This is a genomic window from Erwinia tasmaniensis Et1/99 (assembly GCF_000026185.1).
GTDB classification, from domain to species: domain Bacteria; phylum Pseudomonadota; class Gammaproteobacteria; order Enterobacterales; family Enterobacteriaceae; genus Erwinia; species Erwinia tasmaniensis.
Genome location: NC_010694.1, coordinates 3,453,053 through 3,566,568, shown reverse-complemented (window position 1 = coordinate 3,566,568; position 113,516 = coordinate 3,453,053). Strand labels below are relative to the sequence as shown.

Here is a 113,516-nt window from a genome sequence, read left to right as displayed (position 1 = left end):
TCAGCATGGCCGAGCAGCAGCATCTGGCAGAACTGGCCGTTCGGCTGGCACAGGAGAGTGGTATCACCGTGCTGATCTCCAACCACGATACGCCGCTGACCCGTCAGTGGTATCAGGGCGCGACGACGCTGCAGGAAATTAAAGTACGTCGTTCGATCAGCCGAAGCGGCGACAGTCGTAGTAAGGTCAATGAACTACTGGCTTTGTATACTGGCCGGTGATGAAAGCCTGGCAGCAGGCATAAACAGGGAGAAACGGATGAAACAGTTTTTAATTGCCCCATCAATTCTTTCCGCAGATTTTGCTCGACTGGGAGAAGATACCGCCAGGGCGCTGGCTGCAGGCGGCGATGTCGTGCATTTCGACGTGATGGATAATCATTACGTTCCCAATCTGACGATGGGGCCAATGGTGTTAAAGGCCCTGCGCGATTATGGCGTGACCGCCCCGATCGATGTCCATCTGATGGTGAAGCCGGTTGACCGCCTGGTGCCTGACTTTGCCAAAGCGGGTGCCAGCTATATTACCTTCCACCCTGAAGCCTCCGAACATGTTGACCGTACTTTGCAGCTGATCAGGGAACACGGCTGTAAAGCGGGACTGGTACTGAACCCGGCAACGCCGCTTAGCATCCTCGACTATGTGATGGATAAGCTGGACGTTATTTTGCTGATGTCGGTGAATCCCGGCTTCGGTGGGCAATCCTTTATCCCCGGCACGCTGAACAAGCTGCGCCAGGTGCGCGAGCGGATTGACCATAGCGGCTATGATATACGACTGGAAGTGGATGGCGGCGTGAAGGCCGACAATATTGGTGAGATCGCTGCCGCAGGGGCCGATATGTTTGTTGCCGGCTCGGCAATTTTTGGTCATCCGAACTACAAGAAAGTTATTGATGATATGCGTACTGAACTGGAGAAATCTCGCCATGGGGCATTTCACTGATTACCGTGCGCTGGCTTTCGATCTGGACGGTACGCTGACAGACAGCGCACCGGGACTTGCCAGCGCCGTAGACGGTGCGTTAACCGAGTTAAACCTGCCCGCCGCTGGCGTTGCGCGCGTGTCGACCTGGATTGGTAACGGCGCAGATATTCTTATCGAGCGCGCATTGAGCTGGGCGCTGGGCCATGCCCCACAGGCTGATTTACTGCGTGAAGGCCGCCAGCTGCTGGACAAACATTACGCGAACAGTGCGGACGGCGGTAGCCAGCTTTATCCGGGGGTAAAAGAGACGCTTGCCTCGCTGGCTGAACGCGCCGTGCCTATGGCTCTGGTCACTAACAAGCCCACCCCTTTTGTCGCTCCGCTGCTGCAGTCGCTGGGTATTGCTGACTATTTCTCACTGGTGATCGGTGGCGATGATGTGGTGGCGAAGAAGCCGCACCCGGCGCCGCTGTTCCTGGTGCTTGGCCAAATGGGCCTGTTGCCGGGTGAGCTGGTGTTTGTTGGTGATTCACGGAATGATATTCTGGCGGCACAGGCGGCGGGATGTCCCTGTATCGGCATGACTTATGGCTATAACTACGGCGAGTCAATCGTCGCCAGCCAGCCTGACCTCACACTCGATCATTTTAACGATTTGTTGCCCGCACTCGGGCTGTAATTATCAGGACGCAAACATGAGCAAACCCATCGTATTTAGCGGCGCACAGCCTTCAGGTGAACTGACCATTGGTAATTATATGGGTGCGCTGCGTCAGTGGGTACGGATGCAGGACGACTTTCACTGCATTTACTGCATTGTCGATCTGCACGCGATCACCGTGCGGCAGGACCCGGTGGCCCTGCGCAAGGCAACGCTGGATACGCTGGCGCTTTATCTGGCCTGCGGAATCGACCCACAAAAAAGCACCATTTTTGTCCAGTCGCACGTCCCCGAACATACCCAGCTCAGTTGGATCCTCAACTGCTACACCTATTTCGGTGAACTGAGCCGCATGACCCAGTTCAAGGACAAGTCGGCGCGCTATGAAGAGAACATTAACGCCGGCCTGTTCGATTATCCGGTGCTGATGGCGGCCGACATCTTGCTTTACCAGACGACTCAGGTGCCGGTAGGTGAAGACCAGAAGCAGCATCTGGAGCTGAGCCGTGATGTTGCTTCACGTTTTAACGCGCTGTACGGCGACATCTTTAAGATACCAGAACCGTTTATTCCTAAATCCGGTGCGCGCGTGATGTCGCTGCTGGAGCCGACCAAAAAAATGTCGAAGTCCGATGACAACCGCAACAATGTTATCGGCCTGCTGGAAGATCCGAAGTCGGTAGTGAAAAAAATTAAACGTGCGATGACCGATGGCGATGAGCCGCCGATCGTGCGTTACGATATCAAAGAGAAGCCCGGCGTTTCGAACCTGCTGGATATCCTGTCGGGCGTGAGCGGAACGCCGATAGCCGCGCTGGAACAGCAGTTTGCTGGCCAGATGTATGGCCACCTTAAAGGCGCAGTCGCAGAGGCGGTTTCCGGCATGTTGAGCGAGTTACAGGAGCGTTATCATCGTTACCGTAATGATGAAGCTTTCCTTGAGCAGGTGATGCGCGACGGGGCAGAAAAAGCCCGTGCTCAGGCGCAGGAAACGCTGAAGAAGGTATATCAGGCTATCGGTTTCGTCGCCCAACCCTAGTCGTGGTTTGACGAGCGGGCCCAAAACACAGGGCCCGCCGCCGTGAACCAGCCTGACGATCGTTTTATCGTGTTACCCGGCTTAATCCACCACCTTCTTCAGTGACAGAATAGCACCGTCATACCAGAACAGCGTCAGCATGCCGTTTTCCGGCCGCGTCACAACCGCTCCTGCACCGGGCCCCCAGGGTTCGGCACCGCACAGAACAGTAAACCCGTCATCGATCTGATAACCCTGTTCGGGGTCATTCTTCCCGGCCACGGTCAGCGTGGGCTTGTGCAGGCAGTTATCGATGGACGGATCGATCGGTCGCTGCGGCGTACCTTTATTCCACACGATCTTATCAGCTGAAAACGTCACTTCTGCGCCCATATACTGCGGATCGTTATCCACCACTGCCTGCACCGGGCTGTCGGCGACCTTGACGGCGTCAACCTGCCAGGTTCCCTGCAAGCTGCTATAGTCGGGTGTTGCAGCCAGCAACGGCTGGGTGACCAGCAGGCTGGCGAGGATCAATTTTTTCATGATTTTCTTCCTTGTGTCAGTTTAAGAGGATGAACGCGCCCCGTCTGTTAACGGTTGGGAACCCATACCGAATATTCCCGCCAGGCATGAAAAGATGCCAGGATGAACAAACCAGCTTAATTTATATCGGAGGGTGTGCCATGCAGCCAGGATTAAAATGGATTAATCATATTCGCCTGCCGGATCGTGAAGGGCTGTGGCAGCTTGAGATCCATCAGGGAAAAATAGCGCGCATCGCGCCGCAGCCGCCTGCCTGCACCGACGGGGCGGCTCTGGATGCCGAAGGGGGGCTGGCATTTCCCCCGTTTATTGAGCCGCATATCCATCTTGATACCACCCAGACAGCCGGTGAACCGGCATGGAATCAGTCGGGAACGCTGTTTGAAGGGATTGAACGCTGGGCGGAACGCAAGGCGCTGCTTACCCATGACGATGTGAAGCAGCGCGCGAAGCAGACGTTAAAATGGCAGATCGCCAACGGCATCCAGCATGTGCGTACCCATGTTGATGTGTCTGATCCAACGCTAACCGCGCTGAAAGCCCTGCTTGAGGTGAAGCAGGAGATGGCTCCCTGGGTGGATATCCAGCTGGTGGCATTCCCGCAGGAAGGTATTCTGTCTTACCCTAACGGCGAAGCCTTGCTGGAGCAGGCGCTACAGCTGGGGGCGGATGTGGTCGGGGCGATCCCCCATTTTGAGTTCACCCGCGAATATGGCGTTGAGTCGCTGCACAAAACCTTCGCGCTGGCGCAGAAGTATCAACGCATGGTGGACGTACACTGCGATGAAATCGACGATGAGCAGTCACGCTTTGTTGAAACCGTGGCCGCGCTGGCGCATCGTGAAAAGATGGGCGCGCGTGTCACCGCCAGCCACACCACCGCCATGCACTCCTACAACGGTGCCTACGCCTCACGTCTGTTCCGTCTGCTGAAGCTGTCCGGCATTAACTTTGTTGCTAATCCACTGGTCAATATCCATTTGCAGGGGCGCTTTGACAGCTATCCGAAACGCCGTGGCATCACCCGGGTGAAAGAGATGCTGGCAGCGGATATCAACGTCTGCTTTGGCCATGACGATGTATTCGACCCCTGGTATCCGCTCGGCACGGCCAGCATGTTACAGGTGCTGCATATGGGGCTGCACGTCTGCCAGCTAATGGGCTATGAGCAGCTGGATGCCGGGATAAATCTGGTGACCGTCAACAGCGCCAGAACCTTACAGATAACGGATTACGGCATTCAGGTTGGCAACAGTGCGAATCTGGTGATCCTGCCGGCCGAAAGTGGGTTCGATGCGCTGCGCCGTCAGGTGCCGGTGCGCTATTCCATTCGCCACGGACGGGTGATAGCGGAAACCCCACCGGCGGTCAGCCAGATTTATCTGGACAGCAGTGAGCCGATTGATTTCAGGCGCTGAAAGAGCAGATGTGGCATACAAAAAAGTCGCGCCTGTTACGACCCTAAGGAACCAATAATAGAGATAAGCACAGAATAAGGCAGATTATTGAGGCATGCGACAAGGCTATCTCAACCAGAGATGTCGACGCGCTTATGGTGCACTATGCGGACGAAGCCTCTTTGGTGGTTAAGCCGGATATGATCGTTCAGGGGAAAGATAACATCCGCAAAGTCTTCATCGCGATTTCTGACTTCTTTCAGGATCGACTGCTCGTCAAATAGGGGGCATGCAGGTTATTGAAGGTGGTGGCAATGCGCTGGTTATCATGGAAACGGTTCTTTGCTTCCCTGATAGTCAGGGTGGCACGGTTGAGACAACACACCGGGCAACCTATGTTTTCCGGCAAGAGGGCAACGGTCACTGGCTTTGCACCGTTGACAATTCATAGGGTACAGCCCTGCTGGATAGAGATAACGCCTGAAACAGCATATTGCGGGTAGCGAAGCGGTTTACGGCAGGCTGTCTGGCACAGCGCTGATAAAAAAAAGCCGCCCGGTCAGGCGGCTTACGCTCTTTTCGTTCTGCCGATGGGGGTCGGTTCAGAACGGCCGTTCCGTCAGTGCGGATCCATATGTCCGTGCTGCTTGTGCTTGCTGACGAAGCCGAGCAGCAGACACATCAGGAACACCACGGCATAAAGGCTGTTAGTGGTGGCCAGTGCCGCATGGAACCCGGCTTTATCAACGATAGGGCCGGTGACCACAAAGGTCAGCATGGTACCGATGGTGCCGCAGGTCAGGATAAAGTTCACCAGCTTCGGTGACGATACCTTCGTCTGCAACGAGCCAAGAGTAATGATGGTGGTATAAATGGCGCTGGAGAAGAAGCCAAGGCCCATGATTATCCACTTCAGCATGGAGGCATCGGTGGTGTTAATAAACCAGTACATCAGCAGCGTCGACGCCAGCGCCAGCGCGGTGACGATACGCTGCGGATCGAAGAAGCGTAGGATGGCGCTAAACGCCCACATACCGATCATATAGGCGGTCCAGAAATAACCCACCACGCTACCGGCCTCGGTAATGTCCATTCCCATATTTTTAGTCGCGTACTGCGGCACCCAGCCGATAAAGCCCAGCTGACCAAGGATGTAGCACAATGCGGCCACGGCGAGCAACGCAACGCCCAGGCCCCACTTCTCTTTCGCTACCGGCTGTCCCTGAACGGCTTTCTTGCCCAGCTGCGGGAATTCGAAGCACAGTGCAAGAATAAAGATCGCCACATAGATTACCCCGATACAGGCGTACACCCAGTACCACGGCAGCGATCTTGCCAGAATAGCGGCGGCAATAATGGGGAACAGCGTACCGGCCATGCTGAAGAACGAGTCGGTAAACAGCAGGCGGGAGCCGCGTTGACGCCCTTCATACAGGTGGGTAATAAGGAATGTACCGATGGACATGGTAATGCCGCTGACCACCCCAAGCACAAACATGCACAGGGAGAAAACGCTCAGACTATGGCTGTTCATCAGGCCGAGTACCGCCAGAACCATCAGCACAAAACCAAAGATTAGCTGGCGCTTAAGCGGCACGATTTCCATCAGCCAGGCATTCAGAAACACGGCCAGCAGGATGCCGGCGTTAAGGAAAGTAAAAGTATTGCTCATTTGAGCGACGGGCAGCTGGAAGTAAGCAGCAATATTCTCCAGTACCATACCGGTAACGATAACCACTGCACCGGTCAGCGCGTAGGAGAAGAAGCTGATCCAGGTAAGCCCAATGCGATCGCGATTTGTCATAGTGGAAACCTGTTGAGAAAGAAGTTTTGCAGGCGGAATGCCTGTGTGAACCGGGGAAGTTTAACGATATTCGTGATCTGCTTAAATCTTTGCTGAAACATATTTTTTCATATTTCATCAATAACGTGATCGAAGTCACCATTCATACCCTGACGACAACGTTTGCTTCCCAGGTAGCGCCGGGTAAATAACGGTAAACCGCTGGCGCGTTGGTGAGTGCCTCTTTACAATCATTGCTGATTCTATGATTTGTTGCCTCAGTAAGGATTCCATCATGTTGAAACGCACTTTGACCGCGGTGGCGACAGTTCTCGCCCTGTCTTCGATCTCTGTCTCCGCTCTTGCCGCTAAGGGGGATGCGCATGTACTGCTGACCACTTCAGCGGGCAATATTGAGCTGGAGTTAAATAACCAGAAAGCACCGGTTTCGGCGAAAAACTTTGTGGACTACGTCAATAACGGTTTCTACAACAACACCATTTTTCATCGTGTGATCCCAGGCTTTATGTTGCAGGGTGGGGGGTTCACTGCCGATATGCAGCAGAAGCAGACGGGCGCACCGATTAAAAATGAAGCAGACAACGGGCTGTTGAACAAACGCGGTACTATCTCTATGGCGCGCACCGCCGACAAAGACAGCGCCACCAGCCAGTTCTTTATCAACGTTGCCGATAATGCCTTCCTCGATCACGGCCAGCGTGATTTTGGTTACGCGGTATTCGGTAAAGTAGTGAAGGGGATGGACGTAGCGGACAAAATTGCTCAGGTTCAGACCAAAACCTTCGGCCCTTACCAGAATGTTCCGGTAACACCGGTTGTTATCCTGTCGGCTAAAGTACTGCCTTAATTAACCGACCGCCTTCTCTGCCGGGCCAGCTTCCGCTGGCCCGGTTGTAATGGACCGATCATGCTGCTGCTTATCGACAATTACGACTCCTTCACCTGGAATCTCTACCAATATTTTTCTGAACTGGGCGCAGAAGTCTGCGTGCGGCGCAACGATGAAATTACCCTCGCTGACATTTCCGCGCTGTCGCCCCAGCAGCTGGTGATCTCCCCCGGTCCCTGTACCCCGAACGAAGCGGGGATCTCTGTTGACGCCATTCGTCATTTCGCCGGCCGGCTGCCGATCCTCGGCGTTTGTCTCGGACATCAGGCCATCGCCCAGGCATTCGGCGCGCGCGTTGAACGGGCACGCCGGGTGATGCACGGCAAAACCTCGGCGATTGAACATAACGATGGCGGCGTATTCTCCGGCCTTAATCATCCTTTGACGGTTACGCGCTATCACTCTCTGATCGTGGCGGCAGACAGCCTGCCCGCTGAATTTGAACTGACCGCCTGGACGCTGCGCGATGACGGGCAGCCCGACGAGATCATGGGTTTTCGCCACCGTACGCTCCCGCTGGAAGGGGTGCAGTTTCACCCGGAAAGCATTTTGAGCGAACAGGGTCACCTGCTGTTGGCTAATTTTCTTAAACGTTAATTAACATTTGCCTTTGTGATTAATTATTCATATTTTATGACTATATTTTCACGCATATAAAAAGACGAAACGGTGAGGTGATAGATGGCTACGGAAAAATTAGCGGTTACTCGGGCAACGTTTGATGAGGTGATTTTGCCTGTTTATGCACCAGCGCAGTTTGTGCCGGTCAAAGGCAAAGGCAGCCGTATCTGGGATCAGCAGGGTAAAGAGTATATCGACTTCTCCGGCGGGATAGCGGTTACCGCACTGGGACACTGCCATCCGGCGCTGGTTGAGGCGCTAAAAACCCAGGGAGAAACCCTGTGGCACACCAGCAATGTCTTGACCAACGAGCCTGCTCTGCGTCTGGCGAGCAAACTGATTAATGCCACCTTCGCCGATCGCGTGTTTTTTGCCAACTCCGGCGCGGAAGCCAACGAAGCCGCGTTTAAGCTGGCGCGCTACTACGCTTCCCAGCGCCACAGCCCGTATAAAAGCAAAATCATTGCCTTCCATAATGCGTTTCATGGCCGCACGCTGTTTACCGTTTCCGTCGGTGGGCAGCCAAAATACTCCGATGGTTTCGGGCCAAAACCGGCGGATATCGTTCATGTTCCCTTCAACGACCTGGCGGCGGTCAAAGCGGTGATTGACGATCATACCTGCGCGATTGTCGTCGAGCCGATCCAGGGGGAGGGCGGCGTCGTGCCGGCCACCCGGGAGTTTATGCAGGGGCTGCGTCAGCTGTGTGATGAGCATGATGCGCTGCTGGTGCTGGATGAAGTACAGAGCGGCATGGGCCGCAGCGGCAAGCTGTTTGCTTACGAACACTACGGCGTGCAGCCGGATATCCTGACCAGCGCGAAGGCACTCGGCGGCGGCTTCCCGGTCAGTGCGATGCTCACCACCAATGAAATTGCCTCAGTGATGGCGCCGGGCGTGCACGGCACCACCTACGGGGGTAACCCGCTGGCGTGCGCGGTGGCCGAAGCGGCGCTGGATATTATCAATACGCCGGAAGTGCTCGACGGCGTGGCCGCACGGCGGCAGCTGTTTGTTGATGCGCTACAGGGGCTGAATGCGCAACGGGATCTGTTCAGCGATATCCGTGGCAAAGGGCTATTGATTGGCGCGGCGCTGAAGCCACAGTATGCGGACCGCGCGCGCGATATTCTTAACGCGGCGGCCGCCGAAGGGGTGATGGTGCTGGTGGCCGGTCACGGCGTGATGCGTTTCGCGCCGTCGCTGGTGATTGAACCTGCCGATATCGCTGAAGGCATGGCGCGCTTCGCCGCGGCCGTCGAGAAAGTGCTGGGCTGAGCGACGATAGCTAATCGTGCGGCGTCCCCTTATTCGGGGCGTCGCTATGACGATTTGCTCGGCCGGTGTACCAGCCAGTGGCCGTGATGCGGGCGCTGACTCCAGGCCAGTGATGAAATGGTATGCATGGTGTTAAGGTGGTCAAGAATACGTTCGACGTGACCCTCCAGGAGGGTCACCGGCCCGTGCTGAAAATTATCCGGCGCCTCCAGCACGTTACTTTCCGAACCCGGGCCATCATATTCCAGCCGCTGTTGGCAACGCTGTAGGGCTATCTCGCAGGACTGGAGGTAGCGTTCTGCCAGCGACGAGGTCAGCATAGTATGTTCCCGCGCCATAATCGTCATTGCATTGATATGCTCAACGATAAGCTGGCTATGAGTCACCCACAGCTTCATATCGGACAGATAGCGGGAATCAAAACCGGGTTCCTGCATTGCCTGATTAAGGGAGTTATATAGCGCGTTATGTGCCTGGTTGACTTTGATACGCTGGTTTGCCAGCCTGCTAACATTCTGCTCATTGCCCAATAGCATCCGCAACGCTTCCTGATAAGCCTCCAGCGCGTCATGTGCGTTCTGGCGCAGCAGCGCGCTCTGCCACTGTGGCCACAGCCAGATATTGCCGCCGAAGGCGATCAGGCAGCCCATCAGGGTATCAATCAGACGCGGTAATAAGAATCCCTCTCCGTTCAGCGACAAAAGCTGAAGGGAATAAACGGCGGTGACCGTAAACCCTACCGTTGCCCAGCCATAGAACTTGCGTAAAAACAGGTAACTGACCAGAGTAATGGCCAGCATTACCAGTAATGTCATCGATTCTGGAGCATGCAGACGCAGGGCCAGCGCGGCCACCGCCAGCCCGGCAAGGGTGCCGAGCGCTCGGTGCTGAATACGCACGCGGGTGGCGCTGTAGCCGTTCAGGCTGACAAACATTACGGTCATCAGTATCCAATACGGCTTCGGCATATTTAAAAACAGCGCCAGCGTACTGGCAAAGGTGAGCATGACGCCGAAGCGGGCGGCGGTTCGCAAAGCGATGGATTTTAGCGACAGATAGCTTTTCAGCGCCGGTAGCAGCGGCAGGCGGCGCTGGCGGTCTGCCATCAGATCGCGGCGGTAGAGCGGGCGTTGGGCGCGCAGCACGCGCCCAATACGGCTGAAATGATAGTAGCAAAAATTACCGACCGGGTTATCAGGGTGCTGGCGGACAATCTTCTCCAGCGCTTCCAGCGGCTGTTCCAGAGTGAAGCGTTTGGGAAAGCGGTGATAAAGAATATCGTCTGCCAGTTCACGCAGGCGCGCGGCGATGCGCTGTGCGTTCCAGCGGATCACCGCCTCGGCGTGACTCTGGCGTACCAGTTTTTTGACGTCTTCAGGCTGATGCAGGCTAACGGCGATATGTTCCTGTAGATCCAGCGCCACCTGGAATGCGCGCATCAGGGGCTGATAGTGCTGGTTGCGGTTGGCTGCCAGCATATGGATCTGTTGGTAACAGGTGGTAATGAGGTCGACGGCTTTCTGTTGTCGGGCGAACAGCGGCGGCATTGCCGTTGAGGGATCGTTCAACTGGTTTAAATGACGATATTTTGCCTCGCAGTAGTCCGCGAGTTCGCGGTAAAGCAGGCTGAGCGTTTCGCGCATCGGCTGCTCTTTCCACAGCCAGAACCAGAACCAGTTAAATACCCCGTACCAGATGGTGCCAAGGATATACAGCAGCGGAGGCTGCCACATCGGCACTCTGCCCGCGAGGCTAAGGGTAAAAATGGCGGCGATCAGCGAAGCGGGCATGAGCCGGCCATGCAGCGGGCTTATCTCACCAGTCACCCCTAACAGCAGCGCCATCGCCAGCAGGATCAGCGGCAGGGGGGCGCCCTGGGCGGCGGCATACTGGATAACAAAACTGCTGCCGGCGAACAGGCTACCGCCAACCACCAGGCGTTTGAAGAAGCGTCTGTGTGGCGTATCCAGCCCGGCATTGTTGCAGCAGGCGGGCACCAGAGAAAACAGCAGGCCTTTTTGTAAATCACCCAGCAACCAGCCAAGCGCGACCGGCAAACAGAGCACCAGCGTTTGCCGCAGGGCATAGTTCACTTCAGGTTGATAGATAATTCTCCGCCACATCAGCCGCACCAAATAAAAAAAAGGCGCGGCAGGGGGCTGTCGCGCCGTGGGTTCAGAAGCGGTTAACGCGTGCCGTAAACGACGATAGTTTTACCGTGTGCAGAAATCAGATTTTGATCTTCCAGCATTTTCAGAATACGACCCACCGTTTCGCGCGAGCAGCCGACGATCTGGCCGATCTCCTGACGCGTAATTTTGATCTGCATTCCGTCGGGGTGCGTCATTGAGTCAGGCTGTTTCGCCAGGTTCAGCAGCGTCTGGGCGATGCGTCCGGTCACATCAAGAAAAGCTAAATTCCCCACTTTTTCCGAGGTGACCTGCAGGCGGCGCGCCATTTGTGAAGACAGGCGCATCAGGATGTCAGGATTGACCTGGATCAGCTGACGGAATTTTTTGTAAGAGATTTCAGCTACTTCGCAGGCTGCCTTTGCACGTACCCATGCGCTGCGCTCCTGTCCCTCTTCAAAGAGGCCCAGCTCGCCGATAAAATCCCCCTGGTTGAGATAGGAGAGGATCATCTCTTTGCCTTCTTCATCCTTGATCAGCACTGCCACAGAGCCCTTGACGATGTAGTAAAGGGTCTCGGCCTTCTCACCCTGGTGTATCAGCGTGCTTTTGGACGGATATTTGTGAATATGGCAATGTGACAGGAACCATTCTAGAGTTGGGTCTGTTTGCGGTTTGCCGAGAACCATTCGCTGTTATCCTCTGTTGTTATCGTGCCTGAATACATCCTGTTTTTCACGCTGCAAGGGTGATGCTTATCTTGCTGTCGCACGTAATAATAGGAATATACGGGAGCTGAATCCCTGCCAGGCGTTGAAATAGTCAAGCGTTCCCGTAGGAAGAAACATGGGCCTTTTTCAGAGCTGGCCGCGTGCCGTTGTTCTGCTTTCACCGACGCTTGAATGCAGGTGAAATTTTACAGCTCCGTTTGTAGCACAGCTTGAGATGGCTGTCTTCTGTTGTCTCGCTTCAGCATAGTCAGAAAAACAGAACGTTGCCGTTTTAGTGACGGCGGCGTACCCTGCTCTAACTGAATGAATTCGAGGATTTTGTTATGCAGGCACGAGTCAAATGGGTTGAAGGGATGACGTTTTTGGGAGAATCCTCATCCGGTCACCAGGTGCTGATGGATGGTAATTCGGGTGATAAAGCGCCAAGTCCGATGGAAATGGTGCTGATGGCCGCCGGAGGCTGTAGCGCCATTGATGTCGTTTCCATTCTGCAGAAGGGCCGCCATAACGTGGCCGACTGTGAGGTGAAACTGACTTCAGAGCGTCGCGAAGAGGCCCCGCGTATTTTCACCCATATCAATCTGCATTTCATTGTCAGCGGAAAAGCGCTGGCGGATAACGCGGTAGCGCGTGCGGTCGATCTTTCTGCGGAAAAATACTGCTCGGTGGCGATCATGCTGGGCAAAGGAGTGGAGATCGGCCACAGTTACGAAGTGATCGAACTGGCCTGATGCAGACCTCCGCTTAGCCGTGAAGGAAAGAGCGTCAGCCGATGCTCTTTCCTTCCATCAATCGTTTTACCAGTGGCCCCATAATCAGCTCCATCGCCAGCCCCATTTTACCGCCCGGCACCACCAGGGTTTTGATATGTGAGATAAACGAACCTTGCAACATCGACAGTAAATAAGGGAAATCGATATCGTCCAGCCCCTGAAAGTGGATCACCACGAAGCTTTCATCCAGGGAAGGGATACCGCGCGCGGCAAACGGGTTGGAAGTGTCCACCGTCGGAACGCGCTGGAAGTTGATATGGGTGCGTGAAAACTGCGGAGTAATAAAGTTAATGTAGTCCTCCATGGATCGCACCACCGAGTCCATCACCGCTTCGCGCGAGTGGCCGCGTTCGCTGGTGTCGCGTACCAGCTTCTGGATCCATTCAAGGTTGACGATGGGCACCACGCCAACCAACAGATCGACGCTGTTCGCCACGTTATGTTGCGGTGTGACCACGCCGCCGTGCAGCCCCTCATAAAACAGCACATCGGTCGGCTCTGCCAGCGGCTGCCACGGCGTAAAGGTGCCTGGTACCTGTTTCCACGGCACGGCCTCATCATAGGTATGCAGATACTTGCGCGACTTGCCTGTGCCGCTGCGTCCATATTCGCTAAACGTGTGCTCCAGCAGCCCGAAATCATTCGCCTCCGGGCCAAAATAGCTGACGTGTTTGCCCATATCGCGCGCTTTGCGGATCGCCATATCCATTTCCGGGCGTGTAAATCGATGGAAGCTGTCCCCCTCGACTTCTGCTGCGCGCAGGTTCAGCTGCTGGAAAATCTTCCTGAATGCCAGGCTGGTGGTAGTGGTTCCTGCCCCGCTGGAGCCGGTAACGGCAATCACCGGATGTTTGGTCGACATGACGTACTACTCCCTGCAAAAAAAGGGTGGGGCTGCATTGGTAACATGATTTGGCGATCTTTGTTACCCATGCAGCGGGTAAAGCGCAGAAAAAGAGGCGGGTGCCGGTTAGTCGTGAAACTGTCCGCGCGGCATAATATTGACCGACTCGTGCAGTTCAGACCATACCAGCACCACCTCGCCGCTGCTAAGTTGACGACGCACATCGGCGACTTTCTGCTCCAGCGATCGTTCATGTTCGCCGTAATCGGTGCCCTCGCGCAGTACAAAGGATTCAATCAGGCTATCAAGCGTTGCAGGATCCAGTTCTTTCCAGGGAATAATCATCAGTTTTCCAGCCAGGGGGTGAGCCATTGCGGGATGCGCTGTTCCAGCCACATTTGTGGGCTGCGCAGCGTTCCGCCAACAAAACCGACGTGCCCGCCGTGCTGCGTCAGCTGATATTCAACATTCGGCGGCAGCAGGGCAGGGTCGGGGATCACGTCAGGAGTCATAAAAGGATCGTCCTGGGCGTGAATAATCAGCAGCGGCTTACGCACCTGCGGCAACAGCGGCAGGGCGCTGCATCGGCGGTAGTAGTCGCTGGCATCAATAAAGCCGTGGGCGCGTGCGGTAATGGCATTATCAAAATCGCGCAGCTGGCGCATGGATCCGAGCTGCGCCAGATTGACGGGCAGCGTGCCGGGCCAGGCGCGCAGTTTGCGCCGCGCATTCTGCTTCAGCAGGCCGAGCAGATAGCGCTGATAAACACGGGAAAAGCCCTGTTCCAGCCGCAGGCTACAGGGTTCCAGCATCAGCGGCGCGGAAACCGCGACCCCGGCATCCAGCAGGCAATCATCTCCCTGTTTGCCCATCAGGCAGGCCAGCATATTCCCCCCCAGCGAGATGCCGACGGCAGCGGTCGGCACTTCGCCCCATGCGTCGCGCAGCCACTGTAAAAAATAGCTGGCATCCTCAGTTTCGCCAGAATGATAGATACGGTTCAGGCGATTGGGCACGCCGCTACAGCCGCGAAAGTGCATCACCACCCCCAGCCAGCCGCGCGCTTTCCACGCCTGTAGCAGGCCGTGCGCATAGGGGCTGTGGAAGCTACCCTCCAGGCCGTGGAACAGCACCACACGCGGCTTGCTGCGCGCCTGGGCCGGGTTTTCGCTCCACGCCAGATCGATAAAATCGCCGTCCGGCAGCGTCAGGCGCTGCCAGTGCGGTTTCAGCGTCACGCGGCGGCGTACCAGACGCGGCAGGATGGTTTGCAGATGCGCATTGCTGGCTCCCGTCATCGGACGAAACGGGTTTTCAGCCGGACAATTAAAAATCATGTGGTCGGGGCTTGTAGGTTCCATAGCGCGCTGTTAGCTTCATCAGGTTGTTTATTTTTCCGGGGGTGAGAGGCACCCGTTTTATGGAACTGAGTCTGTTTTTATCCATGTTAGGTTTTCTCTGGGTCGCTGCCATTACGCCCGGCCCTAATAATATGTTACTCACCGCCTCTGGCGCGAATTTTGGTTTCTTGCGTTCTCTCAGTTTACTGGTTGGCATCATGATCGGTATGCAGGTCATGCTGCTGATGGTGGCGTTTGGCATTGGTGGACTGATCCTGCTTTATCCCTCTCTGCATCTCTTTCTCAAAGTGGCGGGTAGCGTTTATCTGCTGTGGCTGGCGTGGAAAATCGGTAGCGCCGAATATGAAAAGCTGGATACCGATAACCCCCCCGCCGCACAGATGCCTTTCTGGCAGGGCGGCCTGTTACAGCTGATCAATCCCAAAGCGTGGCTGATGGCGCTGGGGGCAGTTGCCAGCTTTAGCCTGGCGGGTGAAGCTTATCGCACCTCGGTGGTGGCTATCAGTATCGGTATGGCGCTGGTCAACGTGCTGTCCGGGCTTATCTGGCTGGCTTTTGGCACGCTGATTGGCCGTGTTTTGCGCAGCCGCCGCGCCTGGCGGCTGTTTAACCTGTTTATGGGCTTACTAACCGCGGCCTGTGTCCTGTTGATTTGGCACTAACTTACGCGTCGACTGCTATGGGGCGACGCGGTTTATTGCCCTAAAGGTTAGCGTGTGAAGCCACGTATTGCCGCTTTCCGGCAATCGAATGCACGAAAAGTACTAAGTAATTTTCGTTATAAAGAATAATTTTTAATTACTTTATAATAACTACCCCGCCCGGTTACAAAGGAGCTATTCAGCAGTAACACTTATTTCGGGGCGGGTTATGACGGCTAAATTTGCGGTTTCAATTCTGACGGCGGCGCTGTCGCTGACGGCGCTTAGCGTACAGGCGGTAGATGTTACCGTTGCGTATCAGACCTCGGCGGAGCCGGCGAAAGTGGCGCAGGCCGATGGCACCTTTGCCAAAGAGAGCGGGGCAAAGGTCGACTGGCGCAAATTCGACAGCGGATCGGGCGTGGTGCGAGCGCTGGCCTCCGGCGATGTGCAGATTGGCAATATCGGCTCCAGCCCGCTGGCCGTGGCCGCCAGCCAGCAGGTGCCGATTGAAGTCTTTCTGCTGGCCTCGCAGCTTGGCAGCTCAGAGGCGCTGGTGGTGAAAAAAGAGATTAATCATCCGCAAGATCTGATCGGCAAGCGTATCGCCGTCCCGTTTATGTCCACCACGCACTACAGCCTGCTGGCAGCACTCAAACACTGGGGCATCAAGCCCGAACAGGTACAGATTATTAACCTGCAGCCCCCGGCCATTGCCGCCGCCTGGCAGCGCGGTGATATTGACGGTGCCTACGTCTGGGCGCCCGCCGTTAACCAGCTGGAGAAAGAGGGCAGGGTGCTGACCGACTCTTCCCAGGTGGCTGAATGGGGCGCGCCAACGCTGGACGTCTGGGTGGTGCGCAAAGATTTCGCCGCAAAACATCCTGACGTGGTGAGCGCTTTCGCCCGCAGCGCGCTGGCCGCGCAAAAAACTTATCTTGATAATCCGCAGCAGTGGCTGAAGCAGGATGACTATCTTGGCAAGCTGTCGCGCCTGAGCGGCGTTCCCACCGCGCAGGTGCCCGCACTGGTGCAGGGCAATACCTATCTTAGCGCCGCTCAGCAGGTTGAACAGCTTAACGGCCCGGTGAACCAGGCGATTGTCGACACGGCTAATTTCTTGAAACAGCAGGGCAAGGTGCCGCAGGTGGCCAGCGATTACGGCAGCTTTGTTACCGACCGTTTCGTTAAACCTCTCGCACAGTAACAGGAGCACGCCGATGCTGTCAGTCTCTCATCTTCACGCCAGCTATGCAGGAAAGCTGGCATTACAGGATATCAATCTGTCGATCGACAGTGGTGAGCTGGTGGTGGTTCTCGGACCGTCTGGCTGTGGCAAAACCACGCTGCTGAACCTGATCGCCGGATTTATCCCGGCTGACGGTGGCAGTATCACGCTGGACGGGCGGCCGGTCACCGGGCCGGGTGCCGATCGCGGGGTGGTGTTTCAGCATGAGGGGCTGCTGCCATGGCGCAACGTGCTGGATAACGTCGCCTTTGGCCTACAGCTGGCCGGGGTAGAGAAAAACGAGCGCCGCGCCGTGGCGCGGCGCATGCTGAAAAAAGTGGGCCTGGAAGGGGCGGAGAAGCGTTTTATCTGGCAGCTTTCCGGCGGCATGCGCCAGCGCGTGGGCATTGCCAGAGCGCTGGCGGCCGATCCGCGCCTGCTGCTGCTGGACGAACCCTTTGGCGCACTGGATGCCTTTACCCGCGAGCAGATGCAGGAGCTGCTGCTGCGGCTGTGGCGTGACAGCGGCAAACAGATCCTGCTGATCACCCATGATATTGAAGAAGCGGTATTTCTTGCCAGCGAGCTGATCCTGCTGTCGCCGGGGCCGGGGCGCATCGTAGAACGTCTGGTACTGGACTTTGGTCGCCGCTATGCGGCCGGAGAGGCCTGCCGGGCGATAAAGTCCGACCCGGCATTTATTGAACGCCGTGAATATGTTCTTAGCCGGGTGTTTCAGCAGCGCGAGGTGTTCGCATGAGTTCACTGGTCAATGAGAAAACGCCGCCGCGTAAAGCGACACTGCGCTGGCCGCTGCCGCGCCAGCTGACCATCAGCCTGGCGACCCTGCTGGTGCTGCTGGCCGTCTGGTGGGCGGTGACCCGGCTCCAGCTGATCGCCCCGCTGTTCCTGCCCGCGCCGCAGCAGGTGTGGCACCAGCTGTTGACCATCGCCAGCCCGACCGGCTTTATGGATGCCACGCTATGGCAGCATCTTGCCGCCAGCCTGACGCGTATTGTGATTGCCCTGCTGGCTGCGGTGGTGATTGGCGTGCCGGTGGGGATTTTAATGGGCCTGAACGCTACGCTGCGCGGCATCCTCGATCCGCTGATTGAATTGTACCGCCCGGTGCCGCCGCTGGCCTATCTGCCGCTGATGGTTATCTGGTTCGGGATCGGCGAAACCTCGAAAATCTTACTGATTTATCTGGCCATTTTCGCGCCGGTGGCCATGTCGGCACTCGCCGGGGTGAAAAGCGCCCAGCAGGTGCGGCTGCGCGCCGCCCGGTCGCTGGGGGCAAGCCGCTGGCAGGTGCTGTGGTTTGTGGTGCTGCCAGGCGCGCTGCCGGAAATCCTCACCGGGGTGCGTATTGGCCTCGGCGTTGGCTGGTCGACGCTGGTGGCCGCAGAACTGATCGCCGCCACCCGTGGGCTGGGTTTTATGGTGCAGTCGGCCGGAGAGTTTTTGGCGACCGACGTGGTGCTGGCCGGTATCACGGTCATCGCCCTGATTGCTTTTGCGCTTGAGCTGGCGCTGCGGGCCTTACAACGCCGCTTAACCCCCTGGCATGGAGAACAACAATGAACGAACGTATTCGCATTCAGGCGCTGGGTCCGCATATCGGCGCACTGGTCAGTGATATCAACCTGAGCCGCCCGCTGAGCGACGCACAGTTTGAACAGCTTTATCACGCCCTGATCCGCCATCAGGTGCTGTTTCTACGCGATCAGCCGCTGACGCCGCATCAGCAGCGCCAGCTGGCGTCCCGCTTTGGCGATCTGCATATCCACCCGGTTTATCCTCATGCACCGGACGTGGAGGAGATTATCGTGCTGGATACTCACGACGATAACCCGCCGGATAACGACAACTGGCATACCGACGTGACCTTTATCGAAACGCCACCCGCAGGCGCTATTCTCGCCGCGAAGCAGCTGCCTGCCAGCGGAGGCGATACGCTGTGGGCCAGCGGCATTGCCGCATGGGATGCCCTATCCGCCCCGTTACAGGCGCTGCTTGATGGCCTACAGGGTGAGCATGATTTCAGAAAGTCGTTTCAGGAGTACAAATACCGCAGTAGTGCAGAGGAGCATCAGCGCTGGCAGCAGGCGGTGGCGAAAAACCCGCCGGTGCTGCATCCGGTGGTGCGTACCCATCCGGTCAGCGGCAAAAAAGCGTTGTTCGTCAATGAAGGCTTTACCACGCGGCTGATCGGGCTGAAGGAGAAGGAGAGCGATGCGCTGCTGAACTTCCTGTTTGCCCATATTACTAAACCCGATTTTCAGGTGCGCTGGCGCTGGCAGCAGGATGATGTGGCCATCTGGGATAACCGGGTAACCCAGCACTATGCGAATGCGGATTATCTGCCGCAGCGCCGTATTATGCATCGGGCTACTATTCTGGGCGATAAACCTTTCTAAGCTAAAATGTCCGTGGTGGGCTGCGACGGCGTTGCCGCGTTGTCTCGCGATGCTCACATACTGGTGTATGCTGCGCTCGCTCACCGCCTTGCGCCTTGTCTCGCTCCACCACGATCATTTTATCCGCGGTGTGGCGGGCTGCGACGGCGTTGCAGCAAAGCCTCGCGATGCTCACATACTGGTGTATGCTGCGCTCGCTCACCGCCTTGCGCCTTGTCTCGCTCCACCACGATCATTTTATCCGCGGTGTGGCGGGCTGCGACGGCGTTGCGGCGTTGTCTCGCGATGCTCACATACTAGTGTATGCTGCGTTCGCTCACCGCCTTGCGCCTTGTCTCGCTCCACCACGATCATTTTATCCGCGGTGTGGCGGGCTGCGACGGCGTTGCAGCAAAGCCTCGCGATGCTCACATACTGGTGTATGCTGCGCTCGCTCACCGCCTTGCGCCTTGTCTTGCTCCACCACGAGCATTTTATCCGCGGTGTGGTGGGCTGCGACGGCATTGCGGCGTTGTCTCGCGATGCTCACATACTGGTGTATGCTGCGTTCGCTCACCGCCTTGCGCCTTGTCTCGCTTCACCACGAGCATTTTATCCGCGGTGTGGCGGGCTTACGCCCACCCGTCCAGGCCTCAGGACGCCAGCATGGCTTCCAGCTGCTCCTGCGCTTCCAGCCACGCCATTTCGCACTCCTCCAGCGCTGATTTTGCCGTCGCCTGCTGTTGCAGCGCAGCGGTGAGATCGGCTTTACGCGCCTGTTCGTAGAGGGTTGCGTCTGACAACTTATCTTCCGCCTCGGCCAGTTGCACATTATGCTTTTCCATCAGCTTTTCCAGCTTCTCAAGCTGTTTGCGTAGCGGCTGCGTTTGGGTGCGCAGCTCGGCTTCGCGGCGCTTCTGATCTTTACGCGCCTGGGCGCTGTTGGCGCCGTCCGTTTTCGGCGCGGCATCGGCGGCGCTCTGACGTTGCAGATCGCTCAGCCACTGCTGGTAATCCTCCAAATCGCCGGCAAAGGGTTCGACCTTGCCGTCATGTACCAGGTAGAGATCGTCCGTGGTGGAACGCAGCAGGTGACGGTCATGCGATACCACCACCAGCGCGCCTTCAAAGTCGATCAGCGCTTCGGTTAGCGCCTGGCGCATATCCAGGTCAAGGTGGTTGGTGGGTTCATCCAGCAGCAGCAGGTTGGGGCGCTGCCAGACGATCAGCGCCAGCACCAGGCGTGCCTTTTCACCGCCGGAAAACCGCCGCGTTTCTTCGCTCACCTTGTCACCCTGGAAGCCGAAGCCGCCGAGATAATCGCGCAGCTGCTGCTCCAACACTTTCGGTGCCAGACGCACCAGATGTTGGATCGGGGACTCATCGGCGCGCAGAAACTCCAGCTGATGCTGCGCGAAGTAGCCGAGCTTAATGCCCTTCGCCAGCCCAATATCGCCCTGCAAGGGGGCAAGTTCGCCTGCCAGGAGCTTAATCAGCGTCGATTTACCGGCACCGTTGCGCCCCAGCAGACCAATGCGCGATCCCGGCACCAGATTGAGCTTGATGGAGTTGAGGATTTTACGCTCGCCGTAGCCGGCACTGACTTTCTCCATCTTCAGCAGCGGGTTTGGCAGGCTTTCCGGCTCGCGGAAGCTAAAGGTAAAGGGATTATCAACGTGCGCCGGGGCGATCAGCTCCATGCGCTCCAGCATTTTTATCCGGCTTTGGGCCTGCTTTGCCTTGCTGGCTTTGGCTTTAAAACGGTCGATAAAACTTTGCAGATGCGCCACTTTTTGTTGCTGATGCTCGAACATTGACTGCTGCTGCGACAGCTTGGTGGCGCGCTGAATTTCAAACGAGCTGTAGTTGCCGGTGTACTCGAAGATGGACTGCTGCTCGATGTGCAGGATCTTATCCACTACCGGATCGAGGAAGTCGCGGTCGTGCGAGATCAGGATCAGGGTACCGCTATAGCTTTTCAGCCAGCGCTCCAGCCAGATCACCGCATCAAGATCAAGGTGGTTGGTGGGTTCGTCTAGCAACAGTAGGTCAGAACGGCAGATCAGCGCCTGTGCCAGGTTCAGGCGCATGCGCCAGCCGCCGGAAAAATCGCTGACCGGACGCTGTAGCTGTTCCTGGCTGAAGCCCAGGCCGTCGAGCAGGCTGGCCGCGCGTGACTGAATAGTCCAGGCCTGTACCGCATCAAGTTTGCCGTGCAGCGTGGCAATGGCATGGCCATCGTTTATTTCATTGGCATGGGCTAATTCAGATTCCAGCTGACGAAATTCGCGGTCGCCATCGATAACATATTCAATGGCCGGCATATCCAGCGCCGGGGTTTCCTGATTCACCCATGCCAGCGACCAGTTTCCCGGATAGCTGTAGCTGCCCGCATCGGCGCTTATCTCGTTTTTTAGCAGCGCCAGCAGGGTGGATTTACCGCAGCCGTTTTTACCCACCAGACCAACCTTCTGGCCGGGGTTGATCGTCGCCGTGGCGTTGTCCAGCAGGACGCGGACACCGCGACGAATTTGTAACGAGGAGAATACAATCATAAGCGCCGTCAGTTCAGAGTATGTTAAATTAAGCCATCATAATCAGTATTTCGGAATCCAGCGTTCCGTTGCGTCGAGCATGGTAGCGGAAATCGCCCGCCGTGACGACGATTTGGAGGGGAATGATGTCGCAACCGCCTAAAGTCCTGCTGTTGTATGCCCACCCGGAGTCTCAGGATTCGATTGCCAATCGCGTTTTGCTACAGCCAGCCCGCCATGCGCAGCATGTGACGGTTCATGACCTGTATGCGCACTATCCGGATTTTTTTATCGATATTCACCACGAGCAGCAGCTGCTGCGTGAACATCAAATTATTGTGTTTCAGCACCCGCTGTATACCTACAGCTGTCCCGCTTTATTAAAAGAGTGGCTGGATCGCGTGCTGTCACGCGGCTTCGCCAGCGGGCCGGGCGGTAACGAGCTGGAAGGAAAATATTGGCGCAGCGTGATTACCACCGGAGAGCCTGAGGCGGCCTATCATCAGCAAGGGCTGAATCGCTATCCGATGTCGGACATCATGCGGCCTTTCGAGCTAACGGCGCAGATGTGCCGCATGCACTGGATGACCCCGATGATTATCTACTGGGCGCGGCGTCAAAGCGCTGAAACGATGAAACACTATGCCCGCGCCTACGGCGACTGGCTGGAAAATCCGCTGCCACACGGAGGAGTTTAGATGGAAGGACAAAGCCTCCTGATGGCGGGCCTGTTATATCTTTGCGCAGCGGTGATTGCGGTGCCGCTCGCCGCTCGCCTCGGCATTGGTGCGGTTTTGGGCTACCTGCTGGCGGGTATCGCTATCGGCCCCTGGGGCCTGGGCTTTATCAGCGATGTGCAGGAGATCCTGCATTTTTCCGAGCTGGGCGTGGTGTTCCTGATGTTTATCATCGGTCTGGAGCTGAAGCCGTCCAAGCTGTGGGAGCTGCGGCGCTCTATTTTTGGCGTCGGTGCCGCCCAGGTGCTGCTCAGCGCTGCCGTGCTGGGCGGATTGTTATGGCTGACTGATTTTTCTTGGCAGGCGGCGATCATTGGCGGGATTGGCCTGGCGATGTCCTCGACCGCGATGGCGCTGCAATTGATGCGGGACAAAGCCATGAACCGTAACGAGTCAGGCCAGCTGGGCTTCTCGGTGCTGCTGTTCCAGGATTTGGCGGTGATCCCCGCGCTGGCGCTGGTGCCGCTGCTGGCGGGCAGCGACAGCGGCCATACCGACTGGATGAAGCTGGGCATGAAGGTGCTGGCGTTCGCTGGAATGCTGGTCGGTGGGCGTTACCTGCTGCGGCCGATTTTCCGTTTTATTGCCGCTTCGGGCGTACGTGAAGTGTTTACCGCCGCCGCGCTGCTGTTGGTTTTAGGCTCCGCGCTGTTTATGGAGGCGCTCGGGCTGTCGATGGCGCTGGGCACCTTTATCGCCGGTATTTTGCTGGCGGAAAGCGAATATCGCCACGAGCTGGAAATCGCCATCGATCCGTTTAAAGGGCTGCTGCTCGGCCTGTTCTTTATTTCGGTCGGTATGGCGCTGAATCTTGGCGTGCTCTATACCCATATTCTTGAAATACTGGCCGGGGTGGTGATGCTGGTGACGGTGAAAACCGCCGTGCTGTATCTGCTGGCGCGTATTTACGGCCTGCGCAGCTCGGAGCGCCTGCAGTTTTCCGGCGTGCTCAGCCAGGGGGGAGAATTCGCCTTCGTACTGTTCTCGGCGGCATCGTCTACCAGCCTGTTTAGTGGCGACCAGATGCCGCTGCTGCTGGTGACGGTCACGTTGTCGATGATGACCACCCCTCTGCTGATGCAGGGCGTGGATAAGATTCTCAAACACCGCTTTAACGAGGTGGATGACAGTCAGGAGAAGCCGTTTGTCGAAGACGATAAGCCGCAGGTGATCGTGGTCGGATTTGGTCGTTTTGGACAGGTGGTGGCGCGTCTACTGATGGCCAATGAAAAGCGCATTACGGTGCTGGAGCGCGATATTAGTGCGGTCAGCCTGATGCGCAGCTATGGCTATAAAGTCTATTACGGCGATGCTACCCAGCTGGAGCTGTTGCGCGCGGCCGGGGCGGAAACCGCCCAGTCGCTGGTCATCGCCTGTAATGGCCCGGAAGATGCCATGGCGATTGTCCACCTGTGCCAGCAGCATTTTCCGCACCTGCAGATTCTGGCGCGCGCCCGTGGGCGTGTGGAGGCCCATGAGCTGCTTCAGGCCGGCGTGACCCAGTTCTCACGCGAAACCTTCAGCAGTGCCCTGGAGCTGGGGCGCAAAACGTTAATGTCGCTGGGAATGCACCCTCATCAGGCGTTTCGTGCCCAGCAGCATTTCCGCCGCCTGGATATGCGTATGCTGCGTGCGCTGATGCCGAATCATGGCGACAGCCAGCAAATCTCACGTGTTAAAGAGGCGCGCCGCGAGCTGGAAGACATCTTCCAGGCCGAGTTGCGTCACGAGAAGCGCCAGTTTGACGGCTGGGATGAGGCCGATTAATTCACTACATGGACGGCGGCGTGTTGCACACGGCCGAACCGTCATCTGGAACCATTATGCGTAAACGTTTTATTGCCGGGGCCGTCTGTCCGAAGTGCCAGGCAAAAGATACCCTTGCCCTGTGGCGGGAAAATAATGTGGACGTGGTCGAGTGCGTCAAGTGCGGGCATCAGATGCGAGAAGCCGATAAACAGGCGCGTGAACAGGTGCGTAGCCATGAGCAGGTGATTGGCATTTTTCATCCTGAGTAACGTCTGAGCGCAGCTTTTTTTACGCCTTAGCGTACAGCGGCATTGAAATTCGTTACAATTGGCGCCACTTAGACCCTGTAGGCTGATTCAATGCAGCCAGAAAATTCAGGGCTCAAGCCCTCAACGGTTAGGAGTAATCATGAAAGTAGCAAAAGACCTCGTGGTCAGCCTGGCATATCAGGTGCGTACAGAAGACGGTGTGTTGGTTGATGAGTCTCCGGTCAGTGCACCGCTGGACTACCTGCACGGTCATGGTTCCCTGATTTCAGGACTGGAAAAAGCGCTGGAAGATCATGTGGTCGGCGACAAGTTTGATGTGAATATTGCCTCAAACGATGCCTACGGTCCTTATGATGACAATCTGGTTCAGCGCGTACCTAAAGACGTCTTTATGGGCGTGGACGAACTGCAGGTTGGCATGCGCTTCCTGGCAGAGACCGATCAGGGTCCGGTGCCGGTTGAAATTACTGAAGTGGAAGATGAGCACGTCGTGGTTGATGGTAACCATATGCTGGCGGGCCAGAACCTGAACTTCAACGTGGAAGTGATGGGTATCCGCGAAGCCACCGAAGAAGAACTGGCTCATGGCCACGTTCACGGTGAGAACGATCACCACCACGATCATGACCATGAACACGGTCAGGGTGGGTGTGGTACCGGCGGCTGTGGTTGCAGCCACTGATATCTTGCTAAAGAGACATAAGGCCACCCTCGGGTGGCCTTTGTTTTTTCTCGGCTGCCTGTTGTGATGCAAAACGCAAGAAAACAGCATGGCACGGTACTGAAACCGGCCTCAATAGTGAGGAGGGGGCGTCTCTTCCGACTGGGAAGCAATCATCGACGGCGCAGCGGCTTTCAGCTTATCGGTGAGCAGTCGCATCTGTTCGCGCAGGCGGGCCATTTCCAGTTCATGTTGCACTACCGTCAGGTTTAACTCCTCGATGGTATGTTCCTGAAACGCCAGCTTACTCTCCAGCATGTCCAGCCTGTGTTCCCACTGCGTATATTGCATTTTGTTTCCTCTTGTTACTGCCCGTTTAGCGCTAACGGTGTGATTTGTCTGATTCTAGCGGTAAACAGCAGGCGAAAGTAGGCGAGATGGCGTAGATTTGCTTGCAGAGGTTGAAAACCTGCTTTGCTGACACCATTGAGGGTGATGAAACTTTCGGAACATCTCGTGGTCGGAAATTAACTTCGCATTTTTATGGCGAGATTGTTTCGTTATCTTGCAACCGTTTATATTACAGGCCGCTGGTCTGCACACGATTTCCGAGGTGAGACGCTTCGGTTTTGGAGAAATGGATGAAATCACTGTTAAAAATCACATTGTTAGCTACCACGATGGCCGCCGCGCTGAATGCACCGCTGGCAATGGCTGCAGAAGCCGCCGCGCCGGCAGCAGCACCGCAGCAGCAGGCTCCGAAGAATGCCGCATTCAAAGATGATAACCAGCAGTCTGCTTACGCGCTGGGTGCATCTCTGGGGCGCTATATGGAGAACTCCCTGAAGGAACAGGAAAAACTGGGTATCGCTTTGGATAAAGCTCAGCTTATCGCCGGTGTTCAGGATGCGTTTGCTGGCAAAAGCAAACTTTCTGACAAGGAAGTTGAGCAAACGCTGCAATCGTTTGAAGCGCGCGTGAAGGGTGCTGCTCAGGCGAAGATGGAAAAAGACGCGACGGAAAACGCCAGCAAAGGTGAGGCCTATGCGGCTAAATTCGCCAAAGAGAAAGGCGTGAAGAAGACGGAAAGCGGTCTGCTTTACCAGGTAGCGAAGGAAGGCACGGGCGAAGTGCCTAAAGATATCGACACCGTTGTGGTTAACTACAAAGGTACCCTGATTGACGGTAAAGAGTTTGATAACTCTTATACTCGTGGCGAGCCGCTGTCGTTCCGTCTTGACGGTGTGATCCCTGGCTGGACTGAAGGTCTGAAGCACGTTAAGAAAGGCGGAAAAATCAAGCTGGTGATCCCACCAAACCTGGCTTACGGTAAAAACGGCGTGCCGGGGATCCCGGTGAACTCCACTCTGGTATTCGACGTGGAGCTGCTTGATATCAAGCCTGCCGCCAAAGAGGATGCCCAGCCGGCTGCACCTGCACCTGCCGCTGGCGACGAGAAAGCGAAGAAATAATCCGCCAACCGCCACCTGCGGGTGGCGGTGTTATTCCCCGATCTTTCTCTCTGATTACCCCACTTTTATGCGTTAAGCCGTATTTCCATACAAAGGTCATACACGCTTTTCCGTTATTTGCTAAACTTCCCGGCGTGCATTTTAATCATCATGAGTCTGGTCTGGCGCCCCGTGGCAGGCTCTTGTCAAAGGGTGGTGTCGTTCATGTCCAATTCACTTCTTTCCGGCGATATGGCAGAGTCTGAGCTGTTAGAGCAGCGCCCGTTTATGCCCGGCGACTTTGAAATTCTTAAATCCTACGAAGCTGTCGTCGATGGTCTTGCCATGCTGATTGGCTCGCATTGTGAAATCGTCCTGCACTCGCTGGAAGACCTCAAATGTTCTGCGGTACGCATTGCCAACGGTGAACATACCGGGCGTAAAATCGGCTCACCGATTACCGATTTGGCGTTACGCATGCTGCATGATATGACCGGTGCGGACAGTAATGTTTCGCGGACCTACTTTACCCGCGCGAAAAGCGGCGTGCTGATGAAGTCCGTGACAATCGCGATTCGCAACCACGATCGCCGGGTGATTGGCCTGCTGTGCATCAATATCAACCTTGATGTGCCGTTTTCTCAGGTCATGGCCACCTTTATGCCGCCGGAAACTCAGGAAATCGCTTCTGCGGTCAACTTCGCTTCTTCGGTAGAGGACCTGGTGATGCAAGCGCTGGAATTCACCATTGAAGAAGTGAGCGCGGATCGTAACGTTTCCAACAATGCTAAAAATCGCCAGATTGTTCTTAATCTGTACGAGAAAGGCATTTTTGATATCAAAGATGCCATCAACCAGGTTGCCGAGCGCCTCGATATTTCTAAACACACGGTTTATCTCTATATTCGCCAGTTCAAAAATGACGATTTTCATGGGCAGGAGAAATAATGCGCTTTTGCCTGATGGTCACCGGCCCCGCCTATGGTTCGCAGCATGCCAGCAGTGCCTGGCTGTTTGCCCGTGAGCTGCTGGCGCAGGGGCATAGTGTGGAAAGCGTCTTCTTTTATCGTGAGGGCGTACTGAACGCCAGTGAGCTGACTGCTCCCGCCAGCGATGAGGTCGACATGACCCGGAACTGGCAGCAGCTGCATCAACAGCATGGTGTGGCGCTCAACGTATGCGTCGCTGCGGCATTGCGTCGCGGCGTGAGCGATAAGCAGGAGGCGGCGAATCTGGGTCTGGCAGCGGCTAACCTTGCCGAAGGCTTTCAGCTCACCGGGCTGGGGGCATTGGCTGAAGCCGCGCTCAGCTGCGATCGACTGGTACAATTCTAATGACATCCATTGCTTTCGTTTTCACCCAGGGGCCGCATGGCTCGAGCGCCGGGCGTGAAGGTCTGGACGCCGTACTGGCAACGTCGGCCCTTAGCGATGAGATCGCCCTATTTTTTGTCAGTGACGGTGTGCTGCAATTAACCTGTGGGCAGGATCCTCAGCGCGTCCTGGCACGCAACTACATCGCCACCTTCGGCGTTTTACCTCTGTATGACGTTGAGCGCTGTTATATCTGCGCAGCATCGCTGGCCGAGAGGGGCATCGCCGTCGAGTCGCTGCGCGTACTGCCGGCCGACGTACTGTCTGCGCAGGCGCTGCGTATGACGTTGAATAACTATGACCGTGTGATGACCTTCTGAGGACAATATGCTGCATACCCTGATGACATCGCCGTTTCGCTGCGATCTCTCCGCCATACTCAGGCTACTGGCCGCGGGAGATGATGTTTTGCTATTACAGGATGGGGTCATCGCCGCACTTGACGGTAGCGCGCCCCTTGAAGCGCTGCTGAAAGCCCCCATTAATCTGTATGTGCTGAAGGAAGATCTCGAAGCGCGAGGACTTCTTGCTCAAATTTCACCCAGGGCGACGGTGGTAGGCTATACTGACTTTATTCAGCTGGCGGTGCGAAATCCGCAACAAATGGCCTGGTGACGACGGTAATCCTGGTTATTTCTTGACTCTTTTTCAGCTCAGCCCTAAAATTCTGCGGCCTCGTGATTCTACGAGGCGATTTATTACGTGTTTACGAAGCAAAAGCTAAATCCCAGGAGCTATTTAATGGCAACAGTTAACCAGCTGGTTCGCAAACCACGCGTACGCAAAGTTGCAAAGAGCAACGTGCCTGCGCTGGAAGCCTGCCCGCAGAAACGTGGTGTATGTACTCGTGTATACACTACTACCCCTAAAAAACCGAACTCCGCACTGCGTAAAGTATGTCGTGTTCGTTTGACCAACGGTTTTGAAGTCACCTCCTACATCGGTGGTGAAGGTCACAACCTGCAGGAACACTCCGTGATCCTGATCCGTGGCGGTCGTGTAAAAGACTTGCCAGGTGTGCGTTACCACACCGTCCGTGGCGCGCTGGACTGCTCAGGTGTTAAAGACCGTAAGCAGGCTCGCTCCAAGTACGGCGTGAAGAAGCCAAAGGCTTAATGGTTCTCCGTTAAGTAAGGCCAAACGTTTTAACTTAAATGTCATAATAAACTCATAGAGTTTTGGACAATCCTGAATTAACAACGGAGTATTCCTATGCCACGTCGTCGCGTCATTGGTCAGCGTAAAATTCTGCCAGATCCTAAGTTCGGATCAGAGCTGCTGGCCAAATTCGTAAACATCCTGATGGTAGATGGTAAAAAATCTACTGCTGAAACTATCGTTTATAACGCGCTGGAGACCCTGGCTCAGCGTTCTGGTAAAAACGAGCTGGAAGCATTTGAAGTAGCCCTGGACAATGTCCGCCCAACCGTGGAAGTTAAATCCCGTCGCGTTGGTGGTTCTACTTATCAGGTACCAGTTGAAGTCCGTCCGGTTCGTCGTAATGCCCTGGCAATGCGTTGGATCGTTGAAGCTGCTCGTAAACGCGGTGATAAATCTATGGCTCTGCGCCTGGCGAACGAACTTTCTGATGCTGCAGAAAACAAAGGCACTGCAGTGAAGAAACGTGAAGACGTTCACCGTATGGCCGAAGCCAACAAGGCGTTCGCTCACTACCGCTGGTAACAGCTCTGTAGTTGTTATTAACCCAGCGGGCGTTCAAGTAGCCAACCCGCTGGGATTTACTAACTTAGAACGTCCGAGAATCAGAGGAATCAAATGGCTCGTACAACACCCATAACGCGCTACCGTAACATTGGTATCAGCGCACACATCGACGCCGGTAAGACGACCACTACCGAACGTATTCTGTTCTACACCGGTGTTAATCACAAAATCGGTGAAGTTCATGATGGCGCAGCCACCATGGACTGGATGGCGCAGGAGCAGGAGCGTGGTATTACCATTACCTCCGCAGCGACTACCGCTTTCTGGTCTGGTATGGCTAAGCAGTTCGAGCCGCACCGCGTCAACATCATCGACACCCCAGGACACGTTGACTTCACCATCGAAGTAGAGCGCTCTATGCGTGTACTCGATGGCGCAGTGATGGTTTACTGTGCTGTTGGTGGCGTGCAGCCACAGTCTGAAACCGTATGGCGTCAGGCTAACAAATACAAAGTTCCTCGTATCGCGTTCGTTAACAAAATGGACCGTATGGGTGCTAACTTCCTGAAAGTTGTCAGCCAGATTAAATCTCGCCTGGCGGCTAACCCGGTACCCATTCAGTTGGCAATCGGCGCGGAAGAAAAATTCACCGGTGTTGTTGACCTGGTGAAAATGAAAGCCATCAACTGGAATGAAGCTGATGCAGGTGTGACCTTCGAATACGAAGAGATCCCAGCTGACATGCAGGAACTGGCTGAAGAATGGCACCAGAACCTGGTTGAATCCGCAGCGGAAGCCTCTGAAGAGCTGATGGAAAAATACCTGGGCGGTGAAGAACTGACTGAAGAAGAGATCAAAAAAGCTCTGCGTCAGCGTGTTCTGAACAACGAAGTTATCCTGGTAACCTGTGGTTCTGCCTTTAAGAACAAAGGCGTGCAGGCGATGCTGGATGCGGTAATTGAATACCTGCCAGCACCAACTGACGTTACCGCGATTAACGGTATCCTGGACGATGGCAAAGACACTCCGGCCGTGCGTCACTCTGACGACAAAGAGCCGTTTGCTGCGCTGGCGTTCAAAATTGCTACCGACCCGTTTGTAGGTAACCTGACCTTCTTCCGCGTGTACTCTGGCGTTGTTAACTCCGGCGACACCGTGATGAACCCGGTTAAATCTCAGCGTGAACGTCTGGGCCGTATCGTACAGATGCACGCTAACAAACGTGAAGAGATCAAAGAAGTTCGCGCAGGCGACATCGCTGCGGCTATCGGTCTGAAAGACGTGACTACCGGTGACACTCTGTGTGACCCGAGCAACGTGATCATTCTGGAGCGCATGGAGTTCCCTGAGCCGGTGATCTCCGTTGCGGTTGAACCAAAAACCAAAGCTGACCAGGAAAAAATGGGTCTGGCTCTGGGCCGTCTGGCGAAAGAAGATCCATCATTCCGCGTATGGACTGACGAAGAATCAGGTCAGACTATCATCGCCGGTATGGGTGAGCTTCACCTGGACATCCTGGTTGACCGTATGAAACGTGAGTTCAACGTTGAAGCCAACGTTGGTAAGCCTCAGGTAGCCTACCGTGAAACCATCCGTGAGACCGTTAAGGATGTTGAAGGTAAGCATGCTAAGCAGTCTGGTGGTCGCGGTCAGTTCGGTCACGTTGTGATCGATATGGGGCCTCTGGAAGCTGGCGGTCCTGGTTACGAGTTCGTCAACGACATCGTGGGTGGTTCGATTCCTAAAGAATTCATCCCAGCCGTTGATAAAGGTATTCAGGAGCAGCTGAAGTCCGGTCCTCTGGCTGGCTACCCTGTTGTTGATATCAAGGTTCGTCTGCATTACGGTTCATACCATGATGTTGACTCCTCCGAGCTGGCGTTTAAACTGGCTGCTTCTCTGGCCTTTAAATCTGCGTTCGGTAAAGCGAAACCTGTGCTCCTTGAGCCGGTAATGAAGGTCGAAGTAGAAACGCCAGAAGACTACATGGGTGACGTAATCGGTGACCTTAACCGTCGTCGCGGCATGATCGAAGGTATGGAAGATACTTCTACCGGTAAGACCGTTCGTGCTCAGGTACCACTGTCTGAAATGTTTGGTTATGCAACTGACCTGCGTTCACAGACTCAGGGCCGCGCTTCATACTCTATGGAGTTCCTGAAGTACGCTGAAGCGCCGAACAACGTCGCTCAGGCCGTTATCGAAGCCCGTGGCAAATAAGTTCTCGGGTTTACACCATTGATCCCGTGCTCACCTCCCACAGGGTGAGCACAGAAAGGAAGGAATATCGCCGTGGCTAAAGAGAAATTTGAACGTTCTAAACCGCACGTCAACGTAGGTACTATCGGCCACGTTGACCACGGTAAAACTACCCTGACTGCTGCTATCACCACCGTACTGGCTAAAACCTACGGCGGCTCAGCTCGTGCATTCGACCAGATCGATAACGCACCAGAAGAAAAAGCACGTGGTATCACCATCAACACGTCTCACGTTGAATATGACACCCCGTCTCGCCACTACGCGCACGTTGACTGCCCGGGCCACGCCGACTATGTGAAAAACATGATCACCGGTGCTGCGCAGATGGACGGCGCGATCCTGGTTGTTGCTGCGACTGACGGCCCAATGCCTCAGACCCGTGAGCACATCCTGCTGGGTCGTCAGGTTGGCGTTCCATACATCATCGTGTTCCTGAACAAGTGCGACATGGTTGATGATGAAGAGCTGCTGGAGCTGGTTGAGATGGAAGTACGTGACCTGCTGTCACAGTACGACTTCCCAGGCGACGACACCCCAATCGTTCACGGTTCTGCGCTGAAAGCGCTGGAAGGTGAAGCAGAGTGGGAAGCTAAGATCGTTGAACTGGCTGGTCACCTGGATAACTACATCCCGGAACCAGAGCGTGCGATTGACAAGCCATTCCTGCTGCCAATCGAAGACGTATTCTCCATCTCTGGCCGTGGTACCGTTGTTACCGGTCGTGTAGAGCGCGGTATCGTTAAAGTGGGTGAAGAAGTTGAGATCGTTGGTATCAAAGATACCGTGAAATCAACCTGTACCGGCGTTGAAATGTTCCGTAAGCTGCTGGACGAAGGCCGTGCGGGTGAGAACTGTGGTATCCTGCTGCGCGGTATTAAGCGCGAAGATATCCAGCGTGGTCAGGTTCTGGCTAAGCCAGGCACCATCAAGCCACACACCAAGTTCGAGTCAGAAGTTTATATTCTGTCTAAAGACGAAGGCGGCCGTCATACTCCGTTCTTCAAAGGCTACCGTCCACAGTTCTACTTCCGTACAACTGACGTGACCGGTACCATCGAACTGCCAGAAGGCGTTGAGATGGTGATGCCAGGTGACAACATTCAGATGGTTGTTACCCTGATCCACCCAATCGCGATGGATGACGGCCTGCGTTTCGCCATCCGTGAAGGTGGTCGTACCGTTGGTGCGGGTGTTGTTGCTAAAGTTATCGCTTAATTGCTGATATCTGTCTGACAAGGTTTACCCCTGTCAGAGCAAATAAAAAGGGCGCTTCGGCGCTCTTTTTTTATCCGTGAAAATCCGCGGCGTCATTTATAAAAGTAAGATTGCTGTTGCTTTGCCTCTAAATGTACGTATAATACGCGGGCCTGCCAATATGGTATGGCGCAGCTCGATATGAGTTGCAGACCAGTACGCAAGTGCTCGTCAACAATACTCGCGATATGCGGGTTATGTGCTCAACGATTACACTCCTCCATCAATCGTAATGGATGCGAGTAGTAATTCTTTTCGTTTATAAATAATTGGAGCTCTGGTCTCATGCAGAACCAAAGAATCCGTATCCGTCTTAAAGCGTTTGATCATCGTCTGATCGATCAATCAACTGCGGAAATCGTAGAGACTGCCAAGCGCACTGGTGCGCAGGTACGTGGTCCTATCCCGCTGCCGACCCGCAAAGAGCGCTTTACTGTTCTGATCTCCCCGCACGTCAATAAAGACGCGCGCGATCAGTATGAAATTCGCACTCACAAGCGTCTGGTTGACATCGTTGAGCCAACTGAAAAAACGGTTGATGCTCTGATGCGTCTGGATCTGGCTGCCGGTGTAGACGTGCAGATCAGCCTGGGTTAATCAGGTCATTGAGCGATTGAGAGGTTGAAACAATGATTGGTTTAGTCGGTAAGAAAGTGGGTATGACTCGTATCTTCACAGAAGATGGCGTTTCTATCCCTGTAACCGTGATCGAAATTGAAGCAAACCGCGTTACTCAGGTCAAAGGCCTGGAAAACGACGGTTACACTGCTATTCAGGTAACTACCGGTGCTAAAAAAGCAAGCCGCGTAACTAAGCCTGCAGCAGGTCACTTTGCTAAAGCTGGCGTTGAAGCTGGCCGTGGTCTGTGGGAATTCCGCACTGCTGAAGGCGCAGAGTTCACCGTAGGTCAGAGCATTAATGTTGACATTTTCGCTGACGTGAAAAAAGTTGACGTGACTGGAACATCTAAAGGTAAAGGTTTTGCCGGTACTGTAAAACGCTGGAACTTCCGTACTCAGGATGCGACTCACGGTAACTCCTTGTCTCACCGCGTTCCGGGTTCTATCGGTCAGAACCAGACTCCGGGCAAAGTGTTTAAAGGCAAGAAAATGGCAGGCCAGCTGGGTAACGAACGTGTAACCGTTCAGAGCCTGGACGTGGTACGCGTTGACGCTGAGCGCAACCTGCTGCTGGTTAAAGGTGCAGTTCCCGGTGCTACCGGTAGCGACCTTATCGTTAAACCAGCTGTGAAGGCGTAAGGGGATAGCAATGGAATTAGTATTGAAAGACGCGCAAAGCGCGCTGACTGTTTCCGAAACTACCTTCGGTCGTGATTTCAACGAAGCGCTGGTACACCAGGTTGTTGTTGCTTATGCAGCAGGTGCCCGTCAGGGTACCCGTGCTCAGAAGACGCGTGCTGAAGTTACTGGTTCAGGCAAAAAGCCTTGGCGCCAGAAAGGTACCGGCCGTGCGCGTGCAGGTTCTGTAAAGAGCCCAATCTGGCGTTCAGGTGGTGTAACCTTCGCTGCGAAGTCGCAGGACCACAGTCAAAAAGTTAACAAAAAGATGTACCGCGGCGCGCTGAAAAGCATCCTGTCCGAACTGGTACGTCAAGATCGTCTGATCGTTGTCGAGCAGTTCTCTCTGGAAGCGCCTAAAACTAAGCTGCTGGCAGAGAAACTGAAAGACATGGCGCTGGAAGACGTGCTGATCATCACTGGCGAGCTGGAAGAGAACCTGTTCCTGGCCGCGCGTAACCTGTACAAGGTTGACGTACGTGATGCAGCAGGTATCGATCCAGTTAGCCTGATCGCCTTCGACAAAGTCGTTATGACTGCTGATGCAGTTAAGCAAGTTGAGGAGATGCTGGCATGATCCGTGAAGAACGTCTGCTGAAAGTACTGCGCGCGCCGCACGTATCTGAAAAAGCATCTGCTGCGATGGAAAAAACTAACACCATCGTTCTCAAAGTTGCGAAAGATGCGACCAAAGCAGAAATCAAAGCCGCTGTACAGAAACTTTTCGAAGTTGAAGTTGAAGTCGTGAACACTTTGCTGGTTAAAGGCAAGTCTAAGCGTCAGGGACAGCGTATTGGTCGTCGTAGCGACTGGAAAAAAGCTTACGTCACCCTGAAAGAAGGCCAGAATCTGGACTTCGCAGGCGGCGCTGAGTAAGTCGGAGGAGAAGAACAATGGCAATTGTTAAATGTAAACCGACATCTCCGGGTCGTCGTCACGTAGTTAAAGTGGTGAACCTAGAGCTGCACAAGGGCAAACCATTTGCCCCGCTGGTAGAAAAAAACAGCAAATCTGGCGGCCGTAACAACAATGGTCGTATCACTACCCGTCATATCGGTGGTGGTCACAAGCAGGCTTACCGTATTGTTGACTTCAAACGCAACAAAGATGGTATCCCAGCGACCGTTGAACGTCTTGAGTACGATCCGAACCGCTCTGCGAACATCGCACTGGTTCTGTACAAAGACGGTGAACGCCGTTACATCCTGGCCCCTAAAGGCCTGAAAGCTGGCGACCAGATTCAGTCTGGCGTTGATGCTGCGATTAAAGCAGGTAACACCCTGCCGATGCGTAACATCCCAGTCGGTTCTACCGTGCATAACGTAGAAATGAAACCAGGCAAAGGCGGTCAGATTGCTCGCTCAGCCGGTACTTACGTGCAGATCGTTGCGCGTGAAGGTTCTTACGTCACCCTGCGTCTGCGTTCAGGTGAAATGCGTAAAGTCGAATCTGACTGCCGCGCAACCTTGGGCGAAGTCGGTAACGCTGAGCACATGCTGCGCGTTCTGGGTAAAGCCGGTGCCGCTCGTTGGCGTGGTGTTCGTCCTACCGTTCGCGGTACTGCGATGAACCCAGTCGATCACCCGCACGGTGGTGGTGAAGGTCGTAACTTTGGTAAGCACCCGGTATCCCCGTGGGGCCTCCAGACCAAAGGTAAGAAGACCCGTAGCAACAAGCGTACTGATAAATTTATCGTACGTCGCCGTAGCAAATAATTTTAGAGGATAAGCCATGCCACGTTCTCTCAAGAAAGGTCCTTTTATTGACCTGCACTTGCTGAAGAAGGTAGAGAAAGCTTTGGAAAGCGGAGACAAGAAGCCACTGCGCACTTGGTCCCGTCGTTCAACGATCTTCCCTAACATGATCGGTTTGACCATCGCTGTCCATAATGGTCGTCAGCACGTTCCTGTCTTTGTTTCCGACGAAATGGTCGGTCACAAACTGGGTGAATTTGCTCCGACTCGTACTTATCGCGGCCACGCGGCTGATAAAAAAGCCAAGAAACGCTAAGGCAGGAGGAAGAGATGGAAACTATCGCTAAACATCGCCACGCTCGTTCTTCTGCACAGAAGGTTCGCTTGGTAGCGGATCTTGTACGCGGTAAGAAAGTGTCGCAGGCTCTGGACATTCTGACCTACACCAATAAGAAAGCGGCTGTACTGGTTAAGAAGGTTCTGGAATCTGCCATTGCTAACGCCGAACACAACGATGGCGCTGACATTGATGATCTGAAAGTCACGAAAATCTTCGTAGACGAAGGCCCAAGCATGAAGCGCATTATGCCGCGTGCAAAAGGTCGTGCAGATCGCATCCTGAAGCGCACCAGCCACATTACTGTGGTTGTGTCCGATCGCTGAGACTCTGGAGACTAGCAATGGGTCAGAAAGTACATCCTAATGGTATTCGCCTGGGTATTGTTAAACCCTGGAACTCTACTTGGTTCGCCAATACCAAAGAATTCGCTGACAACCTGGACAGCGACTTTAAAGTTCGTCAGTTCCTGACTAAAGAACTGGCTAAAGCATCCGTCTCTCGTATTGTTATCGAGCGTCCGGCTAAGAGCATCCGTGTGACTATTCACACCGCTCGTCCTGGCATCGTTATCGGTAAGAAAGGTGAAGATGTAGAAAAACTGCGCAAGGTCGTAGCGGATATCGCTGGCGTTCCTGCACAGATCAATATCGCCGAAGTCCGTAAACCGGAACTGGACGCTAAATTGGTTGCTGACAGCATCACTTCACAGCTGGAGCGTCGTGTGATGTTCCGTCGTGCTATGAAGCGTGCGGTACAGAACGCAATGCGTCTGGGCGCTAAAGGGATCAAAGTTGAAGTTAGTGGCCGTCTGGGCGGTGCAGAAATCGCGCGTACCGAATGGTACCGTGAAGGCCGCGTGCCGTTGCACACCCTGCGTGCAGACATTGACTACAACACCTCTGAAGCGCACACCACTTATGGTGTAATCGGCGTTAAGGTATGGATCTTCAAAGGCGAGATCCTGGGTGGTATGGCTGCTGTTGAACAACCGGAACCGGCTGCTCAACCTAAAAAGCAGCAGCGTAAAGGCCGTAAGTAAGGAGAGTCGCTGATGTTACAACCAAAGCGTACAAAATTCCGTAAAGTGCACAAAGGCCGCAACCGTGGTCTGGCGCAGGGTACGGATGTTAGCTTCGGTACTTTCGGTCTGAAAGCTGTTGGCCGTGGTCGTCTGACCGCACGTCAGATCGAAGCAGCACGTCGTGCAATGACCCGTGCAGTTAAGCGTCAAGGTAAAATTTGGATCCGTGTATTCCCGGACAAACCAATTACCGAGAAGCCGCTGGAAGTGCGTATGGGTAAAGGTAAAGGTAACGTAGAGTATTGGGTTGCCTTGATCCAGCCAGGTAAAGTCCTGTATGAAATGGACGGTGTTCCGGAAGAGCTGGCCCGTGAAGCATTCAAGCTGGCAGCAGCAAAACTGCCTATCAAAACCACCTTTGTAACTAAGACGGTGATGTAATGAAAGCAACAGAGCTGCGTGAAAAAAGCGTTGAAGAGCTGAACACTGAGCTACTTAACCTGCTGCGTGAGCAGTTCAACCTGCGCATGCAGGCAGCATCCGGCCAGCTACAACAGACTCATGTGTTGAAGCAGCTGCGTCGTGATGTTGCACGCGTTAAGACTTTACTGACTGAGAAGGCGGGTGCGTAATGACCGATAAAATCCGTACTCTGCAAGGTCGTGTGACTAGTGACAAAATGGAGAAATCCATTGTTGTGGCTATCGAACGTTTTGTGAAACACCCAATTTACGGGAAATTCATCAAGCGTACGACCAAACTGCACGTACACGACGAGAACAATGAATGTGGTATCGGCGACGTGGTTATCATCCGCGAATGCCGTCCACTGTCCAAGACTAAGTCATGGACGCTGGTTCGCGTTGTAGAGAAAGCGATTCTGTAATAGAATTCGTCTCTCTAAAAAATAAGATAAACGGCTCGTCTGAGCCGTTTATTTTTTCTACCCTTATGCGAGAAGCAGTGTTATAATGCTGCGCCCTCAATTATGGGGCTATTAAACGACCTGAATCAGGTCCCGAAGTAGTAGTTGACATTAGCGGAGCACTAAAATGATCCAAGAACAGACTATGCTGAACGTCGCCGACAACTCCGGTGCACGTCGCGTAATGTGTATCAAGGTTCTGGGTGGCTCGCACCGTCGCTACGCAGGCGTAGGCGACATCATCAAAATTACCATCAAGGAAGCAATTCCTCGCGGTAAGGTTAAGAAGGGTGATGTGCTGAAAGCGGTAGTGGTGCGCACCAGGAAGGGTGTTCGTCGCCCGGACGGTTCTGTCATTCGCTTCGATGGTAATGCATGCGTTATTTTAAACAATAACAGTGAGCAGCCTATCGGAACGCGTATTTTTGGGCCGGTAACTCGTGAACTTCGTACTGAAAAGTTCATGAAAATTATCTCTCTGGCACCAGAAGTACTCTAAGGAGCGAAAAATGGCAGCTAAAATCCGTCGCGATGACGAAGTTATCGTGCTGACCGGCAAAGATAAAGGTAAGCGCGGTAAAGTAAAAAATGTTCTGTCTTCCGGCAAGATCATTGTTGAAGGTATCAACCTGGTTAAAAAACATCAGAAGCCTGTACCGGCCCTGAACCAACCAGGTGGCATCGTTGAAAAAGAAGCTGCTCTGCAGATTTCTAACGTTGCGCTCTTCAACTCGGCAACCGGTAAGGCTGACCGTGTAGGCTTTAGATTCGAAGACGGCAAAAAAGTCCGTTTCTTCAAGTCTAACAGCGAAACTATCAAGTAACTTGGAGTAGTACGATGGCGAAACTGCATGATTACTACAAAGACGAAGTAGTTAAAAAACTCATGACTGAGTTTAGCTACAATTCTGTCATGCAAGTCCCTCGGGTCGAGAAGATCACCCTGAATATGGGTGTGGGTGAAGCGATCGCTGACAAGAAACTGCTGGATAACGCAGCAGCTGATTTGGCAGCAATCTCCGGTCAAAAGCCGTTTATCACCAAAGCACGCAAGTCAGTTGCAGGCTTCAAAATCCGTCAGGGCTATCCGATCGGCTGTAAAGTAACTCTGCGTGGCGAACGCATGTGGGAGTTCTTTGAGCGTCTGATTTCTATTGCTGTTCCACGTATCCGTGACTTCCGTGGCCTGTCCGCTAAGTCATTCGATGGCCGTGGTAACTACAGCATGGGCGTTCGTGAGCAGATCATCTTCCCAGAAATCGACTATGACAAAGTCGACCGCGTTCGTGGTATGGATATCACCATTACCACTACTGCGAAATCTGATGATGAAGGCCGCGCACTGTTGGCTGCTTTTAACTTCCCGTTCCGCAAGTAAGGCAGGGTTACTGATGGCTAAGCAATCGATGAAAGCACGCGAAGTCGTTCGCGTGAAACTGGCTGACAAGTACCGCGCTAAACGCGAGGAGCTGAAAGCTATCATTTCTAGCGTGAACTCGTCCGACGAAGATCGTTGGAACGCTGTTCTCAAGCTGCAATCTCTGCCGCGTGATTCCAGCCCGTCCCGTCAGCGTAAGCGCTGCCGCCAAACTGGCCGTCCACATGGTTATGTGGGCAAATTCGGGTTGAGCCGTATCAAGTTGCGTGAAGCCGCCATGCGCGGTGAAGTACCTGGCTTGAAAAAGGCTAGCTGGTAATTACCAATTGAATCACGGGAGTAAAGACAGATGAGCATGCAAGATCCGATCGCGGATATGCTGACCCGTATCCGTAACGGTCAATCCGCAAACAAAGTTGCGGTCACTATGCCTTCCTCCAAGCTGAAATTGGCAATCGCCAACGTGCTGAAGGAAGAAGGTTATATTGAAGAATTTAAAATCGAAGGCGACACCAAGCCAGAACTGGAACTGACTCTTAAGTATTTCCAGGGCAAGGCAGTGGTAGAGAGCATTCAGCGTGTAAGCCGTCCAGGTCTGCGTATCTACAAACGCAAAGACGAACTGCCAAAAGTAATGGCTGGACTGGGTATCGCTGTTGTTTCTACCTCTAAAGGTGTTATGACCGATCGTGCAGCACGCCAGGCTGGTCTTGGCGGCGAAATTATCTGCTACGTAGCTTAATCGGAGGAAAAATGTCTCGTGTTGCTAAAGCACCTGTCGTCATTCCTGCCGGCGTAGAGGTAAAACTCGACGGTCAGGTAATTTCGATTAAAGGTAAAAACGGCGAGCTGACTCGTACGCTCAACAATGCCGTAGAAGTTAAGCATGCTGACAACACCCTGACTTTCGCTCCGCGCGAAGGTTTTGCGGATGGTTGGGCGCAGGCAGGTACTTCTCGCGCTCTGCTGAACGCTATGGTTATCGGTGTTACCGAAGGCTTCACTAAGAAGCTGCAGCTGGTTGGTGTAGGTTATCGTGCAGCCGTTAAAGGCAACGCAGTGAGTTTAGCCTTGGGCTTCTCTCACCCCGTTGAACACGCACTGCCAGCGGGAATCACTGCTGAATGTCCAACTCAGACTGAAATCGTGCTGAAAGGCGCTGATAAACAGCTGATTGGTCAGGTTGCAGCCGATCTACGCGCCTACCGTCGTCCTGAGCCTTACAAAGGCAAGGGTGTTCGTTACGCCGACGAAGTCGTGCGTACCAAAGAGGCTAAGAAGAAGTAAGGTAACACTATGGATAAGAAATCTGCTCGTATCCGTCGTGCGACCCGCGCACGTCGCAAGCTCAAAGAGCTGGGTGCTACTCGCCTGGTGGTACATCGTACCCCGCGTCATATTTACGCACAGGTAATCGCACCTAACGGTTCTGAAGTCCTGGTTGCCGCTTCTACTGTAGAAAAAGCAATCGGTGAGCAATTGAAGTACACTGGAAACAAAGACGCTGCTGCTGCTGTTGGTAAAGCAGTTGCTGAACGCGCAATCGAAAAAGGCATCACTGGTGTTTCTTTCGACCGTTCTGGTTTCCAATATCATGGTCGTGTCCAGGCACTGGCAGATGCTGCCCGTGAAGCTGGCCTACAGTTCTAAGGTAGAGGTGTAAGATGGCACACATCGAAAAACAAGCTGGCGAACTGCAGGAAAAGCTGATCGCGGTTAATCGCGTATCTAAAACCGTTAAAGGTGGCCGTATTTTCTCCTTCACAGCTCTGACTGTTGTTGGTGATGGTAATGGTCGCATTGGTTTTGGTTACGGTAAAGCGCGTGAAGTTCCAGCAGCGATCCAGAAAGCGATGGAAAAAGCTCGTCGCAATATGATCAATGTCGCGCTGAACAACGGCACCCTGCAGCACCCTGTTAAAGGCGTGCACACAGGTTCTCGCGTGTTCATGCAGCCAGCTTCAGAAGGTACCGGTATTATTGCCGGTGGTGCAATGCGCGCCGTTCTGGAAGTTGCTGGGGTTCATAACGTTCTGGCTAAAGCCTACGGTTCCACTAACCCGATCAACGTGGTTCGTGCAACTCTGGATGGCCTGGCCAACATGAATTCCCCAGAAATGGTCGCTGCCAAGCGTGGCAAATCCGTTGAAGACATTCTGGGGTAATGACCATGGCTAAGACTATTAAGATTACTCAAACCCGTAGTTCGATCGGTCGTTTGCCTAAACACAAGGCAACACTGCTTGGCCTGGGTCTGCGTCGTATTAACCACACCGTAGAGCGTGAAGACACGCCAGCTGTACGCGGTATGGTTAACGCGATTTCCTACATGGTTAAAGTGGAGGAGTAACAGATGCGTTTAAATACTCTGTCTCCGGCCGACGGCTCTAAACACGCTCCTAAACGTCTGGGTCGTGGTATTGGTTCTGGTCTCGGCAAAACCGGCGGTCGCGGTCACAAAGGTCAGAACTCACGTTCTGGCGGTGGCGTACGTCGTGGTTTTGAAGGCGGCCAGATGCCTCTGTACCGTCGTCTGCCGAAATTCGGTTTCACCTCTCGCAAAGCAATGGTCACTGCAGAAGTTCGTCTGTCTGACCTGGCGAAAGTTGAAGGCGGTATCGTCGACCTGAATACGCTGAAAGCGGCTAACATTATCGGTATTCAGATGGAGTTCGCGAAAGTGATCCTGTCTGGTGAAGTTTCTGCACCGGTAACGATTCGTGGTCTGCGTGTCACTAAAGGCGCTCGTGCTGCAATCGAAGCTGCTGGCGGTAAAATTGAGGAATAAGTAGCAGATGGCTAAGCAACCGGGATTAGATTTTCAAAGTGCCAAAGGCGGTTTTGGCGAACTCAAACGCAGACTTCTGTTTGTGATTGGTGCGCTGATAGTATTCCGTATTGGTTCTTTTATTCCAATTCCTGGTATTGATGCCACTGTACTTGCCAAATTGCTTGAGCAACAGCGTGGCACCATCATTGAAATGTTCAACATGTTCTCTGGTGGTGCTCTGAGCCGTGCTTCTATCTTTGCTCTGGGTATTATGCCGTATATTTCGGCTTCAATTATTATCCAGCTGCTGACCGTGGTTCATCCCGCGTTAGCTGAAATCAAGAAAGAAGGGGAGGCTGGCCGTCGTAAGATTAGCCAGTACACCCGCTACGGTACTCTGGTACTAGGTATCTTCCAGTCGATCGGTATTGCTACCGGTTTGCCGAATATGCCTGGAATGCAGGGCCTGGTGTTAAATCCAGGCTTTGCCTTCTACTTTACCGCTGTTGTCAGCCTGGTTACCGGGACGATGTTCCTGATGTGGCTGGGTGAGCAGATTACTGAGCGAGGTATCGGTAACGGTATCTCGATCATTATCTTCGCTGGTATTGTTGCGGGTCTGCCGCCGGCCATTGGCCATACCATCGAGCAAGCGCGGCAAGGCGACCTGCACTTCCTCCTGTTGCTGTTGGTTGCAGTTCTCGTATTTGCAGTGACCTTCTTCGTTGTTTTCGTTGAGCGTGGTCAACGCCGCATTGTGGTGAACTATGCGAAACGTCAGCAAGGCCGTCGTGTCTATGCTGCGCAGAGCACACATTTACCGTTGAAGGTGAACATGGCCGGGGTTATCCCAGCTATCTTTGCTTCCAGCATCATTCTGTTCCCAGCAACCATTGCTTCATGGTTCGGGGGCGGAACAGGTTGGAACTGGCTGACGACGATTTCCATGTCATTACAGCCTGGCCAGCCGCTTTATGTGCTACTCTATGCGACTGCAATCATCTTCTTCTGTTTCTTCTACACAGCGTTGGTTTTCAACCCGCGTGAAACAGCAGATAACCTGAAGAAGTCTGGTGCATTTGTACCAGGTATTCGTCCGGGAGAACAGACGGCGAAGTATATCGATAAAGTAATGACCCGCCTGACTTTAATCGGTGCGTTGTACATTACCTTTATCTGCCTGATCCCGGAGTTCATGCGTGATGCGATGAAAGTCCCATTCTACTTCGGCGGTACGTCACTGCTGATTGTTGTGGTTGTCATCATGGACTTTATGGCTCAAGTGCAAACTCTAATGATGTCGAGTCAGTACGAGTCTGCATTGAAGAAAGCAAACCTGAAAGGCTATAGCCGTTAATTCAGGCGCTTGAGAAGTTACGGAGAGTAAAAATGAAAGTTCGTGCTTCCGTCAAGAAATTATGTCGTAACTGCAAAATCATTCGTCGCGACGGCGTTGTGCGTGTGATTTGTAGTGCCGAGCCAAAGCATAAACAGCGCCAAGGCTGATTTAATCGCATATTGTTCTTGCAAAGTCGGGTTGAGCTGGCTAGATTAGCCAGCCAATCTTTTGTATGTCTATGCGTTTCCATTTGAGTATCCTGAAAACGGGCTTTTCGGCATGGGACGCATAAGTAATTAAATAGGAGTGCATAGTGGCCCGTATAGCAGGCATTAACATTCCTGATCATAAACATACCGTTATCGCATTAACTGCAATCTTCGGTATCGGCAAGACCCGCTCACAGTCTATCTGTGCATCTACGGGCATTGCTGAAAATGTTAAGATCAGTGAGCTGTCTGAAGAGCAAATCGACATTCTGCGTGATGCAGTAGCGAAATTTGTTGTTGAAGGCGATCTGCGTCGTGAAGTCACCCTGAGCATCAAGCGTCTTATGGACCTTGGTTGCTATCGTGGTTTGCGTCATCGTCGTGGTCTTCCAGTGCGCGGTCAGCGTACCAAGACCAACGCACGTACCCGTAAGGGTCCGCGTAAACCGATCAAGAAATAATCGGGGTGATTGAATAATGGCAAAGGCACCAGTTCGTGCACGTAAGCGTGTAAGAAAGCAAGTCTCTGATGGCGTGGCTCATGTCCATGCGTCTTTTAACAACACCATCGTTACTATTACCGACCGTCAGGGTAATGCGTTGGGTTGGGCAACAGCCGGTGGTTCCGGTTTCCGTGGTTCTCGTAAGTCTACGCCGTTCGCTGCGCAGGTTGCTGCAGAGCGTTGCGCAGAGGCCGTGAAAGATTACGGTATTAAGAACTTGGAAGTTATGGTTAAGGGTCCTGGTCCAGGCCGCGAATCAACGATTCGTGCTCTGAACGCTGCTGGTTTCCGCATCACTAATATTACTGATGTGACTCCGATCCCTCACAACGGTTGTCGTCCGCCGAAAAAACGTCGCGTATAACGCCCCGTTTTTTAGGAATGTTGGAGAAAGAAAATGGCAAGATATTTGGGTCCTAAGCTCAAGCTGAGCCGTCGTGAAGGCACAGACCTGTTCCTCAAGTCTGGCGTTCGCGCGATTGATACCAAGTGTAAGATTGAACAAGCTCCTGGTCAGCACGGTGCGCGCAAGCCACGTCTGTCTGATTATGGCGTGCAGTTGCGTGAAAAGCAGAAAGTTCGCCGTACCTACGGTGTGCTGGAGCGTCAGTTCCGTAACTATTATAAAGAAGCAGCTCGTCTGAAAGGCAATACCGGTGAAAACCTGTTAGCTCTGCTGGAAGGTCGTCTGGATAACGTAGTTTATCGTATGGGCTTTGGCGCCACTCGTGCAGAATCACGTCAGCTGGTTAGCCACAAATCCATCATGGTGAACGGTCGCGTTGTTAGCATCGCTTCTTATCAGGTAACTCCGAATGACGTTGTTAGCATCCGTGAGAAAGCCAAAAAGCAGTCTCGCGTGAAAGCCGCTCTGGAGCTGGCTGAACAGCGTGAAAAGCCAACCTGGCTGGAAGTTGATGCAACTAAGATGGAAGGTGTGTTCAAGCGTATTCCTGAACGTACCGATCTGTCTGCGGACATTAACGAACACCTGATCGTCGAGCTTTACTCCAAGTAAGGCTTAGTACCAAAGAGAGGACACAATGCAGGGTTCTGTGACAGAGTTTCTAAAACCACGCCTGGTAGATATCGAACAAGTGAGTTCGACGCACGCCAAGGTGACCCTTGAGCCTTTAGAGCGTGGCTTTGGCCATACTCTCGGTAACGCGCTGCGCCGTATTCTGCTTTCATCAATGCCGGGTTGCGCGGTGACCGAGGTTGAAATTGATGGTGTACTACATGAGTACAGCACCAAAGAGGGCGTACAGGAAGATATCCTGGAAATCCTGCTCAACCTGAAAGGTTTAGCGGTAAGAGTTCAGGGCAAAGATGAAGTTATTCTTACTCTGAATAAATCTGGCATTGGCCCTGTGACTGCAGCCGATATCACCCATGATGGTGATGTTGAAATCGTCAAGCCGCAGCACGCGATCTGCCATCTGACCGATGAAAACGCTGCTATCAGCATGCGTATCAAAGTTCAGCGTGGTCGTGGTTATGTGCCGGCTTCTGCCCGAATTCATTCGGAAGAAGATGAGCGCCCAATCGGTCGTCTGTTAGTCGACGCCTGCTACAGCCCTGTAGAGCGTATTGCCTACAATGTTGAAGCAGCGCGTGTGGAACAGCGTACCGATTTGGACAAGCTGGTCATCGAAATGGAAACCAACGGCACTATCGATCCTGAAGAAGCGATCCGTCGTGCGGCTACCATCCTGGCAGAACAACTGGAAGCTTTCGTCGACTTACGTGATGTACGTCAGCCGGAAGTGAAAGAAGAGAAACCAGAATTCGATCCGATCTTGCTGCGCCCTGTTGACGATCTGGAATTGACTGTCCGCTCTGCTAACTGCCTTAAGGCAGAAGCTATCCACTACATCGGTGATCTGGTACAGCGTACCGAGGTTGAGCTGCTTAAAACGCCTAACCTTGGTAAAAAATCTCTTACTGAGATTAAAGATGTGCTGGCTTCTCGTGGTCTGTCTCTGGGCATGCGCCTGGAAAACTGGCCGCCAGCTAGCATTGCTGATGAATAACCCGATCACAGGTTAAGGTTTCACTGAGAAGGATAAGGTCATGCGCCATCGTAAGAGTGGTCGTCAACTGAACCGTAACAGCAGCCATCGTCAGGCTATGTTCCGCAACATGGCTGGCTCTTTGGTTCGTCATGAGATCATCAAGACGACCCTGCCAAAAGCGAAAGAGCTGCGTCGCGTAGTTGAGCCGCTGATTACTCTTGCCAAGACCGACAGCGTAGCTAATCGTCGTCTGGCATTCGCCCGTACTCGTGATAACGAGATCGTGGCAAAACTGTTTAACGAGCTGGGCCCGCGTTTCGCGAGCCGTGCCGGTGGTTACACTCGCATTTTGAAGTGTGGCTTCCGCGCTGGTGACAACGCTCCGATGGCTTACATCGAGTTGGTTGATCGTCCAGAAGCTCAAGCAGAAGCTGTAGCAGAGTAATCTGTTACAACATTAAAAAAACCCCGCTTGCGGGGTTTTTTTATATCTCTAATTCCTTCCTCTCGTCACCACGTAATAATTGCTCTATGCTGAATTTTTGACGTTTAGCGAGGCCATCATGTCAATAATTGATCAACTGGCTGAAAAGCATATTCTCACTGCCCTGCGTCAGGGCGGTCTTGATAACCTACCGGGCAGCGGGCGTCCACTAGAACTGGATGATGACTCACATGTTCCAGAAGAGCTGCGCGCGGGCTACCGCATCCTGAAAAATTCAGGCCATCTTCCGGCCGAACTTGAAATGCGACGCGAAGCGGTTGAGCTCGATCGGTTGCTACGCAGCGTTAGCCCATTTGATGAGCGGTATCTGTCACAGAAAAAACGCCTCACTCTGCTGGAGCTGAAACTGAAGCAGGCTGGTATCAGCACTGATTTTTTGCAGGGCGACTATAGTCAGCAGGTGCATCTTCGTTTTAATGGAGTGGATTAATGTATCGTATTGGACAATTGGCTAAGCTGGCCAACGTTACGCCAGACACCATCCGTTTTTATGAAAAACAACAAATGATGGATCATGAGGTGCGAACGCAAGGCGGTTTTCGTCTATATAGTGATAATGACCTGCAGCGTCTTAAATTTATTCGTTACGGGCGGCATTTAGGTTTCACCCTGGAGGCGATCCGCGAGCTGTTGTCGATCCGCGTCGATCCAGAACATCATACCTGCGAGGAATCAAAATCAATCGTGCAAAAACGACTTAATGAAGTTGCAGCAAGGCTCAAAGAACTAAAACATATGCAACGCTCACTAAAGAGACTGAATGATGCCTGTTGTGGGACTGCGCACAGTAGCGTCTACTGTTCCATCCTTGATGCTTTGGAGAAGGGGGCATCCACATCTTTAGTTCATACGGATGATTGAAATTTTCTCTTTTCGGGCCTATATTCCTAACCGTCATCATCTAACAGGAAGCGTTCATGACTACCTACCAACATAAAAAGGGTATTATCCGCGATAACGCGATAGAAGCATTGCTGCACGATCCTTTGTTCAAACACCGCATTGAAGTCAATCAAAAGGGCAAGGGCAGCTATCGGCGTAAAGAAAAACATGGTAAGAAAGCAGATCTGGAGGCCAATGGTAAGTTCACAATTAGTGTATTTACCTCTGGCCTTCCGCTTTTCTCGGCTGAAGTATTCACGGACGCTATCAACTATCTTTCAGTCTTTCGACAGCCGATAAAGGGATTTTTCCATCATGCTTAAATTGTTGTGAAGCTAAAGCTATTATCAGGTTCGAATAATAATCAGTGGCGCGATGATTGATATTTTTTCTGAATTCAGGGTGATTACGGTAATATTCTAAAAATATATTTATCTGCTCCATTCGTACTCCCTCCGCAGGGTAACTTGGGATACGTGCCAGAATATCTTCAATCTGTATTGATATATTACCCCAATTATTAGAAATATATGATTCAATATCATCCTTTAGATGGGATAAACGCTCTTCGGCAAAACTCAGTTGCTCAATAACGGATGAATGATTAGTAGCAGTGGCTGGAGATTTTTCGCAATTCGACTCTCTTTTTATTTCGAAGAAATCTGTGGTAGCGGTAAAGTAGTGAGCCAATTCGTGAACAATGACATTAGAAGCATCTACGGTACAAAGTTTGAAAAAATCTTCCGTAATGATAATATCAAGTTTATCATATCCAATCTTAGGTAGAATTTGATCGCCTATTGTTGCTATAAGAGGGGATAGGGAATTTTCTTTTTCAAAAATTTTGGTGTCTTTTTTTTTATTGACATAAATAAAGTTCAGGCAATTATTGTCATAACGGTCACAGCCTCTTGCGAGGTAGTTGCGCATCTTTGCCAAGTTTATAATTAACTTGTCGATAAAGACTTTGTCATGAATGATATCCACCAAAAATGGTTGCTTTAGTTCACCTTTAATTTGCTCTTCAAATACCTTTCTCGCATCGAAGTAGTTCTTATAATCAGATATTTTTATATTTTCAATATTTAAATCTAAATGGCGAAGCAGTGCTCTACCCAGGTAGTCATCAATGACAGGTCGAATGGTATTATATCTGTTTGACGATCTCAGAAGTGATGTTATAGCCGAGTCGACAATGTTAACCGTGTTGCTAATAACCAATTGAAGGTAATTACGATGACGTTCATTTATTTCTTTTAGAGCAGAAAGATCTTCCGCTATGATTTTAAAGATAAATATATCACTTTTTATCTTTATAAATTCCTTTTCCATCAATTGTCGTTCGACTAAGTAGTTTCTCTGTGTGCCTGGTGACTGTGGAACGTGTCGACGTCTGTGTCTAACCTCATCATGCGTGCTGTCACGGTGCCGCTCGACATTGCTCAACGAATTATTCCGCATTCCGCTACTGTCATAAAATGGTATGAACGGATTGACAGGAGGCTCCTTGGGGTAAGGCTGCGCTAAGTTGGCTTTCTGCCCGGCGATACTCTCTCTTCCCGCATAACACTGATACCCCAGCACGCCGGCTCCGGTCAGTATGCCCGCACCGACCAGGAGACGTTTGAAAAAACCCCCTTGCCACCCACGGGAAAGGGGGGAGTCAACGCCGGAGTCAAGTAATGATTCTGCCTGCAAGCGCAGAGCTTTACCTTCACATATTATCTCAGTCAGTGAAATAACCTCTGCGCCATCATCTTCACTGGCCGCACGACCCGGTGGCCACTGGGTCTTGCATCTGCTTGAGGGACTCTCTTCTTTGCTGTTATCAACTTTTGTGATTCGGGAAGTAAGAAGTTGAGGATCTTTATTATCGCGGTAAAAGCCATCTTTAACGTTATTGTTGTCAGGTCTCTGTGAGAAAGACATTTGAGGAAAATCATGACGAATATTTACGGGCATGATACGTCTCCTTTAGTTTGAGCTTATTGTGGACAGCAATCCTGTCTTTATGGCGAGACCCGTCCGAAGGCTTTGAGACTGAGGCCTGTGACGTGGCTGTGGTAATGGGATGGGTTTCGGAATCAATAATGTAATGGAAGATAGCTATTCGAGCCATACGCCAGGTTTTATTGGCATGTTTTCTGACAAAACTCTTATCTTTGCGAAGTGAAGAACCATTCTGAAATGACACCATCCCGTCGTCTCCACAAGGGTGGATATCCGGTGACGTACTTATCTGATATTTTAGGGACTTATACCGTATATCGAGTCGTTCAGAATGCGGGGCTGATGATGCGTTTATTTGACGTGACAGGCATACTGCGGGGAAATAAAAAACCCCTGTCAGCTAAGCGCTCACAGGGATCGGATAATTTATTTTGTTACTACGTTGGCTACTGGCCTGCCAGATTATTACTGAGCTTTACCGTTCTGCTCTTTTAGCAAATCACGGATTTCACTCAACAGCGTCTCTTCAGCAGAAGGTTTTGCCACAGGCTTCTCAACCTCTTTCTTCGTATACAGCCTGTTCATCAGCTTGATGGCCATAAAAATGGCAAACGCAACGATGACAAAATCAAACACAGTCTGCAAAAACACGCCATATTCCATCACTACCGCAGGTGCTGCACCATCAGCGGGCTTTAATATCCAGCTGAATTGTTTGAAATCAACGCCACCGATCAGCAAACCCAGAGGCGGCATAATGATATTTGCCACCAATGAGGACACGATTTTGCCAAAAGCAGCACCGATGATGACACCGACTGCCAAATCCACTACGTTGCCGCGCATAGCGAAATCACGAAACTCTTTGAACATACTCATTTTTATCTCCGGCCCTCAAATTATTCTTAAAGTCTAACAAATGATGGTAGTTTTGCCATGAAGATCACAGATAAATGTGAATTGAGTGCCAATTAACTCTCCCGTCATGGTAGCCGGGCATGAAGCTGATAAAACCAGGATTAAAGGAAGAACGGGCTTGGCTGGAAAAGTCTTTCTACATCAGGCACAAACTTCTTGTCGGTAAGGAACATAATCACGTGGTCACCTTGCTCAATGCGAAGATTGTCATTGGCAATCATGACGTCATCCCCACGCACTACCGCCCCAATGATAGTCCCCGGCGGTAGCTTAATGTCATCAATCTGGCGGCCAACAACTTTTGAGGTGGATTCTTCACCATGCGCGATAGCTTCGATAGCTTCGGCTACACCACGGCGCAGTGAAGACACGCCGACGATATCCGCTTTACGGACGTGCCCGAGCAGAGCAGAAATTGTTGCCTGCTGCGGGGATATTGCAATATCGATCACGCTACCCTGTACCAGGTCGACATAGGCGCGGCGCTGGATGAGTACCATTGCTTTTTTCGCCCCCATCCGCTTTGCCAGCATCGCCGACATGATATTGGCTTCATCATCGTTGGTGATGGCGATAAACAGATCGGTCTGATCGACGTGCTCCTCCGCGAGCAATTCCTGATCGGAAGCATCGCCGTAGAAAACAATAGTGTTCTGTAAATTTTCTGCCAGCTCGGCGGCGCGCTGCTTATCGCGTTCGATCAGCTTGACGCTGTAATTTTTTTCCAGCCGTTGGGCCAGGCCGAATCCAATGTTCCCCCCGCCGACGATCATAATGCGCTTATAAGGTTTTTCCAGACGTTGGTATTCACTCATCACGGCGCGAATATGCTGACTGGCGGCGATAAAGAAGACTTCATCGCCCGCTTCGATAATGGTTGAACCCTGAGGACGAATTGGACGATCCTGGCGGAAAATAGCGGCAACGCGGGTGTCAATGTGCGGCATATGTTCACGCATTACGGACAGGGCGTTACCCACCAGCGGGCCACCATAGTAGGCTTTGACCACCGCAAGGCTGACTTTGCCTTCGGCAAAATTGACCACCTGTAAAGCTCCAGGGTATTCAATCAGTCGATAGATATTGTCGATAACCAGTTGTTCGGGAGAAATAAGATGGTCAATAGGCACCGCTTCAGGAGTAAACAGTCTGTCGGCATCGCGTATGTAATCCGGCGCGCGGATGCGAGCGATGCGGTTTGGCGTGTTGAAGAGTGAATAGGCGATCTGACAAGCTACCATATTGGTTTCGTCGGAGCTGGTCACCGCCACCAGCATATCCGCATCCTCCGCGCCGGCTTCCCGCAGAACGCGTGGATGAGAGCCGTGCCCCTGGACAACGCGCAGATCGAACTTATCCTGTAGTTGACGCAGGCGCAACGTATCGGTATCAACCAAGGTAATATCGTTATTTTCTCCGACCAGATTTTCAGCAAGCGTACCGCCGACCTGTCCTGCACCAAGAATGATAATTTTCATTGAGCTTCAGCCTGTTGGTTTGGCTTCGATTGTGGTGCAGCGTAGCGCACCACCTCTGTCACTGTTTTACCAATTTCGCGTAGTAGAAACCATCACCACCGTCCGCCTGTGGGAAGACCTGAATGCCTGGCTGAGTCAGATCGCCTGTTTCAATTAACGTGGCGTCTGCATGGCGCTGTAAAAACTGACCTATCTGCACATGGTTCTCTTCAGGTAGCACCGAGCAGGTTGCGTACAGCAGCGTGCCTCCCGGCTTCAAATGTGGCCATACGGCATCCAGTATTTGCTGTTGCAGGGCTGCCAGCTCCGCGATATCGCGATCGCGTCGTAACCATTTAATATCGGGATGGCGACGGATCACCCCGGTGGCAGAGCAGGGAGCATCCAGCAGGATACGATCGAACTGAGTATCACCGCACCATGCAGCAGGTGTACGGCCATCGCCCTGCTTAACCTCTGCCTGCATAGTAAGCCGTTGTAGATTCTCGCTAACTCTTGCCAGGCGTTGAGCATCGACATCCACCGCCATCACTTTCGCCTGCGGTGCAGCCTCAAGTATATGCGTGGTTTTGCCGCCGGGAGCAGCACAAAGGTCAAGTATCTGCTCACCATCTCGCGGGGCGAGCAGCGCCACGCATCCCTGAGCAGAGACATCCTGTACGGTGATCCAGCCCTGGTCGAACCCAGGGAGCTGGCCTACGGCGCAGGGTGACTCCAGCCGTAGCGCATCGCCGTGTTGAGGATGAGCAAAAGCCTGTTTGCCGCTCTCCTCTAACAGAGTCAGCCAGGCATCCCGGCTATGGTGTTGACGGTTGACGCGCAGCCACATCGGCGGCCTCTGATTATTCGCATCCACAATTTGCTTCCACTGTGCCGGCCAGGCGCGCTTCAGACGTTCCAGTAACCATTTCGGGTGCAGGTACTGCTGGTCGCCATCGTTCATTTGCTGCATCAGTTCGTCCTGCTGACGCTGGAACTGGCGCAGGACGCCGTTAATCAGCCCCTTCAACTGTGGGCGTTTAAGCGCCACGGCACCTTCCACCGTTTCTGCCAGCGCCGCGTGTGCCGGAATGCGAGTGAACATCAGCTGATAGAGTCCAACCATGATCAGGAAATGGACCGCTCGCTGTTTGCCGGTCATCGGACGCGACATCAGCCTGCCGATAACCCACTCCAGCTGCGGCAGGGTACGCAGCACGCCGTAGCAAAGTTCCTGCAGCAGAGCGGCATCTTTGTCGCCAACGCTTTTTTGTGCAGCAGGCAGAACGTTACTTAACGACTGACCCTGTTCGACAACCTTCTCAATCGTCTGGGCAGCGATGCAGCGTAAATTAGTCATTTTTTTCATTGGGATTCACAATTTTGACGATGGCCCGGCTGCGTGGCCGGGCAACGTATCAGGCAATAATATTGCCGGGGGTAAACCATTCACGGCGGGAATTGAGCAGGTCTTGAGCCTTCATTGCCTTTTTACCCGCAGGCTGTAGCTCTTCGATATTCAGCACGCCATCGGCAGTGACAACCTGAATACCCTGCTTATTGGCCTGCAGGATCTCGCCCGGCTGATGGCCATTGACAGCTGGCAGCACGGAAGCTTTCCATACCTTCACCGGTTGCTCATCAATCACAAAGTAGCTTATGGGCCAGGGATTAAAGGCACGGATACAGCGTTCCAGCTGCTGTGCGGAAAGCGACCAGTCGAGGCGGGCCTCTTCTTTACTGAGCTTTTCCGCGTAGCTAACCAGAGATTCGTCCTGCACCTGTGGCCGGGCGCTGCCGTCTGCCAGCTGCGCCAGCGTGGTTAACAAACCCGCGGGGCCGAGATCGGCCAATTTATCGTACAGGGTGGCGCTGGTATCAGCGGCCTCGATCGGGCAGGACAGCTTGTGCAGCATATCGCCGGTATCCAGTCCGATATCCATCTGCATAATAGTCACGCCAGTCTCAGCGTCACCCGCCCATAGCGAGCGCTGGATAGGTGCTGCGCCACGCCAGCGCGGCAGCAGAGAGCCATGCACGTTGATGCAGCCGTGGCGAGGCATCTCCAGGACGAGTTTAGGCAGGATCAGCCCGTAGGCAACGACCACCATCACGTCGGCGTTCAGAGCGGCAACCTTCTGCTGATTTTCTTCAGAACGCAGCGATTCAGGTTGAAAGACCGGTATGTTGTGCTGTGCTGCCAGCTGTTTTACCGGGCTTGCGGTAACCCTGTTGCCCCGACCCGCCGGTCGGTCTGGTTGGGTGAAAACGCCAACCACCTGATGCCCGGAGGAAAGCAGCGCGTCAAGATGACGTGCTGCAAAGTCGGGAGTGCCGGCAAAAATGATTTTCAATGATTCAGACACGTTTTACCCTTCAGTCAACGCACTCAGTCGCGTGCACTCTGGCGATACAATTTTTCCAGCTTCTGACGGATGCGCTGACGTTTCATTGGCGACAGGTAATCAATGAACAGCTTGCCGACCAGGTGGTCCATTTCATGCTGAATACAAATGGCCAGCAGGCCGTCCGCTTCCAGCTCGAAGCTGTTCCCATCACGATCCAGCGCCCGAATTTTGACCTTCTCGGCACGCGGCACCAGCGCACGCTGTTCAGGGATAGACAAACAGCCTTCTTCGATGCCCGTCTCGCCGCTTTTTTCCAGCAGCTCCGGGTCGATCAACACCAGGCGTTCATCACGATCCTCTGATACGTCGATAACGATAATGCGCTGATGGATATCGACCTGCGTCGCGGCCAGCCCAATGCCTTCTTCAGCGTACATGGTTTCGAACATATCATCGACGATACGCTGAATATTCGCATTTACTTCTTTAACGGGTTTCGCAACGATGCGCAGGCGCTCGTCAGGAAAATGTAATACCTGCAAAACGGACATAACTTTCCAGATCTGTATTCAAGAGATGAGAGATTTATTCCCCTTATTGTAGACATTTCGCGCGGCGATTGACAGCATTCCAGGCGTTAACCTTCAGGGAGAAGGGACAAAAATCAGGGAGAAGATCATGTCGCCAGTCGAGTGTGCGTTGAGGCTTACAGGAGTAACCGGTTTATCCAGTTCGCAGCGGCTGGATTTGATGAGCAGGTTACTGGATTTTACCTCTCCGGGTGCCCGTGATCTTGCATCGTTGGGGCTGTCGGCTTTGCAACAGCAGGCGTTCCTTGATTACGATGCCCATATCATTGTACAAACTTTTCGCTGGCTGGAATCCCCCTTGCGCTCTTTTTTGACGCCGCACAGCCCCTGTTATCCTGAACAGTTGAAAACCATCAGCAACTTCCCTCTTATACTGTTTGTCGCGGGCGATCCAACATTACTGGCATCACCGCAGCTGGCGATCGTTGGCAGTCGACACTGTTCACACTATGGTCGGGAGTGGGGCAGCTGGTTCAGTCAGGCGCTGGCTTTGAGTGGTCTGACGATTACCAGCGGTTTGGCATCAGGTATTGATGGCGTTGCGCATCGTGCGGCGTTGGAAGTGCAGGGAAAGACGCTTGCGGTATTGGGCAGCGGGCTGGATGCCATTTATCCGCGGCAGCATCAGTTCCTGGCACAGCAAATTATTGATTGCGGTGGGGCGCTGGTCTCTGAGTTTCCATTATCGGTCAAACCGTTGCCCGCGCATTTTCCGCGGCGCAACAGGATTATTAGCGGCCTGAGCCGCGGGGTTCTGGTGGTGGAAGCGACGTTACGCAGCGGTTCACTGGTGACCGCAAAGCTGGCGCTGGAACAGAACCGGGACGTGTATGCATTGCCCGGCGCGTTGGGTAATCCGGGCAGTGAAGGAACCCACTGGCTAATCCAGCAGGGGGCTTTATTGGTTGCGCATCCTAATAATATTTTAGAACAAATGCACAGCGGCCTTTCATGGTTGCCCGTTTTCGCCCCCGTAACAAACAATTCAGCCGGGAGCAGCAATCCTCCATTGCCATTTCCCGATGTGTTGGCTAACGTAGGAGATGAGGTTACACCTGTTGACGTCGTCGCTGAACGTGCCGGCCAACCTGTACCAGCCATCGTAGCGAAGCTGCTTGAGTTGGAGTTAGCAGGATGGATCGCAGCTGTACCCGGCGGCTATGTCCGATTGAGGAGGGCAAGCCATGTTCGACGTACTCATGTACTTATTTGAAACCTATATCCACAATGAAGTAGAAATGCGTGTGGATCAGGATAAGTTGACGGATGATTTATCTGATGCAGGTTTTCATCGTGAAGATATTTATAATGCGTTGAACTGGCTGGAAAAGTTGGCAGATTATCAGGACGGACTGGTCGCTCCGATTCTGTTGACAAGCGATCCGCTGTCTATGCGTATCTATACCGAGGAAGAGGGTCAGCGTTTGGATGCCAACTGCCGTGGCTTTATTCTGTTCCTGGAGCAAATCCAGGTGCTGAATCTGGAAACGCGCGAAATGGTTATTGAACGTATCATGGCGCTTGATACCCTCGAGTTCGATCTGGACGATCTCAAATGGGTGGTGCTGATGGTGTTGTTTAATATCCCAGGATGTGAAAATGCCTATCAGCAGATGGAAGAACTACTTTTCGACGCCAATGAAGGAATGCTGCACTGAAGATTGCCTTCGTGTAAAACAACGTTATGAATAAAACAGCGCTTTTCGCTGCGCGAAAAAATGAACCCTGCCCCCAGTGTGGGGCAGAACTGACGATTCGCTCCGGGAAACATGGTGCTTTTCTTGGTTGCTCACAGTATCCCGCATGTGACTTCGTTCGACCGCTGAAAAGCCAGGGTGAAGGACACATTATTAAGGTGCTCGACGGGCAGCGCTGTCCGCAATGTGGCGGCGGGCTTGTGCTTCGTCAGGGACGCTACGGCATGTTTGTCGCCTGTGGTGATTACCCTGCATGCGAACACACCGAAACAATCGATAAGCCGGATGAAACCACGCTTGCCTGCCCTCAGTGTCAGAACGGTAAACTGATCCAGCGTCGTTCGCGCTATGGCAAAACGTTTTATGCCTGCGATCGCTATCCCGCCTGCCAGTTTGCGGTTAATTATACGCCGGTGGAAGGTATCTGCGCATTTTGCCAGTTTCCACTGCTTATTGAGAAAAAAATGGCCAGAGGAATAACGCGTTTCTGCGCCAGTAAAGCCTGTGGCAAACCCGTAACATCAGGAAACCGTAGTGAAGAAGAACCCCGTGGCTGATTCGTTGGCGCAGTGTGTTGACCAGTTATCTCAGGCTAAAGTCATTGCCTATCCAACCGAAGCGGTTTTTGGCCTGGGCTGCGATCCTGACAGTGAAAATGCGGTGATGCGGCTGCTGGCGTTGAAGCAGCGCCCCGTCGAGAAAGGATTAATCCTGATTGCCGCAGATTATCAGCAGCTGATGCCTTATATTGCCGACGAAAAGCTATCAGCTGTACAGAAGACGCGCATGTTCTCTCGCTGGCCTGGCCCGGTAACATGGGTATTGCCTGCGCGCATGACCACACCGATCTGGTTAACCGGGCGATTCAGCACTTTGGCGGTACGCGTCAGCGATCATCCCGATGTCATCGCCTTGTGCCATGCTTTTGGTAAACCTCTGGTTTCAACCAGTGCCAATTTAACCGGCCAGCCGCCCTGCCGTCATGCGACTGAGGTGCTGGCGCAGTTTGGCGCTGATTTCCCGGTATTGATGGGCGAGACCGGTGGCCGCCTTAATCCATCAGAAATCCGCGATGTGTTAACCGGCGAGTTAATTCGCCAGGGATAATAGAGAAAACTATGCCGTCTTTCGTCGTCATCGGTAATCCGATCGGTCACAGCAAATCACCACGCATCCATCAGCTGTTTGCTGAACAAACCGGTATTGCGCATCCTTATGAGAGCCTGTGCGCACCGCTGGCTGGATTTGAGCAGACCGCGCGTTCGTTCTTTGCCAAAGATGGGGGGGGAGCCAATGTGACGCTGCCGTTTAAACAGCAGGCCTGTAAGCTTGCCGATGAACTGACCGAGCGTGCGGCGCTGTCCGGGGCGGTTAATACGCTCAAGAAGCTGGATGATGGACGATTAGTTGGTGATAATACTGACGGCATCGGCCTGTTGAGCGATCTTGAGCGCTTAGACCTGATCAAGCCTGACGACCGGATCCTGTTGATCGGTGCTGGCGGCGCGGCACGCGGCGTGATCCTTCCACTGCTTTCCTTTGGCTGTCGTTTAACCGTGACTAACCGTACCCAGGAAAAAGCAGAAGATCTCGCGCAGCTTTTCAAGCACAGCGGGCATATCGATTCAATGGTGAAAGAGCAATTGGCCGCAGGGCGTTTTGATTTGGTGATCAATGCGACTTCAAGTGGAGTAGGGGGAGGGATACCCGATATTCCAGAAGGACTGATAGGCGATCATACCCGCTGCTATGACATGTTCTATCAGGCTGGCGACACGCCGTTCCTGCACTGGTGCCGCCAGCAGGGAGCTTTCCAGATGGCTGATGGGTTAGGGATGCTGGTGGGGCAGGCCGCGCATTCCTTTATGCTATGGCACGGGATAATGCCGCAAATCACGCCAGCGATCGCCGTACTGAAAGCAGAGATGGGCGCGTGAATCAGTCTATTCAGTTCCCGGAGCTCGAATGGTGGGATGAGGCGAGGCAGTCAGTGTGTTTTAGCGCGCAGGCCAATGGCTTTCAGTTAACCTGTGCGATCAGCGGCGGAGAGTTACTTCGCCGCTTTCATGCACAGGGAGATGCATTGACCTGCTTTCGCCTTAACCGCTGGGAACTGGAAGATCAGGCGGAACGGGCCATTCAGCATCAGCAGGAAGATGATCAGGGTTGGGTCTGGCTTTCTTCAGATAAATAGTCGTCTTTCCAGCGGACATAGTTATTAGCCGAGTAAAGCAGGCCGTCTTTTTCTGCCTCCGTCAACGGGCGAACTTTCTTTACCGGACTGCCCAGATAGAGATAGCCGCTCTCAAGACGTTTACCCGGCGGAACCAGGCTGCCTGCACCAATCATCACATTATCCTCTACTACCACCCCATCAAGCAGGATCGACCCCATTCCAACCAGTACCCTGTTACCAATAGTGCAGCCGTGTAGCATTGCTTTATGTCCAACGGTAACCTCCTCGCCAATCACCAGCGGATGACCTTCAGGATTACCGGCAGACTTATGGGTAAGATGCAGAATGCTACCATCCTGAATATTGCTGCGTTTACCGATAGTAATACGGTTAACGTCACCCCGGATAACGACCAAAGGCCATATGCCGACATCATCCGCCAGCGTCACGTTTCCAATTACCACGCTGGTGGAATCAATCATTACCCCGTTACCCCACTGCGGACGAGCTCCTTTATATGTACGAATGTTGTGGCTCATAGCGATCTCTCCATATGGACGATCCGGGCAGCGTAGCGCTGAGAACGATCAAGGATCAATTAAACAGGTAGAAAATGCGTTAAAATCACGCGAATCGCCTGGGATCTCGGCAAAAAGAGTGAAAACCCAGCAGTCAAAAAGAAAGATCGAAAAAAGGCTTGTGCATTCAGTTCGGATCCCTATAATGCGCCTCCATCGACACGGAACAACGGCTTACAGGCCAGCGTGTTGAGAGGTTCAGGAAGTTCTGAACCGCCGGAAAAACTTCTCAAAAAGAGGTTGACTCCGAAGGAGGAAAGCGTAGTATACGCCACCTCGCGACAGGAAGCTCCGGCACTGTTCGCACCGCTCTTTAACAATTTATCAGACAATCTGTGTGGGCACTCGCAGGATTGATATCAGACACCTCCGGGTGTCAAAAAAAATATCAAGCCTCATGAGTGAACACATAATGACATTCATTATGACGTTTTACGATTGAGCATCGCTGAACTTGTTTCAGCAAATCGAACTTTTAATTGAAGAGTTTGATCATGGCTCAGATTGAACGCTGGCGGCAGGCCTAACACATGCAAGTCGAACGGTAGCACAGAGAGCTTGCTCTTGGGTGACGAGTGGCGGACGGGTGAGTAATGTCTGGGAAACTGCCCGATGGAGGGGGATAACTACTGGAAACGGTAGCTAATACCGCATAACGTCTACGGACCAAAGTGGGGGACCTTCGGGCCTCACGCCATCGGATGTGCCCAGATGGGATTAGCTAGTAGGTGGGGTAACGGCTCACCTAGGCGACGATCCCTAGCTGGTCTGAGAGGATGACCAGCCACACTGGAACTGAGACACGGTCCAGACTCCTACGGGAGGCAGCAGTGGGGAATATTGCACAATGGGCGCAAGCCTGATGCAGCCATGCCGCGTGTATGAAGAAGGCCTTCGGGTTGTAAAGTACTTTCAGCGGGGAGGAAGGCGATGGGGTTAATAACCCCGTCGATTGACGTTACCCGCAGAAGAAGCACCGGCTAACTCCGTGCCAGCAGCCGCGGTAATACGGAGGGTGCAAGCGTTAATCGGAATTACTGGGCGTAAAGCGCACGCAGGCGGTCTGTCAAGTCGGATGTGAAATCCCCGGGCTCAACCCGGGAACTGCATTCGAAACTGGCAGGCTAGAGTCTTGTAGAGGGGGGTAGAATTCCAGGTGTAGCGGTGAAATGCGTAGAGATCTGGAGGAATACCGGTGGCGAAGGCGGCCCCCTGGACAAAGACTGACGCTCAGGTGCGAAAGCGTGGGGAGCAAACAGGATTAGATACCCTGGTAGTCCACGCCGTAAACGATGTCGACTTGGAGGCTGTTCCCTTGAGGAGTGGCTTCCGGAGCTAACGCGTTAAGTCGACCGCCTGGGGAGTACGGCCGCAAGGTTAAAACTCAAATGAATTGACGGGGGCCCGCACAAGCGGTGGAGCATGTGGTTTAATTCGATGCAACGCGAAGAACCTTACCTGGCCTTGACATCCACGGAATTCGGCAGAGATGCCTTAGTGCCTTCGGGAACCGTGAGACAGGTGCTGCATGGCTGTCGTCAGCTCGTGTTGTGAAATGTTGGGTTAAGTCCCGCAACGAGCGCAACCCTTATCCTTTGTTGCCAGCGATTCGGTCGGGAACTCAAAGGAGACTGCCGGTGATAAACCGGAGGAAGGTGGGGATGACGTCAAGTCATCATGGCCCTTACGGCCAGGGCTACACACGTGCTACAATGGCGCATACAAAGAGAAGCGACCTCGCGAGAGCAAGCGGACCTCATAAAGTGCGTCGTAGTCCGGATCGGAGTCTGCAACTCGACTCCGTGAAGTCGGAATCGCTAGTAATCGTAGATCAGAATGCTACGGTGAATACGTTCCCGGGCCTTGTACACACCGCCCGTCACACCATGGGAGTGGGTTGCAAAAGAAGTAGGTAGCTTAACCTTCGGGAGGGCGCTTACCACTTTGTGATTCATGACTGGGGTGAAGTCGTAACAAGGTAACCGTAGGGGAACCTGCGGTTGGATCACCTCCTTACCTGAAGATACCTTCCGGCGCAGTGTCCACACAGATTGTCTGATAGAAGTAATGAGCGAAGAACACCAGAGTCCCCATCGTCTAGAGGCCCAGGACACTGCCCTTTCACGGCTGTAACAGGGGTTCGAATCCCCTTGGGGACGCCATACCGATAACGAAGTGAAAGACGTTATCACCCGTATCTCAAAACTGATTATGCGAAAGCGAGTCACGTTTGAGATATATGCTCTTTAATAATCCGGAACAAGCTGAAAATTGAAACGACGTGTCGTATTCATTCTCCGTAATAAGAATGAAATCAACGATACGTTAGAGTCTCTCAAATGCTTACAGCCGACAACACGTCTTTCGGGACGCTTGTGGGTTGTGAGGTTAAGCGACTAAGCGTACACGGTGGATGCCTAGGCAGTCAGAGGCGATGAAGGGCGTGCTAATCTGCGATAAGCGTCGGTAAGGTGATATGAACCGCAACAACCGACGATACCCGAATGGGGAAACCCAGTGCAATCCGTTGCACTATCATGTCATGAATACATAGTGGCATGAGGCGAACCGGGGGAACTGAAACATCTAAGTACCCCGAGGAAAAGAAATCAACCGAGATTCCCCCAGTAGCGGCGAGCGAACGGGGAACAGCCCAGAACCTGAATCAGTTTGTGCATTAGTGGAAGCGTCTGGAAAGTCGCGCAGTAAAGGGTGACAGCCCCGTACACAAAAATGCACTTGCTGTGAGTTCGATGAGTAGGGCGGGACACGTGACATCCTGTCTGAATATGGGGGGACCATCCTCCAAGGCTAAATACTCCTGACTGACCGATAGTGAACCAGTACCGTGAGGGAAAGGCGAAAAGAACCCCGGCGAGGGGAGTGAAACAGAACCTGAAACCGTGTACGTACAAGCAGTGGGAGCACCTTCGTGGTGTGACTGCGTACCTTTTGTATAATGGGTCAGCGACTTATATTCTGTAGCAAGGTTAACCGTATAGGGGAGCCGCAGGGAAACCGAGTCTTAACTGGGCGTTAAGTTGCAGGGTATAGACCCGAAACCCGGTGATCTAGCCATGGGCAGGTTGAAGGTTGGGTAACACTAACTGGAGGACCGAACCGACTAATGTTGAAAAATTAGCGGATGACCTGTGGCTGGGGGTGAAAGGCCAATCAAACCGGGAGATAGCTGGTTCTCCCCGAAAGCTATTTAGGTAGCGCCTCGTGAACTCATCTCCGGGGGTAGAGCACTGTTTCGGCTAGGGGGCCATCCCGGCTTACCAACCCGATGCAAACTGCGAATACCGGAGAATGTTATCACGGGAGACACACGGCGGGTGCTAACGTCCGTCGTGAAGAGGGAAACAACCCAGACCGCCAGCTAAGGTCCCAAAGTCATGGTTAAGTGGGAAACGATGTGGGAAGGCACAGACAGCCAGGATGTTGGCTTAGAAGCAGCCATCATTTAAAGAAAGCGTAATAGCTCACTGGTCGAGTCGGCCTGCGCGGAAGATGTAACGGGGCTAAACCATGCACCGAAGCTGCGGCAGCGACGCTTATGCGTTGTTGGGTAGGGGAGCGTTCTGTAAGCCGTCGAAGGTGTGCTGTGAGGCATGCTGGAGGTATCAGAAGTGCGAATGCTGACATAAGTAACGATAAAGCGGGTGAAAAGCCCGCTCGCCGGAAGACCAAGGGTTCCTGTCCAACGTTAATCGGGGCAGGGTGAGTCGACCCCTAAGGCGAGGCCGAAAGGCGTAGTCGATGGGAAACGGGTTAATATTCCCGTACTGGGCGTTACTGCGAAGGGGGGACGGAGAAGGCTATGTTAGCCGGGCGACGGTTGTCCCGGTTTAAGCGTGTAGGCTTGAGTTCCAGGCAAATCCGGAACTCTTTAAGGCTGAGGCGTGATGACGAGGCACTACGGTGCTGAAGTAACAAATGCCCTGCTTCCAGGAAAAGCCTCTAAGCATCAGGTAACGACCAATCGTACCCCAAACCGACACAGGTGGTCAGGTAGAGAATACCAAGGCGCTTGAGAGAACTCGGGTGAAGGAACTAGGCAAAATGGTGCCGTAACTTCGGGAGAAGGCACGCTGGCGCGTAGGTGAAGCGACAAGCTCGTGGAGCCGAAGCCAGTCGAAGATACCAGCTGGCTGCAACTGTTTATTAAAAACACAGCACTGTGCAAACACGAAAGTGGACGTATACGGTGTGACGCCTGCCCGGTGCCGGAAGGTTAATTGATGGGGTTATCCGCAAGGAGAAGCTCTTGATCGAAGCCCCGGTAAACGGCGGCCGTAACTATAACGGTCCTAAGGTAGCGAAATTCCTTGTCGGGTAAGTTCCGACCTGCACGAATGGCGTAATGATGGCCAGGCTGTCTCCACCCGAGACTCAGTGAAATTGAACTCGCTGTGAAGATGCAGTGTACCCGCGGCAAGACGGAAAGACCCCGTGAACCTTTACTACAGCTTGACACTGAACATTGAGCCTTGATGTGTAGGATAGGTGGGAGGCTTCGAAGCGTGGACGCCAGTCTGCGTGGAGCCAACCTTGAAATACCACCCTTTAACGTTTGATGTTCTAACCTGGCGCCGTGATCCGGCGTGGGGACAGTGTCTGGTGGGTAGTTTGACTGGGGCGGTCTCCTCCTAAAGAGTAACGGAGGAGCACGAAGGTCAGCTAATCACGGTCGGACATCGTGAGGTTAGTGCAATGGCATAAGCTGGCTTGACTGCGAGAGTGACGGCTCGAGCAGGTGCGAAAGCAGGTCATAGTGATCCGGTGGTTCTGAATGGAAGGGCCATCGCTCAACGGATAAAAGGTACTCCGGGGATAACAGGCTGATACCGCCCAAGAGTTCATATCGACGGCGGTGTTTGGCACCTCGATGTCGGCTCATCACATCCTGGGGCTGAAGTAGGTCCCAAGGGTACGGCTGTTCGCCGTTTAAAGTGGTACGCGAGCTGGGTTTAGAACGTCGTGAGACAGTTCGGTCCCTATCTGCCGTGGGCGCTGGAAGATTGAGAGGGGTTGCTCCTAGTACGAGAGGACCGGAGTGAACGCACCGCTGGTGTTCGGGTTGTCATGCCAATGGCATTGCCCGGTAGCTAAGTGCGGAAAAGATAAGCGCTGAAAGCATCTAAGCGCGAAACTTGCCTCGAGATGAATCTTCCCTGACTCCTTGAGAGTCCTGAAGGGACGTTGAAGACTACGACGTTGATAGGCCGGGTGTGTAAGCGCAGCGATGCGTTGAGCTAACCGGTACTAATGACCCGTGAGGCTTAACCTTACAACGCCAGAAGCGTTCTGGGTTGTGTTGAGAGACGCAAAGATATTTTCAGCTTGTACCGGATAAAAGAATTAGCGGAAACGAAAGATTTTGCGCTGGGCCAACGCGGCACCAGTGAAAAAGATTCGTTTCGTGCACAAAGAATTTGCCTGGCGGCTGTAGCGCGGTGGTCCCACCTGACCCCATGCCGAACTCAGAAGTGAAACGCCGTAGCGCCGATGGTAGTGTGGGGTCTCCCCATGCGAGAGTAGGGAACTGCCAGGCATCAAATAAACAGAAAAGCCTCGTGCGAAAGCACGGGGCTTTTTTGTCTGGAATAAAGGGCCACCCTCCGGGGTGGCCCTTTTGCGTTTCAAGGAAGAACAAAAGATCACATGCTCCTGTGCATCTATCTGATTTTATGGTGATTTTCTATCATCAATTTTTCGTATTTATTCCTTTATCACCCGCGCTGTTATGAAACATTTTCAACTATCGGATAAGTGCTCGACATTTGCGCTTCGTAACGCTATTTTTAGCTATCTGGATGTCTAAAAGTATAAATGTATGCAATGAGGAAGTAGGCGATGCCAATCAGGGTACCTGATGAATTACCAGCGGTGAATTTTTTGCGTAACGAGAACGTCTTTGTGATGACCTCAACGCGAGCCAGCACTCAGATGATCCGACCGCTAAAAGTACTGGTACTAAATCTGATGCCAAAGAAGATCGAAACGGAGAACCAGTTTCTTCGTCTGCTTTCTAACTCTCCGTTGCAGATCGACATTCAGCTTTTGCGTATTGATACGCGGGAATCACGTAATACCCCGTCTGAACATCTGAATAATTTCTATCGTAATTTCGAAGATATTCAGCATGATAACTATGATGGGTTGATAGTAACGGGTGCTCCACTTGGCCTGGTCGACTTCTGTGATGTTGCCTACTGGCCGCAAATTCATAAGGTACTACACTGGGCCAAAGAGCATGTGACCTCCACGCTATTTGTCTGTTGGGCGGTGCAGGCGGCATTAAATATCCTGTATGGCATTCCTAAGCAAACCCGCGATAGCAAACTGTCTGGCGTATTCGATCACCAAATCTTACACCCTCATGCTCTGCTGACTCGTGGCTTTGATGATACCTTCCTGGCACCTCACTCACGTTACGCTGACTTCCCTGCGGGGCTTATCCGTGACTATACTGACCTGGAAATCTTCGCTGAATCAGAACAAACGGGCGCATACCTGTTTGCCAGCAAGGATAAGCGTCTTGCGTTCGTGACCGGACATCCAGAATATGATGCGTTAACCTTATCGGGTGAATACCACCGTGATTATGAGGCGGGCTTAAACCCAGAAATACCGTTCAACTATTTCCCACAGGATAATCCGCAGCTGGAGCCGCGTGCCAGCTGGCGCAGTCACGGTAACCTGCTTTTTTCAAACTGGCTAAATTATTATGTCTATCAGATTACGCCATTCGATCTGCGCCATATGAATCCAACCCTGGACTGATCTTATCGGTTTTCTGTTTCAGATCGTGGAGGATCAAAGATCCAACACGATCGATATGCCCTTCCCAATACTTCCTGAAAGTCGCATCAGATGACCGGTTGACGTCATGAAAACGATTTTTTAATGATTAAATATCTTTTTTAAGCGACGCAAAAAACATAAGCGCGATTTTAGTTAATAAAATTTTGCGCCAGTGGCTTAAAAAACGGAGTCCTTTTCTACAACCTTCAGTCAAGGGCGGCAGGTCTACAACCTTTACGCAATCCACTTCATTGTTCTGAAACCTCACGGCTTCAAATGGGTGCAACGCAGCCCAGAAATGAAGCGGCAGGGCGCATTTTGCGCGGCTGACGTGTTCTAAAATCTCTTGTTCGCACGGCGGCAGCTGCGACTGTCATCAAACAGTCACCGGCGCAGGTTAGATTGGCCCGATCTTTGCTGTATGAATTTATAGGCCGTTCACCTTTTAACCTGGAGCATCCGTCATGAAATCGTTGTTTACATCCGTGCTGGCCACGGCCACGACTATGGTTATGTTATTGCCCGTCGACAGTCTGGCTGCGAATGCCGACTTGGAACAGGCCGCTCGTGCTGAAGGTCAGGTTAACAGCGTGGGCATGCCTGACAGCTGGGCTAACTGGAAAGACACCTGGAATGATATCAGCCGTCAGTACGGGATTAAGCATAGTGATACCGATATGTCTTCGGCCGAGGAACTGGCGAGGTTTGCTGCTGAAAAAAATCATGCCAGCGCGGATATTGGCGATGTAGGGGCGGCTTTCGGCCCGATAGCGGTGCAGAAAGGGTTGGTGCAGCCTTATAAGCCCACGACGTGGGATCAGATCCCCGACTGGGCGAAAGACAAAGACGGATACTGGGCATTGGCTTACACCGGCACCATCGCATTCATTATCAACAAGGACCAGGTTAAGGACATTCCTCACAGCTGGGCCGATTTGAAAAAAGGCAACTACGTGGTGACGATTGGTGATGTCAGCGTGGCGGCACAGGCGGCGAATGGCGTGCTGGCGGCAAGTTATGCGCTGGGTGGCAGTGAAAAGAATCTACAGCCCGCGCTGGATTTCTTCAGCTCGCTGGCGAAAGCAGGGCGGCTCGGTCTGACCAACCCGGTCATTGCCAACCTTGAAAAAGGCGAAATTCAGGTAGCGGTAGTGTGGGACTTTAACGGGCTGAACTATCGTGACCAGATTGACCGTAACCGCTTCGAGGTGGTGATCCCGTCTGATGGATCGATTACCTCCGGCTATACCACCATCATCAATAAGTACGCCCAACACCCTAATGCCGCCAAACTGGCGCGAGAATATATCTTCTCCGATGCAGGTCAGATTAACCTTGCCCGAGGCTATGCGCGCCCTATCCGCGCAGAGCATCTAACGTTGCCACAGGATGTTCAGGCTAAATTATTACCCGCCGCCGCCTACAAAAATGCCCATCCGGTTGCCGATCCTGCCGCCTGGGATAAGGCGGCGAAAACGCTGCCTCGCCTGTGGCAGGAGAACGTCATTTTTAATATGCAGCAGTAAGAGCGGCCGATGAAAACGATTCTGGTGGTACTGGACGGTCTTAACTTTCAGGTGGCGCGGGATGCCATGGGCTATCTGCATGCTGAATGCGCACAGGGACATGGGCAGTTTTACCCGCTGAGCTGTGAGCTGCCTTCGCTCTCACGCCCGCTGTACGAATGTATCCTTACCGGGGTGACGCCGGTGCAAAGCGGCATTATCCACAACGGCGTCAGCCGCCTGAGTACGGAGCGCAGCATCTTCCACTATGCGCGCGATGGGGGACTGACGACCGCCGCCGCCGCCTATCACTGGGTGAGCGAGCTGTACAACCGCTCACCGTTTGATGCGGTGCGCGATCGACATACCCATGCGCCACGGCTTCCGATCCAGTATGGCCATTTTTATCATGATGACGGCTATCCTGACTCCCACCTGTTTGAAGACGCCGAAAGCCTGCGCATCCAGCATCAGCCGGACTTCCTGCTGATCCATCCCATGAATATTGACGATGCCGGGCATCAGCACGGGCTGAACTCATCATCATACCGCAACCGGGCGCGCGCGGCGGATGGCTGGCTGTCACATTGGATGCCGGGCTGGCTGAAGCAGGGCTATCAGGTGATGGTCACTGCCGACCACGGAATGAATGACGATCGTAGCCACGGCGGCACGTTGCCGGAGGAGACTCAGGTGCCGCTGTTTGTCTTTGGCGCGGCGTTTTCACTATGCGCGGACGCCGCGCCGCAGCAAACCGAGCTGTGTGGCACGCTGTGCCAAATCCTGGGCGTTGCGCACGACAAGCCGCTGTGCGCGGCGCTGCTCTCCACGGGGGCAGGAATATGACCAGGAGGAAAGGGGTTGCCTTACTGTTTCTGCTCCCTTTTGCGCTATTTTATCTTGCGTTTCAGCTCGCGCCGTTGGGGTGGATTGCGCTTAACAGCTTTTGGAGTGAAACCTCGGAGGCCTGGGGATGGGCAAATTACCGGGAGATACTGACATCGCCGTTTTACCAGCAGGCAATTCGTTTTTCGCTGAATATTGCCCTCTGGTCAAGCCTGTATGGCTTGATTATTGCCCTGCTGGGGGGGTATTCACTGCATCAGATCGGCTCCGGCAGGCTGCACCGTTTTTTGCTCTCTTTCACCAACATGACCAGTAATTTTGCCGGCGTACCGCTGGCGTTTGCCTTTATCATTCTGCTGGGCCTGAACGGCTGTCTGACGCTGATGATGCGCAAATATGAAATCCTACAGGGGTTCAGGCTCTACTCCAGCTCGGGCCTGATTGTGGTTTATACCTGGTTCCAAATCCCGCTCGGCCTGCTGCTGCTCTATCCGGCATTTGATAGCCTGAAAAAAGAGTGGCAGGAATCTGCCGTGTTGCTGGGAGCCGGGCGCTGGCGTTATAGCTGGCATATTGCTTTGCCGATCCTGACACCCGCGTTACTGGGAACGTTCGTTATCCTGCTGGCTAACGCGCTGGGTGCTTACGCCACCCTTTATGCGCTCACCAGCGGTAACGTTAACATGGTTCCGGTGCGGATTGCCGCGCTGGTGGCGGGTGATATCACCCTCGACCCGAATATGGCGAGCGCGCTGGCGATGCTGCTGGTGCTGCTGATGACGCTGATTACCGTTATCCATCAGTGGCTGCTGCGCGCCAGCTATGTCAATGTGCGCTAACCCGGAGAACAACGATGTCGCAAAGTGAATACGTTTATCACCGGGTCGTCGTCTGGCTGGTACTGCTTATTCTGGCGTTACCGCTGGTGGCAACACTGCTGTATGCGCTGGCAACGCGTTGGGGTGCATCCATGCTGCCCGATGGCCTGACGCTAAAATGGATGGTACAGCTGTGGAACGATCCGCGCTTTTTGCTTGCGCTGGGGCGTTCGCTGCTGCTCTGTTTTGGAGCGCTTCTGCTATCGCTATTACTGGTGCTGCCAGCAATGTTTGTGATTGCTTACTACTTCCCTAAGCTAGATGGGGTAATGAATATTCTGATCCTGCTGCCCTTCGCCGTGCCGCCGGTGGTCTCCTCCGTTGGGCTGTTGCAGCTGTATTCCGCGCCACCGCTGATGTTAACCGGTACGCCGTGGATACTTATCGGCTGCTATTTCACCCTGGCATTGCCGTTTATTTACCGCGCTATCGCTAACAATATGCAGGCGATTAATTTGCGCGAACTGGTTGATGCTGCGCATCTACTGGGTGCCAGCACCTGGCAGGCTGCGTGCCTGGTGGTGCTGCCTAATTTACGTAAAGGGGCGACCATTGCTCTGCTGCTGTCGTTCTCATTCCTGATAGGTGAGTTTGTATTCGCTAACCTGCTGGTCGGCACGCGCTATGAAACCTTACAGGTCTATCTGTATAACGTGCGCAACAGTAGCGGGCATTTCAGCAGTGCGCTGGTTATTGCGTATTTCCTTGTTGTCCTGCTGGTCACCTGGCTGGCGAACACCCTGAACCGCACGAGAGGCTGACGATGTCCTACCTGAATGTGACTCAACTGAATAAAAGCTACGGCCCCACGTCCGTTTTTCAGGATATCGACTTTAGCGCCAGCGAAGGGGAGTTCGTCACTCTGTTAGGCCCCAGCGGCTGCGGCAAATCGACGCTGCTGCGCTGCATTGCTGGCCTGACGTCGGTCGACAGCGGGCAGATTTTATTGCAGGGCAAGGATCTGGTGCCGCTCTCTCCGCAGCAGCGTGCCATCGGCATGGTATTTCAAAGCTATGCGCTGTTCCCTAATATGACGGTAGAGCGTAACGTGGCGTTCGGCCTGAAGATGCAGAAGCTGCCGGGTGCAGAGATCCAACGGCGTGTGGCGGAGGTACTGGAGCTGGTCGAACTGAACGATTTCGTCAAACGCTATCCGCACCAGCTCTCTGGTGGCCAGTGCCAGCGCGTGGCGCTGGCGCGTTCTCTGGTTATGCGCCCGCGTCTGCTGCTGCTGGATGAACCGCTGTCGGCGCTGGACGCACGCATTCGTCGCCATCTGCGCGACCAGATCCGTCTTATCCAGCAAGAGCTGAAGCTGACCACGCTGTTCGTGACCCACGATCAGGAGGAGGCGTTAATGCTGTCCGACCGCATTGTGCTGATGAATAAGGGAAAAATCGTCCAGAGCGGTGATGCCGAATCGCTGTACTCCGCCCCGGTCGATCTGTTTGCCGCTGGCTTCATTGGGCATTACAACCTGTTAAGCGTGCCGCAGGCGACGCGTTTAATCGGGGGTTCTTTTAACTCACAGGTGGCCATCCGCCCGGAATCGCTAAGGCTCTGCCGGCCAGAGCAGGGCATCCCGGCCCAGATTATTAGCCACAGCCTGCTGGGTAACGTGATCCGCTATCGTGTCAGGGCTCATGAGGTGGAACTCACGGTAGACGTGCTTAACCGTGCCGAAGAGTATTATGCGGCGGGAGCCTGGGTGGGCCTGCTGCTGGACAAGAAAACACTGCGGGAAGTTGCCTGATATCACACTGATAAGAAAGATTTTTTAATTTGATCGACTAAACTGAATACGAAACGCGTTATCGGTTTTTGCCGCAGCGCATGAATAACGTTTCAGCCGTAGTGAGGTCAATATCGGTGTTAACTCTGCTTAATCTTTTTGCTGCCGTTGCGCTATTGGTATGGGGAACTCATATCGTACGTACGGGGATCATGCGCGTCTTTGGGGCCAACCTGCGCCGGGTACTGAGCCGCAGCATGGCAAAAAAACCTATGGCGTTTCTGTCGGGTATTGGCGTGACCGCGCTGGTACAGAGCAGTAACGCTACCACTATGCTGGTCACCTCATTTGTCGCCCAGGAACTGGTGGGATTAGCCCCGGCATTGGTGATCATTCTCGGTGCCGACGTGGGGACCGCGCTGATGGCGCGCATCCTGACATTCGATCTCTCCTGGCTTTCGCCGCTGTTTATCTTTTTTGGCGTGGTGTTCTTTCTGGGCCGCAAGCAGGCCCGTGCCGGTCAGTTAGGCCGTACCAGCATTGGCCTGGGGTTAATTCTGCTGGCGCTGCAGCTGATTGTTGCCGCGGCCACGCCCATCACCCAGGCCGCCGGGGTAAAGGTGCTGTTTTCATCGCTGACTGGGGATGTGATGCTCGATGCCCTGATCGGCGCCCTGTTTGCCATTATCAGCTACTCAAGTCTGGCAGCGGTATTGCTGACCGCCACGCTGGCGGCGACCGGGGTGATCTCCTTTAAAGTGGCGTTATGTCTGGTGATCGGGGCCAATCTCGGCAGCGGACTGTTGGCGATGCTGAATAACAGCGCCTCTAACGCCGCCGGTAAACGGGTGGCGCTCGGCAGTCTGCTGTTTAAATTTATCGGCTCGCTGCTGATCCTGCCGTTTATCGACCCGCTGGCGAACTGGCTGGAGAAACTGCCGGTTAATAATGAAGAATTAGTGATCTTCTTCCATGTGTTTTATAACCTGATCCGCTGCGTGATTATGGTGCCTTTTGCCGAGCCGATGGCCACTTTATGCCAGCGTTTGATCCGCGATGAGGCGGAAACCGATTTACGACTAAAGCCCAGGCACCTGGACAGCGCATCGCTGGATACCCCGGCGCTGGCGCTGGCGAATGCGGCGCGCGAAACGCTGCGCATGGGAGATGTACTGGAACAGATGCTTACCACCTTCAGCAGGGTGGTGCACGGTGAACGGCGTGAAGACCGGGAAATACGCAAGCTCGATGATGACGTCGATGTGTTGTATACCGCCATTAAACTCTATCTTGCGCAGATGCCGAAAGAAGATCTGCCGGATGAGGACTCACGGCGCTGGGCCGAGACCATTGAAATGGCGCTCAATCTTGAAATGGCCGGGGACATCCTGGAAAGGATGAGCGGAGATGTGGCCGATAAGTCGCTGGCGGCGGGGCTGGCCTTTTCGCTGGAGGGGATGCAGGAGCTGGACGCGCAGCTGGAGCTGCTCACCAGCAATCTGCGCCTCAGCCTGTCGGTGTTTTTATCGCGCGATATCACCAGCGCGAAGCGGCTGCGTCGTGCCAAGCATCGTTTTCGCATCACCAACCGCCGTTATTCCTACACTCACGTCGAACGTCTGCACCAGCAAAACGTGCAGAGTATCGAAACCAGCTCGCTGCATTTGGGGCTGCTGGGCGATATGAAGCGCCTGAACTCGCTATTTTGTGCGGTTGCTTACGGCGTGCTGGAACAGCCTGACGATGAACGCGATGAGGAGTAAGTGGTTACTATCTTACTGTCCCTTGCAGTACGGCCAGTTTGATAAAAAAAGGGGCCTTGAGGCCCCTTCACGAACAGCATCACGCTATTTCTTTTTCATGGTCTTGCCGGACCAGTACCCGGCCAGCAGCGAGCCGGACAGGTTATGCCATACCGAGAACAGGGCGCCCGGCAGGGCGGCCAGCGGTGAAAAATAAAGTTTACCCAGCGTCGCCGCGAGGCCAGAGTTCTGCATCCCTACCTCCAGCGCCAGAGTACGGCAGGTCGACTCGTCAAAGCCAAACAGCTTGCCCCCCCAGTATCCGCCCAGTAAACCCAGGGCGTTATGCAGGATCACGGCGCTCATCACCATCAGACCCACTGACCCGATAAAGCTCTGACTGCCCGCCACCACGGTGCTGATAATCAGCAAAATACAGACCATAGAGAATACCGGTAGCCAGGGCTCCACACGTTTCACTATTCCGTTCATGGTGTGGTGGATAATCAGGCCGAGGCTGATAGGGATCACCACAATTTTCACAATGCTGAGCAGCATGCCGACCACATCCACCTGGATATGGGTATCGACATAAAACTTTGTCAGCAGCGGAGTAGCAAACACGCCAACCAGCGCAGAAACGGAGGAGATGGTGACAGACAGGGCGACATCTCCTTTTGCCAGATAGATCATGACGTTGGAGGCGGTGCCGCTGGCAACGCTACCGACGAGGATCATTCCGGCGGAGAGATCGGGCGGCATATGAAACAGTTTCGCCAGGCCCCATGCGGCCAGCGGCATCACCAGATAATGTAACAAGGTTCCGGCGATAACCGGTGCCGGGCGCGTCAGAACGCGTTTAAAATCGCTAACGTTCAGCGTAACGCCCATACCAAACATAATCAGCATCAGCAGCCAGGGAACATAAGGCCCCATCGCGCTAAACGTGCCGGGTGTATACCAGGCAACGACAGAGAGCAGGACTGCCCAAAGGGGAAACAGTCGGGTAACGGCGGCGAGCATAGTCAGACTTCCTTTTTTATACCCCAATAAAAAACCGGGCGGACCCGGTTTCAGCATCACTCAAAGATATTGCGGTGCAATGTCTGTACGATTTTCTCGGCGTCATTGCCCGGCACCAGGAAGCAGAGGTTATAGCTGCTTGCGCCGTAGCAGATCATGCGCAGGTTAAACGGCTCCAGCACGCCGAATACCTCTTTACCGACACCACAGGCCCTGGAGAGCTGATTGCCAATGATCGCCACCAGCGCCAGGTTCTCCTCCACTTCCACCCGGCACAGGGAGGAAAGCTCTGTCAGCAGCGCCTGGGTCAGCAGACTGTCACCGGTCGAGGTCGAACCGGTGGTATCCAGCGTCAGCGCCACGCTCACTTCAGAAGTAGTAATCAGGTCCACGGAAATACTGTGGCGAGCAAGGATATTAAAGACTTCAGCAAGGAAACCACGTGCGTGCAGCATATTCAGGCTATGCAGCGTCAGTAGCGTTTGCTTGCGGCGCAGTGCGAGGGCGCGGAACAGCGGCGGGTTGCGGGTTTCATTGCATACCATCGTCCCCCCCGCTGACGGATTTTTACTGGAGCCGACAAACACCGGGATATCACTGCGCACCGCAGGCAGCAGGGTGGCCGGATGCAGCACCTTAGCACCGAAGGTCGCCATTTCGGCCGCTTCTTCAAAGGTGATTTCATCGATACGCTTGGCAGAAGGCACCACGCGTGGGTCGGTGGTGTAAATACCCGGTACGTCGGTCCAGATATCAATGCGGCTGGCGTGCAGCGCTTCCCCCAGCAGTGCTGCGGTATAGTCACTGCCGCCACGGCCTAATGTGGTGGTGCGGCCCTGTGCTTCGCTACCGATAAAGCCCTGCGTCACAATCAGCGCTTCCGCGGTGCGTGGCTTCAGCTGGATATTGACCAGGTCCTGTAAGGCCGCTGATTCCGGTTCGGCACGGCCAAAATGATCGTTGGTACGCATCACTTTGCGCACGTCAAACCATTCGGCAGCCGCTTTGCGCTGGCGCAGGATTTCAACAAACAGCAGGGTGGACATCAGCTCACCGTGACTGACCAATTCATCGGTCAGTGCCGTTGACGTCGCCAGCGCCGCGCCGTCAGACAGCGTGCTGATATTTTCAAGAATGCGGTCGATTTCCTCGCGGATCACTTCCGGCTGATTAAGCGGGTCGATAATTGCGTATTGAATTCGGCGGATTTCTTCCAGCAGGGCGGTGCGCTCTTCCGGCTGCTGGCCTTCAGCCAGCGCAACCAAAAGATTGGTCACGCCCGCTGACGCGGAGAGCACCACCAGACGCACATCGGGATTAGACAACACCACATCGGCACTGCGGTTCATAGCGGTATAGTCGGCAACGCTGGTGCCGCCAAATTTCGCCACGATCAGATTTTGAGACATTACGATGACTACCTTCGTGTCAGGATTTATTACATCAGCTTGGCACAAGGGAAGGGCATAACCAGGGGAAGACGTAGAAGAAACCACTACGAGTCACCCAGAAGCGCCCCACCTTGCCGCCCGACTACCGGACGTTGCTGGTGACAACCCAGAGGATTCAGCCCCTGCGGTCGATACGCCCCACTCCGCGTGGTTGATACCTCGGCGTCGCTCCCCCTGATGTGTTATCTCTGGATTCGGTTCCTCCAACACACTGCCTGGGCGACGCGCCTCTTCTGGCCTGCGCACGGGTGCGCAAGTTGCGCATACAAATATCGGGTTATGGCTCCGCTGTCAACGCCTGTCATTTAATGATTGTTCATTTTTTTCCCGGTCGCCTTCAGCATCAGTCTTGCTAATGGTTTTGGGCCAGAAAATGACCGTTAACACCTGAAACATCAAGTTTGGACAACACGCTTCGGACTATAATTATTTGCCCTAACAAGGTATGAATAGTCATACCAGAAAGCTGAGTGAGAAAGCATCTCACCAGCCGAATGCAAAATCGTGATGGGATGATAGCTCTAACCTGTTGCAGGAAAAGGGGAGCCAGTTCCCCGTAACGGGTAACATATCGTCCGGTCTGAATGGAAATTCTCAATAAAAAAGAGTGTGTTGCTATGAAAAATATCAATCCGACGCAAACCGCAGCCTGGCAGGCGCTGCAGCAGCATTTTGAGCAGATGAAAGAGGTACACATCGCCGATCTTTTCGCCAATGATGCCAACCGGTTTGCTGCCTTCTCTGCAACCTTTGACGATCGGATGCTGGTGGATTACTCGAAGAACCGCATTACCAGCGAAACGCTGGAAAAATTGCAGGCGCTGGCGAAAGAAACTGACCTACAAAGCGCGATTAAATCGATGTTCTCCGGAGAGAAGATCAACCGTACCGAAGACCGCGCGGTACTGCATGTTGCCCTGCGTAACCGTAGCAATACGCCCATCGTGGTCGATGGCAAAGACGTTATGCCAGAGGTGAATGCGGTACTGGCGAAGATGAAAGCCTTCTCTGAGCGCATCATCAGCGGCGAATGGAAGGGATTCACCGGGAAAGCCATTACCGACGTGGTGAACATCGGTATCGGTGGCTCAGATCTCGGCCCGTTTATGGTGACTGAAGCACTGCGTCCGTATAAAAACCATCTGAAGATGCACTTCGTCTCTAACGTTGACGGCACCCACATTGCTGAAACGTTGAAAATGCTTAGCCCGGAAACCACGCTGTTCCTCGTGGCATCAAAAACGTTCACCACTCAGGAAACCATGACCAATGCTCACAGCGCACGTGAGTGGTTCCTTACTTCGGGGCAGCAGCAGGATGTGGCGAAGCACTTTGCCGCTCTGTCGACCAACGGCGAGGCGGTGAGTGAGTTCGGCATCGACACCGACAACATGTTCGAGTTCTGGGACTGGGTCGGTGGCCGCTACTCGCTGTGGTCAGCGATTGGCCTGTCTATCGCGCTCTCCATCGGTTACGAAAACTTTGAGAAACTGCTGAGCGGTGCACATGCGATGGATCGCCACTTTGCGGACACCCCGGAAGAGAAAAACCTGCCGATACTGCTGGCGCTGATTGGCATCTGGTACAACAATTTCTTTGGCGCAGAGACCGAGGCGATCCTGCCGTACGACCAGTATATGCACCGCTTTGCTGCCTATTTCCAGCAGGGAAATATGGAGTCCAACGGTAAATACGTCGATCGTGCCGGCAACCCGGTTTCTTATCAGACCGGCCCAATTATCTGGGGTGAGCCGGGGACTAACGGACAGCATGCGTTCTACCAGCTGATCCACCAGGGCACCAAGCTGGTTCCCTGTGACTTTATCGCACCGGCGGTGTCGCATAATCAGCTGGGCGACCACCACAGTAAGCTGCTGTCGAACTTCTTTGCCCAGACGGAAGCGCTGGCATTTGGTAAGTCGCGTGAAGTGGTGGAAAAAGAGTTTGCGGATGCCGGGAAAGACGCACAGTCGGTCGAGCATATTGTGCCTTTCAAAGTGTTCGAGGGTAATCGTCCTACTAACTCAATCCTGCTACGTGATATCACGCCGTACAGCCTTGGCGCGCTGATCGCGATGTATGAGCATAAGATTTTCACTCAGGGCGCGATCCTCAATATCTTCACCTTCGATCAGTGGGGCGTAGAGCTGGGTAAACAGCTGGCCAGCCGCATTCTGCCTGAATTAGCCGATGCGGCAGAAGTCAGCAGCCATGACGGTTCAACCAACGGACTGATTAACCTTTATAAGTCCTGGCGGTAATCGTCAATACGCTCAACGGGGAGGGCATTCTGCCCTGTCCCGTTTTGCCGGAGCCCCCATATTCTGGGGGCTTTTTTTATTTTTCCGATCAATAACCGGGCGGCGGTTCGCCAACCTACGGCGATCCCTGTAGTGAGGTGGCCATCCTGGCGCCCTAAACACAAAACTTTAGCCAAAATACGCTGGAATTATTCGTTACCAGAGTGAGTGTTTTCCTAAAAAAAGCGTAAAAACGGTTTTTTTAAAATGGGAAATTCCTAAAAATTAACGCTGTTAATGACAAAAATATTTGGTCGGAAATTAATTATCTGTATGAATAATATGTTTTTTTATAAGATGAGGTTCATTTATTAACGGTAGGTAATTAACATTAAACTTTAAAAACACCTTTGGTTTTTAAAACTAATAAATTTTGAAATAAAGGGGAATTGATTTACTTTTTATCTTCCCGGGAGCTATTTGTTTGTTACTTTTCCTATTTTCTGGGTTTATATCCATTCAATTTTTATTGCGTCGTGACGACAAGTCTCCCGCTGCTTTCCGGGAATTAATTTTACATACTGGAGAAGCCAGAAACCATCCCGGTCCTGGTATCCATTCATTTAATGAAGGGAGAACGTAATGAAAAAAGTCTTATGGGCTGCTGCAGCCATAATGTACTTAGCGGGCGCTTCTGGCGCTATTGCAGCCGAGCCGACAGGTTCGGCTACAACGGGCGGTGCCGCCGGTGCTGCCGGCGCTGGCGCCGTATCGGCTGGGGTTACCACGGCCGTCGGTATCGGTGTTGTTGGCATTCTGGCTGGCGTTGCCGTGGCCTCGTCCAGCGGTGGCGGTGGCTCTAATACCGTCGTGAATACCGTAGCACCAACGCCCTGAGTATTGAAAACTAACCATAACCACACTGTCGTGTGGTTATTTTTAGCGTTGTTCTCATTTGCCCAAGGATCCACCGTTGCGAAACTTACCACTGCTGCTGCTTTGCCTGTTGCTTCAGGCCTGTACCCAGACTCAGAAAGGAATGGGTGAAACGTTCAGGCTGGCCTTTTTCGGTGCTGATAACATCCAGATGACTAACGAGCAGATAGATAATCTGCCGTACGCCAGTATGTACCTGCGGATAAACGGGGGGCAGCAGCTCTTTGTGGTGCTGGGCTACAACGAGAATGGCCAGCAGAAGTGGATAACGCGTGACAAAGCAATGCTGGTCATCGAACACGGCCGACTGGTGAAAACCCTGGGACTGGCTGATAACCTCAATCAGGTGAGCAACCTGCAGCATGACCCGCTGCGTGATGCCCTGCACCTTAGCGAGGGATCGAGCTGGAGCCGTACCCTCCGCTGGACTGAGAGCGGTAAGGCGCGCGCCGACACGGCGACATCGCGCTTTACTCAAGGGAAAGACGAGGTGCTGCAACTGGCTGGCCGTCCGGTAGCCTGCCATATCTGGCAGGAAGAGGTTTCGTTGGCTGAAAATGGCGCATCCTGGCGCAACACGTTCTGGGTAGATGCCTCCAGCGGACAAATACGTCGTTCACAGCAAGCGCTGGGAGCAGACGCGCTCTCTATTGATATCACCATCCTGAAGCCTGCAATATAATGAAAAAACGCCTGGCATTCCTTACCGTAATAGCGGTTGCGTTGTCGCAACTGGCCCTGGCAGACGGCCGGGTCAACATTTTTTATCCCGGGCAGAGCCAGCCGCTGGTGGTCAACCCTGTGGCGGATCTGGAACAGTTGGTCACTGACCCGGCACTGGCGCAGAAAACCTGGTGGCCGGGCACGGCGATCGGTGAAAAACTGGCGACCGTGGGTGCGCTCCAACAACAGCAACAGCTTTTGGCACGTTTACAGGCGTGGCGCGATCGGCTGCATAACGAAGGTGACGACTCACAGGCCGCCACGGTGGATAACGTCCGTCGGCAGATCGCCGTGCTGAAGGTTACCGGGCGTCAATTCGTCAATCTTGACCCGGACTGGGTGCGGTTAAGGCCGCAGGCCAATCGTCGGCTTCAGGGGGAGTACAGCGTCTATACGCTGAATGAGCCGACCTCGATAACGCTGGCGGGTGCGATTGAAAGCACGGGAAAAGTGCCGTGGGCGGCAGGGCGCTCCGCGGTGGAGTATCTGGCGGCGCATCCTCGTATGAGCGGCGCCGAACGCAGCACCGCGCTGCTGATTTCCCCCGGCGGTGAGGTCACTGAGATCCCGGTAGCGTACTGGAACCGCCGTCATGTCGAGCCGCAGGCGGGCAGCACATTGTTTATTGGCTTTTCCACCTGGACGCTACCGCGTGCCTACGCCGATCTCAACTTGCAGATCGTTTCTGTCCTGACGCACCGGATCCCTGACTGATGAAAAAACGTTATCTCCTCAGCCTGCTGTCGTTTTCTATTACCTGTGCCTGCCAGGCTCAGGCTGATGTCTCGCCCGATCCGATTGGCCCGTCGCAGTCGGACTTCGGCGGGGTGGGTTTGTTGCAAGTACCCAGCGCGCGCATGGCGCAAGATGGCGAGTTCAGCGTGAACTATCGCTATAACGATCAGTATCTTTTTTACTCCTCTTCCATGCAGCTTTTCCCGTGGCTGGAAGCCACTATCCGCTATACCGATGTAAAAACCCGTGAGTACAGCGCGAATTCGAGTTTTTCCGGTAGCCAAACCTATAAAGATAAGGCTTTTGACCTGAAGCTGCGGCTATGGGAAGAGAGCTACTGGTTGCCGCAGGTTTCCATAGGATCGCGCGACCTCGGCGGTACAGGATTGTTTGACAGTGAGTATCTGGTGGCCAGCAAGGCCTGGGGGCCGTTTGATTTTACCCTCGGCTTCGGCTGGGGTTATCTCGGCAACAGCGGGACGGTAAAAAATCCGTTCTGCTCGGCCGGGAATAAATATTGCCATCGCACCAACGTCGGCGGCACCGCCGGTTCCCTGAGCACCAGCGAGATGTTTAAAGGGCCAACGGCGTTTTTTGGCGGGATTGAATATCAGACCCCGTGGCAGCCGTTACGTCTGAAGGTGGAATTTGAAGGTAATGACTATAAGGATGACTTTGCCGGGAAGCTCCGGCAGAGCAGTAAGGTCAACGTGGGCGCCATTTACCGTCTGGCGGACTGGGCAGATGTTAACGTCAGCTACGAGCGTGGTAACACCTTAATGGCGGGCTTTACTCTGCGTACCAACTTTAACGACCTGCAGCAAAGTCAGTTTGATAACGCCAAACCGTCCTATCACCCGCAGCCGCAGGGGCGCTTCCTCGATCCTACCGTGGCCGCAGACCAGCTAAATCAGCTGAAGTATAACGCCGGGCTGGATGCGCCGAATATGCAGGTGGACGGCAGTACCCTGTCCGTCACCGGAGAACAAAGTAAATATCGTGATACCCAGCTCGGCGTGGATCGCGCCAATGTCATTATGGCGAATCATCTGCCGACCGGTATTGATACGCTACGCGTGACCCAAACGCGCAACAATATGCCGCAGGTCACTACGCAAACCAACGTGGCCAGCCTGCAACGTCAGCTGACGGGCTACCCGCTTGGGCATGAAGAGACCTTACAACAGCAGCGCGTGGAGCCGGTCAAACCGGGGCGCGTCGAGCAGGGTTTCCACATCCGTGACGAGCGTCTGGACTACAATCTGTCACCGGTACTTAACCAGTCGGTGGGCGGGCCGGAAAGCTTCTACCTCTACCAGATCGGCGTGATGGCCAACGCCAGCTTCTGGATGACGGATCATCTGCTGCTGGACGGCAGCCTGTTTGGCAATCTGTCTAACAACTATGACAAATTTAGCTATGACGGCGCGCCAAATGACTCCACGCTGCCACGGGTACGCACCCATATTCGCGAATACGTGGAAAATAACGTTTATGTAAGTAACCTGCAGATCAACTACATGCATGAGCTGGGCAACGGGTTCTACGGCCAGCTGTATGGTGGCTATCTGGAAACCATGTTCGGCGGGGCCGGTGGCGAAGTGCTGTATCGCCCGCTTGACGCCAGCTGGGCGGTGGGAATAGATGCTAACTATGTCAGGCAGCGCGACTGGAACAACATGATGAAGTTCGCCGACTATACGGCGAAGGTGGGCAATATCACCGGCTACTGGCAGCCGTGGTTTATGGATAATGTGCTGGTAAAAGCCAGCGCCGGTCAATATTTGGCCGGGGATAAGGGCGTTACCCTGGACGTATCGAGGCGCTTTGACAGCGGAGTCATCGTTGGCGCCTATGCCACCAAAACTAACGTTTCGGCGCAAGAGTATGGCGAAGGAGACTTTACCAAAGGCTTCTATATCTCCGTGCCGTTAGACGTGTTCAGCGTTTCACCCGTCCGTGGGCGTGCTCAAATCAACTGGACGCCGCTGACGCGGGATGGGGGGCAGATGCTGAACCGTAAATATCAGCTGTATGATATGACCAGCGATCGTGACGCCAGCTATCGATAACTGGGAAAACGGTCTTTGGCCGCCCGCGCGTCTGGCCGTCAGCCGCGCAGGCGGCCAGGCCTGTATTAATGACTGCATAATGTGCGCAGGCCGGAGAACCCCAGCGTAACGGTAGCGGGATGTCTTGTGATCTGAATCACACTAAAGCATATTGTTACCCGTCGAGAACCCCGACAGATAACAATGACTTTTGAGGTGTAACATGACTTCCCCCGTGCGCAAAACTCCTGCCATTCATTTAGCCTTTTTCCTACAAATGGTGTTAAACGCTGGTCTGATTGTACTTGCCTGTATTCTGATTATTTTCCTTGGCAAAGAGACTTTGCATCTTGGCAATGTGTTGCTCAATACCGGGGAGCAAACCTCGTCGTATCTGCTGATCGATGGCATCGTCATCTATTTTCTCTACTTCGAGTTTATTGCTCTAATCATCAAATACTTCCAGTCTGGCTATCACTTCCCACTGCGCTACTTTATCTATATCGGTATAACCGCGATTATTCGCCTGATTATCGTCGACCATGAAAACCCGTTTGATACTCTCGCCTACTCCATCGCCATCCTGATTCTGGTCGTCACCCTGTGGCTGGCGAACACCAACCGCCTGAAGCGTGAATAATTCAACCGACGACTCTCCCGTACGTGGCAAAATGTTGTCGCGCACCGATAGGATTGCCGACGGGGTCTGCGTTACACTGGCGCACCGAAAGTTTTACGGAGAAGTGCAATGACGGAGAACGCGCTGCCGCTTTTAAGCGCGATCGAATGGCTCCCCGAACCTTCACCCCTGCTTACCGCCTCTCTGCTTGACTGGCTGCTGGAAGCGGACTCTATGACCCGGCGTTTTGAAGCCCACTGTCAGAAGGTCACGGTGAATCTGTTACGTGAGGCGTTCATCAGCCCAGAGGAAATAGCGGCAGAGGCTGCTCTGCTGCCGCCAGAGAAACAATACTGGCTGCGTGAAATTGAACTCTGTGCCGATGGCATACCGTGGCTGGTGGCGCGTACGCTGGTGCCAGAGTCAACGCTGGTTGGGCCAGAGCAGAAGTTGCGGCAGTTGGGCAGCGTCCCGCTGGGGCGCTATCTGTTTGCCTCCTCATCGTTAACCCGTGATTTTATCGACGTTGGTCAGAGCGCAGGTCTGTGGGCGCGACGTTCGCGTTTACGCCTGGCGGGAAAACCGCTGTTGTTAACCGAACTGTTTTTACCCGCTTCCCCGCTGTATGGAAGCCTGGCAAAAGAGAACACGTAGCGTGGAAAAAATTCAGCAAATGAGCAAACTCTCGGCTTACTGCCGTCTGATGCGTATTGATAAACCGATTGGTTCACTGCTGCTGCTATGGCCCACGCTGTGGGCGCTGTGGCTGGCTGGGATGCAGGTTCCACCGCTTAAGGTGCTGCTGGTCTTCGTGCTGGGCGTGTTCTTTATGCGCGCGGCGGGCTGTGTGGTGAATGATTTCGCCGACCGCAAAATCGACGGCCATGTTAAGCGCACCCGCGCGCGACCGTTGCCGAGCGGCGCGGTGTCAACACGCGAGGCGAAGCTGCTGTTTGCCGGTCTGGTACTCATCTCTTTTATGCTGGTTCTGACGATGAACAGCATGACCCTCTGGCTGTCGCTGGGCGGGCTGGGCCTGGCCTGGATGTATCCGTTTATGAAGCGCTACACCCATCTGCCTCAGGTGGTGCTTGGCGCGGCGTTTGGCTGGGCGATCCCGATGGCATGGGCGGCGGTCAGTGAAAGCGTGCCGCTAACCTGCTGGCTGCTGTTCCTGGCAAACATATGTTGGACGGTGGCTTACGACACGCAATATGCGATGGTTGACCGCGACGACGATCTGAAAATCGGCGTGAAATCGACGGCGATCCTGTTTGGGCGTTATGACAAGCTGATTATTGGCCTGCTGCAGCTGGCGACAATGATCCTGCTGGCTTGGGTTGGTCGGCAGCTGGCGCTGAACGGCATTTTTTACGTCACGATCCTGGCGGCGGGGGCGTTGTTTATTTATCAGCAGAAGCTGATAGCCCAGCGTCAGCGCGAGCTGTGCTTTAAGGCATTTCTTAATAACAACTGGGTAGGTCTGGTGCTGTTTATTGGCGTGGCGCTGGGTATCTGGTGAAAAAAAAGCCGATGGAAAACCATCGGCTCTGATATATCGGGTCGGACCGTCTGCCCGACCCGACCGTCGTATTCCATCACTCGTGCCCGACGGCACTCTCGATAGTCATTCTCACATCCTGGGTCACCAGATCGGCCAGCAGCTGATAAACCTGGCCGGTACGCTCAACCTGCGCATCGTCAGAATCGCTGATATAGCCTTCATCACGCAGGGTCAGCGCCAGAGAGGTAAATACCGCTTTGTCGAAAAACTCAGGGGCGTTAATGCCGTGCAGCACCGACAGGCGCTGGGCCATGGTTCGGCTCTCTTTCTCTAGCGTGCCACGGTTAATCGTTGGGTTGGCAGTGAGGATCGAGAAGGTAATGGCGTACCGCTGTAGGGTCTCCCGCACGCCTGCGGCCAGCAGTTGCAGAGTGTGGAAACGTCCGGCGCTCAGGTGCAGGCTCTTCTCTTCCGCTATCAATAGCCCCTGGCGAGCCATCTCGGCAACCAGCGCGTCCAGCAAGTCAGGCAGCTCGTGCTCCTCCCAGCGCAGGAACAGCTCGCTCTTGAGCATAGGATAAATCACGCTGACCTGGCGCAGCAGTTCGCTACGGCTCACCTCGCGGTGCTGCGTCAGAATGGCGGCGATCAGCGATGGCATCACCAGCATATGGTGAATATTATTGCGGTAATAGGTCATCAGCACCGCCTGCTCGCGCGGCAGGATAACGATCTCACCGATGCTGTCCTGCTCCAGCTCAAACTTATTCATGCCGAGCGCGTGTTCCAGCAGCGCCTCTGGCGTCATGTCTGGCACCGTAGCGTCGGATGAGTAAGGTACGTTGCGCAGCAGCTGTACGTAGCAGTCAAGCTGCTCGATAAGCTTTTCGCGCGTCATGGAGCGCTGGCGTGAGGCCAGCAGCGCGGTAACACACAGGTTCATGGCATTTGCCGCCCCGGCGTTATTAATGCGCACCATCACCTGCTGTGCAATATCGTTAACCGCCGGGGTTAGCCATGCCGGACGTTGGGATTCGATCGGGTCGATGGCCTCACGCCACTCCGGCACCTGCTGGTTAAGGTAGTTGACCAGCGGGAGCGGTTCTCCAAAGTTAACATACCCCTGGCCGAGGTTACGCAGCTTACGTAGCCCGCGTACCATCGACATAAAGCCTTCTTTTTCTTTGGTCGCTCCGCGCAGCTCTTTGGCGTAGGTTCCGACCTCCATCACGTGCTCGTAACCGATATAGATCGGCACCAGGGTGATAGGGCGATTGCCGCCGCGCAGCATCGCCTGAATGGTCATCGACAGGGTGCCGGTTTTCGGCTCCAGCAGGCGGCCGGTACGTGAACGCCCACCTTCAACAAAGTATTCAACAGAATAACCACGGGTGAACAGCTCGCCGAGATATTCCCGGAACACCGTCGAATAGAGTTTGTTACCCTTAAAAGTGCGGCGAATAAAGAACGCGCCGAGGCGACGGAAGATCGGCCCGGCAGGCCAAAAGTTCAGGTTAATCCCGGCGGCAATATGCGGCGGTACCAGGCCCTGATGATAGAGCACGTAAGAGAGCAGCAGGTAATCCATGTGACTGCGGTGACAGGGCACGTAAACAATTTCGTGACCGTCCTGTGCCAGCTGACGCACGCGCTCACCGCCGTTAACGTTGATCCCCTGGTAGAGTTTGCTCCAGGTCCAACCCATGATGCGATCGGTCAGGCGAATCGCTTCGTAAGAGAAATCGGCAGCGACTTCCTCCATCAGCTCAATCGCATTCTGCTGCGCTTTTTCGTGGGAAATTTTCTTGCTGCGCGCCTCGTCCTCTACCGCTTTCGCGATGGCCTTCGACTGTAACAGCTTATTGAACAGATCCTGACGTACCGGCAGACGCGGCCCGACCGCCGCCAGGCGCTGACGGGCAAAGTGCATGCGCGCCACGCGAGCCAGCTTCTGGGCAATAGTTTTGTCGGTGCCGTGTTCTGTTGCCATGTGGCGTAGCGACACCATTGGTGAAAAACGCACGAAGCTGTCACGACCTAACCACAGCACGGCAAAGAATTTTTGGATGCCGTTCAGCACGCGCAGATGCGGCTGCTCGTCGCCCTGAACTTCGCGGCCTGGAGCACGTCCAAACATGACCGAGACCGGCACCATCTGGACATCAAGATCCGGATTGTTGCGGTGCAGATCCAGGTAGTCATGGAACAGCTTAACCGACTCCAGATTCGGAACAAAATAGGGAAACACGCGTGGGCCATCATGGATAAAGACGTGACGTGGCAACAGATTGCCGTCGATCTCCAGCGGTTCCAGCGGATCGGGCAGGTCCTGTTTGCGGCACTGCTCGCGCAGCGCAAGAAGATCGGCCTTTGAATCATAAGGCAGTACATACATAATAGGGCGCGACGTATCAAGCCCAAGTTCAGCAACCGGTTCTGCCGGAATTGCTTTACTTTTTACCAGTAATTTAACCGGTAAATTCAATAAGTTATAATATAAATTACGCCAACCTGACATAGATAATATGAAGCCTCTTGTTAGCAAAGCGATGCAAGCATACCAGAAAGCATCTGCGGAATCTGTGATGTTACGAAACCCGCTACACCCCGCCATTGACATTAAACTTTTTAAGGGACTTCGCCATTATGGCAAATAATGCCACCGGATTGACGCGAATTATCAAGGCCGCTGGATATTCGTGGAAAGGTTTGCGCGCCGCATGGCGACATGAAGCGGCCTTTCGTCAGGAAACCGTAGCGGTGACGATCGCCATTTTTATTGCCGCTTTGCTTGATGTTGACGCGGTGACTCGCGTACTGCTGATTGGTACTGTAGTGATGGTTATCATCGTCGAAATTCTGAACAGCGCCATCGAAGCGGTTGTTGACCGTATTGGCAGCGAAATTCATCCCCTTGCTGGACGGGCAAAAGATATGGGTTCTGCCGCCGTGTTGTTGAGCATTCTGCTGGCGGTATTTGTCTGGATCATGCTGCTGGTGCCCCATTCGTGATGAGGGACTCATAAATTACAACAACCTGAATTTCGTCCAACTTTAGGTTTTCAATATAGAAATACCTGTATATACTCACAGTCGACTGTATAAACAACCAGGGGGCGGGATGAAAGCACTAACGGCAAGGCAGCAGCAGGTTTATGACCTGATTCGCGACCACATTAATCAAACCGGTATGCCCCCAACACGGGCAGAGATTGCCGCGCAGCTCGGTTTCCGTTCCCCGAATGCGGCTGAAGAGCACCTTAAGGCGCTGGCGCGTAAAGGCGTGATTGAGATTGTGTCCGGTGCATCACGCGGCATTCGCCTGATGATGGAAGACGAGAGTGGGCTTCCGTTAATCGGCCGCGTAGCGGCAGGTGAGCCGCTGCTTGCAGAACAACATATCGAAGGACACTACCAGGTCGATCCCGGTTTGTTTAAGCCCGGCGCGGATTTTCTGCTGCGCGTTAGCGGTATGTCAATGAAAAACATCGGTATTATGGATGGAGACCTGCTGGCGGTGCACAAAACAGAAGATGTGCGTAACGGTCAGGTTGTCGTCGCGCGTATTGATGATGAAGTCACGGTTAAGCGACTAAAAAAGAATGGCAATATGGTAGAGTTACTGCCGGAAAATCCTGATTTTCAGCCAATCGTCGTCGACCTGCGTCAGCAGACCCTGACCATTGAGGGGCTTGCAGTCGGCGTTATCCGTAACGGCAACTGGCTGTAAATATCGATACGAACGAATAATGCGCGTTGCGCCCGCAGCGCGTGCTCACTGAATACGCAAAACGGGCCCAATAGATTTCGCGTTGCGGCAAGGCCCTGCTCAACATATCCATCCCAGCTGCCGTTATGATGCTATGACAAGGCCGGTGACGTAGTGATGTAACGGAAGCCGGTTAGTCCTATTGACACATTTCATTACTTAAGCTGAATTCTGTCTATTTTATTGATTTTCATTTCTTTTTCCCGCTACTTTCCCCGCCGCCGAGTATGTTTACTATCGCAACGCTATTCCTCTACTACAATTATCTCTGTGTCAGGTTTTTTCCCAGATAATTATCTACCTAAAAGCCGAAAGATGAAGTTAACAAGCTGTTTAACCCCGAGTAGAGGATACATTTTATGAATAAACACGAAGCCGGCGGTAACTGGAAGCAGTTTAAAGGTAAAGTTAAAGAGCAATGGGGCAAACTGACCGATGACGACCTGACGGTCGTTGAAGGTAAGCGCGATCAGCTAGTGGGCAAGATTCAGGAACGTTATGGCTATGAAAAGGATCGGGCCGAGAAAGAGCTAAGCGACTGGGAATCCGGTCACGACCACCGCTGGTAACCAGCGGCTGTTAACGCGCAAAAAGCTCCCGATTGCGGCACAAGGAGAGTGCCTCCAGCTCGCGTCTTAGTCTGTCAGACTTCGCCTATCGTCCGCGTTTTTTCGTCTGCACGCTGTGATCGTGATGGCAGGCACCCTGATGCGTGCAGGTTTCAATTTCTTCGCACGGCCGGCAAAAACCATGCGCTTCAATCACGCTGTGGCCCAGGGTAAAACCTGATTTGAGGGCCAGCGATTTCAGAATATCTTCCACCCCCTCTGCAGGTTGTTCCGTGACCTGACCACAACGATCGCATATTAGCATCGCCGACGTATGGGAAGGCTGCTCGAAGTGATGGCAGACCACGTAACTGTTGGTCGACTCTACGCGATGTATAAAGCCCTGCTCCAGCAGGAAGTCCAGGGCGCGATAGACGGTGGGAGGCTTCGCCTGAGGCTCGGAAACGCGCAATAAATCCAGCAAATCGTAAGCGCTGATCGCCCCGTTATGTTGGCTCATCAGACGCAGAACCTCGAGACGCTGGGGCGTCAGGCGCACGCTGCGTTGTTGACAAATAATTTCCGCCTGCGTCAGAATTTTTTCAGCGCTGGTCATATTTCTAGTTCCTCATCAGGCCAGAATCAGGATGTTATTTTATCACACCTGTCATAAAACGCCGAGTTTGCTATTCATCAGGGCCAAACTGATCCGTTTTGCAATACGGTCAACCCGAAAATGTTTTCCGGCAGATCGCGGTTTAATCAACTGAATTTAATGATGTTATGTGATTTTTCTTAGTGCTATTTTAAGTTGTGTCATTGATTTAATATGCCAAAACGTATTTACATACCCTGATTATCTTGATATTTCTTGACACAGGGTCTGGAAATGATTGGCACTAAAAAGGTTACCTGGAGCTTAACGGTAAGCTTTATAGCAGATTATTAAAAAGAACAATGAACTAATCAGCCCACTCATATTCACTTAATTCACAGCAATGAATTGTCGCCTTTATGTCCATTATCACGGCTTAAAAGCCTTGTGCATATTTGGCATACGCGTTTTCATTTCTAAAGTGGGTTAAGATAAGATGATCAACAAATTCAATAAATTATTTTGGTTTTCACCACCAGTAGTGTTACCTGCTCTCTTATTTGTTTCGCCGGGCGCGATGGCGGCCGGTCACTATTATGATGCCCGCAATGATGCAATGGGTGGAACTGGCGTGGCTTCTTCTACCTATGGTTCTGCGGTGTTGGCTAACCCGGCGCTCATGACCAAATCACAACCGCAGGACGAAATCAGTATTATTCTGCCTGCGGTTGGCGCGCAGATAAGTGATAAAGACAAACTGGTTGATAAGGTCGACGACATTGCGGATACCGTCGATCGTTACAAAAGCATGCTGGATAACTTCACCTTTGCAGATATTCCTCGTCTGCGCGCCGCCAGCGGCGACCTCGCTAACCGGCTGCGTGATATCCGTGGCGATAAGGCCTGGGGCCAGGCCGGTGCTGCGCTCGCGGTTACGGTTCCCAACGACAGGCTGCCGTTTGCCTTTGTGACTAAAGCCTATGGCACCGCCTATGGCACCAGCAATATTAGCCAGCACGATATCGACCTGCTACAGGGCATTGCCAACGCGACGGCATTTCCCTCTTTCCAGGATAAGCTGACTTCCACCGGGCTGGGGCGCGCCGCAATCGTTTATGATTTTGGTATCGCGATGGCACATGAGTTCGATATTGGCGGCCATCCGTTTTCATTTGGCGTGACGCCGAAGCTACAAAAAACCACGTTGTACAATTACAGCGCTTCGGTTTATAGCTATAAAAGATCGGATCTGACCAACGACAAATATAAAAACACCCATACCGATTTTAACCTCGATCTTGGCGCAGCGACCGATCTGGGTGACAACTGGACGTTGGGCCTGAGTGGACAGAACCTGATTGCGCACAACCTTGATACCAAAGAGGTCAACGGCTATCGGGATACTTACCAGATCCGTCCACTGGTGACCTCCGGTGTTTCCTTCCATACTGAACGTCTAACTACCGCTCTGGATATTGACTTGACGCCCACTAAACGTTTCAAAATCCAGCAGGACAGCCAGTATGCCGGTATTGGTGCCGAGTACCGCCTGCTGGAATGGTTACAGCTACGCGGCGGTTACCGCGCTGATATGAAGTCAAATGACACCAACGTGTTTACCGGCGGCGTCGGGATTTCACCGTATAAGAAAGTGCATCTTGACCTGGCAGGAATGGTAGGAAAAGACAAGACCTGGGGAGCGGTCGCCCAGCTGAACTTCACTTTCTAACGAGCGTTGTGACCGGGAGGGGGAAGCTCCTTCCGGCGCTATATCCGCGCTTCCCGCCGTGTTATCATTGAGCGCAATATCGTCATACCTCTTCTGATTACAGAGTTAGCGCATTTGATAACCGAAAAATTACCCGCATACCGCTTCTCCATTGCCCCGATGCTCGACTGGACCGACCGCCACTGTCGCTACTTCCATCGTCAGTTAACGCGGCAAACGTTGCTTTATACCGAAATGGTGACCACCGGGGCCATTATTCACGGCAAAGGTGATTATCTGGCATTTAGTCGCGAAGAACAGCCCGTTGCTCTCCAGCTGGGTGGCAGCGATCCGGCTGCGTTGGCGCAGTGTGCCAAACTGGCGGAGCAGCGTGGCTATCAGGAAATCAACCTCAACGTTGGCTGCCCGTCAGACCGCGTCCAGAACGGCCGCTTCGGCGCTTGTCTGATGGGTGAAGCACGGCTGGTGGCGGATGGCATAAAAGCGATGCGCGATGTGACGTCGTTACCGGTGACGGTGAAAACCCGCATTGGTATTGATGACCAGGACAGCTACGCGTTTCTCTGTGACTTTATCCGCACGGTGTCGGAGCAGGGCGGCTGTGAGATGTTTATTATCCACGCCCGAAAAGCCTGGCTTTCCGGTCTCAGCCCGAAAGAGAACCGTGAGATACCGCCGCTGGACTACCCGCGCGTGTACCAGCTGAAGCGCGATTTCCCGCATCTGACCCTGTCCCTTAATGGTGGCGTGAAGACCCTGGAGGAAGCAAAGGTCCACTTACAGCATCTGGACGGCGTGATGATGGGGCGTGAGGCCTACCAAAATCCGGGCCTGCTGGCACAGGTCGATCGCGAACTGTTTGGCTGTACGCTACCAGATACCGATCCGGTGGCGGTGGTGCGCTCGATGTATCCTTACATTGAGCGTGAACTGGCTAAGGGGACGTATCTTGGTCATGTTACCCGACATATGCTCGGCCTGTTCCAGGGGGTTCCCGGTGCGCGCCAGTGGCGTCGCTATCTCAGTGAAAACGCTCATAAAGCCGGTGCGGGGGTTGAGGTCGTGGAAAAGGCCCTGTCTCTGGTGGCGGATAAAGTGACTGCCGAAGGCTGATATCGTCAAAAGCTGACCATATAGTAATGAAACTCACCAGGTTTATGGCATATCTGGTGATCCCTTCCCTTATTAATCAACACGTTAAAATCCCACATAACTGGCACGCTTCTTGTAATAACTCTTACAGAGTCTTTTTATGGAGCGTAGGGTTATGTCAGAGATCTTATTTGTCGTTGGCTTCTTTATCATGCTGTTGATGACCGGCATTTCGCTGCTGGGCATTATTGCGGCGCTGCTGGTGGCCACGCTGGTGATGTTTATCGGCGGTTTCTTTGCGATTGTTATTAAATTGTTGCCATGGCTTGCGATGGCGGTAGCGGCCGTCTGGCTTTATCGCACTTTTTGCAAGCCGCATACGCAAGGTAAAAAAGGGTTATATTGATGATATCAAGGCGTTGCTCGCATTTTCTTTGGCGTTATGCGGCCCTGATCACATCATGACAAATTGCTGGCGCGATTTCGTTCCCAGAACATTTTGTTTACTTCTAAATTCTGGCAGGATGTTTTCGCTGAATCAAAACGTATTCATAGCCACTGTCCCTACAATCAGTGTAAAAAAAGAAAAAAACATCAGGGCTTCCGAACGGAGGCCCTGATGTTTTCTGGCTTATGGGATCAGCAGACTGGAACCCTGGGTGCCGCGGCCTTCCAGCATCTGGTGTGCCCGCTGCGCTTCCGCCAGCGCAAACTTCTGCGCAGCGGGGACGTCGACCTTAATTGCTCCACTGGCTATCAGCGAGAACAGTTCATTGCTGGCCTGCGTCAGCGCCTCACGCGTGGTGATATAGCCGTTCAACGACGGGCGGGTGACGTACAGCGATCCTTTCTGATTCAGTATGCCGAGGTTGACGCCGGTCACCGGGCCGGACGAGTTGCCGAAGCTGACCATCAACCCGCGCCGTTGCAGACAGTCAAGCGAGGCTTCCCAGGTGTCTTTTCCTACCGAGTCGTACACGACGCGCAGCTTTTTGCCCTGGGTCAGCGCACTGACGCGCTCGGCAATATTCTCTTCGCGGTAGTTGATGGTGGCCCAGGCCCCTGCGTTTTCAGCCTGGCGGGCTTTTTCCACCGAGCCCACCGTGCCAATCAGATGCGCGCCGAGCGCCTTTGCCCACTGGCAGGCGATCAGGCCAACGCCACCGGCAGCGGCGTGAAACAGGAATATCTCATCCGGCTTCACGACATAGGTCTGACGCAGCAAATAGTGCACCGTCAGCCCCTTGAGGAAAGAGGCGGCCGCCTGTTCGAATGAGATGGCATCCGGCAGCAATGCCAGCTTATCCACCGGCACGTTATGCACCTCGGCGTAAGCCCCAAGCGGTGACTGTGCGTACACCACGCGGTCACCGGGCTTTACCGCGCTAACGCCCGCGCCAACCCGCAGCACCACACCAGCCGCTTCCGTTCCCAGTCCGGCAGGCAGCGCCGCCGGGTACAGCCCGCTGCGCACGTAGGTATCGATATAGTTGATGCCAATCGCTTTATTCCCGACCTGCACTTCACCAGGGGCCGGATCGACAGGGTCGAAATTCACCAGCTGCATCACTTCGGGTGCGCCGTGCTGGCTGATTTGAATACGTTTTGCCATCTTCACTCCTGAGATTACGCCGCAATGCGAAGGAGGACGCCAGCCCTGCAAACGGGTATACTTGCGCGTCCCCCCACAAGATTTTTGGTATCACATCACTATGGCAGGAAATAAACCCACCAACAAATCCTACGAAAACCGCGAGCCGCGTGACCGTCAGATGGAAGGTCTCAAGCTGCCTCCGCATTCGCTGGAAGCAGAGCAGTCGGTGTTGGGCGGTTTAATGCTGGATAACGAACGCTGGGATAACGTCTCGGAGCGCGTAGTGGCGAAGGACTTCTTCAGCCGCCCGCACCGGATGATCTTCGCGGAAATGCAGCGCCTGCTGGAACAGAGTAAACCGATCGATCTGATCACCCTGTCCGAATCGATGGAAACCAAAGGTGAACTGAGCCAGGTTGGCGGTTTCGCTTACCTGGCCGAGCTGTCAAAAAATACGCCAAGTGCGGCCAACATCGGTGCTTATGCGGATATCGTGCGTGAACGTGCGGTCGTGCGTGAGATGATCGCCGTGGCAAACGAGATCGCCGATGCCGGCTACGATCCGCAGGGGCGCAGCAGCGAAGATCTGCTCGATCTGGCGGAAACTCGCGTATTCCAGATTGCCGAAACCCGTGCCAATAAAGATGAAGGGCCGAAAAGCGTCGATCAGATCCTCGAAGCCACTATCGCGCGTATTGAGGTGCTGTACCAGACGCCACAAGATGGCGTTACCGGAGTGGATACCGGCTATCAGGATCTGAATAAGAAAACCGCCGGTCTGCAGCGTTCGGACCTGATTATTGTCGCCGCCCGTCCGTCGATGGGTAAAACCACTTTCGCCATGAACCTGTGCGAAAATGCGGCGATGCTTCAGGACAAACCTGTGCTGATCTTCAGCCTGGAGATGCCCGGCGAGCAGCTGATGATGCGTATGCTGGCGTCGCTGTCGCGCGTCGATCAGACCCGTATCCGTACCGGCCAGCTTGACGACGAGGACTGGGCGCGTATCTCCAGCACCATGGGTATCCTGCTGGAGAAGAAGAACATGTTTATTGATGACTCTTCCGGCCTGACGCCGACCGACGTGCGTTCGCGTGCGCGCCGTGTTTTCCGCGAGCACGGTGGGCTTAGTCTGATTATGATCGACTACCTGCAGCTGATGCGCGTTCCGGCGCTTTCCGATAATCGTACGCTGGAAATTGCCGAGATCTCGCGCTCGCTCAAGGCGCTGGCGAAAGAACTCCAGGTGCCGGTGGTGGCGCTGTCGCAGCTTAACCGCTCGCTGGAACAACGTGCCAATAAACGTCCAATTAACTCGGATCTGCGTGAGTCCGGCTCCATTGAGCAGGATGCTGACCTCATCATGTTTATCTACCGAGACGAGGTTTATGAAGAAAACAGTGAACAGAAGGGGGTGGCAGAGATCATCCTCGGTAAGCAGCGTAATGGCCCGATCGGCACCGTGCGCCTGAAATTCAACGGCCAGCATTCGCGTTTTGATAATTACGCCGGCCCGCAGTACGACGACGAATAAACCTCTGCATGTGGGTTGACCGCAAAGGGCAGGTCGACCCGCTACGATGCTCCCTCCCGCTGGGCAAGCCATGTATCTCCGCGCCCGATAGTCAGCAATCAGTATTGGACAAGCGGATAAAAAAAGCGTTTATCTTTCATCAACAGGTACTCTCCGACCGGGGTGAATTGACGATGACACAGATTGATAACTTCGACCTTAAATTACTGACATTACTTGAGGGAAATGGACGCCTGACCAATCAGGAACTGAGCGATATCGTCGGGCTGTCCGCTTCGCAGTGTTCGCGCCGTCGCATTAACCTGGAACAGGCTGGCCTGATCCTCGGCTACCATGCGCGGCTGTCGCCGGATGCGGTAGGGCTGGGAATGATTGGGCTGATCGAAGTTCGCCTGATCAACCACACGGCGGAATACGTTGACAGCTTTCACCGCATGGTGGCGGAGCAGCCGGCAATTGTCGACGCTTATAAAACCACGGGCGATGCCGACTATTTGCTGAAAGTGGCGGTGGCTGATTTGGCTGGGCTGAGCGCTTTGATCAGCCAGCTGGTCGCCGGACATCAAAGCGTTGCGCATGTGAAAACCTCGGTCGTGCTCAACCGTCTGAAAGAGAATGGGCTGATGTCCGTCAGTGGGGCGCTGCTGCGCTGAACGGGTGCAGGGTACGCCCCCGTTTTGTGCTGGATGGGGTCGTCGATGCGGGAATTGTGCATCGGGTAAGGCTCTTCTGCGTGTCATGATGGAGTAATGCTAAAAACGCGCACAAAATGAGTCGATAAAGTGCCTTTTACTCAATGAGTTACTGTTATCACGTCTTTACGTCGCCGTGATCCCCGATGATTTGGTGCGATTTTTGCTGATCCAATTGAAATACACTCAATAGTTTCCAGAAATCAGCGAAGACCTCTGTGCTACAAAATGGAGGGAAACGACATAAACCAACCGGGGATCAACATTATGGACAACACATTACAACCGCTAAAAATTCCCCATACGCATCTTGAAGATGTGCTGGCGATCTTTTTTGGCACGCTACTGGTGTCATTCGGTATTACGTTGCTGAAACAGGCTGGCGCGCTCACTGGAGGCACAGCAGGCATCGCTTTTCTGATGGGGTATCTGGGCAAAATCCCATTCGGCCTCGCTTTTTTCCTGATCAACCTTCCATTCTACTGGCTGGCGATCGGGCGAATGGGCATGGCCTTCACGCTGAAAACGTTCTCTGCCGTGGCGCTGGTATCCTTGTTCACTCAACTGCACCCGCTATTTATTCATTTTTCCGATCTGGATCCTTTTTATGCGACACTTTTCGGAAATGTCATGATGGGTATTGGGTTTATAGTGTTATTCCGCCATCAGGCCAGTCTTGGTGGCATCAATATTCTGGCGTTATGGCTTCAGGATCGTTACGGTATTCGCGCCGGTCAACTGCAAATGGCGGTGGATATCTGTGTGGTGCTGGCATCCCTGTTCGCCGTATCGCATGAGATGCTGGCGGCGTCTATTGCCGGTGCCGTGGTGCTCAACCTGATTATTGCCATGAACCACAGGCCCGGACGCTACTTCGTCTAGCCCGGCAGGTTAAAGCACGATGTCGTGCTGGTTTCGTCTATATCACTAAATTATTCAATGGAGACTTGCACCGTGTTTCAAAATGTTGATGCCTATGCTGGCGATCCCATCCTCTCCCTGATGGAGACTTTTAAGCAGGACAGCCGTACGCACAAGGTCAATCTGAGCATCGGACTGTATTACGACCAACATGGTGCGATCCCCCAAATGCAGGCCGTAGCCGCTGCTGAAGCGCTGATTAACGCACAGCCGCCTGGCGCCTCGCTCTATCTGCCGATGGAAGGCCTGCCGTCTTACCGCAGTGCGGTAGCGCCGTTGTTGTTTGGTGCAGAGCACCCACAGCTGAAAGCCGGGCATATCACCACTATTCAGACGCTGGGCGGCTCCGGGGCGCTGAAAGTGGGCGCTGACTTCCTTAAAAGCTACTTTCCCCATTCCCAGGTGTGGGTTAGCGACCCGACCTGGGAAAACCACGTGGCGATCTTCGCCGGTGCCGGTTTCACCGTAAACACCTACCCGTGGTATGACGCCAGTACCCAGGGCGTAAAGTTTGATGCGCTGCTGGAAAAACTGAACGGCCTGCCGCGGCAAAGTATCGTGCTGCTGCATCCGTGCTGCCATAACCCGACCGGAGCCGATCTGACTAACGCCCAGTGGGACGAAGTGACGGCAGTATTGAAAGCCCGCGAGCTGATCCCATTCCTCGACATCGCCTACCAGGGCTTTGGTGCCGGTATGGAGGAGGATGCTTACGCCATCCGGGCAATCGCCACGGCGGGTCTGCCTGCGCTGGTCAGCAACTCATTTTCTAAAATTTTCTCGCTCTATGGTGAGCGCGTTGGCGCTCTGTCCGTGGTATGTCATGACGACGACGAAGCCGCGCGCGTGCTGGGGCAGCTGAAAGCAACCGTGCGCCGTAACTACTCCAGCCCGCCAAACTTTGGGGCGCAGGTGGTGTCCTGCGTGCTGAATAATCCCGAACTGAAAGCCAGCTGGCTGGCCGAAGTAGAGGGAATGCGTGCGCGTATTCTGGATATGCGGCACGTGCTGGTGGATGCGCTAAGCCAGGCCGTGCCGGGGAAAAACTTTGAGTACCTGCTGAAGCAGCGCGGTATGTTCAGTTACACCGGGCTTAGTCCGACGCAGGTCGATCGTCTGCGTGAGGAGTTTGCCATTTATCTGATTGCAAGTGGCCGAGTATGCATGGCGGGGCTTAACCGCAACAATGTTTATCAAGTGGCGGAGGCGTTCGCTGCCGTAATGTAATGGCCTCTGGCCGGGGTGACCCGGCCAGCATTGACCTCATTTTATCTTTTCAGGTTTACCTTTTCGCCACTTGCTGCACACTGAAAGAAACGATTACGTTCAGGAGCAGCACAATGTGGTATCAGCAAACCCTTACCCTTAGCGCAAAACCGCGCGGTTTTCATTTGGTGACCGACGAAATTCTTGGTGAGCTGCGGCGCCTGGCTGACGTTCAGACTGGCCTTCTGCACCTGCTGCTGCAACATACTTCTGCTTCACTGACATTGAATGAAAACTGTGATCCCACGGTACGCGGCGATATGGAGCAGCATTTTCTGCGCACGGTGCCGGAAAACGCGCCGTATCAGCATGATTATGAAGGGGCGGATGATATGCCTGCGCATATTAAATCTTCACTGTTGGGCACTTCGCTGATGCTGCCGGTCAGCCGTGGCCGCCTGCTGCTGGGGACCTGGCAGGGCATCTGGCTGGGCGAGCACCGCATCCACGGCGGTGACAGGCGCATTGTTGCCACGCTACAGGGGGATGATTAATCAGGAAGGACTGAGCGACTGACGGCAGGCGCAGCGCTAAATGAATGCGCTGGCCAAAATTAAAGCGGGAGAGCCGTTTTACCCGACCCTCCCGTGTTTTGTCTTTTTATCGATAACGGGGCGCGTTGTGGCGAAATTCGCCGCTATAAAGCGCTCACTGCAAAGGCGTTATAATGTAAGCATAAGACCTAAATGTACCACTGATTATGAACCGTTTATGGCAGCTCGATTCCTCTCCTTGGTCACTGTGTCAAGATAATACTTATTTGTTCCGACTCCTTTCCCAGTCCAGTTATGAGGGTCAACCATCCAATATTCAAAGTTTTCACCGTTATAGTTCACTTTCGCCCCGATGAAATAACTACCATCGTGACCTTTCCAGCATTCTCGGGCAATCTGTTTGGTACCAAAATTAACGGACAGGTCTGAATAGATATTGCGTTGGGTGAGTGGGAATTGGCCGTTGCGATAATGGCCATTTTGCTCTCCGTCCGTCAGCCCGGTAATAGTCATCGGTGATATTAATGTCTTACCGTTAAAATTCACCTGACCCCCATCAACAATGGCATCAATCCAGTGTTCTTTCCCGGCTGGCCCTGCGATTTCACGGCATGTTGATTCGTTACCGTTGTCTGAACGAATTAAAGCTTTAGACCTCACGGTGAATGTTTCCCAAATCTTGTTTGGTGGCAGGTTCTTAACATTTATTCCTGGAGATTTTTCGCTGTTGGTCAGTTTATCAAACCCTTGTGCAACTAGCTCTACATGCAGACTTTCATTCCAGAACCGAGGTTTCGGCTCGAATGTGGTCGTCACAGTTCCCGCAGGAGAATCTACTAATTTCTGTGCAAGAGCCTTTCCGCTACTGTCTTTCAGATAGATGGCGACGAATTTGGCCTTGCTCAATTCATCCGAACTCTCTGTACTCCAGGTGACAGAAAACTTGTCATCGGTAAATACAGGCGTCCAAACTCCCTTATCTGCCATCACACCTTTGCTGATATAGGTGACCTTCCCTATGCTGACGGAGGGCTTGCTGTAAATCCACATATCATAATAATTTGAACTTGCAGAATAATAGTCATTAGCAGTAATGCTGAGCGTTAATCGGGTCTTACCCTTACTGACTTTACCCTGCACGATCCCTGAGCTGGATATATCGAGCACTTTCTTATCGGCAGACTCCCATGTGAAAATGGCATCGGACGGGAGCGCATTTTCGGGTAATTGCAGCGTGAACTCCTCTTCATCCGTTGTTTTGATGACAGCCGCTTTAAAGCTGACATCGACCGTTCTTTTATCCAGCTGGTAGGCCACTTCAACAGAGGCGGGCTTAAACTGGTCGGTCTCCGGTGTACTTACCGTTAAGCGGGTGCTGCCGGGTTTAACGGCCTGCAATTCTCCATTACCTGCCACCGTCACGATCCCGGTGTTTTCACTGGTATAGGTTGCTGTCAGGCTATTTTCCGCGTCGATATTGCCGAATTTAGACGCGATACTCCAGACCTTACCGTCGGCCCATTCGGCCGTAATCGGTTCGCCATCCCCTGCTTGCAGCTGTGGGTCCGCTTTGTCAATCTTCAGCTGATAGCTTGCCTCCGCCGGATCGTACTGGTCATTCCCTGATGTTTTCACCGTGATGGTCGTTTGGCCCGATTTCAGTAAAGTCACCTTACCGACTTCATTCACCGTTGCTACGCTGTTATCTGAACTTGACCACTGCTGTTCAACCCCTTCAGGCACGCCACTCACCGCCTGCGAGTCACTGAAATTTTTGGTCCAGGTTACGTTGTGCTGTGCAGTGGCAAAGCCCAGTTCCGGTGTGGTGGTTCCGCCGGTTATCGTTAACAGCGTTTTGAGCTGACCGAAAGGTTTACCGTTGACCGTGACTGACAGTATGGCCTTGCCCGCTTTGCTGGCGGTGACCGTCATACCGTAGTTGCCGGGCTTGTTCGCGATTTCCTCGCCGTTACTGATGGTGACCAGGCTGTTATCGCTTACGCCGCGCACCGTGTTACCGGACAGCGTATTGCCATTTTTATCTCGTAAGATCAGCGTCAGCATTGCAGGCTCTTTCACGGCCTCGATAACGGCGGGTGTCAGGATAAGTTCAGAACGGCTTTCATCAGGAACGCCCGCTCTGAACTCGACGTCCGGCGCGGAATACTTGCCTGAAGGTAAGATAAGACTGACTTTTGCCGTACCGGGCTGTGCGCGCGTCAGGGTCACAGCGACAGTGCCGGTTTCGTCACTGCTGCTGGTCTGCGCACCTAAGGTGCTGCCCTCATTGGCGATCCAGTCCACCGGGATACCGGCACCCTGCGGGTTGCCCTGCTTATCCGTCAACACGGCGCTATAGGTCACCGTGTCTCCTGCAACGGCAGAAGTCGGCGTGGCGCTGATGGCATCTTTAACCACGATCGTATTATCGTTCGCCGTCAGTTCCACGCTAATGGGCGCAAAACGAACGTTGCGCGCCGTAGGGATCAGGGTGAAGGATTCAGGCAGCGTGCCGGCGGTCAGCGTGGCTACATATTCCCCGGCTGCACTACGGCTGAATGCGGTTATTGTGGTGCTGCCAGCGGTACGAAGTTTTGCTTCACGCAGAACGCTGATCTCACTTTCCGCAATATCAACCGGTTTGCCATCGCGATCGTTAATCTTGAGGAGCAGCAGCTGCTGCGTTTTCCCGTCTGCCGGGAGCGTTATTTTTTCCGGAGTCACAGGGCTCATGCTGGCATCAATGGCCGCCTGCGCCACCGTCACCTGCGTGTCGGCCCCGGTAGAAACGTTCCCTTTTTTGTCTACCGCCACGCCGGTGATTGTCCAGGAGTTAGCCTCGCCGGGCTTATGTTCCGGCAGTATCACGCTCCAGGAACCCTCATTTTCGCGTACCAGTTTGCCCCCGGCAGCCAGCAGTGAAGATGCCGACCAATCGATGCGTTCCAGACCGTAACTGCTGTTAACCGATACGCCCAGCGACTTCCTTTCCCCGGCATAGCCGGTCACCCTGCCTACCGTATGCAGACGTATCACCTCTTTTTTTCGATATTGCAGCAGAATATGATTGTTGCGCTCTACCAGGTCGTAACGGCTTCCCGCCAGGCTGCGCATTGTGGCTACCGCCTGCGGATTTATCTGCTGCTGCCACGGCATGCCCAGCTGATAGCTGAAGTCGACGCCTAGCCGCTTGTCATTTTTCCCTGACGCTCCCTGGCGATGCTCAGCGTTTAGCGTCAACAGCGGGAACGGAGTGAAGTTCACGCCGGCCGTGATGGCGCGTGGATCCTGCTGCAGGTTTTCCTTGCCGAACAGAGCAACCCCTCTACCGTAATACTGCTCATAGGTTAGCTTGCCGCCCAGCTGGGGCAACGATGGCAACCAGGCCTGCGCTCGGATGTCCCAGCCGTTGGCCGGGCGCTCCTGATAGTCCTTGAAATCTGATGAGTTATTCCAGTCGCTTAGGCGCAAATAGCCGTTGGCGGACAGCTTCAGGAAATCGCGCCAGTACTCCATACCTATCCCCGTGCGGCTATGGGCGCGCGACAGATCGTAGTCACCGAAGATATTGCCACCAAGCATGTAAGAGGGTGCAAAATAACGCAGCCCGAATCCGAGGTTAACCTGGGTTCTGTCATCGGTACGGTGCAGGCTGCCCTGCGTGAAGATAAGGCTGTCTTTTTGCTCGTAAAGAGGGGCGAGTAGATCAAACTGAGAGTTCTTGAATGAGAAGTGCTCATCGGCATCCAACTGAACGCGAGCCGTGCCGAACTGGTTTAGCCATTGCTGGAGCTGCCCGCTGGCCTCGGCGGTGACCTCACCACGAGCCAGGGACAAAGCCGCGTCCCCATTTGGATTGTCTGACAGAAAGGCTCCCGCCCTGGAGGCCACATCAGCCATTTTCCTGGCTCCTGCATCGTCGCCCAGGGCTGACGCAGCGGATCCTTCCTGACCCCAAATTATTGCCGGCACATCGGGTTTATTGTCGAGCCTGGCTGCCGGCAAATTGGCTTTATTGTCGAGTCTGGCTGCCGGCACATCGGGTTCATCATCAAGCTTTATTGCCGGCACGTTCAGCTTATCGCCGGGCTGCAGGTTATCAAAGCCGTACGTGAAGGTACGCCGCTGGTTTAGCTTGCGCAGTGCTTCCGGGGTTAGGTGGAATTTTTTTGCCACCGACACGGAGGTTTCACCGGGAGACAAGATATATATCCGTGTCTTGGGGGGATGCTTCTTCGTCGTCTCGACAATATGGCGGTCAATGCCTCCTGCCATCGCTGGCGTAAACGCCATTGTCAATGGAAAAGCGGACTGCACGCCAATATTTACCCAGGCAAATAGCTTTATGCGTAGGGGGACGGGCTGCTGGTGTTTTATTTTCATAAATAGACTCCATAGAAAGGCCACCGTCAGATGGCAAGTAAATGCTGGCAGGCTTAATTAAATATTCAGGTAACCGTTTATCACTCGAAAGGTGAGGGTGTTTCAGGCTGGTATCAGCCAAATGATCTCACCCTATTTATTCTTCAGACGTAGCGATGGACGTATCTTTTTGACTAAGGTGTTAAATAAGCAAAAGTGATGTCTTTGAATACAAATCATCAGGGGTTTTTTAAGGGTTTTATCCGGGGGCAGGCTGAGAGCATTTAATTGACAACTACGCAGAAGGTGACTTAGCTTCCAGATAATATTATGGATATGAATAGATGCAGAGGGTATGTATAAGGAGTTACCCTCCACAAATAGCCAAGAAGGCATCAGGCATGTGATAGCCAACATTAACTCAGTAGTTTTATCAGGGCGATAGCATGAAGCTAATAATGACATTAGCGCATAAATAATGCAGAGGTGAAAAGAGAAATAGCCAGACGTTTTACACGTGAAGACAGGACCTGGCTTAAAACAGGTTTGATTTATTCTTGCATTATCCACTGCAAAAAGTGGGTCATCTTTTTCCCTAAAAAAAGCGTATCCGCTTATCATATGCTCCATCTCCTGGTAACGCTGTTATTATTATTTTATCCATATTATTCAAAGGCGACTCTATGAGTCAGTACGGCAAGAAGTATTCCCATGGTAGCAAAGATAAGTTCGCTATTAGCGTTGTCAGGTTCACCCTCATTCAATACATATCTAACGCGTCAGAAAATATCGTAGGCAGGTATCCATAATATTCACCGACGCAATTGTACATAAAATATAGAGTTGGTCAAAAACGATCAAAAGCCTAATATCAATAGGTTTCGACAATCATAATAATGTTTATTGATCGGAGTAAATATGCCTTTTTTTACCTGGTTTACAAAAAAACCTATTTTTTTCATGATGAAGTTAAAATATGCTGATATCTGTATCTCTATTAAAATACAACACCGCATTACGCGGAGAATATCTTGTGAAACAATTAATTACAATTAATGCGAGGAGGGAATTTAGAGGGATCGGTAAAAAACTGCGGTTTTCTGTTGATGGTTTAATTATATTTATTGAGTTCAAGAATTTTTTATCGCAGTTCATGCACGTTATCTTTTGTGGTCCGGGCAGGAAATGAAAAAAACGATGTGACGGAATATCATTCAGTCATCGTAAAGAATCCATTTATAAAAAAAATTCCATTACGGCTAAGGCTTCTGCTTTGTCGCCACGGCTCGTTATCTACGATCAAAGTCATGTTTACGCTGGCTATCCTGATATCACTATTACTTTGTCTATTATATCTGGATTTTTATCTATTTTTTTCGGGATGACATCGTGAGGATCGTAATGGCGATATTATACGTTAAAATTTGGCAAAATGCAGATCAGCCTTTTTACCATAATTAGGGTTAGGAAAAATTAATTCAGGGAAGCAAATACAGAGTGAAGAGGATATCAGTAAAGAGAAATGCTTTAGGTGCAGCGCAGTTTTCTGCGCTGCCGTGAGAGGATTACGCCCGCAGGGAATCGATATCGATCACGAAACGGTACTTCACGTCGCTTTTCAGCATACGTTCGTACGCATCGTTGACCTGGTCGATCTTTATCATCTCAATATCTGAGGTGATATTATGCTTCCCGCAGAAATCCAGCATCTCCTGGGTTTCTTTGATCCCGCCGATCAGTGAACCTGCTAAACTGCGGCGTTTGAAGACCAGGTTGAACACCTGTGGAGATGGATGGTCATGTTCAGGCACGCCAACCAGCGTCATGGTGCCATCGCGGCGCAGCAGGTTGATAAACGGGTTCAGGTCGTGCTGAGCGGCAACGGTATTCAAAATGAAGTCGAAGCTGTTGGTATGTTGCGCCATCTGGTCGGCATCTTTAGAGATCACCACTTCATCTGCCCCAAGGCGTTTACCGTCCTCGACTTTTGATGCTGATGTGGTGAACAGAACGACATGAGCGCCCATGGCATGTGCGATTTTCACGCCCATGTGTCCGAGACCACCCAGCCCCACGATGCCAACTTTTTTCCCCGGGCCAACACCCCAGTGGTGCAGCGGGGAAAAGGTTGTGATACCGGCACACAACAGCGGGGCAGCGCCAGCGGGATCGAGGTTTTCTGGAACGCGCAGTACAAAGTCTTCATGTACCACGACCTGGGTGGCATAGCCACCGAAGGTGACATCGCCGGTGGTGCGATCCTTGCCGTTATAGGTGCCGACAAAGCCTTCTTCACAATACTGTTCGAGGTCATCTTTACAGCTGTCGCAGGTACGACAGGAATCAACCATACAGCCTACACCCACAAGGTCACCGACCTTATACTTGTGACCATGGGCACCTACAGCCGTTACGCGGCCCACAATTTCATGGCCTGGTACCACCGGGAAGACGGTGTTGTGCCATTCGTCACGAGCCTGATGCAGGTCCGAGTGGCAGACGCCGCAATACAGTACTTCAATCTGTACGTCATGTTCGCGCAGTTCTCGGGGCTGGTAGTCAAAAGGAGCCAGCGGAGATTTTGCGTCCTGGGCAGCGTAAGCATGCGTAATATTCATTGGTGTCTCCAGTTGTTGATGACAGGGCACGGCGGCCTTGATTGCGGGAGCCGATGGAGAAAAGCATCCTTTTCCACAACGTGGCAAAGAATAAGCATAGTCAGGGAATGGCGATCGGGGTATGTGCAAAACTCGCTAAGTCTTGCCTGATCCTGCAAGAATTTGTGGTTTATGTAAGAAAAGCGCTGCAAATAGCGGAAGAAACTCTTTACGTAAAAAGGCCGGGCGTTGCCCGGCCATAAAGCTCTGCACCGTACGAGATGTGTCCCGTCGCGTTATGATTACTTTTCTAGCAGTGGTTTCAAGAAGCGTGCAGTGTGTGAACGCTCACACTGTGCAACAGTCTCCGGCGTGCCGGATACCAGGATCTCACCGCCGCCGCTGCCCCCCTCTGGGCCGAGGTCAACAATCCAGTCGGCGGTTTTGATCACGTCAAGATTGTGCTCAATAACCACGATGGTGTTGCCCTGGTCGCGCAGCTGATGCAGCACCGTCAGCAGCTGCTGTATATCGGCAAAGTGCAGCCCGGTAGTGGGCTCATCCAGGATGTACAGCGTCTGGCCAGTGCCGCGTTTTGACAGCTCACGGGCCAGCTTAACGCGCTGTGCTTCACCGCCGGACAGCGTGGTTGCCGACTGGCCAAGACGAATATAAGACAGGCCAACATCCATCAGCGTTTGCAGCTTACGCGCCAGCGCCGGTACGGCGTCGAAGAACTCACGCGCTTCTTCAATGGTCATCTCCAGCACTTCGTGAATGCTTTTACCCTTGTACTTCACTTCCAGCGTTTCGCGGTTGTAACGCTTGCCCCTACACTGATCGCAGGGAACATAAACATCCGGCAGGAAGTGCATTTCTACCTTGATAACGCCGTCACCCTGACAGGCCTCACAACGACCGCCGCGCACGTTGAAGCTGAAACGACCCGGCGTATAGCCACGGGTTCGGGACTCTGGCACGCCAGCAAACAGCTCACGCACCGGAGTGAAAATACCGGTATAGGTCGCCGGGTTAGAGCGTGGCGTACGGCCAATCGGGCTTTGATCGATATCGATGACCTTATCGAAATGCTCCATGCCGCTAATGGCGCGATAAGGTGCGGCTTCCGCAATGGTCGCGCCGTTTAACTGACGCTGGGCAATCGGGAACAGGGTGTCATTGATCAGCGTAGACTTACCGGAACCCGACACGCCGGTAATACAGGTAAACAGTCCGACCGGCAGCGTCAGGGTCACATCCTTCAGGTTGTTGCCACTGGCACCGCTAAGCTTCAGCACCTTCGCCGGGTCGCCTTTTACACGCTGCTCGGGGATGGCAATGCCGCGCTTGCCGCTCAGGAACTGCCCGGTCAGCGATCCTTCGACCGCCATAATGTCGTCAACCGTTCCTTCGGCAACAATCTGGCCACCATGCACCCCGGCACCGGGACCGATATCAATAACGTGGTCAGCGGCGCGGATCGCATCTTCATCGTGCTCTACCACGATCACGGTATTGCCGAGATTGCGCAGGTGGACAAGGGTTTCCAGCAGACGCTCGTTGTCGCGCTGATGCAGGCCAATGGAAGGCTCATCCAGCACGTACATCACGCCGACCAGACCTGCACCGATCTGACTGGCCAGACGAATGCGCTGCGCTTCACCGCCGGATAGTGTCTCCGCAGAGCGTGACATAGAGAGATAGTTAAGGCCCACGTTAACCAGGAATTTCAGCCGATCGCCGATCTCTTTCAGCACTTTTTCGGCGATTTTAGCGCGCTGACCGCTCAGCTTCATATTCTGGAAGAACGCCATCGCGTGGCCGATGCTCATGTCAGAGATGGTCGGCAGCGTGGTGTTCTCAACAAAAACATGACGTGCTTCACGGCGCAGGCGCGTGCCGTGACAGCTGGTACAGGAGCGGTTGCTGATGTATTTCGCCAGCTCTTCGCGCACCGCAGAGGATTCGGTCTCTTTGTAGCGGCGCTCCATATTGTGCAGTACACCTTCAAACGGATGACGGCGAACTGAAGTATCGCCACGATCGTTAACGTATTTGAATTCGATATTCTCTTTGCCCGATCCGAACAGAATCACCTTGCGCGTGCGGTCGTCAAGGCTGTTAAACGGTGCTTCGATATCGAATTCCAGGTGTTCGGCCAGCGAGCGTAGCATCTGGAAATAGTAGAAATTACGGCGATCCCAGCCGCGAATAGCGCCGCCAGACAGCGATAACTCAGGATTCTGCACCACGCGGTCGGGATCGAAATATTGCTGTACGCCCAGCCCGTCACAGGTTGGGCAGGCACCCGCCGGATTGTTAAAGGAGAACAGGCGCGGTTCCAGCTCGTTCATACTGTAACCACAGATCGGGCAGGCGAAGTTGGCCGAAAACAGCAGCTCTTCGATGCTGGCGTCGTCCATATCAGCAACCACGGCGCTGCCGCCGGAGAGTTCCAGCGCGGTTTCAAAGGATTCCGCCAGGCGCTGGGTCAGGTCGTCACGTACCTTGAAGCGATCCACCACCACTTCGATGGTATGTTTTTTCTGTAGCTCCAGCTTTGGCGGATCTGACAGATCGCACACCTCACCGTCGATCCGGGCGCGGATATAGCCCTGGCTGGCGAGATTTTCCAGCGTTTTGCTGTGCTCGCCTTTGCGGTCTTTTACGATAGGGGCCAGCAGCATCAGGCGGCGTCCTTCCGGCAGAGACAGGACGTTATCGACCATCTGGCTGACGGTTTGCGCCGCCAGCGTGACGTCGTGATCCGGACAGCGCGGTTCGCCAACGCGGGCAAACAGCAGGCGCAGATAATCGTGAATTTCGGTGATGGTTCCGACGGTGGAACGCGGGTTGTGTGAGGTGGATTTCTGCTCGATCGAAATCGCCGGTGACAGCCCTTCGATATGATCGACATCCGGCTTTTCCATCAGCGACAGGAACTGACGCGCATAGGCAGAAAGCGATTCCACGTAGCGGCGTTGTCCTTCGGCGTACAGCGTGTCAAACGCCAGCGAAGACTTGCCGGAACCCGACAGCCCGGTAACCACGATCAGCTTATCGCGCGGAATGGTCAGGTTAATGTTTTTCAAATTGTGGGTGCGGGCACCCCGTACTTCGATGTTATCCATTCACAATCCCCGGATTAGCACAAACCTCACCATGCCTGGCTGGCACGGCCAGAAAGAAACGAATTAGTATGGCACAAAAAAACCTGAATGGATAACCAGTGTTTTGATGAAGAATGCCATCTGCGTCGCCGTGGTGACGTAACGATAGGAAGCAATTTTCGAGGCATCTCCAAAATGTAGGATATCAGGGTATGCCATGTTAGAATTTTGCGCGTAGACTTAAGACAGAACACTTAACCGGAGACAGTAACATGGCCAGCAGAGGCGTTAACAAAGTAATTTTAGTCGGAAATCTGGGTCAGGATCCGGAAGTCCGCTACATGCCGAATGGCGGCGCCGTTGCCAACATCACTCTGGCCACATCCGAAAGCTGGCGTGACAAGCAGACCGGCGAAACCAAAGAGAAAACCGAGTGGCACCGCGTCGTCCTGTTCGGCAAACTGGCCGAGGTGGCTGGTGAGTATCTGCGTAAAGGCTCTCAGGTTTATATCGAAGGCGCTTTGCAGACGCGTAAATGGACAGACCAGGCCGGTGTAGAGAAATACACCACCGAAGTTGTGGTCAACGTGGGCGGCACTATGCAGATGCTGGGCGGACGTTCACAGGGCGGCGGCGCATCGGCCGGTGGTCAGAACGGCGGCAGCAATAACGGCTGGGGTCAGCCACAGCAGCCGCAGGGCGGCAATCAGTTTAGCGGCGGCGCGCAGCAGCAGGCACGTCCGCAGCAGCAGCCACAGCAGAACAACGCACCGGCTAATAATGAACCGCCGATCGACTTTGACGACGATATTCCGTTCTAAAAATACTCTGGTAGCTATTTTTAATCGTTTTATTAAAAGCCTCCGATTTGTCGGAGGCTTTTTTTTATTAAATAAAGTGCGGGTAATTTTAAGACTTAATTCTCATAAATGCCGTGATAAGTCTCATTATGAGTAGAGAGGATAATACCCAGCTCTGGCAGCGGTATTTTTCAACGGTGGAGATAAGCATCATTTTCTGGCGTGCGTCTTAGCCTATTCCGATTAATACAGTCAGGCGAGAAAAATCCCCTCTTATCATATTGTCCAATCCCAATAAAACCCTGTGCTGCTGCTCTTGTTGAAGTACAGGGCAGCATCGAATGATGCCCTTTTTCTGGCCGTTTTATAAAAATTATCCGGGTGCTTGCCTGTCTGTCCTGACCGGTAATAGCCGGAAAAAATTAATGGTCTTTCCTTCTTTGGTGATTTTTCAATTCCTTTACTAAGAATACAAAATAACTATTGTTATCTTGCTTTTTAATTTATCGGATGGATAATTATTGAAAATTACATTAAGTTTCGCTTGTGAAAACGGATTTTCAAATTGATAGCTGAACCACTACATCTATTACGGCGGACGATCGTTATTCCCGTCGTTAACGGCATTTTATTCATATTTTCTCCCCTGACCGTCGCCGCGATGATATCCGATAGTGATATTTTGCAGGATGCCGTCCTCGACACGCAGAAACCGCACCGTCAACAGACGCGCGAGCGTGCCTTGCTACAGCGAAATCTCCCGGAAAGTGATGCGCGACCGGCACGCCCTGAAATTGCATCGCCCGATTATCCTGTTCCAGAGCCTTCTTGCGTTACCATCACTACCCTGCGCCTGGAGGGGGATTCTGCCGCTCGTTTCCGGTGGGCGTTGGAGGCTGCCGAAGAGGAGAAAGGTCTTTGCCTGAACGGCGAACATATCTTGCAGATTATCAATAAGGTACAAAATGCCGTTCTCGCCAGAGGCTATGTTACCACCAGAGTGACCGCGCAGGAGCAGGACCTGACTGAAGGGATACTGACGTTGACCCTTCAGCCCGGTCGCATTGGCGATATCCAGTTTGAGGATGCCGTCTCCTGGCGTGCGCGGCTGTGGAATGCGATCCCGCTCTCGCCGGGTGAAATACTCAACCTGCGGGCGATTGAACAAGCTCTGGAGAATTTCAACCGCGTACCCAGCGCCACTGCCGATATTAAAATTGTGCCAGGCCAGCAGGAGGCGACCAGCGATCTGTACCTGAGCTGGAAAGAGGGCCGCCCGGTGCGGCTTAGCCTGGGGCTGGATGACAGCGGTTCAAAGAGCACCGGCCGTTATCTCGGCTCCACCACGCTGGCGGTTGATGCGCCCTTTGCGCAAAACGATCTTTTTTATGCCAACATCGGAAAGGATCTGTTGCAGCACAGCCCGTTCGGTAATCGTTCTCATACCCTGAACTACTTTTTCCCCGTTGGCTACTGGGGCTTTTCCGCCAACTACAACCACTACACCTATCACCAGAATATCGTCAACGCCGCCGAGGTGCTGACCTACCGGGGCAGGAGTGACAATGTGCAGCTCACTTTGTCACGTCTGCTGTTTCGTAATCAGCAGCACAAAACCACGTTCACTATGCGCGTATGGCGGCGTTATTCCACGAACGCAGTCAATGATATGGATATTGCCCAGCAGCGGCGGCGTACCGCGGGCTGGGAGCTGGGCCTGAGCCAGCGCAGCTACCTCGGTTCTGCTTCGCTGGAGGCCCGCTTCAACTGGCGTCGGGGCACTGCCGCCTTAGGCGCTCTCCGTGCGCCTGAAGAGGAGGTGCACAGCGGTAGCGCCCGTACCGGCATTGCGCTGGGCGATATTAGTCTGAATCAGCCCTTTGCCCTGAACCAGCAGCCCTGGCGTTATTTCACCAGCCTGCGCGGGCAGTGGAGCCTTTATGCACTGACGCCACAGGATCGCATGGCGATCGCCGGACGTTACACGGTACGTGGTTTTGACGGTGAGCAGATGCTGTCGGGTGAAATGGGAATACTCTGGCGTAACGAGCTGGCATGGGATGTGTTGGCTCGCGGGCACGAGATTTACGCCGCTGTCGATTACGGTCGCGTTGAGGGGGTGGGCACCCGCTATCTGGCCGGACATCAGCTGTTGGGCAGTGCGCTAGGCGTGCGCGGTGCGCTGTGGGGCCGCCTCCGCTACGAGCTGTTTGCCGGCACGCCATTGGCCAAGCCGCGGTCATTTCACACCTCATCTGCTGCCCTGGGCTTCAGCGTCAATATGGAAATGTAATGCTGGCGGCTTGTTCAAAGCCCGGCGCTTAACGCTGAAATAACAGCGAATTTTCAAGGATGAACATCATGAGTCAACCCCGTTATCGCCTTATCTTCAGCCGCGTTCGCGAAGAGCGGCGGGCTTCTGGCTGCATTTATCAAGAAAAACGGTACGCACTGCGCCCGTTGATGACGATCCGCAGTCTGCTAAGGCTGCTGGCGCTGTTTACCGGCCCGGCGGTGGCCGAGGGCATTGTGGCGGACGGCGCGGCGGCATCCGGCCAGCGCCCACAGGTTATCGCCACGCGTAATGGGGTGCCGCAGGTTAATATCACCGCCCCCAATCGGGCTGGCGTATCGCATAACCAGTACCGGCAGTTCGACGTCGGCCAGCAAGGGATTGTTCTTAATAACTCGGCGGTAACGGCTTCAACCAGGCTGGGCGGCATGGTGCAGGGCAATCCCAATCTCACTTCTACTGGGGCAAAAGTTATCCTCAATGAGGTTAACAACAATAATCCGAGCCAGCTGCGTGGTTTGATGGAGGTTGCAGGGAGCCGTGCGCAGGTGATTGTCGCCAATCCGGCGGGAATGGTGTGTAACGGCTGCGGCACCATTAATGCCGGGCGCATGACGCTGACAACCGGCAAGCCGCAGCTGAACGCCGACGGTGGTCTGGCGGGACATGCGGTTGAACGCGGCGTGGTGCGTATTGAGGGCGATGGGCTGAACGGCGATGCGCGGCATGACACCGAATATGTCGAGGTGCTGGCGCGAGCGGTGGAGGTCAACGCCGGGATCTGGGCCAAAAAAGAGCTTACCCTGGTGGCGGGCCGCAATCACATCAGTGCAGACGGGAAGCGGATTATCGTCCAGGAGACCGACGGCAAACCGCCGGATCTGGCGATAGATATGGGGCATATGGGCGGCATGTACAGCGGTCATATCCGTATGATTGGCACTGAAACCGGGGTGGGGGTACGCAACCAGGGAGGGCGTGTGCAGGCGGGCAAAACGCTAACCGTGGGCAGCGAAGGGAAACTCGTCTGGCAATCAGCAGTTAAGGACGGGGTGACCCAGGCAGGCGGTGACGTCAGCCTTGCCGCCAGAGACAATATTGAGTATCGCGGCAGGCTGCACGGCGGCGGCCGGCTTGCTGTCGAAAGCCGCACCGGTGAGCTGAAACAGTCCGGTACGCTGTCGGCGGCAGGCGAAGTGCGGCTGAAGGGCGAGCGCGCGATCCACAGTCACGGACACGTGCTGTCCGGCAGCAATGCTAAAGGGCAGCTGATACATGCGGCAAATTTGAGCCTGACCAGCGGGGGAACTGTCCGTGCTGGCGGCAACCTGTTGAGCCGCAAGGATGTGGATTTGGTCGGCAGACGGGTCGATATCAGTCAAAGCCAGCTGGTGGCCGACCGTGCCACGATTAGCGCGCGGTCGGGCGGCGTGGTGCTGCGCCAGGCGACGGTGAACAGCCGGGAATTCAGCATTAACACGACCGGTGATGTCGATGCGCAGCGCGCGCAGATCGCCGCCGGGCAGTGGA

General features: G+C 53.5%; 118 protein-coding genes, 1 tRNA gene, 3 rRNA genes, 1 pseudogene and 1 riboswitch (2 of these 124 running past the window's edge). Of the genes and pseudogenes, 99 read left to right on the top strand and 24 right to left on the bottom strand.

Annotated features, from left to right (window positions below):
• The 4 genes in view from dam to trpS are tightly spaced (at most 37 nt apart) and all read left to right on the top strand, a layout consistent with a single transcriptional unit that may run on beyond the window.
• Positions 1-221, top strand: the 3' end of a protein-coding gene (gene dam, locus ETA_RS17215) for an adenine-specific DNA-methyltransferase (RefSeq protein ID WP_012442879.1). The gene continues 601 nt to the left of window position 1, outside the view; 221 of the gene's 822 nt are visible here — the last part of the coding sequence; its start codon lies beyond the left edge, outside the window; it ends in the stop codon at positions 219-221.
• A gap of 37 nt (positions 222-258) precedes the next feature.
• Entirely contained in the window at positions 259-945 is a 687-nt protein-coding gene (rpe, locus tag ETA_RS17210) for a ribulose-phosphate 3-epimerase (protein ID WP_012442878.1), read from the top strand.
• On the top strand, positions 929-1,606 hold the full coding sequence (locus ETA_RS17205) for a phosphoglycolate phosphatase (protein ID WP_012442877.1): 678 nt from the start codon (positions 929-931) through the stop codon (positions 1,604-1,606). The genes rpe and ETA_RS17205 overlap by 17 nt, the downstream gene beginning before the upstream one ends.
• A 16-nt stretch (positions 1,607-1,622) precedes the next feature.
• On the top strand, positions 1,623-2,627 hold the full coding sequence (gene trpS / locus ETA_RS17200; RefSeq protein WP_012442876.1) for a tryptophan--tRNA ligase: 1,005 nt from the start codon (positions 1,623-1,625) through the stop codon (positions 2,625-2,627).
• 81 nt (positions 2,628-2,708) lie between these two features.
• Here the strand turns inward: trpS and ETA_RS17195 are convergent, their stop codons facing one another.
• Positions 2,709-3,152, bottom strand: coding sequence for a hypothetical protein (locus tag ETA_RS17195; protein ID WP_012442875.1), 444 nt, complete (start codon positions 3,150-3,152; stop codon positions 2,709-2,711).
• A 140-nt stretch (positions 3,153-3,292) separates the two neighbouring features.
• Between ETA_RS17195 and ETA_RS17190 the strand changes: the two genes are divergently transcribed.
• Positions 3,293-4,570 (top strand): cytosine deaminase, encoded by a 1,278-nt coding sequence (locus tag ETA_RS17190; RefSeq protein WP_012442874.1) that lies wholly within the window; start codon positions 3,293-3,295, stop codon positions 4,568-4,570.
• Between the two features lie 74 nt (positions 4,571-4,644).
• Positions 4,645-5,000: pseudogene (locus tag ETA_RS20495) on the top strand (YybH family protein).
• Between the two features lie 168 nt (positions 5,001-5,168).
• On the opposite strand, the gene tsgA reads toward ETA_RS20495, so the two are convergent.
• Positions 5,169-6,353: an MFS transporter TsgA gene (tsgA, locus tag ETA_RS17180; protein ID WP_012442873.1), complete on the bottom strand. Its 1,185-nt coding sequence runs from the start codon at positions 6,351-6,353 to the stop codon at positions 5,169-5,171.
• A 274-nt stretch (positions 6,354-6,627) separates the two neighbouring features.
• Here tsgA and ppiA point away from each other — a divergent pair, with 274 nt between their 5' ends.
• The 3 genes from ppiA (at position 6,628) to argD (ending at position 9,141) form a co-directional block, all read left to right on the top strand.
• Positions 6,628-7,200 (top strand): peptidylprolyl isomerase A, encoded by a 573-nt coding sequence (gene ppiA / locus ETA_RS17175; protein ID WP_012442872.1) that lies wholly within the window; start codon positions 6,628-6,630, stop codon positions 7,198-7,200.
• A 60-nt stretch (positions 7,201-7,260) separates the two neighbouring features.
• On the top strand, positions 7,261-7,839 hold the full coding sequence (locus tag ETA_RS17170) for an aminodeoxychorismate synthase component II (protein ID WP_012442871.1): 579 nt from the start codon (positions 7,261-7,263) through the stop codon (positions 7,837-7,839).
• A gap of 84 nt (positions 7,840-7,923) precedes the next feature.
• Positions 7,924-9,141 (top strand): bifunctional acetylornithine/succinyldiaminopimelate transaminase, encoded by a 1,218-nt coding sequence (gene argD, locus ETA_RS17165; protein ID WP_012442870.1) that lies wholly within the window; start codon positions 7,924-7,926, stop codon positions 9,139-9,141.
• Between the two features lie 44 nt (positions 9,142-9,185).
• On the opposite strand, the gene ETA_RS17160 is transcribed toward argD, so the two are convergent.
• Together ETA_RS17160 and crp are read right to left on the bottom strand one after the other, a co-directional pair.
• The gene (locus tag ETA_RS17160; protein WP_012442869.1) at positions 9,186-11,264 is read right to left on the bottom strand and encodes a YccS/YhfK family putative transporter; all 2,079 of its coding nucleotides are present in this window, start codon (positions 11,262-11,264) and stop codon (positions 9,186-9,188) included.
• A gap of 62 nt (positions 11,265-11,326) precedes the next feature.
• The gene (gene crp / locus ETA_RS17155) at positions 11,327-11,959 is read right to left on the bottom strand and encodes a cAMP-activated global transcriptional regulator CRP (RefSeq protein ID WP_012442868.1); all 633 of its coding nucleotides are present in this window, start codon (positions 11,957-11,959) and stop codon (positions 11,327-11,329) included.
• A gap of 365 nt (positions 11,960-12,324) precedes the next feature.
• Here crp and ETA_RS17150 point away from each other — a divergent pair, with 365 nt between their 5' ends.
• Entirely contained in the window at positions 12,325-12,732 is a 408-nt protein-coding gene (locus ETA_RS17150; RefSeq protein WP_012442867.1) for an OsmC family protein, read from the top strand.
• 34 nt (positions 12,733-12,766) lie between these two features.
• Here ETA_RS17150 and ETA_RS17145 read toward each other — a convergent pair whose 3' ends face one another.
• The 3 genes from ETA_RS17145 to ETA_RS17135 all read right to left on the bottom strand — a co-directional run bounded on the left by ETA_RS17145 (position 12,767) and on the right by ETA_RS17135 (position 14,979).
• On the bottom strand, positions 12,767-13,636 hold the full coding sequence (locus tag ETA_RS17145) for a phosphoribulokinase (protein WP_012442866.1): 870 nt from the start codon (positions 13,634-13,636) through the stop codon (positions 12,767-12,769).
• A gap of 108 nt (positions 13,637-13,744) precedes the next feature.
• Positions 13,745-13,963 carry a YheU family protein gene (locus ETA_RS17140; protein WP_012442865.1) on the bottom strand — a complete coding sequence of 73 codons (219 nt, stop codon included), beginning with the start codon at positions 13,961-13,963 and terminating at the stop codon, positions 13,745-13,747.
• Positions 13,963-14,979, bottom strand: a complete 1,017-nt coding sequence (locus ETA_RS17135; protein WP_012442864.1) for a hydrolase — start codon at positions 14,977-14,979, stop codon at positions 13,963-13,965. The genes ETA_RS17140 and ETA_RS17135 overlap by 1 nt, the downstream gene beginning before the upstream one ends.
• Positions 14,980-15,038: 59 nt before the next feature.
• On the opposite strand from ETA_RS17135, the gene ETA_RS17130 reads away from it, so the two are divergent.
• The 5 genes from ETA_RS17130 (at position 15,039) to tauD (ending at position 19,268) form a co-directional block, all read left to right on the top strand.
• Positions 15,039-15,641 carry a LysE family translocator gene (locus tag ETA_RS17130; protein WP_012442863.1) on the top strand — a complete coding sequence of 201 codons (603 nt, stop codon included), beginning with the start codon at positions 15,039-15,041 and terminating at the stop codon, positions 15,639-15,641.
• A 208-nt stretch (positions 15,642-15,849) separates the two neighbouring features.
• A complete protein-coding gene (gene tauA, locus ETA_RS17125; RefSeq protein WP_012442862.1) occupies positions 15,850-16,827 on the top strand; it encodes a taurine ABC transporter substrate-binding protein in 978 nt (325 codons plus the stop codon).
• 13 nt (positions 16,828-16,840) lie between these two features.
• Complete coding sequence (gene tauB / locus ETA_RS17120) at positions 16,841-17,608, top strand: taurine ABC transporter ATP-binding subunit (RefSeq protein ID WP_012442861.1); 768 nt, start codon at positions 16,841-16,843, stop codon at positions 17,606-17,608.
• Positions 17,605-18,432, top strand: coding sequence for a taurine ABC transporter permease TauC (tauC, locus tag ETA_RS17115; RefSeq protein ID WP_012442860.1), 828 nt, complete (start codon positions 17,605-17,607; stop codon positions 18,430-18,432). The genes tauB and tauC overlap by 4 nt, the downstream gene beginning before the upstream one ends.
• On the top strand, positions 18,429-19,268 hold the full coding sequence (tauD, locus tag ETA_RS17110) for a taurine dioxygenase (RefSeq protein WP_012442859.1): 840 nt from the start codon (positions 18,429-18,431) through the stop codon (positions 19,266-19,268). Before tauC ends, tauD begins: the two co-directional genes overlap by 4 nt.
• A 632-nt stretch (positions 19,269-19,900) precedes the next feature.
• Here the strand turns inward: tauD and ETA_RS17105 are convergent.
• Positions 19,901-21,802 carry an ABC transporter ATP-binding protein gene (locus tag ETA_RS17105; RefSeq protein ID WP_012442858.1) on the bottom strand — a complete coding sequence of 634 codons (1,902 nt, stop codon included), beginning with the start codon at positions 21,800-21,802 and terminating at the stop codon, positions 19,901-19,903.
• Between the two features lie 125 nt (positions 21,803-21,927).
• On the opposite strand from ETA_RS17105, the gene kefG reads away from it, so the two are divergent.
• The 4 genes from kefG (at position 21,928) to slyD (ending at position 25,218) form a co-directional block, all read left to right on the top strand.
• Positions 21,928-22,479, top strand: coding sequence for a glutathione-regulated potassium-efflux system ancillary protein KefG (gene kefG / locus ETA_RS17100; RefSeq protein WP_042959189.1), 552 nt, complete (start codon positions 21,928-21,930; stop codon positions 22,477-22,479).
• The gene (gene kefB / locus ETA_RS17095; RefSeq protein WP_012442856.1) at positions 22,480-24,285 is read left to right on the top strand and encodes a glutathione-regulated potassium-efflux system protein KefB; all 1,806 of its coding nucleotides are present in this window, start codon (positions 22,480-22,482) and stop codon (positions 24,283-24,285) included.
• Positions 24,286-24,341: 56 nt separating this feature from the next.
• Positions 24,342-24,536, top strand: coding sequence for a YheV family putative zinc ribbon protein (locus ETA_RS17090; RefSeq protein WP_012442855.1), 195 nt, complete (start codon positions 24,342-24,344; stop codon positions 24,534-24,536).
• Positions 24,537-24,675: 139 nt separating this feature from the next.
• Positions 24,676-25,218, top strand: a complete 543-nt coding sequence (gene slyD / locus ETA_RS17085) for a peptidylprolyl isomerase (RefSeq protein ID WP_012442854.1) — start codon at positions 24,676-24,678, stop codon at positions 25,216-25,218.
• 111 nt (positions 25,219-25,329) lie between these two features.
• On the opposite strand, the gene ETA_RS17080 is transcribed toward slyD, so the two are convergent.
• Positions 25,330-25,548: a protein SlyX gene (locus ETA_RS17080; RefSeq protein WP_012442853.1), complete on the bottom strand. Its 219-nt coding sequence runs from the start codon at positions 25,546-25,548 to the stop codon at positions 25,330-25,332.
• Between the two features lie 290 nt (positions 25,549-25,838).
• Between ETA_RS17080 and fkpA the strand changes: the two genes are divergently transcribed.
• From fkpA to ETA_RS19465, 40 genes are all read left to right on the top strand, one after another.
• On the top strand, positions 25,839-26,669 hold the full coding sequence (fkpA, locus tag ETA_RS17075; RefSeq protein ID WP_012442852.1) for an FKBP-type peptidyl-prolyl cis-trans isomerase: 831 nt from the start codon (positions 25,839-25,841) through the stop codon (positions 26,667-26,669).
• Between the two features lie 204 nt (positions 26,670-26,873).
• On the top strand, positions 26,874-27,596 hold the full coding sequence (locus ETA_RS17070) for a helix-turn-helix transcriptional regulator (RefSeq protein WP_042959188.1): 723 nt from the start codon (positions 26,874-26,876) through the stop codon (positions 27,594-27,596).
• Complete coding sequence (gene tusD / locus ETA_RS17065) at positions 27,596-27,982, top strand: sulfurtransferase complex subunit TusD (protein ID WP_012442850.1); 387 nt, start codon at positions 27,596-27,598, stop codon at positions 27,980-27,982. The genes ETA_RS17070 and tusD overlap by 1 nt, the downstream gene beginning before the upstream one ends.
• On the top strand, positions 27,982-28,341 hold the full coding sequence (gene tusC, locus ETA_RS17060) for a sulfurtransferase complex subunit TusC (protein WP_012442849.1): 360 nt from the start codon (positions 27,982-27,984) through the stop codon (positions 28,339-28,341). Before tusD ends, tusC begins: the two co-directional genes overlap by 1 nt.
• 7 nt (positions 28,342-28,348) lie before the next feature.
• Complete coding sequence (gene tusB / locus ETA_RS17055) at positions 28,349-28,636, top strand: sulfurtransferase complex subunit TusB (protein ID WP_012442848.1); 288 nt, start codon at positions 28,349-28,351, stop codon at positions 28,634-28,636.
• A 126-nt stretch (positions 28,637-28,762) separates the two neighbouring features.
• Positions 28,763-29,137 (top strand): 30S ribosomal protein S12, encoded by a 375-nt coding sequence (rpsL, locus tag ETA_RS17050; RefSeq protein WP_003852912.1) that lies wholly within the window; start codon positions 28,763-28,765, stop codon positions 29,135-29,137.
• Positions 29,138-29,233: 96 nt separating this feature from the next.
• Positions 29,234-29,704: a 30S ribosomal protein S7 gene (rpsG, locus tag ETA_RS17045; protein ID WP_004160604.1), complete on the top strand. Its 471-nt coding sequence runs from the start codon at positions 29,234-29,236 to the stop codon at positions 29,702-29,704.
• Positions 29,705-29,797: 93 nt separating this feature from the next.
• Positions 29,798-31,906, top strand: a complete 2,109-nt coding sequence (gene fusA / locus ETA_RS17040) for an elongation factor G (protein ID WP_012442847.1) — start codon at positions 29,798-29,800, stop codon at positions 31,904-31,906.
• Between the two features lie 72 nt (positions 31,907-31,978).
• Positions 31,979-33,163 (top strand): elongation factor Tu, encoded by a 1,185-nt coding sequence (gene tuf / locus ETA_RS17035; protein ID WP_012442846.1) that lies wholly within the window; start codon positions 31,979-31,981, stop codon positions 33,161-33,163.
• A gap of 324 nt (positions 33,164-33,487) precedes the next feature.
• Entirely contained in the window at positions 33,488-33,799 is a 312-nt protein-coding gene (rpsJ, locus tag ETA_RS17030; RefSeq protein WP_001181005.1) for a 30S ribosomal protein S10, read from the top strand.
• A gap of 32 nt (positions 33,800-33,831) precedes the next feature.
• Complete coding sequence (gene rplC / locus ETA_RS17025) at positions 33,832-34,461, top strand: 50S ribosomal protein L3 (RefSeq protein WP_012442845.1); 630 nt, start codon at positions 33,832-33,834, stop codon at positions 34,459-34,461.
• A 10-nt stretch (positions 34,462-34,471) separates the two neighbouring features.
• Positions 34,472-35,077 carry a 50S ribosomal protein L4 gene (rplD, locus tag ETA_RS17020; protein WP_012442843.1) on the top strand — a complete coding sequence of 202 codons (606 nt, stop codon included), beginning with the start codon at positions 34,472-34,474 and terminating at the stop codon, positions 35,075-35,077.
• Positions 35,074-35,376, top strand: coding sequence for a 50S ribosomal protein L23 (gene rplW / locus ETA_RS17015; protein ID WP_004160593.1), 303 nt, complete (start codon positions 35,074-35,076; stop codon positions 35,374-35,376). The genes rplD and rplW overlap by 4 nt, the downstream gene beginning before the upstream one ends.
• A 17-nt stretch (positions 35,377-35,393) precedes the next feature.
• The gene (gene rplB / locus ETA_RS17010) at positions 35,394-36,215 is read left to right on the top strand and encodes a 50S ribosomal protein L2 (protein ID WP_012442842.1); all 822 of its coding nucleotides are present in this window, start codon (positions 35,394-35,396) and stop codon (positions 36,213-36,215) included.
• A 16-nt stretch (positions 36,216-36,231) separates the two neighbouring features.
• On the top strand, positions 36,232-36,510 hold the full coding sequence (gene rpsS / locus ETA_RS17005; RefSeq protein ID WP_004160590.1) for a 30S ribosomal protein S19: 279 nt from the start codon (positions 36,232-36,234) through the stop codon (positions 36,508-36,510).
• A gap of 14 nt (positions 36,511-36,524) precedes the next feature.
• The gene (gene rplV, locus ETA_RS17000; protein ID WP_000447532.1) at positions 36,525-36,857 is read left to right on the top strand and encodes a 50S ribosomal protein L22; all 333 of its coding nucleotides are present in this window, start codon (positions 36,525-36,527) and stop codon (positions 36,855-36,857) included.
• A gap of 17 nt (positions 36,858-36,874) precedes the next feature.
• The gene (gene rpsC, locus ETA_RS16995) at positions 36,875-37,573 is read left to right on the top strand and encodes a 30S ribosomal protein S3 (protein ID WP_002919766.1); all 699 of its coding nucleotides are present in this window, start codon (positions 36,875-36,877) and stop codon (positions 37,571-37,573) included.
• A gap of 12 nt (positions 37,574-37,585) precedes the next feature.
• The gene (rplP, locus tag ETA_RS16990; RefSeq protein ID WP_002438716.1) at positions 37,586-37,996 is read left to right on the top strand and encodes a 50S ribosomal protein L16; all 411 of its coding nucleotides are present in this window, start codon (positions 37,586-37,588) and stop codon (positions 37,994-37,996) included.
• Complete coding sequence (gene rpmC, locus ETA_RS16985; protein WP_012442841.1) at positions 37,996-38,187, top strand: 50S ribosomal protein L29; 192 nt, start codon at positions 37,996-37,998, stop codon at positions 38,185-38,187. Before rplP ends, rpmC begins: the two co-directional genes overlap by 1 nt.
• Positions 38,187-38,441: a 30S ribosomal protein S17 gene (gene rpsQ, locus ETA_RS16980; protein ID WP_004160584.1), complete on the top strand. Its 255-nt coding sequence runs from the start codon at positions 38,187-38,189 to the stop codon at positions 38,439-38,441. Before rpmC ends, rpsQ begins: the two co-directional genes overlap by 1 nt.
• A 166-nt stretch (positions 38,442-38,607) precedes the next feature.
• The gene (gene rplN, locus ETA_RS16975) at positions 38,608-38,979 is read left to right on the top strand and encodes a 50S ribosomal protein L14 (protein WP_004160583.1); all 372 of its coding nucleotides are present in this window, start codon (positions 38,608-38,610) and stop codon (positions 38,977-38,979) included.
• Between the two features lie 10 nt (positions 38,980-38,989).
• Entirely contained in the window at positions 38,990-39,304 is a 315-nt protein-coding gene (gene rplX / locus ETA_RS16970) for a 50S ribosomal protein L24 (RefSeq protein ID WP_012442840.1), read from the top strand.
• Positions 39,305-39,318: 14 nt separating this feature from the next.
• Positions 39,319-39,858, top strand: a complete 540-nt coding sequence (gene rplE / locus ETA_RS16965; RefSeq protein WP_004160580.1) for a 50S ribosomal protein L5 — start codon at positions 39,319-39,321, stop codon at positions 39,856-39,858.
• A gap of 13 nt (positions 39,859-39,871) precedes the next feature.
• Positions 39,872-40,177 carry a 30S ribosomal protein S14 gene (rpsN, locus tag ETA_RS16960; protein WP_012442839.1) on the top strand — a complete coding sequence of 102 codons (306 nt, stop codon included), beginning with the start codon at positions 39,872-39,874 and terminating at the stop codon, positions 40,175-40,177.
• Between the two features lie 30 nt (positions 40,178-40,207).
• Positions 40,208-40,600: a 30S ribosomal protein S8 gene (gene rpsH, locus ETA_RS16955; protein WP_012442838.1), complete on the top strand. Its 393-nt coding sequence runs from the start codon at positions 40,208-40,210 to the stop codon at positions 40,598-40,600.
• A gap of 11 nt (positions 40,601-40,611) precedes the next feature.
• Positions 40,612-41,145, top strand: a complete 534-nt coding sequence (gene rplF, locus ETA_RS16950) for a 50S ribosomal protein L6 (protein WP_012442837.1) — start codon at positions 40,612-40,614, stop codon at positions 41,143-41,145.
• Between the two features lie 9 nt (positions 41,146-41,154).
• The gene (gene rplR, locus ETA_RS16945) at positions 41,155-41,508 is read left to right on the top strand and encodes a 50S ribosomal protein L18 (RefSeq protein WP_012442836.1); all 354 of its coding nucleotides are present in this window, start codon (positions 41,155-41,157) and stop codon (positions 41,506-41,508) included.
• 14 nt (positions 41,509-41,522) lie between these two features.
• A complete protein-coding gene (gene rpsE, locus ETA_RS16940; protein ID WP_004160571.1) occupies positions 41,523-42,023 on the top strand; it encodes a 30S ribosomal protein S5 in 501 nt (166 codons plus the stop codon).
• Positions 42,024-42,028: 5 nt separating this feature from the next.
• Positions 42,029-42,208: a 50S ribosomal protein L30 gene (gene rpmD, locus ETA_RS16935; RefSeq protein ID WP_004160569.1), complete on the top strand. Its 180-nt coding sequence runs from the start codon at positions 42,029-42,031 to the stop codon at positions 42,206-42,208.
• Positions 42,209-42,211: 3 nt separating this feature from the next.
• On the top strand, positions 42,212-42,646 hold the full coding sequence (rplO, locus tag ETA_RS16930) for a 50S ribosomal protein L15 (RefSeq protein ID WP_012442835.1): 435 nt from the start codon (positions 42,212-42,214) through the stop codon (positions 42,644-42,646).
• A 7-nt stretch (positions 42,647-42,653) separates the two neighbouring features.
• Positions 42,654-43,985 carry a preprotein translocase subunit SecY gene (gene secY / locus ETA_RS16925; RefSeq protein ID WP_012442834.1) on the top strand — a complete coding sequence of 444 codons (1,332 nt, stop codon included), beginning with the start codon at positions 42,654-42,656 and terminating at the stop codon, positions 43,983-43,985.
• Between the two features lie 32 nt (positions 43,986-44,017).
• Positions 44,018-44,134: a 50S ribosomal protein L36 gene (gene rpmJ, locus ETA_RS19470; RefSeq protein WP_004160566.1), complete on the top strand. Its 117-nt coding sequence runs from the start codon at positions 44,018-44,020 to the stop codon at positions 44,132-44,134.
• Between the two features lie 146 nt (positions 44,135-44,280).
• A complete protein-coding gene (gene rpsM / locus ETA_RS16920) occupies positions 44,281-44,637 on the top strand; it encodes a 30S ribosomal protein S13 (RefSeq protein ID WP_012442833.1) in 357 nt (118 codons plus the stop codon).
• Between the two features lie 16 nt (positions 44,638-44,653).
• On the top strand, positions 44,654-45,043 hold the full coding sequence (gene rpsK / locus ETA_RS16915; protein WP_004160563.1) for a 30S ribosomal protein S11: 390 nt from the start codon (positions 44,654-44,656) through the stop codon (positions 45,041-45,043).
• A 33-nt stretch (positions 45,044-45,076) separates the two neighbouring features.
• Positions 45,077-45,697 carry a 30S ribosomal protein S4 gene (gene rpsD, locus ETA_RS16910; RefSeq protein WP_012442832.1) on the top strand — a complete coding sequence of 207 codons (621 nt, stop codon included), beginning with the start codon at positions 45,077-45,079 and terminating at the stop codon, positions 45,695-45,697.
• 25 nt (positions 45,698-45,722) lie between these two features.
• Positions 45,723-46,712, top strand: a complete 990-nt coding sequence (locus tag ETA_RS16905) for a DNA-directed RNA polymerase subunit alpha (RefSeq protein ID WP_012442831.1) — start codon at positions 45,723-45,725, stop codon at positions 46,710-46,712.
• 40 nt (positions 46,713-46,752) lie between these two features.
• Entirely contained in the window at positions 46,753-47,139 is a 387-nt protein-coding gene (rplQ, locus tag ETA_RS16900) for a 50S ribosomal protein L17 (protein ID WP_004160560.1), read from the top strand.
• A 118-nt stretch (positions 47,140-47,257) separates the two neighbouring features.
• Complete coding sequence (locus tag ETA_RS16895; RefSeq protein ID WP_012442830.1) at positions 47,258-47,629, top strand: DnaJ family domain-containing protein; 372 nt, start codon at positions 47,258-47,260, stop codon at positions 47,627-47,629.
• Positions 47,629-48,060, top strand: coding sequence for a Zn(2+)-responsive transcriptional regulator (zntR, locus tag ETA_RS16890; protein ID WP_012442829.1), 432 nt, complete (start codon positions 47,629-47,631; stop codon positions 48,058-48,060). Before ETA_RS16895 ends, zntR begins: the two co-directional genes overlap by 1 nt.
• 56 nt (positions 48,061-48,116) lie before the next feature.
• Positions 48,117-48,404, top strand: coding sequence for an alternative ribosome-rescue factor A (locus tag ETA_RS19465; RefSeq protein WP_071819198.1), 288 nt, complete (start codon positions 48,117-48,119; stop codon positions 48,402-48,404).
• Here the strand turns inward: ETA_RS19465 and ETA_RS16885 are convergent.
• From ETA_RS16885 to def, 6 genes are all read right to left on the bottom strand, one after another.
• Complete coding sequence (locus ETA_RS16885; protein ID WP_042959187.1) at positions 48,349-50,043, bottom strand: hypothetical protein; 1,695 nt, start codon at positions 50,041-50,043, stop codon at positions 48,349-48,351. The genes ETA_RS19465 and ETA_RS16885 overlap by 56 nt on opposite strands.
• A gap of 453 nt (positions 50,044-50,496) precedes the next feature.
• Entirely contained in the window at positions 50,497-50,910 is a 414-nt protein-coding gene (mscL, locus tag ETA_RS16880) for a large-conductance mechanosensitive channel protein MscL (RefSeq protein ID WP_012442826.1), read from the bottom strand.
• Positions 50,911-51,050: 140 nt separating this feature from the next.
• Positions 51,051-52,427, bottom strand: a complete 1,377-nt coding sequence (trkA, locus tag ETA_RS16875) for a Trk system potassium transporter TrkA (RefSeq protein WP_012442825.1) — start codon at positions 52,425-52,427, stop codon at positions 51,051-51,053.
• Between the two features lie 58 nt (positions 52,428-52,485).
• Positions 52,486-53,775 (bottom strand): 16S rRNA (cytosine(967)-C(5))-methyltransferase RsmB, encoded by a 1,290-nt coding sequence (gene rsmB / locus ETA_RS16870; protein ID WP_012442824.1) that lies wholly within the window; start codon positions 53,773-53,775, stop codon positions 52,486-52,488.
• A 49-nt stretch (positions 53,776-53,824) separates the two neighbouring features.
• The gene (gene fmt / locus ETA_RS16865) at positions 53,825-54,772 is read right to left on the bottom strand and encodes a methionyl-tRNA formyltransferase (RefSeq protein ID WP_012442823.1); all 948 of its coding nucleotides are present in this window, start codon (positions 54,770-54,772) and stop codon (positions 53,825-53,827) included.
• Positions 54,773-54,795: 23 nt separating this feature from the next.
• Complete coding sequence (gene def / locus ETA_RS16860) at positions 54,796-55,305, bottom strand: peptide deformylase (protein ID WP_012442822.1); 510 nt, start codon at positions 55,303-55,305, stop codon at positions 54,796-54,798.
• A 127-nt stretch (positions 55,306-55,432) separates the two neighbouring features.
• On the opposite strand from def, the gene dprA reads away from it, so the two are divergent.
• The 6 genes from dprA to ETA_RS16830 are packed head-to-tail and all read left to right on the top strand — an operon-like array spanning position 55,433 to position 59,235.
• Complete coding sequence (dprA, locus tag ETA_RS16855; RefSeq protein WP_012442821.1) at positions 55,433-56,557, top strand: DNA-protecting protein DprA; 1,125 nt, start codon at positions 55,433-55,435, stop codon at positions 56,555-56,557.
• Entirely contained in the window at positions 56,529-57,002 is a 474-nt protein-coding gene (smg, locus tag ETA_RS16850; protein WP_042959186.1) for a DUF494 family protein Smg, read from the top strand. The genes dprA and smg overlap by 29 nt, the downstream gene beginning before the upstream one ends.
• Positions 57,003-57,028: 26 nt before the next feature.
• Entirely contained in the window at positions 57,029-57,598 is a 570-nt protein-coding gene (locus ETA_RS16845; RefSeq protein WP_042959185.1) for a DNA topoisomerase family protein, read from the top strand.
• Positions 57,576-58,148: an L-threonylcarbamoyladenylate synthase type 1 TsaC gene (tsaC, locus tag ETA_RS16840; RefSeq protein WP_042959184.1), complete on the top strand. Its 573-nt coding sequence runs from the start codon at positions 57,576-57,578 to the stop codon at positions 58,146-58,148. The genes ETA_RS16845 and tsaC overlap by 23 nt, the downstream gene beginning before the upstream one ends.
• A gap of 11 nt (positions 58,149-58,159) precedes the next feature.
• The gene (gene aroE / locus ETA_RS16835) at positions 58,160-58,978 is read left to right on the top strand and encodes a shikimate dehydrogenase (RefSeq protein WP_012442819.1); all 819 of its coding nucleotides are present in this window, start codon (positions 58,160-58,162) and stop codon (positions 58,976-58,978) included.
• The gene (locus tag ETA_RS16830; RefSeq protein WP_012442818.1) at positions 58,975-59,235 is read left to right on the top strand and encodes a DUF1488 family protein; all 261 of its coding nucleotides are present in this window, start codon (positions 58,975-58,977) and stop codon (positions 59,233-59,235) included. Before aroE ends, ETA_RS16830 begins: the two co-directional genes overlap by 4 nt.
• Here the strand turns inward: ETA_RS16830 and ETA_RS16825 are convergent.
• Positions 59,202-59,756 (bottom strand): gamma carbonic anhydrase family protein, encoded by a 555-nt coding sequence (locus ETA_RS16825; protein ID WP_012442817.1) that lies wholly within the window; start codon positions 59,754-59,756, stop codon positions 59,202-59,204. The two genes, ETA_RS16830 and ETA_RS16825, sit on opposite strands and share 34 nt — an antisense overlap.
• A gap of 515 nt (positions 59,757-60,271) precedes the next feature.
• Between ETA_RS16825 and ETA_RS16820 the strand changes: the two genes are divergently transcribed.
• From ETA_RS16820 to ETA_RS16770, 11 genes are all read left to right on the top strand, one after another.
• Positions 60,272-61,811 (top strand): 16S ribosomal RNA (locus tag ETA_RS16820).
• Between the two features lie 70 nt (positions 61,812-61,881).
• Positions 61,882-61,957 (top strand) — tRNA-Glu (locus ETA_RS16815).
• Positions 61,958-62,181: 224 nt separating this feature from the next.
• A 23S ribosomal RNA gene (locus tag ETA_RS16810) occupies positions 62,182-65,088 on the top strand.
• A gap of 148 nt (positions 65,089-65,236) precedes the next feature.
• Positions 65,237-65,352: ribosomal RNA gene (rrf, locus tag ETA_RS16805) — 5S ribosomal RNA — on the top strand.
• The 16S, 23S and 5S rRNA genes sit together here with 1 tRNA gene alongside, the layout of an rRNA operon.
• Positions 65,353-65,654: 302 nt before the next feature.
• On the top strand, positions 65,655-66,584 hold the full coding sequence (metA, locus tag ETA_RS16800; protein WP_012442816.1) for a homoserine O-acetyltransferase MetA: 930 nt from the start codon (positions 65,655-65,657) through the stop codon (positions 66,582-66,584).
• Positions 66,585-67,069: 485 nt separating this feature from the next.
• Complete coding sequence (locus ETA_RS16795; protein ID WP_012442815.1) at positions 67,070-68,131, top strand: ABC transporter substrate-binding protein; 1,062 nt, start codon at positions 67,070-67,072, stop codon at positions 68,129-68,131.
• Positions 68,132-68,140: 9 nt separating this feature from the next.
• Positions 68,141-68,956: an alkaline phosphatase family protein gene (locus tag ETA_RS16790; RefSeq protein ID WP_012442814.1), complete on the top strand. Its 816-nt coding sequence runs from the start codon at positions 68,141-68,143 to the stop codon at positions 68,954-68,956.
• Entirely contained in the window at positions 68,953-69,795 is an 843-nt protein-coding gene (locus tag ETA_RS16785; protein WP_012442813.1) for an ABC transporter permease, read from the top strand. Before ETA_RS16790 ends, ETA_RS16785 begins: the two co-directional genes overlap by 4 nt.
• A 14-nt stretch (positions 69,796-69,809) precedes the next feature.
• The gene (locus tag ETA_RS16780) at positions 69,810-70,595 is read left to right on the top strand and encodes an ABC transporter permease (protein WP_012442812.1); all 786 of its coding nucleotides are present in this window, start codon (positions 69,810-69,812) and stop codon (positions 70,593-70,595) included.
• A 2-nt stretch (positions 70,596-70,597) separates the two neighbouring features.
• Complete coding sequence (locus ETA_RS16775; protein ID WP_012442811.1) at positions 70,598-71,587, top strand: ABC transporter ATP-binding protein; 990 nt, start codon at positions 70,598-70,600, stop codon at positions 71,585-71,587.
• 116 nt (positions 71,588-71,703) lie between these two features.
• On the top strand, positions 71,704-73,329 hold the full coding sequence (locus ETA_RS16770; RefSeq protein WP_012442810.1) for a Na/Pi cotransporter family protein: 1,626 nt from the start codon (positions 71,704-71,706) through the stop codon (positions 73,327-73,329).
• An 84-nt stretch (positions 73,330-73,413) separates the two neighbouring features.
• Here the strand turns inward: ETA_RS16770 and panS are convergent, their stop codons facing one another.
• Together panS and lysC are read right to left on the bottom strand one after the other, a co-directional pair.
• The gene (panS, locus tag ETA_RS16765; protein WP_012442809.1) at positions 73,414-74,331 is read right to left on the bottom strand and encodes a ketopantoate/pantoate/pantothenate transporter PanS; all 918 of its coding nucleotides are present in this window, start codon (positions 74,329-74,331) and stop codon (positions 73,414-73,416) included.
• 56 nt (positions 74,332-74,387) lie between these two features.
• Positions 74,388-75,740, bottom strand: coding sequence for a lysine-sensitive aspartokinase 3 (gene lysC, locus ETA_RS16760; protein ID WP_012442808.1), 1,353 nt, complete (start codon positions 75,738-75,740; stop codon positions 74,388-74,390).
• Between the two features lie 93 nt (positions 75,741-75,833).
• Positions 75,834-76,023, bottom strand: a riboswitch (Lysine riboswitch).
• Between the two features lie 376 nt (positions 76,024-76,399).
• Between lysC and pgi the strand changes: the two genes are divergently transcribed.
• The 8 genes from pgi (at position 76,400) to ubiA (ending at position 84,608) form a co-directional block, all read left to right on the top strand.
• The gene (gene pgi, locus ETA_RS16755; RefSeq protein ID WP_012442807.1) at positions 76,400-78,043 is read left to right on the top strand and encodes a glucose-6-phosphate isomerase; all 1,644 of its coding nucleotides are present in this window, start codon (positions 76,400-76,402) and stop codon (positions 78,041-78,043) included.
• A 621-nt stretch (positions 78,044-78,664) separates the two neighbouring features.
• On the top strand, positions 78,665-78,919 hold the full coding sequence (yjbE, locus tag ETA_RS16750; RefSeq protein WP_012442806.1) for an exopolysaccharide production protein YjbE: 255 nt from the start codon (positions 78,665-78,667) through the stop codon (positions 78,917-78,919).
• A gap of 76 nt (positions 78,920-78,995) precedes the next feature.
• On the top strand, positions 78,996-79,640 hold the full coding sequence (locus tag ETA_RS16745) for a YjbF family lipoprotein (RefSeq protein WP_012442805.1): 645 nt from the start codon (positions 78,996-78,998) through the stop codon (positions 79,638-79,640).
• Entirely contained in the window at positions 79,640-80,395 is a 756-nt protein-coding gene (locus ETA_RS16740) for a capsule biosynthesis GfcC D2 domain-containing protein (RefSeq protein WP_012442804.1), read from the top strand. Before ETA_RS16745 ends, ETA_RS16740 begins: the two co-directional genes overlap by 1 nt.
• Positions 80,395-82,488 carry a YjbH domain-containing protein gene (locus tag ETA_RS16735; RefSeq protein ID WP_012442803.1) on the top strand — a complete coding sequence of 698 codons (2,094 nt, stop codon included), beginning with the start codon at positions 80,395-80,397 and terminating at the stop codon, positions 82,486-82,488. The genes ETA_RS16740 and ETA_RS16735 overlap by 1 nt, the downstream gene beginning before the upstream one ends.
• Positions 82,489-82,690: 202 nt before the next feature.
• Complete coding sequence (gene psiE, locus ETA_RS16730) at positions 82,691-83,107, top strand: phosphate-starvation-inducible protein PsiE (RefSeq protein WP_012442802.1); 417 nt, start codon at positions 82,691-82,693, stop codon at positions 83,105-83,107.
• A gap of 108 nt (positions 83,108-83,215) precedes the next feature.
• A complete protein-coding gene (ubiC, locus tag ETA_RS16725) occupies positions 83,216-83,740 on the top strand; it encodes a chorismate lyase (RefSeq protein ID WP_012442801.1) in 525 nt (174 codons plus the stop codon).
• 19 nt (positions 83,741-83,759) lie between these two features.
• Entirely contained in the window at positions 83,760-84,608 is an 849-nt protein-coding gene (gene ubiA / locus ETA_RS16720) for a 4-hydroxybenzoate octaprenyltransferase (protein WP_012442800.1), read from the top strand.
• Between the two features lie 76 nt (positions 84,609-84,684).
• On the opposite strand, the gene plsB is transcribed toward ubiA, so the two are convergent.
• The gene (gene plsB, locus ETA_RS16715) at positions 84,685-87,108 is read right to left on the bottom strand and encodes a glycerol-3-phosphate 1-O-acyltransferase PlsB (RefSeq protein WP_012442799.1); all 2,424 of its coding nucleotides are present in this window, start codon (positions 87,106-87,108) and stop codon (positions 84,685-84,687) included.
• A 128-nt stretch (positions 87,109-87,236) separates the two neighbouring features.
• Between plsB and ETA_RS16710 the strand changes: the two genes are divergently transcribed.
• From ETA_RS16710 to ETA_RS16700, 3 genes are all read left to right on the top strand, one after another.
• The gene (locus ETA_RS16710) at positions 87,237-87,602 is read left to right on the top strand and encodes a diacylglycerol kinase (RefSeq protein ID WP_012442798.1); all 366 of its coding nucleotides are present in this window, start codon (positions 87,237-87,239) and stop codon (positions 87,600-87,602) included.
• Positions 87,603-87,711: 109 nt separating this feature from the next.
• Entirely contained in the window at positions 87,712-88,320 is a 609-nt protein-coding gene (gene lexA / locus ETA_RS16705; protein ID WP_012442797.1) for a transcriptional repressor LexA, read from the top strand.
• 398 nt (positions 88,321-88,718) lie between these two features.
• Positions 88,719-88,928, top strand: a complete 210-nt coding sequence (locus ETA_RS16700) for a CsbD family protein (protein WP_012442796.1) — start codon at positions 88,719-88,721, stop codon at positions 88,926-88,928.
• Positions 88,929-89,013: 85 nt separating this feature from the next.
• Here the strand turns inward: ETA_RS16700 and zur are convergent, their stop codons facing one another.
• Entirely contained in the window at positions 89,014-89,523 is a 510-nt protein-coding gene (zur, locus tag ETA_RS16695) for a zinc uptake transcriptional repressor Zur (RefSeq protein ID WP_042959183.1), read from the bottom strand.
• A 475-nt stretch (positions 89,524-89,998) separates the two neighbouring features.
• On the opposite strand from zur, the gene ETA_RS16690 reads away from it, so the two are divergent.
• The 3 genes from ETA_RS16690 to pspG all read left to right on the top strand — a co-directional run bounded on the left by ETA_RS16690 (position 89,999) and on the right by pspG (position 92,729).
• Positions 89,999-91,231 (top strand): conjugal transfer protein TraF, encoded by a 1,233-nt coding sequence (locus ETA_RS16690; RefSeq protein ID WP_012442794.1) that lies wholly within the window; start codon positions 89,999-90,001, stop codon positions 91,229-91,231.
• A gap of 117 nt (positions 91,232-91,348) precedes the next feature.
• On the top strand, positions 91,349-92,344 hold the full coding sequence (gene dusA, locus ETA_RS16685) for a tRNA dihydrouridine(20/20a) synthase DusA (RefSeq protein ID WP_042959377.1): 996 nt from the start codon (positions 91,349-91,351) through the stop codon (positions 92,342-92,344).
• A 154-nt stretch (positions 92,345-92,498) separates the two neighbouring features.
• The gene (pspG, locus tag ETA_RS16680; RefSeq protein WP_042959182.1) at positions 92,499-92,729 is read left to right on the top strand and encodes an envelope stress response protein PspG; all 231 of its coding nucleotides are present in this window, start codon (positions 92,499-92,501) and stop codon (positions 92,727-92,729) included.
• A 225-nt stretch (positions 92,730-92,954) separates the two neighbouring features.
• Here pspG and ETA_RS16675 read toward each other — a convergent pair whose 3' ends face one another.
• Positions 92,955-93,935: a quinone oxidoreductase gene (locus ETA_RS16675; protein ID WP_012442791.1), complete on the bottom strand. Its 981-nt coding sequence runs from the start codon at positions 93,933-93,935 to the stop codon at positions 92,955-92,957.
• A gap of 100 nt (positions 93,936-94,035) precedes the next feature.
• Between ETA_RS16675 and dnaB the strand changes: the two genes are divergently transcribed.
• From dnaB to ETA_RS16650, 5 genes are all read left to right on the top strand, one after another.
• Positions 94,036-95,451, top strand: coding sequence for a replicative DNA helicase (dnaB, locus tag ETA_RS16670; protein ID WP_012442790.1), 1,416 nt, complete (start codon positions 94,036-94,038; stop codon positions 95,449-95,451).
• A gap of 173 nt (positions 95,452-95,624) precedes the next feature.
• Positions 95,625-96,104 (top strand): Lrp/AsnC family transcriptional regulator, encoded by a 480-nt coding sequence (locus ETA_RS16665; protein WP_012442789.1) that lies wholly within the window; start codon positions 95,625-95,627, stop codon positions 96,102-96,104.
• Between the two features lie 306 nt (positions 96,105-96,410).
• Positions 96,411-97,025 carry a YitT family protein gene (locus ETA_RS16660; RefSeq protein WP_042959181.1) on the top strand — a complete coding sequence of 205 codons (615 nt, stop codon included), beginning with the start codon at positions 96,411-96,413 and terminating at the stop codon, positions 97,023-97,025.
• Positions 97,026-97,097: 72 nt separating this feature from the next.
• Positions 97,098-98,291, top strand: coding sequence for an amino acid aminotransferase (locus ETA_RS16655; RefSeq protein WP_012442787.1), 1,194 nt, complete (start codon positions 97,098-97,100; stop codon positions 98,289-98,291).
• Between the two features lie 113 nt (positions 98,292-98,404).
• The gene (locus ETA_RS16650) at positions 98,405-98,824 is read left to right on the top strand and encodes a secondary thiamine-phosphate synthase enzyme YjbQ (protein WP_012442786.1); all 420 of its coding nucleotides are present in this window, start codon (positions 98,405-98,407) and stop codon (positions 98,822-98,824) included.
• Positions 98,825-99,028: 204 nt separating this feature from the next.
• On the opposite strand, the gene ETA_RS16645 is transcribed toward ETA_RS16650, so the two are convergent.
• Positions 99,029-103,207, bottom strand: coding sequence for an inverse autotransporter beta domain-containing protein (locus ETA_RS16645; protein WP_049778768.1), 4,179 nt, complete (start codon positions 103,205-103,207; stop codon positions 99,029-99,031).
• A gap of 1,544 nt (positions 103,208-104,751) precedes the next feature.
• On the bottom strand, positions 104,752-105,804 hold the full coding sequence (locus ETA_RS16635) for an NAD(P)-dependent alcohol dehydrogenase (RefSeq protein WP_012442783.1): 1,053 nt from the start codon (positions 105,802-105,804) through the stop codon (positions 104,752-104,754).
• Positions 105,805-105,857: 53 nt separating this feature from the next.
• On the opposite strand from ETA_RS16635, the gene ETA_RS16630 reads away from it, so the two are divergent.
• Positions 105,858-106,046 carry a hypothetical protein gene (locus ETA_RS16630; RefSeq protein ID WP_042959178.1) on the top strand — a complete coding sequence of 63 codons (189 nt, stop codon included), beginning with the start codon at positions 105,858-105,860 and terminating at the stop codon, positions 106,044-106,046.
• A gap of 39 nt (positions 106,047-106,085) precedes the next feature.
• On the opposite strand, the gene uvrA is transcribed toward ETA_RS16630, so the two are convergent.
• Positions 106,086-108,914 carry an excinuclease ABC subunit UvrA gene (gene uvrA, locus ETA_RS16625; RefSeq protein ID WP_012442782.1) on the bottom strand — a complete coding sequence of 943 codons (2,829 nt, stop codon included), beginning with the start codon at positions 108,912-108,914 and terminating at the stop codon, positions 106,086-106,088.
• Between the two features lie 251 nt (positions 108,915-109,165).
• On the opposite strand from uvrA, the gene ETA_RS16620 reads away from it, so the two are divergent.
• The 3 genes from ETA_RS16620 to ETA_RS16610 form a co-directional block, all read left to right on the top strand.
• Positions 109,166-109,714, top strand: coding sequence for a single-stranded DNA-binding protein (locus ETA_RS16620; RefSeq protein WP_012442781.1), 549 nt, complete (start codon positions 109,166-109,168; stop codon positions 109,712-109,714).
• 586 nt (positions 109,715-110,300) lie between these two features.
• Positions 110,301-111,986 (top strand): ShlB/FhaC/HecB family hemolysin secretion/activation protein, encoded by a 1,686-nt coding sequence (locus tag ETA_RS16615; protein WP_083772866.1) that lies wholly within the window; start codon positions 110,301-110,303, stop codon positions 111,984-111,986.
• A gap of 68 nt (positions 111,987-112,054) precedes the next feature.
• Positions 112,055-113,516, top strand: the 5' end (the start) of a protein-coding gene (locus ETA_RS16610) for a two-partner secretion domain-containing protein (protein ID WP_012442779.1). Its footprint extends 2,978 nt past the window's final position; the window shows 1,462 of its 4,440 coding nt (coding positions 1-1,462); its start codon is at positions 112,055-112,057; its stop codon lies off the right edge, out of view.

Bases quoted from the DNA above. Each gene is read 5' to 3' on its own strand.
- rpe (WP_012442878.1), top strand. From the start codon at position 259: ATGAAACAGTTTTTAATTGCCCCATCAATTCTTTCCGCAGATTTTGCT.
- ETA_RS17205 (WP_012442877.1), top strand. From the start codon at position 929: ATGGGGCATTTCACTGATTACCGTGCGCTGGCTTTCGATCTGGACGGT.
- trpS (WP_012442876.1), top strand. From the start codon at position 1,623: ATGAGCAAACCCATCGTATTTAGCGGCGCACAGCCTTCAGGTGAACTG.
- ETA_RS17195 (WP_012442875.1), bottom strand. From the start codon at position 3,152: ATGAAAAAATTGATCCTCGCCAGCCTGCTGGTCACCCAGCCGTTGCTG.
- ETA_RS17190 (WP_012442874.1), top strand. From the start codon at position 3,293: ATGCAGCCAGGATTAAAATGGATTAATCATATTCGCCTGCCGGATCGT.
- tsgA (WP_012442873.1), bottom strand. From the start codon at position 6,353: ATGACAAATCGCGATCGCATTGGGCTTACCTGGATCAGCTTCTTCTCC.
- ppiA (WP_012442872.1), top strand. From the start codon at position 6,628: ATGTTGAAACGCACTTTGACCGCGGTGGCGACAGTTCTCGCCCTGTCT.
- ETA_RS17170 (WP_012442871.1), top strand. From the start codon at position 7,261: ATGCTGCTGCTTATCGACAATTACGACTCCTTCACCTGGAATCTCTAC.
- argD (WP_012442870.1), top strand. From the start codon at position 7,924: ATGGCTACGGAAAAATTAGCGGTTACTCGGGCAACGTTTGATGAGGTG.
- ETA_RS17160 (WP_012442869.1), bottom strand. From the start codon at position 11,264: ATGTGGCGGAGAATTATCTATCAACCTGAAGTGAACTATGCCCTGCGG.
- crp (WP_012442868.1), bottom strand. From the start codon at position 11,959: ATGGTTCTCGGCAAACCGCAAACAGACCCAACTCTAGAATGGTTCCTG.
- ETA_RS17150 (WP_012442867.1), top strand. From the start codon at position 12,325: ATGCAGGCACGAGTCAAATGGGTTGAAGGGATGACGTTTTTGGGAGAA.
- ETA_RS17145 (WP_012442866.1), bottom strand. From the start codon at position 13,636: ATGTCGACCAAACATCCGGTGATTGCCGTTACCGGCTCCAGCGGGGCA.
- ETA_RS17140 (WP_012442865.1), bottom strand. From the start codon at position 13,963: ATGATTATTCCCTGGAAAGAACTGGATCCTGCAACGCTTGATAGCCTG.
- ETA_RS17135 (WP_012442864.1), bottom strand. From the start codon at position 14,979: ATGGAACCTACAAGCCCCGACCACATGATTTTTAATTGTCCGGCTGAA.
- ETA_RS17130 (WP_012442863.1), top strand. From the start codon at position 15,039: ATGGAACTGAGTCTGTTTTTATCCATGTTAGGTTTTCTCTGGGTCGCT.
- tauA (WP_012442862.1), top strand. From the start codon at position 15,850: ATGACGGCTAAATTTGCGGTTTCAATTCTGACGGCGGCGCTGTCGCTG.
- tauB (WP_012442861.1), top strand. From the start codon at position 16,841: ATGCTGTCAGTCTCTCATCTTCACGCCAGCTATGCAGGAAAGCTGGCA.
- tauC (WP_012442860.1), top strand. From the start codon at position 17,605: ATGAGTTCACTGGTCAATGAGAAAACGCCGCCGCGTAAAGCGACACTG.
- tauD (WP_012442859.1), top strand. From the start codon at position 18,429: ATGAACGAACGTATTCGCATTCAGGCGCTGGGTCCGCATATCGGCGCA.
- ETA_RS17105 (WP_012442858.1), bottom strand. From the start codon at position 21,802: ATGATTGTATTCTCCTCGTTACAAATTCGTCGCGGTGTCCGCGTCCTG.
- kefG (WP_042959189.1), top strand. From the start codon at position 21,928: ATGTCGCAACCGCCTAAAGTCCTGCTGTTGTATGCCCACCCGGAGTCT.
- kefB (WP_012442856.1), top strand. From the start codon at position 22,480: ATGGAAGGACAAAGCCTCCTGATGGCGGGCCTGTTATATCTTTGCGCA.
- ETA_RS17090 (WP_012442855.1), top strand. From the start codon at position 24,342: ATGCGTAAACGTTTTATTGCCGGGGCCGTCTGTCCGAAGTGCCAGGCA.
- slyD (WP_012442854.1), top strand. From the start codon at position 24,676: ATGAAAGTAGCAAAAGACCTCGTGGTCAGCCTGGCATATCAGGTGCGT.
- ETA_RS17080 (WP_012442853.1), bottom strand. From the start codon at position 25,548: ATGCAATATACGCAGTGGGAACACAGGCTGGACATGCTGGAGAGTAAG.
- fkpA (WP_012442852.1), top strand. From the start codon at position 25,839: ATGAAATCACTGTTAAAAATCACATTGTTAGCTACCACGATGGCCGCC.
- ETA_RS17070 (WP_042959188.1), top strand. From the start codon at position 26,874: ATGTCCAATTCACTTCTTTCCGGCGATATGGCAGAGTCTGAGCTGTTA.
- tusD (WP_012442850.1), top strand. From the start codon at position 27,596: ATGCGCTTTTGCCTGATGGTCACCGGCCCCGCCTATGGTTCGCAGCAT.
- tusC (WP_012442849.1), top strand. From the start codon at position 27,982: ATGACATCCATTGCTTTCGTTTTCACCCAGGGGCCGCATGGCTCGAGC.
- tusB (WP_012442848.1), top strand. From the start codon at position 28,349: ATGCTGCATACCCTGATGACATCGCCGTTTCGCTGCGATCTCTCCGCC.
- rpsL (WP_003852912.1), top strand. From the start codon at position 28,763: ATGGCAACAGTTAACCAGCTGGTTCGCAAACCACGCGTACGCAAAGTT.
- rpsG (WP_004160604.1), top strand. From the start codon at position 29,234: ATGCCACGTCGTCGCGTCATTGGTCAGCGTAAAATTCTGCCAGATCCT.
- fusA (WP_012442847.1), top strand. From the start codon at position 29,798: ATGGCTCGTACAACACCCATAACGCGCTACCGTAACATTGGTATCAGC.
- rpsJ (WP_001181005.1), top strand. From the start codon at position 33,488: ATGCAGAACCAAAGAATCCGTATCCGTCTTAAAGCGTTTGATCATCGT.
- rplC (WP_012442845.1), top strand. From the start codon at position 33,832: ATGATTGGTTTAGTCGGTAAGAAAGTGGGTATGACTCGTATCTTCACA.
- rplD (WP_012442843.1), top strand. From the start codon at position 34,472: ATGGAATTAGTATTGAAAGACGCGCAAAGCGCGCTGACTGTTTCCGAA.
- rplW (WP_004160593.1), top strand. From the start codon at position 35,074: ATGATCCGTGAAGAACGTCTGCTGAAAGTACTGCGCGCGCCGCACGTA.
- rplB (WP_012442842.1), top strand. From the start codon at position 35,394: ATGGCAATTGTTAAATGTAAACCGACATCTCCGGGTCGTCGTCACGTA.
- rpsS (WP_004160590.1), top strand. From the start codon at position 36,232: ATGCCACGTTCTCTCAAGAAAGGTCCTTTTATTGACCTGCACTTGCTG.
- rplV (WP_000447532.1), top strand. From the start codon at position 36,525: ATGGAAACTATCGCTAAACATCGCCACGCTCGTTCTTCTGCACAGAAG.
- rpsC (WP_002919766.1), top strand. From the start codon at position 36,875: ATGGGTCAGAAAGTACATCCTAATGGTATTCGCCTGGGTATTGTTAAA.
- rplP (WP_002438716.1), top strand. From the start codon at position 37,586: ATGTTACAACCAAAGCGTACAAAATTCCGTAAAGTGCACAAAGGCCGC.
- rpmC (WP_012442841.1), top strand. From the start codon at position 37,996: ATGAAAGCAACAGAGCTGCGTGAAAAAAGCGTTGAAGAGCTGAACACT.
- rpsQ (WP_004160584.1), top strand. From the start codon at position 38,187: ATGACCGATAAAATCCGTACTCTGCAAGGTCGTGTGACTAGTGACAAA.
- rplN (WP_004160583.1), top strand. From the start codon at position 38,608: ATGATCCAAGAACAGACTATGCTGAACGTCGCCGACAACTCCGGTGCA.
- rplX (WP_012442840.1), top strand. From the start codon at position 38,990: ATGGCAGCTAAAATCCGTCGCGATGACGAAGTTATCGTGCTGACCGGC.
- rplE (WP_004160580.1), top strand. From the start codon at position 39,319: ATGGCGAAACTGCATGATTACTACAAAGACGAAGTAGTTAAAAAACTC.
- rpsN (WP_012442839.1), top strand. From the start codon at position 39,872: ATGGCTAAGCAATCGATGAAAGCACGCGAAGTCGTTCGCGTGAAACTG.
- rpsH (WP_012442838.1), top strand. From the start codon at position 40,208: ATGAGCATGCAAGATCCGATCGCGGATATGCTGACCCGTATCCGTAAC.
- rplF (WP_012442837.1), top strand. From the start codon at position 40,612: ATGTCTCGTGTTGCTAAAGCACCTGTCGTCATTCCTGCCGGCGTAGAG.
- rplR (WP_012442836.1), top strand. From the start codon at position 41,155: ATGGATAAGAAATCTGCTCGTATCCGTCGTGCGACCCGCGCACGTCGC.
- rpsE (WP_004160571.1), top strand. From the start codon at position 41,523: ATGGCACACATCGAAAAACAAGCTGGCGAACTGCAGGAAAAGCTGATC.
- rpmD (WP_004160569.1), top strand. From the start codon at position 42,029: ATGGCTAAGACTATTAAGATTACTCAAACCCGTAGTTCGATCGGTCGT.
- rplO (WP_012442835.1), top strand. From the start codon at position 42,212: ATGCGTTTAAATACTCTGTCTCCGGCCGACGGCTCTAAACACGCTCCT.
- secY (WP_012442834.1), top strand. From the start codon at position 42,654: ATGGCTAAGCAACCGGGATTAGATTTTCAAAGTGCCAAAGGCGGTTTT.
- rpmJ (WP_004160566.1), top strand. From the start codon at position 44,018: ATGAAAGTTCGTGCTTCCGTCAAGAAATTATGTCGTAACTGCAAAATC.
- rpsK (WP_004160563.1), top strand. From the start codon at position 44,654: ATGGCAAAGGCACCAGTTCGTGCACGTAAGCGTGTAAGAAAGCAAGTC.
- rpsD (WP_012442832.1), top strand. From the start codon at position 45,077: ATGGCAAGATATTTGGGTCCTAAGCTCAAGCTGAGCCGTCGTGAAGGC.
- ETA_RS16905 (WP_012442831.1), top strand. From the start codon at position 45,723: ATGCAGGGTTCTGTGACAGAGTTTCTAAAACCACGCCTGGTAGATATC.
- rplQ (WP_004160560.1), top strand. From the start codon at position 46,753: ATGCGCCATCGTAAGAGTGGTCGTCAACTGAACCGTAACAGCAGCCAT.
- ETA_RS16895 (WP_012442830.1), top strand. From the start codon at position 47,258: ATGTCAATAATTGATCAACTGGCTGAAAAGCATATTCTCACTGCCCTG.
- zntR (WP_012442829.1), top strand. From the start codon at position 47,629: ATGTATCGTATTGGACAATTGGCTAAGCTGGCCAACGTTACGCCAGAC.
- ETA_RS19465 (WP_071819198.1), top strand. From the start codon at position 48,117: ATGACTACCTACCAACATAAAAAGGGTATTATCCGCGATAACGCGATA.
- ETA_RS16885 (WP_042959187.1), bottom strand. From the start codon at position 50,043: ATGCCCGTAAATATTCGTCATGATTTTCCTCAAATGTCTTTCTCACAG.
- mscL (WP_012442826.1), bottom strand. From the start codon at position 50,910: ATGAGTATGTTCAAAGAGTTTCGTGATTTCGCTATGCGCGGCAACGTA.
- trkA (WP_012442825.1), bottom strand. From the start codon at position 52,427: ATGAAAATTATCATTCTTGGTGCAGGACAGGTCGGCGGTACGCTTGCT.
- rsmB (WP_012442824.1), bottom strand. From the start codon at position 53,775: ATGAAAAAAATGACTAATTTACGCTGCATCGCTGCCCAGACGATTGAG.
- def (WP_012442822.1), bottom strand. From the start codon at position 55,305: ATGTCCGTTTTGCAGGTATTACATTTTCCTGACGAGCGCCTGCGCATC.
- dprA (WP_012442821.1), top strand. From the start codon at position 55,433: ATGTCGCCAGTCGAGTGTGCGTTGAGGCTTACAGGAGTAACCGGTTTA.
- smg (WP_042959186.1), top strand. From the start codon at position 56,529: ATGTTCGACGTACTCATGTACTTATTTGAAACCTATATCCACAATGAA.
- ETA_RS16845 (WP_042959185.1), top strand. From the start codon at position 57,029: ATGAATAAAACAGCGCTTTTCGCTGCGCGAAAAAATGAACCCTGCCCC.
- aroE (WP_012442819.1), top strand. From the start codon at position 58,160: ATGCCGTCTTTCGTCGTCATCGGTAATCCGATCGGTCACAGCAAATCA.
- ETA_RS16825 (WP_012442817.1), bottom strand. From the start codon at position 59,756: ATGAGCCACAACATTCGTACATATAAAGGAGCTCGTCCGCAGTGGGGT.
- metA (WP_012442816.1), top strand. From the start codon at position 65,655: ATGCCAATCAGGGTACCTGATGAATTACCAGCGGTGAATTTTTTGCGT.
- ETA_RS16795 (WP_012442815.1), top strand. From the start codon at position 67,070: ATGAAATCGTTGTTTACATCCGTGCTGGCCACGGCCACGACTATGGTT.
- ETA_RS16790 (WP_012442814.1), top strand. From the start codon at position 68,141: ATGAAAACGATTCTGGTGGTACTGGACGGTCTTAACTTTCAGGTGGCG.
- ETA_RS16785 (WP_012442813.1), top strand. From the start codon at position 68,953: ATGACCAGGAGGAAAGGGGTTGCCTTACTGTTTCTGCTCCCTTTTGCG.
- ETA_RS16780 (WP_012442812.1), top strand. From the start codon at position 69,810: ATGTCGCAAAGTGAATACGTTTATCACCGGGTCGTCGTCTGGCTGGTA.
- ETA_RS16775 (WP_012442811.1), top strand. From the start codon at position 70,598: ATGTCCTACCTGAATGTGACTCAACTGAATAAAAGCTACGGCCCCACG.
- panS (WP_012442809.1), bottom strand. From the start codon at position 74,331: ATGCTCGCCGCCGTTACCCGACTGTTTCCCCTTTGGGCAGTCCTGCTC.
- lysC (WP_012442808.1), bottom strand. From the start codon at position 75,740: ATGTCTCAAAATCTGATCGTGGCGAAATTTGGCGGCACCAGCGTTGCC.
- pgi (WP_012442807.1), top strand. From the start codon at position 76,400: ATGAAAAATATCAATCCGACGCAAACCGCAGCCTGGCAGGCGCTGCAG.
- yjbE (WP_012442806.1), top strand. From the start codon at position 78,665: ATGAAAAAAGTCTTATGGGCTGCTGCAGCCATAATGTACTTAGCGGGC.
- ETA_RS16740 (WP_012442804.1), top strand. From the start codon at position 79,640: ATGAAAAAACGCCTGGCATTCCTTACCGTAATAGCGGTTGCGTTGTCG.
- ETA_RS16735 (WP_012442803.1), top strand. From the start codon at position 80,395: ATGAAAAAACGTTATCTCCTCAGCCTGCTGTCGTTTTCTATTACCTGT.
- psiE (WP_012442802.1), top strand. From the start codon at position 82,691: ATGACTTCCCCCGTGCGCAAAACTCCTGCCATTCATTTAGCCTTTTTC.
- ubiC (WP_012442801.1), top strand. From the start codon at position 83,216: ATGACGGAGAACGCGCTGCCGCTTTTAAGCGCGATCGAATGGCTCCCC.
- ubiA (WP_012442800.1), top strand. From the start codon at position 83,760: ATGAGCAAACTCTCGGCTTACTGCCGTCTGATGCGTATTGATAAACCG.
- plsB (WP_012442799.1), bottom strand. From the start codon at position 87,108: ATGTCAGGTTGGCGTAATTTATATTATAACTTATTGAATTTACCGGTT.
- ETA_RS16710 (WP_012442798.1), top strand. From the start codon at position 87,237: ATGGCAAATAATGCCACCGGATTGACGCGAATTATCAAGGCCGCTGGA.
- lexA (WP_012442797.1), top strand. From the start codon at position 87,712: ATGAAAGCACTAACGGCAAGGCAGCAGCAGGTTTATGACCTGATTCGC.
- ETA_RS16700 (WP_012442796.1), top strand. From the start codon at position 88,719: ATGAATAAACACGAAGCCGGCGGTAACTGGAAGCAGTTTAAAGGTAAA.
- zur (WP_042959183.1), bottom strand. From the start codon at position 89,523: ATGACCAGCGCTGAAAAAATTCTGACGCAGGCGGAAATTATTTGTCAA.
- ETA_RS16690 (WP_012442794.1), top strand. From the start codon at position 89,999: ATGATCAACAAATTCAATAAATTATTTTGGTTTTCACCACCAGTAGTG.
- pspG (WP_042959182.1), top strand. From the start codon at position 92,499: ATGTCAGAGATCTTATTTGTCGTTGGCTTCTTTATCATGCTGTTGATG.
- ETA_RS16675 (WP_012442791.1), bottom strand. From the start codon at position 93,935: ATGGCAAAACGTATTCAAATCAGCCAGCACGGCGCACCCGAAGTGATG.
- dnaB (WP_012442790.1), top strand. From the start codon at position 94,036: ATGGCAGGAAATAAACCCACCAACAAATCCTACGAAAACCGCGAGCCG.
- ETA_RS16665 (WP_012442789.1), top strand. From the start codon at position 95,625: ATGACACAGATTGATAACTTCGACCTTAAATTACTGACATTACTTGAG.
- ETA_RS16660 (WP_042959181.1), top strand. From the start codon at position 96,411: ATGGACAACACATTACAACCGCTAAAAATTCCCCATACGCATCTTGAA.
- ETA_RS16650 (WP_012442786.1), top strand. From the start codon at position 98,405: ATGTGGTATCAGCAAACCCTTACCCTTAGCGCAAAACCGCGCGGTTTT.
- ETA_RS16645 (WP_049778768.1), bottom strand. From the start codon at position 103,207: ATGAAAATAAAACACCAGCAGCCCGTCCCCCTACGCATAAAGCTATTT.
- ETA_RS16635 (WP_012442783.1), bottom strand. From the start codon at position 105,804: ATGAATATTACGCATGCTTACGCTGCCCAGGACGCAAAATCTCCGCTG.
- ETA_RS16630 (WP_042959178.1), top strand. From the start codon at position 105,858: ATGGAGAAAAGCATCCTTTTCCACAACGTGGCAAAGAATAAGCATAGT.
- uvrA (WP_012442782.1), bottom strand. From the start codon at position 108,914: ATGGATAACATCGAAGTACGGGGTGCCCGCACCCACAATTTGAAAAAC.
- ETA_RS16620 (WP_012442781.1), top strand. From the start codon at position 109,166: ATGGCCAGCAGAGGCGTTAACAAAGTAATTTTAGTCGGAAATCTGGGT.